Origin of the sequence: Francisella philomiragia subsp. philomiragia ATCC 25015, from assembly GCF_000156715.1 — a bacterium.
In the GTDB taxonomy this organism is placed as follows: domain Bacteria; phylum Pseudomonadota; class Gammaproteobacteria; order Francisellales; family Francisellaceae; genus Francisella; species Francisella philomiragia.
The window spans coordinates 59,621-174,963 of sequence record NZ_DS999314.1 but is presented as its reverse complement, the minus strand read 5'-3'; the positions used below and the strand labels follow the sequence as shown (position 1 = coordinate 174,963).

Below are 115,343 nucleotides of genomic sequence, written 5' to 3'. Positions count from 1 at the left end.
GTATTTAGTTTAAGTGGGACATTACGGATGGTTTTGACATTTTCGGATACTTTTTCACCCTGAATACCATCACCACGCGTAACAGCATAATCAAACTTACCATTTTTATAAAAGATACTAATAGCCAAGCCATCCATTTTAGGTTCACATTCAAGCTCAATGTCATACTCTATCTTGTCATAAAAATCACGCAACTCCTCTAGACTAAAAACATTAGCCAGAGATGTCATTTTCTTTTTATGCTTGATAGTCTCAAATCCTGCTAAAACATCACCTCCAACACGATCTAATACTGAGTTTGATGGCTTAAGCTGTGGATTATCATCTACTAAATCTTGTAATAATCGGAATAACTTATCATAGTCTGAGTCAGTAATAACTGGCTTATCTATAGTATGATACAAATAGCTTTGTTCACCTAGATACTCTGCAAGATCATCAATATATGACTTTAATTGTGCTTTAGTTAAAGTTTTATAGTCTGTAGAAATAAAATCACTCGGAGTCATTACAAGAAAAGTTTATCATAATTTTTTATAGTGATTATTTTATACTAATTTAGTAGCTTTTGCATAAGAGAAAGAGCTATAGATTTGTGAGCTTTCTTATTTAATTAACTTAGGTAAATATAATAATAATAATGCTATTAAAAGATTGTATGATTTTTTGCAATATGTTATAAATCTGCATTACAAAAATAAGACTGTATACGATTTTGTAACGGTACTTATGGTTTGTAAACAATATTGACCTTTTAAAAAGGCAATAATCACAGTTTTAGTTTAATTAAAAAATGGACTTGATTTATGCAACAGGTACCTAGATATGTCATTGTCGGCAACGGCAATGTAGCGGCACATATGTGCTATTATTTTAAATGCTTAAACCTAGATTTCAGACAATGGTCTCGAAATGAATCGTTAGATCAGCTTGATAAATTATTAGATAATGCAACTCATGTTTTAGTCTTAATCAAAGACTCTGAGATACAAAGTTTTGTAGATAAATATCTCACAAATAAATCAAAAAGGCTAATAGTGATTCACTTCTCTGGTCTTTTGGATATCGAAAATGCTTATTCAGCACATCCTTTACAAAGCTTCCCTGATAAGAACTTGTACTCTTTAGATGAGTACAAATCGATTGCATTTGTAACTTGTGATAGAAGTATCGCATTTAGTGAGCTTTTACCTAAGCTACCTAACACTAATTTTTGTATCAATAAAAGTCAAAAAGCGTATTATCACGCAATGTGTGTTTTAGCTAATAATGTAAGCACATTAATCTGGCAGAAATTCTATACTGAAATGCAGAATCGCTTTGGTATAAATCAAGAGTATCTGACACCATTTTTAGAAACCACTTTTAAAAATATCAAACACAATCATCATGCCCTATCAGGCCCGATAGCTAGAGGGGATAGCCTTACACTACAAAAGGATCTCAATGCTTTAATTGATGATGATTTCTATGATGTTTTTAGAGCCATTGTTAATCAATTTTCAAACAAGGGAGAAAAGATGAAATGAAATCAGTTTTAGGCTTCAAAAAAGCTAAAGCGAATCGAGAAAAAATCTCGATGGTAACTTGCTATGACTATACTTTAGCTAAAATTATAAACTCAACAGATATAGATTGTATACTCGTTGGAGATAGTGGTGGTATGGTATTACTGGGTAAAAAAAATACTACCTATACAACTCTAGCTGATATACAGTTCATGACTCAAGCGGTAGCTAATGGTGCTACAGATAAATTCATCATCGCTGATTTGCCATTTATGAGTTATCGCCAATCATTAGAAACAACAATGCAAGCTGTTACGGCTTTGATTCAATCAGGAGCTCATGCGGTTAAGCTCGAAGGTAGTTCAGGAAATTTAGATATTATCAAACATATCGTAGATTCTGGTGTTCCAGTTATGGGTCATATTGGTATGACTCCTCAATTTATAAATAGTTTTGGTGGTTTTAAAGTTCAAGGTAAAACTGAAGAGGCTGCTAAGCATTTACTTGAAGAAGCTAAGCTTCTTGAGCAAGCAGGATGTTTTGGGATAGTTCTAGAATGTATACCGACAAATATTGCTAAAAATATTACACAAAATTTGAATATCCCAACAATAGGTATTGGAGCTGGTAGTGATACCGATGGTCAGATTTTGGTTCTCCAAGATATGCTGGGTATGAATACTGACTTTCAACCAAAATTTGTCAAGAAATATATAAGTGCTTCTGAGATATTTTCTGAAGCTATAAATACGTATGTTAAAGAGACGAAAGCTAATATTTTTCCAACTAAGGAGTATAGCTATGATTATTTCTAAAAATATTGAGCAATTTAGTTTGCTAAGAGAAAGTTTCACTAAAGATCAAAAAATAGGCTTTGTCCCAACAATGGGTGCGTTACATAGTGGTCATATAAGCCTAATCAAAAAATCCAAATCAGAAAATGATGTGGCTATTGTCAGTATATTTGTAAATCCAACTCAATTTAATAATCCAAATGATTATCAAACATATCCAAACCAACTACAGCAAGATATACAAATATTAGAATCTCTTGATGTCGATATATTATTTAACCCTAGTGAAAAAGATATCTATCCCGATGGTAACCTATTGAGAATACAACCTGAGCTTGAAATTGCGAATATCCTAGAAGGTAAAGCTAGACCTGGACATTTCAGTGGTATGCTAACTGTAGTACTAAAGCTACTACAAATTACTAAGCCTGATAATCTCTACTTAGGCGAAAAAGACTACCAACAAGTTATGCTAATCAAACAACTTGTTAAAGATTTTTTTATCAAAACAAAGGTTATAGTTTGCTCAACACAAAGAGAAGCAACAGGGCTTCCTCTTAGCTCTAGAAATAAAAATCTAACATCTGCTGACATGAAAATTGCTAATAAGGTATACGAAATACTTAGACAAGATAATTTCTCAGACTTAGAAGAACTAACTAATAAGATTAATTCTACTGGTGCAACAACAGAATACATTCAAAAAATTAATAACAGAATATTTTTGGCACTTTACATTAGTAAAGTACGTTTAATTGACAACTTCCTAAAGGAGACAGGACCATCATGTTAATTTCAGTTTTAAAATCAAAAATCTCATACGCTACAGTAACTGGCAAAGATTTATTTTATGTAGGTAGTATCACTATCGATAGTGAGATAATGAAACAAGCAAATATTATTGAAAATGAGAAAGTACAAGTAGTAAACTTAAACAACGGTGAGCGTCTTGAAACTTATGTAATCAAGGGCGAGCCAAATAGTAAAACTATCGCACTAAACGGCCCTGCTGCTAGAAGATGTGAAATAGGTGATCAGCTGTTTATTATTAGTTATGCACAAGTTGATCCTACTAGAGAAAATATAAAACCTAAGCTTGTTGACCTAAAAACCGGAGAATAATAAATGATAGTATGCATAGATATTGGTAACTCACATATTTTTGGTGGAGTATTTGTAGGAGATCAAATTAAGCACAACTTTCGCTACCCTTCTACTACTCCGTGTACCTCCGATACGCTAGGCATATTTCTGTTATCATTCTTTGAGAGAAAAAAGCTTGATATTGAAGATATTGAAGCAGTTGTACTTTCATCTGTTGTTCCTCATCTAGAGTATTCTGTCAATTCTGCTTGTAAAAAATATCTAGGGATTACACCTCTTGAGTTAAAACCTGGCATAAAAACAGGATTAAAACTTGATATCAAAAATCCTCTAGATTTAGGTGCCGATCGTGTTGCAAACTCAGTTGCAGCTATCTCTAACTTTCCATCTAAGAACATTATCATTGTTGATTTTGGTACTGCAACAACTATATGTGCTATCAAGCAAAATAAATCTTATATAGGCGGTGCAATTCTACCTGGAATTAATCTATCAATGGATAGCCTATCGCAAAAGACTGCAAAACTATCAAATGTGACTATAGCAAAACCTAGCTCTGCTCTTGGTAAGACAACTATATCTCAAATTCAATCTGGTCTTATATATGGTCAATTAGGAGCTATAAAAGAGATAGTTAGTAGAATCTCTCAAGAAAGTTTCTCAGATAAGCCTCCCGTGTTAATCGCAACTGGAGGTTATTCTCACTTATTTGAGAAAGAACAATATTTTGATGTAATTATCTCTGATTTATTACTTCATGGACTTAGAATAATCTGGCAAATGAATAAGTAATTTCTAAGTTATTGAGTGCTCAAGCTAACTAATTCACTAATATTGGAATTTCTCTTAATATCTTTCTGAGCAATATCTCTTAAGCTACTTTGTTCAGAAATAATCGTTAATTTATGTTTGGCTCTGGTAATAGCTGTATACAGGAGCTGTTTACTTAGCGCTTCATTATCTTCTGCTGGAAGAATAATCACAATTTCATCAAACTCTGAACCTTGAGTTTTATGAATTGTCATGGCATAAACACTTTCATATTTTGGTAGCATATTTAGACTAAAAGCCTTAGCATCTTTACCATCAAAATATGCTCGAAGCTTACCAGTATCATCAGGCCAAATAATCCCTACATCTCCATTGAATAATCCCAATGAATAACTATTTTGAGTTATCATAATTGGTTTACCCTTATAGCTAGAATCTATAGGTTTAGACATAAATTTCTCTATTTTCTGATTTAACTTATCTGTACCAATTTCTAGATTTTTATTAGCTACAAGTATTCTAAATTTATTTAGCTCGGTAAGAGCCTCTTTGTAGTCACGGCACTTTTCAAGCTGTGAATATCTCTTTGCATAATCTCTTAAATAAGTATCTAAATTCCTTATGCTATGAAAATTAATATTCTCATTTTGATGACTATCAATATTAATATTACCTTTTAGAACTGAGGCTGCAAGATTATTTATATATTGTTGTGAACGATAGTTTTTGATAAGTAATGTTGTATATGGCGTAATATCGCCATCTCTGTGGTGTGTAAAGTTTGCCAAAAGACTACCAGCCTCAACTGATGGTAACTGATTAGTATCACCTATCAAAATTAGCTTGGTATTATCAGCTACTGCTCTAATCAACTTAATAAAAATATTCATATCAAGCATCGAAGCTTCATCAACAATAATCACATCGTATGGTGCTTTTGACTGCTCGTTATATTTCACATGAGTAGAGTTTGGTCTTAAGCCTAAAAATCTATGTATAGTTTGAGCTTCTAAATTAGATAATCCTAAATAACTATCATTGTCTACCCTTTTACTTAATACACTATTTAAGGATTCCGTCATTCTCTGAGCAGCCTTACCTGTTGGTGCTAAAAGAGCTATTCTTTGCTGATTTTGATTAAGCATTTGTATAGCAAGCAAAAGCTTTGCTACTGTAGTTGTCTTACCTGTACCAGGTCCACCTGAAATAATACTAAAATTATAATTTAGACTTTTGATAACTGCCTGTTTTTGCCAATCTATCTCATCAGCAGGTTCAAATAGCTTATCTACAACTTCTTCAATATGGTTGGCTTGTTGAATATTTTGGATAGTTCTAGATTTTATAAAGTTAGCTATTTCAACCTCATAATTCCACAATCTTTTGATATATAAGGAATCATACTCTTTAGCAAAATATATAGGTAATTTATCATAATCTAAAGACTCTAAAATACTTACAATTTCATCAAAACTTGGCATTTTAAAGCCTACTTTAGCATCGCTTTGATTAGTTTTCTCTGAAGCAAAAATAGTTTTATTTGATATATCTGCTATCTTCAAACAGCTATGACCATGGCTATATACATGCATAAGCTTTATCAAAATATGAAATAAAACTTCATTACTTTTTTGTTCCAAATCGTTCCCCTTCGCTCCGTGAAGGGGTGGATATAAATCACTTGATAAAGTGATTATAGACGGGGTAGTCTTTTTGACTAAATCAAACACTTCTTTAGCAAAGAAAAAATCTATAGCTCTAATATCTGCTAATTGCTCACAAGCTTGATGGAAAGTTTTATACATGATAGTCATCCCCATTAAATAGATTAGCAATTTTGTTAATAATCTCTAAAGTTGGTCTAGCTCGATAAACCCCATGACCATCTTTCATACCTCTAAGATAGAAATAATATACTCCACCAAAATGCTTTTCATAATTATAATTTTTAATGTTTTGTCGCAGGTACTTATCCAAGGCAACGCTATATATTAGATATTGTAAATCATAAAAGCTACTTTGATTTTTCTCACTCATAGCAGCTTGATTATAATCTTCTAATTTATCACCTAGATAGTTTGACTTATAATCTGCCACATAAAACTTACCATCATATTCAAAAATCAAATCAATAAAACCATGAAGCATACCAAAAATCTTTTGACTAGCAAAATCATCATAATAAATATTTTGATTACGATATTCTGCTAAAATCTCTATAATATTTTTCTTGTATAGTTTTTCATTTGATATAGGAAAATAAAACTCTGCTTCTTTTAAGGTTTTTGTATTTGGAATATCTTTTAAGCAAAAGCTTTTGTTGTCACCTATAGATCCCGTGGTCAAGCCTGACGGAATGACACCTATTTTCGTATCTATTGAAAATAGAATTGGAGCGACTAAACACTCTTCTAACCATACTTTAAGCTTATCAAAATCTTCTGCAGCAACTACTTTATATCTATCCATTTGCTCTTGCAAAAGATTATCATCTATCTTGCCTAGGCTAAAATCCGTATGCTCTAAAACATTATGCAAAATATTACCAATATCTGCTCCTTTGGAAGCTGTGAATCTAAACTCTAATTCCTGCTGAGATTTTTGAGCACTATCATCTTCAGACTCATCATTTTCTTTTTCTAATGCGGTATTTTGAACTTTTGACTTTGATATTTTTGAGAAAGACAACATCTCCCAACTATCATTTGCTAACTTATTAATATCATTCGCTTTGAGGTTTTGTAAAGTATCATGGTCAAATTGGTCATTTGTAATTAAATTCTCACTTTCATAACAATGACTTGTAGCTACATCTATAAGCGAACTTTGATTAGTAGGATTTGCTGTTATATTTTGGATTTTTTCTAACCAATCATCATCTTTTTGATAATCTAAAAATCTTGCTAATGGACTTCTAAATGAAATATCGGATTTTTTATCTTGGTATTTTGCAACTCCAATATAACATCTATGCTCTGCACGTGTAACAGCCACATAAAATAGGCGCATTAATTCCTCTATAACTTCATTTTCTATTTGTGGTTTTACACTGTCATCCTTACCAATTTTATAGACTGTCTGTTTAATATTTTTATCATAGTATTTAGAGAAATCACTCGCCTCAAATTTCTTTTTGCTTACATAACTTGCAAATGGTATAAATACAACTGAGTACTCAAGCCCTTTTGAACCGTGAATTGTAATTATCTTAATTAGATTATCATCACTCTCTAATCGAAGTTCGCCCTCACTTGTAGCTGTACTATTTAGCTGTTGGCGATACCATTTGATTAGCTGATTTGGGTGTTTATATTTATTCTCAGCTACTTTTATAAGCTCAGCTAAATGGAGAATATTTGTGATAACACGTTCTTTTGAATCCGATCTTTGAGTGAAGTTCTGATGTATAACTTGCATAATAAATGCCATAAAACCATATTTATGCCATTGTTGTCTTAGAGATTTTGCTTTTTCTATCTCTTCATCCCATGCAGAGACATCATTTTCATCAATATAACTAATAAATTTATCAGCTCTACCACCAAGCAAACTAGTTGATAACGCTCTTTTTAGCATAGATTTATTTTCAAGATCGTTTATACCTTCCATAAGAGCTAATATCTCCGTAGCCTCTTGGCTATGATAGACATTATCGCGCTGACTTAGATATACTGAGCTTAGTTTCTTAGCTTGTAGAGCTTTTTGAATAACCTTTGCTTGCTTACCATTCTCTACCAAAATTGCGATATCACTTTCTACAACTTTTTTAGAATTTAATAGCCTGACAATCTCATTAGCAGTCCATGCTGATAAATTACTATCGATATCACTTTTGTTATCATCTTCAGCCACTTGATAATAGAAATAATTTATTGGTTTAAGGTTATCATCAAAGTCTTTTGCTTTCTCATTTGCCTTTGGTGATGCTTTAACAAGCTGATAGCCAATACCATCACTAAAGATATTAGCTCCAATTTGACCCTCTTCTTCTGGCTGATAATCTTGTTTATAAAAAAGTCTATTGTAAGCCTTTATCATCTCACTAGTTGAGCGCCAGTTAGTATCCATGCTCCACTGATTGTCACTAGAGCAACTATCTTTAGCCTTTAGATATGTGAAGATATCACCACCCCTAAAACCATAAATTGCTTGCTTTGGATCGCCTATCATTAGCAATAACAAATCATCTATTCCCCTTTGGGACGAAGGGGAATCAGTCACAGACACCACACTCCGCCTGTCGGCACCCCTCTCAAGAGGGGAATGGGGTAGCTTATTACTCTGAGGATAAATAGTATCGAGTATCTGATACTGCTCAGCATCGGTATCTTGAAACTCATCGATAAGAGCAACTGGATATTGATGTTGTAAAGTCTTGACTAAATCTGGTAACTTTTTGACACTATGACAAAGTTTAGTAATCAAATCATCAAAGTCTAAAACACCTTTTTGCTCTTTGGCTTTTGAAAAATCTTGGCGGATTTGCAGGCAGGCTTGTTTGATAAATTGGGTTGCATTTGCTTTCTTTATTTCTTCCTGTAAGTCTCTTAATTCTTTTACACCAATAAAAATCGGTTTTATTAGTTTTGCATTTATCTTTCTGCCATCTGTAATTATAGATATATCATCTGGGAATAGTGTTTGATTATCTAATTTCAACCATTCTAAAATTCTATGGTATTCATCAACTCTCTTGCCCTGTGGCTCGCCTTTTCCTAATTTAGATAAAAAGTCATCTACGATATCATGATTATTTAAAAATAATTCCAGCTGTTGCTTTTTAAGTATTTTAAATTCATCTAAGCTTATAGCTTGCTTTGTTAATAGTTCATAACTAGACCTAACAACATTCCTTAGATTATCCAAAAACTTCTCTGGAGTATGTAGCTTATATGCTTGTAAATATTCAAAGTTTGTTTTATTTTTATTGATATGTTTTCTAAAAAAATCCTCTACTACTTTTTGCAAAATATCTGAAGTATCGACCTCCATAGAGACATCCATCTCCATACCACTAGCAAATGCTTGCTCACTTAGGACTTTTTTACAAAACCCATGAATAGTAAATATAGCTGCTTCATCAACTTCTAATAACGCTCTTTTGATATGTTTATAGTCTTCATCGGATAAAACTTCTTTACAACTTTTATGATCTGCTAACACATCTCTAATCTTAGCTTCCACTCTACCGATAATCTCTTGGGTAGCATCTTTGGTAAAGGTCATTACAAGGATATCTTTGGGTAATAGCTTTTTTTCAAGTAATAACCTAATATACAAAGTAGTAATATTAAAAGTCTTACCAGTACCAGCACTAGCCTCGATAATATGGCGACCTTGTAAAGTTATTGTGTTTGCATCTAGATTAGTCATATTAACCAATTATAATTTTCAAAAAAGTCTTTGAGATATTTTAGCAAATTACTAATTTAAAAAATTATCTATCTTTGAAACTTTGGGATTTATAGGAGTTATTTGCTCATATATAAGTCAATTTTAATTTATGATATAACTCAAAATACTATTTCTTGGCTAAATATCCACGTGTTAAAATAAACTTGTCTGGTTCGTTATATTATATGGAGATTATTTATGGCTGATAATTATGTTCGTGGAGGAACTATCTTAGCATCTATTCTAAAAGAAAAAGGTGTTGAAAATGTCTTTACTCTAGCTGGAGGATTCTGTAATGCTGGTCTAGAGGGCATGATGAAATATAATATAAGAACAATTAACTGTCCACACGAGCAGGTAGCTGGTTTTCTTGCCGATGGATATTGTCGTCTAACTCGTAAGCCTACTGTTTGCTTTGTAGGTCCTGAAGGCTTTGCAAATACTGTCGGAGCAATGATTGAGGCTTGGGGTGAAAGAACTCCAATAATATATATAACATCATCTAGTACACTACGAAGAAAAGGTGCTGGAGGATTCAAAGAGATAAATGATGTTGCAATCGCAGAACCTCTAACAAAATATAGCGTGATGGTAACAGATGGTCTAAGAATTAGAGAAGTTGTTGACAGAGCATGGACTATAGCAACTAATGGTTATCCAGGTGCTGTTCATATTAGTATTCCTGTTGATATTATGTTTGCGTCATTCCCAGAAGATGCTGGTAAAGATGAAAGACCAATCAAATGGCATAATAAACCAACTCATAGAGCATGGCCAGATCCTGAAAGATTAGCTAATATTTTAGAGATAATTCAAAATGCAAAAAAACCTGTGTTTGTAGTTGGACACGGTGTATGGTGGTCTCATGCTGAGAAAGCTCTAGAAGAAGTCAGCTCTGAGCTAAATATACCTGTATTTAATATGTCTGAGCACAAAAAAATATTACCACAAAATGCTAAAGCATATATAGGCTTTACAGATGAGCATCAAAATCCAGCCGCTGGTTATGCATTTAGAGAATGTGATGTAATTATTGCTCTAGGCTGTGTACTAGATAATACTTTAGAGTTTGGTAATCCTCCTCTATTTTCTAAATCAAGTCAACTAATCTGCATAAATGGTTCTGATGAAGAAATCATCTTTAATAAAAATGCAGACTCCTCTTTATTAAGTGATCCTAACGCATTTTTATCTAGCTTAATGAGATTAAAAACTGATAACAAGTGGACACTATCTTCACAATGGCTAGATTCTATTCAGCAACATCGTAAAGATTGGGCTAAAAAAGTTTTAGCTGAGTTTGAAAATGAAACAGGTAGAGAAGATGGTACAAATGAAAAAGTACATCCTTTAAGACTTTCTTTAGAAGTTCAAAAAGTCCTAGGAGAGAATGACTGGCTAGTTTATGATGGTGGTAATACTCACTTTTGGGCTGAAATTGGCGTCAATATAGCAGGTGCTTTTGGTCAGAAATTAGCAGGTATACTAAATGTTTCTAGCTATAGTATGCTTGGTGTTGGAGTTCCTTTTGCTATAGCGGCTAAAGATACCTACAAAGATGCTCGTGTTGTTGTAATCAGTGGTGATGGTGCATTTATGGCTGGTGGAATGTCGATAGAAGTAGCATTTGAACAAAATATTCCTATAGTTGTTGTTATCGATAATAATATGGGACTAGATTGTATTTCTGAACAGCAAGAGCGCATGTTTCCTAACAAGGCCCATTTTGCAACTGATTTTAGAAATATTCCTTTTGACAAGATGATAGAAGGACTAGGTGGATATGCTGAAACTGTTGAAAAATATCAGGATATCGTACCTGCTTTAGAAAGAGCTTTTGCAAGTAATAAACCAGCATGTATAAATGTTTTGACAAAAGGTGTTATAACTCCTGTGATAGAAGATATGACTATGCGTAGAGATGATGCAAGTATTGAATAAGGATTTATTATGAACTTAATATCATGTCATATACTTGACTCTACCTTTGGTAAAAATGCTTCTGAAATAACAGTAACTCTTAGATCTTTAAATAATAATGAGCAGATCTTTGTAACTAATGCTACTTCTGACGGAAGGATAAAAGAATCCTTTGAAAGCCAAGAGAGTCAATTATTTGAACTAAATATAGCTTCTAATGATTTTTTAAAAGAATACTCTAATATGGATTTTTCAATTATTCCGGATATTCCAATAAAATTTATGACAAAAAAACAAAACTCTCATTATCATTTTTCTGTTGTTTTTTCTCCAAGTAGTTATTCTATAATCTCGGTTATAAGTGATCTATAAAAATTCGACTGTCTTTTACATATAGATTTTCCAACTATCTATAGTAAGTAAAATGCTTATATCCAAATTTTTAGGAGTCTATCAAATACTTACAATAATAAATCATAACTTTTTTGGATTGTAAAAAATTAACATATCCAAAAAAATACTGTAGTATTATGCAACTCCTCGAGTAAGGGCTTATTAATCCTTATTATGAGACAATTCATTTTAGAACTATCTGATACTATCAAAGCAAATAAATATATTGTAATAATTACCGCTATATCTGTTTTCGCAAGTTATGCTTACTTTATATTTTCGTGGAACCTCACAATAGATACTGAACTTGCAACATACGATATAGGAAACAGTGATTTCTTATATCCGTTATATATACAATTTATAAAACTAGGTAGGCCAATACTAGGTTTTTTCACCTTCTTTTTAGGTGAACCGACTCCATATTTCAACTCTCTGCTTGCAATTATATTTTTATTTTTCTCATATTTAATCTGGATATTAATCATAACTAAATTAAACTCTGACAAGACACTAATTGTTATTTTTGGACTATTTTATCTAATATCACCGATCTATATTTTTCAATTTAGTTTCTTTAATCAAAGCATGATTGTAGGTTTAGGGTTTGTTTTTTCAGCTCTATCACTTTATTACCTAACCCTAAGTTACAAAAGCTCAAATAGATATAAATCGATTCTTATAAGCATTATATTTCTATATTTAGCATTAGGTATATATCAGGCTTTTATAATTCTTTTTCTTGAAGGTGCTATTTTTACTCTGATAGTTAGTCGATTAAATACCAATATTAATACTAAGGCGATTCGCAATCATATTTCACTAGTTTTTGTGGTAACACTTATAGCTTTAATTGCATACTTTGTAACAACACATATCATATACTTATTTATCCCAAAATCTAACTATCTAAGCTTAGCTTTTGATGGTTGGTTAAATAATCAATCATTGTGGGACAGTATAGTTATACTAACTAATTATTTATATCAACTTCTAACATCACAATTTACCATACTATACGACTTGTGCTTTATTTTACTAATTAGCTTATTATTTAAAATAAGATTTTATAATTTCTTACTTGTATTAGCAGGCTTGATCATACCGATATTAATGCCGTTACTATTTTTATCTCCAATGCCTCTAAGAACCTTATTCGCAATTCCTTTTAGCATCGCATTAATGGCTGTGGTATGCTACAGAGCCTTTCAATACAAAAAGTTGATCCTTATTATAAGCATTTTTATTTCACTAATTAACTTCAATCAAATATCCAAGTTAACATATAGTGAAAATATGGCTCAAAAATACAATGAAAGAATTGTAACATCAATCTACCAAGATATTTATCATACTTATGGAAACCGTACTTACCATACTGCTATAGTATTTATCGCATCAAAAAATATTGAAAATAACTATTTTATAAAAGAAACTCTTAAACAACCATTTCATATATCTAACGATTTAGATCTTTTTAGTAATATTTTCCCTGATCAATCATGGCAAGATAGTAATCTCAATCATAGAGCCTACTATTTCATGCACTGGTTAGGTTTATATTATCAACAGCCTACTCATAAGCAAATAGAACAAGCAAAATATTTAGCTACTAATATGCCAATCTACCCAGACAAAGGAGCTATTGAATTAAAGGACAATATTATAATAGTAAAATTAAGTAACTAATCAACCACGAGAAATTCTAATTTAAGCAACTATATTAGATTATATTCTAAGCTGATACCAAAGAATCAGTTATATCCGACTTTGGATATGGTAGCTGCTTAATATTTTTAACAAAAGCTTTTGTATGATTCTTATCTAAAGTATCTAAATTTATAGATACTGAATTAAGCGGATTATTATAAATATTTATATAAACAGTATCGTTTGTTAGATCTTTGATACTAGTAAATACTGTATGATCATAATATGTTTTACCATCTATGTTTTCAGCTACTACACCTTTAGGTATATCAGCATTATGCAAGATATGAGTTACTCTATTTAGAGTACTTTCATCTTTGATATTATCATTATTAGAATAGTAGCCTAATACTGCTGTTCTAATAAACCTAGATGGTGGAGAGTAATCACCAGGCATACCTAATAACCCATTGCCTTGACCTAGTGCATCCACAATTTTATAAGTATGATTTGGCACTACATCATTCTCATTATAAAGTTTCATGCGAGATACAGTCTTATTTGACAAGTTCAGATAGTTTCTAATATTTACTAAATGCCAATCATAAGTAGGAGCATTTGTCATAACTTTCAGGTCTAATTCTAACTGATAGAAATGAACTTCACCTTTAACATACTCTACGACTATCGCGCTACCACTTTTATCTGATATCAAAAAGTGAAGTTCTGGAACCACTCCATTTACATCTGTTGACTTATCATTCCAAACTTTGATGTTTTCTAAACCCTTCTTAGCTTCATCAATACTATTATATTGACTTAAAATATAGGTTGCTATTTCTAAAATTGAAGCGTAATTTTTATCATCTTTGTCTACTTGTTGATACTGAGTAAAACCAGGTAGATAATTAGCACTAAGACTAAGCCCTTGATTATTTTGTCCATCAAGTATCGCAAAGTTATCTTTATTTATCGCTAATCCTATTCCTAATACAGAATATTTAGATAAATATGTTTTTGCTGGTAAATTTAGATCTACAGGTGCAGTCAGTGTATGTGAAGTACCCGCTGGAATATATGTTAGACTCCAATCCCAAGTGAAACCCCACTCCATCGTTCTACCTGCGACAACATCTCCATCATTACCTTTGAGTGTAATAGCTGTACATGCCATTGCAGAACCTGCTAACACAGTTGAGAGCAACAGCACTGATTTCAAAAGTTTTTTCATTCTAAATTTCCTATACAAAAGCTAATACTTAACCAAACAATTTAATCACAATTTTAGGAAAATTAAAACAGTATATATTCTAGATAATGAGAATCTTAATATTTAGTCAGTTCTTACTTTAAGAAGTCTACTAATAAATATAAAAAATAATGCTATAGCTGTACCACTGAATGTTTCTATCAAACGTAAACCAGTATTTAGAAAAGGTGAATAACTTGGCTGATACAGTCCTAATGCAACAATTACTCCAGCATTAGCACTACTCATTTTGATAGCATTCTCAAGATGTAGAGTCGCTGTGATAAGAACACTAATTGCCACAGCCAAAATCATGACATAATAATGATAACCCAAAATATATGTAAAAATAAATGCTGTGATACCACCTATTACAGAGCCCACAAGAATTTGAAAAGCTGCTGAGTAAGAGTCTCTAATACTTAATTGTAAAATTGTAGAAACTGTAATCAAACACCAAAAACCACCAATTATCGACTGTCCTCCATGCAAAAGGTTTGACATATAAAAACCAAACAAAAAACATATACAAGCAGCAATTGCAATTTCAAAGCTAATATAAATATCCTTGTATAACTGTGGTGTGGATAAATTTTTATTTATTTTCATTTATAACCTCAAAGAAATCTTGATATATTTGCTGACCCTCAAAGTCTTCTATTTTTGGATGCTCACTATAAAAAAGTTTGAAATAACTATTATTCTCTAATGCTTTGTAATTAGTCTCTGAAGACTTAATTACATTCTCCCAAGCTTGTTGCTTTTGCTTAGTTGTTTTTTCAACAAGACTTGCATCTTTTTTCTGGTTTTCTTTTACATATTCCATTATGGCTTTGGCTAAATCTAAATGTACTAAACTTGGCTTAGATACTATCTTTTGAGCATTTGTGAGATATTTTTCTAATAACTCTTTTGCACCTAAACGACTTATAGCAAAAGTAACATCATCTGCTTGATTTTTGTCTTTATCAAAATAAACATAAGTAGCAGAGATATCTTGTTGCCCTGATAATGCCACTAATAGTGCTGTCAAATACAATTCAAATCGATGCTTAATACCAAAAGTTGAAGTCGTATATAGCAAAACTTGATTATCTTTGATATGATAATTAGCCTCTAGCTCATATCCTAATATCTCTTTATGCAAATATTTAGACTCATAATTTGCTAAACTCGCCTTACCTAATAACTTTTGAATATTCTCGACTTCCTTATTAATCTCATTTTCAGTAAGCACAGATTCTGGAAGCTTACCACTTAGCTTAGCTGTTTTTATGGTTAATTCTTTGTCTTTCCCATTCTCAAGAGTGTTTAGTAAATCTTGTTTAAATTTATGCTTATCTAAACTATTGATATCAAATGGTTCACTGTCTTCTAGCTCTTCAAAGTCATCCTCTAAATATAGTTCTAAGCCATAATTTGTATAAGCCTTAATAGGATCATCAAAGATTTTGACAAGTTTTAAGATGCTTAAACTCTTTGGTAAATTGACACCATTATTTAATAACTTTGGATCATAAAATACCTTAGGCTCAGACTGTAACAACTTCAACCAAGCTTCATCATAACTTCTGTATTCATCAGCATAACATTTGGAACTAAATGGATGTAATGGATATTCTTTAATATCAGCCTTTCCCCAGCCATAATTCAAATCCAAATAGCTAGTCAACTCTTTGAGTATTAGACTTGGTTGTTGCTCAACATTAGTCTTAACACTTCTACCGATATAACTAAGATACAAATAATCACGTGCAGATGTAATAGCCTCTAGAAATAAATATCTATCATCATCTCGTTTGGTTCTATCGCCTTTAACTCTTCCAAGTCTTGCCATCAAATCAAAGCTGATCGCAGATTCTTGGCGTGGGAACTTACCATTATTTAAACCCAACATCGCTATCACTCTAAAAGGAACATTACGCATTGGTGTCATTGAGCAGAATGTTACTTTACCATTTAAGAAATGGTTATTAATAATTGGTTCAGATAACTGCGAAATCAGACAATATCTAATTGTATACAAATCAATCTCTTCTGTTAGCAATACATCTTTAGCTGTAGTGACTGTCTTTACGATTATATCTTTGATTTTCTTAGCAATATATTGCTCATCATTAGTTACATCAAAGACATCATCAAACATCTCCAAAAGATAGTCCTGCCATGCTTCTAAACTTCTTGGTTTAAGCAACTCTTGTGAATATTTTTCTAGCAGCTCTAGCAACTCATACAAGCCACCAAGTTCGGCAATCTCACTACCTTCAATCACAGCTATAGTCATCAGCTTATCATCGACAATATAGTTACTATCACTATAGCTAAATCCTAGCATCAACCTCTTAAGTCCCCAACTCCATGAGAAGGTTTGACCATTATTACTATGATGGATACATGACTCTTTTAACCAATAGCGAATAGTTTCTAATTGCTCATCGCTAATTTTGAACTTTTGCTGAATTGCTGGAACCGATAAATAGTCTAGTATCTTATTAACCTCAAAGTTACTCTCTGGTAATTGCAAAAGCTCAATAAAACTGGCAGCTAAAGGCTCTGAATCAAGTAGCGTTCTATCAGCTATAGAACAAGGGAGCTTTTTATCTGTTGGATATCTTGAGAACACACTATCAATATACGGTGAATAATCTTCAATATTTGGACACATTACCAAAATATCTCGAGGCTTAATGCTAAGATCTGCTTTGATCATATCCAAAAGTTTATCATGTAGAATCTGCACCTCTCTAAGTGGACTATGGCATGAGTTAATACTGATGCTTAAATCTTTTTGCTTAGCGTGGTTTTGACAATCTAGTTCCAATAGATTTCGCTGTAGGCTTACTAGCTGTGTTTGATTATTATCAGCAAGTTTCTCAAAATCTAACGAATTTTTATCAAACTTTTCAAAAACTTCTAATTCTTGCTTTTCTTGATTCTCTAAAAGCCGATTAAAAAACTCTTTACCTTGTTGACCTAGATTTGCCAAAAGAGGTTGAAGCTCATAGTCATCACTATCTAGCCAAGCTGAGATTTTACTCTTGTGTAAATCATACCAATACTCACTGCATGGGTTAATATACAAAATATTAACATCAATATATTTAGCCAACTCAAATACAAAGCCAAGATTTTTGGGAGATATAGTATTAACCCCAAATATATAGATATCACTTGGTATATTTAGCTTTTCTAAGTTTTGTCGATTAAGCTTTTGGAGTGCTTCTGCTTGGACTTTGTATGGTGTTTCAGCGACATCTTCAACAAGCTTCTGCCAAAGTAGCATTTGCCAATCTTCATCACTCTCTGGTTTAGCAGGATTTATATACTCGCCCTGTGCCCATTTTTGCAACCACTCACTTCGATATGATATATATTTTGAAAAAGTCTCGGCTATTTTAACAGATAGTTGATATTTCTTAAGATCGCTATTTTGATAATATTCTTGAAGTTTAGGATTATTGATACTATCTAAACCTCTAAAAATTCTCCAAGCTAAAATATCTTTTGTGTATGCTTTTTTATATTCTTGTTTTGCTGTGAGCTCATAGCAGATATCAAGTATATAACCATTTATCATGTCATATTTAAGATTCATCGCAATATTACGATATTGTGCTAATTGCATACTTAGCCAATGTTGCATACCACGACTACCAACTATTAGCTGTGTTGGTGTGAACAAATCTTTTTTTTCAACATCTAGAAGTTTAGATAAAACTTGAACCAGATACTCAAGCTTATTTGATGGATAGGTGTATAACGCCATATTTAACTAACAAGAATATTTATATTAGTTATTTTAGCAAATTGAGTAGACAAAAAATTATTATTTCGGTTTGAAAAACTAAAAAGAATCTGCTCGAGCTTTTTCCCAAGATCTTGCAAAACTAGCTGGCATATTACCATCTATCAAACTATTCTCAGGAATAAAATCATACAAATCAATATATGACTTAATCTCATTTACAGATACACGCTTTTTGAGATTTTCTGGACCAATATCATTTGTAGATGTTAAGCCCATTGCTCCTACGATTTCTAAGCATGAGTTAATTGTAGCTTTATGGAAGTTGTATACACGATACATCTTATCCTCTACTACCAGTGCTTTTGCAAGACGCTCATTTTGGGTTGCTACACCAACCGGACAAGTATTGTTATTACATTGGCGTGATTGAATACAGCCTACTGCCATCATCATTGCTCTAGCAGAATTACAAGTATCTGCTCCCATAGCAAATAATCTAACCATATCAAAACCAGTAGCTACTTTACTACTTGCAACAATACGAATCTCATCGCGTAAGCCACAACCAACCAAAGCATTATGCACAAATATCAAGCTGTCCTCTAACGGCATACCTATATGATTAGAAAATTCTAGAGGTGCTGCACCAGTACCACCAGCTGCTCCATCTACAGTTATAAAATCAGGCTTAATACCAGTCTCAAGCATTGCCTTACATATAGCCAAAAATTCTACATGACTACCAATACAAAGCTTAAATCCTATTGGCTTACCATTTGATAAATCTCTTAATTGCTTTATAAAATGACAAAACTCAATTGGTGTTGAAAAAGCACTATGTGCTGGTGGTGATAAGACATCTTTACCCATAGATACCCCTCTGATTTCAGCGATTTCTGGAGTTATCTTAGCAGCGGGCAATACACCACCATGAGATGGTTTAGCCCCTTGAGATAGCTTAATCTCGATCATCTTAACACTATCTAAATTTGCCTTTTCAGCAAACTTCTCAGCAGAAAAGTTACCATCTTCGGTACGACAACCAAAATAAGCCGTACCAATCTGAAATACAATATCTCCACCTTGTAAATGATACTTGGTCAAACCACCCTCACCAGTACAATGACAAAACCCACCCAGCTTAGCACCCTTGTTCAAAGCCATAATTGCATTAGCTGATAATGCTCCAAAACTCATCGCTGATATATTCAGATGTGATGCCATATATGGTTGTTTACAATCAGAACCACCAAATTTAACCCGAGTTTCAACTTCATCCAAATGTTTCGGTACTAACGAGTGCGTTACCCACTCATAACCGACTCTATCAATATCTTTTTCCGTACCAAATGCTACGGTGTCATTTAGACCCTTAGCTCGACGATAGATTGTCGATCTTGTCTCTCTACCAAATGGCTTTTCACTTTCATTATCCGCGATAAAGTACTGCTGAATTTCAGGACGAATAAACTCAAGTATAAAACGCATATGCCCAACTATAGGGAAGTTTCTCAAGATTGCGTGTTTCGTTTGGGTAGTATCATATATTGCAATTACTGCCAAAACAGCTATAAAGCCTATACTGACCCATATTGATGCGTGGAGTAATGAAAGAGATAATAGAACTATTATCACAAAAACAGCAAAGCCTATATACCATTTGCGGCGCTCACTTATATGCATAGATTTTGACCTTAAAATTTATTTAAAGAATTAACTCTAAAGCTAATTTAGCATGTATCTCATAAAGTTAAAATCTCTAAGTTTAGATAACACTAGTATTTACATTTAATTATCACAAGTATTTAGCTAATTTCATGATATCATCTGCTTAATAGTCATTTTATTTAGGACAAAACTATGAATAGAGATTTTTTTATAATACTATTTGCACTTTCTAATCTTATTGTAGCATCAGTATTGATTAGATATTCAGAAGTTGGTCCTATCGCAAGTTTTGGTTATAGACTCTTGCTACCTTGTATATTTTTATATTCATTTTTGGCAATCACCAAAGATGAAGAAAAACTATCAAAAAAATCACTCTATATCGCGGCGTTAACAGGATTTTTCTTAGCTTTAGATTTAGCTTTTTATAGTATCTCTCTGATTTATACATCAATAGCAGAAGCTAGTCTTCTAACTAACCTTTGCCCATTTATTACAACTTTCATAGCTATCATATTTCTCAAGGAGAAAGTCTCTCTTAAATACTATTTAGTTTTATTGGTAGCATTTATTGGCTTATTACTTCTTATGAGTCAGGCAGGTCTAAGCTCTCAACACCTTTTAGGTAATTGGCTAGCGATTATATCTGCAGTATTTTATGCTCTTTTTATTATCTTTTCTAAGAAACTTAGAGACTCTTGCTCAACTTTTAGAATGATGTTTATCGCCTCATTAAGTGGTTCAGTTGTATTATTTATATTAGCTTTTATTTTCAATGAACAGATAATTCCAACTACCGCTAGAGGTATTGCGATTTTATTAGCTATAGCTCTATTTGGACATTTACTTGGGAATATACTATATATTAGTCGTATTAAGCATATATCATTAGCTATGAGTTCTTTGGTTTTACTAATTGGTCCAGTATTTGCATTGCTATATGGCTATGTTCTATTTAGAGAAACATTCTCAATACAACAACTTGTGGGAATGTTTATAATTATACTATCTGTTTATTTAGGCAAAAAGGTACTAGAGAAACAAGTAATTAAGTAGACTTTAAGAGAAAGAAAACTCTCTTATAACTATATCTATGTTAGATACTTTTTTGATTGAATCGTGTAAATCTCTTGATGAATCATCAGGTCGAGTTTTAATCACAAAATTTAGATCACGAGACTTTTTGTATAATTTATTGATTATACTCTTATTATAGTTGTTTTCTAGAAGTGTAACTTGATGCCCAACTTTAGTTTCTAGAGCATGCCAACGCTCAACTATATATTTTCTTACTTCTGCTTTATATACTCTATTTACGACATGGTTCAAACTTACGTCTTGTATAGTATTTCTATTATCAGATGTATAGTGTTGCTTGATAACAGACAATAAATCTTTAATTTCCTGATTTTCTACTAGAATACTTTTTCTTATCATTTTTTTAACTCCCTTATTTTATAAAAGTGCAGTTTTATCACACTTTTAATGGTAGCTAAATTTTGCTGTAAAGGGAAGTATTATTGCACTATTTTTCAAAAATTTATTGAATTGATAATTTGTCATCAATATACTTACATATAGAATATTCTATCTAGGATTAGAAATGTTTGATTACAAAACCGATCTAAAACCAGCCTTAAAAAGAATAGGCATGAAACAAGTCGAATTGGCCCAAAAACTTGGTAAAAGTGATCGCACTATCAAAGGTTGGGTTGCTGGTACTAATTGCCCCTCCTATGATGGACATATAGAGGTTATGAGAATACTAGGGTTAGAAGACAATTACCATCCTAATGATACATCTATAGTAGCTATTGCTAATGTTCCTGTATTGAGTTATGTTCAGGCTGGTGAGTTTACCGAATCTCAAGAAATTATAGATCCTATCGACTACTTACAAATTCCTCATTCTCTAGTACCCAAAAACGGTTTTTCACTGAGAGTACAGGGTGAAAGTATGCTCTATGATTCTTCAGAATCTCAACTGCTTAGTCCTAAATATGCTAAATATACTCTTTACGAAGGTGAGAATATTTTAGTTGACCCTAGCGAAATTAGTCCTCAAAATTTAGTTGATAAAATTGTAGTTGCTAGAAACTCCGATGGAGCCACAGTTAAACTACTATATAAAGATAATAACCGCTTATATTTGATGCCACTAAACTCAAAATTTCAAAATAATGATGAAATCAAATCACCAACTGATGCGGTAATAATCGGTAGAGTTGTTAACTCTTTTAATGTTAGAAGTTTTTGATATTATATCTTTTTCATAGTTATCATGTACAGTTATCAAAAACAAAATTCAAAAGTATTATAACTCTAAACACAAGTCTTTAATAACCTTACATAAAACCATATGGAACCATAAATTTGTAAAAGTACATTATGTAAGTATTTAATGAAACTATAAGAAAGTAATAAATGGTGCCCGGGGCCGGACTCGAACCGGCACGGAGGTTAAGCTCCGAGGGATTTTAAGTCCCTTGTGTCTACCAATTTCACCACCCGGGCAGTTAATGGAGGCTGAGGCCGGAATCGAACCGGCGTCCAAGGCTTTGCAGGCCTCTGCATAACCATTTTGCTACTCAGCCACACAAACCTAAGAGTATGGAGCGGGAAACGAGGCTCGAACTCGCGACCCCAACCTTGGCAAGGTTGTGCTCTACCACTGAGCTATTCCCGCTTTATAGGGTGATATATTACCTTATTTTCAAAAGTTGTCAATAGAGATATAGCTTTAATTTTCAAGAAATATTAATTTTTAGTTCTGATTAACATCAAAACTAATCTTGAAGAGATTTTGAATATTATTTATAAGTTTAACATCAGGGCTCTTACTTAAATCAACATTACCATTATTTTTGATAGGATTATTTCTTTTTAGAGTTTTAGCATCATTAGCTAACATATTTAATAGAGCCATCTCATTAACGGGCTTATTTGCCTTAGCATGGATACTTATATTCTTAGGATTCTGCAAAAACATTGCAAAAGATGATAATACCTGCTGTAAGAATTTATCTTGTTGCTGCACTGCAAAAAGCTGTAACAGTGCTCCATATGAGCCTAATATTTGCTGAGGAGTCGTATTCGGATCTTGATTTGCAAGCCTAGCTATTTTTTCAAGTAGACCATAGTTAGCAAATGTAACATTTACATTTTTTAGACATAGCTCATTATTACAATCGTATAAATCTTTTTGATCTTGCGCACCTACACCTAAGTATGGCAATAAGCTTAATTTGTCATTTACCATCGCTTCAGCACTACCTTTTAGACTTGCTAGTCCATCTGCTTGTATATCAAAATTAGTATTATATTTATTATTCTTAAATTGGCGATCTGAATTAATTTTTATATTAATATTATCAGTATCAAGTATTGAAAATACTTGTCTTATCGGTGATTTCTCAGGGAAAAAGTCCTTTTGGAAATTAAGTTGGATTTTTGAGTCAGCAGTATTTGACTTCACATATGCATTATCTAAAGCCTTACTTGTACCATCAATAATTTGATTAATAGTACTATCATTTAAGTCTACGCCATCAATCACGATATTATATTTACCATAATTATTAGCACCTAACTTTCCATCAAAGTTTAATGTTAACTCTCCAGATTTCTTACCTAATTCACCATTAAAATCTAATATTGGATCTTGCTTATACTCTTTTCCTAAATATTTATCTGTTATTTCTTTTAAAACTTCTGAAAAGTTTGCATCGAAACTAAGATTTTGTATCTTCGAGTTCATACACTCTGTCATCAATGCTGCTAAGAAGTCCATATCAACACTAGTTCCAGACAAGTCTATATCTTTTAATTTAGCATTTGTTTTTATAAATGTCTTTTTACCTATAGTCGAATTTAATGCAAAACTGATAGTACTGTTGCTATAGTCATAGTTAATATCAAGGTTGTATATTGCTTGACCAACAGTATTCATCATAATAGCAAATAAACCTTGATTATTTGCAAGATCTTTTGGATCTGCATTTGAGCTAACTACATTACTATTAGCAACTGCCGTAGCTAAATTTGCTACACTTAAACCTTCGATTTTAATGTTAAAATTATTTTTAACCGTTTGTCCAGCCTTTAAGCCTGCAAATGTAGCTTTATTAATACTGATATTTGGATTTTTCGGATCATTACTTATTATCATAATATCAGTTGCTACTAGACTACCACTTTTATTCTGAGAAACACTACCTACTGTTATTTTTGTAGGATATGGAAATAACGAATCTAAATTACTAATAAGCATCTCTTTGTTATCATACTTCTCTTGACTAGTTAACTTAGTAGCTTCAGTTGCTGTTGTTGCATATAAATTTGTTGTTGCAAAAGTAGCTAAACATAATGATGTCAATAATATTTTTTTCTGCAAACGCATTTGATATCCTCTTTTTTTTAAAAGTTTTTAATCTAATTTATAAGCTAAAGTAAGCTGAAATCCACTCCAAAAACTTACCACATACCTTAGGAATTAAATATAATGTTCATTCATTAGTTTTCAGCAGTCATCATGCTTAATTATTTCAATAAACTGCTATTTTTCTTACAACTAATAACAAAACTCTATATATTTACCCAAGTATTAATTATAATCTTTCTTTAGTATAACATTATGATATTAAACACTTAGCAAAGTTTAATAGATTTATTAAAAAAATTACACTTATGAAAGATCTATCAAGATTAGATATACCTAAAAAAACAACAAAAGAAAATCCCCAAGAACTACAAAAACCTACAGGATCTAAAAAGAAAAAAATAGTAATTGCAGCCGTAGTATGCTTATTGGTAATAGCTGTAGCATCTAAACTTGTAAATAAACATCTAAAAAAAGTTAAAGCTGAAGAAGAAAAAGCAAAAGCTGAGCTACAAGTGGATCAAAGTAATAATTCAGCAGAAACTCAAGATAATAAAGATGATAGTACCCAAACCGATGCGACAAATAGTGATCAAAAACCAGACTTCTCTGAGAATGGTAGTGGCGGAAAAATGGTATTTACATTCTACAACAGTCTTAAGCATGATAGTGTAGAAGTTGATGTTCAACCTGATGCACAAAGAGTGCAGTACAAATATACATACATATATCAGATAGCTTCATTTAGAAATATGGATGAAGCCTCTTGGTATGTCAAAAAAATGAAAGAAGATGGTCTTAACCCACAGTTTCAGCGCGTAGGTAACTGGATTAGAATGTATATTGGACCTTATGATAGCAAGCGCGCTATGGCTCCAGATATAATCAAACTTCAGAGAATTGGACTAAACGGTGGTTTCCCACGTGAAATTAGTCGTACAAAAATAGAACCTACAGATACTAAAAAAGATTCAAAAAATGAATCCACAAACGATCCGAAAGACTCAACCAACGATAAGAATCCTAAAAATTAAACTACTTTAAAAATTATTCTTTAACTCTCTAAGCTTAACAAACATTTCTCTACCCAATCGATATTCAGGTAACGCCTGTAATAAAGACTTATCACTTATAGATCTGATAAAAATATTAAGCTTACTTTCCTCTGCTAAATTCACAACCGGTTTATGTTCAGCCGCAAGCTCTGCAACTTGATTTCTATAATAATTAAAAGATTCATCATTAGGCAATATACTAAGTGCAAAATCAAGATTGCTTTGCCAATAGTCATGAGCTGGATATGGCTTTATGTCTCCATCTAAACTAGAAATTTTGACTACTGAATCATACAGCTGATTTACATCAGCCGAAAGCGCATGTACACCACCAACACCAGCATTAAACAATGTATCTCCACAGAAAAGAGCCTTCTCTTTCTCAAACAAGAAACATACATGATCATCTATATGTCCAGGAGTATACATCACCTTACAGCTTGTAAAACCGAAATCTACAAAATCACCATCAGCAACATAAATATTTGGCTTAAAAAGCTCATTATCCGCATAAGCATACACCAAAGCATCAGGATAGATCTCAAGCAATTTCTTAACTCCAGCAATATGATCGCCATGCCTATGTGTAATAAGTATTGCCTCAAGCTTTAAAGTATTTTGTTTGATAAATTCATCAAATATATCTGCTTTAAGAGGATCTATGACAATAGCATAATTCTCATCATATAATAAATATTGATAATTTCTTAAGCTGTTATTCAAAAACCATCTTTTAACTTGCATCTAAATATACCTTTTAGTTATTTTGATAAACTAACTTTGTTGCTGAGATATCTATACCAGCCACATCACCATTTTTTATAAAAAACTTACACAATATATGATGATATCTTTCTAGTTGTGTGATAGTCAGTAATTCCTTAGTATGCCTTTCAATATAATCGTAAGCCATTTTGAAACTATAATTATCTGACTTAACTACAGCGAGTTCTAGTAACATAAGGATACTATTATAATCATGGTTAGTTCTAGTAAGAACTTTTTCAGATAATTTAGCCACTGGTATGCTAAACGCATTGACATAAATTTTTAGCATTTCTGGCAAGATATTATTTGCAGTTAATTGCTTCTTAGCAAACTTCTCAGCCAACACCATTTCTTCAAAGTCAACAAGCTGCTCTAGATATACTCTACTTATTGTATTAGTTGTTTCTGCTTTATTATATATATCTGATAGTTTATCAACATCTTTTGCTTTTCTTAATGCTAAGATAATTAATCTTTCACCCAAGTCCTGTTTTAGATAAACATCGTATTTTTCTAAAATTTTGAGAGCAAACACATCATCCTCATCAGCTAAAGCGATACTTGCAGACAAATTTGCAATATTAGGTAAAAATCTATAATCATTTTTCTCTAAAAGTATAGTGACTTTAGCACGTGCTTCTGAGAACTTCTGTACAAGATAAAGCTTATATACCTCAAAAAATTTATACACATTTGTATTATTATTAATCTGTTTAAGAGCTTTATCCAATTCTTTAATATCTTTGGTGTTAGCAATCATACAAATCTTCTTAAAAAGCACATACTCTTTAAGATGTCTTGGAGATATTTTAGAAATATTTGAAATACTTAGCTTACTAGTTAGTCTATTATTTTCCAAAACCATATCAGCAAGCAAATCTGTAAATCTCTCCTGTTTATCAACCGTAAATAGACCAATAAACCAATTAAATAATAAATATGGAAGTTGAAAACTTAACTTAATTACCCTAAAGCCAAAAACTAATACGAATAATAGTATAAAAACTACAAATACAAAGGCAACTAAGTTTACTTTGATAGCTTTATCAGCCATCACTAACATAATATATCCATGGTTTTTAGTTGCCCATATACCAATCAAAGTAGCTAGAACAACAACTATTATAAGCTTCAAAATCCTTATCATTTATCACTTCCTTGTATACTTATATTAGTTTTAGCCAAGTTCGATTCTTTTACTAAAAGTTTATTTTGCTGCTCAGATAACTGATTAATCACCTTATCTAAACTATTATTAATATCATCAAGATTTTGCGATCTAATATTTTCTATACTGGTCTTCAACTCTTTTGCATTGCTATCTTGCACAAAGTATCGATCGACAATATTGATCAGGTTATCTTTAGCTTGATCAATGCTATCTTGATCATTACTATACATAGCACTCTGTAGCTGTATCAATGAGTTATACAAATTACTTGCAACAGCTTGTTTAGCTTGATTAGTTGCAACAAGAGTCTGATTCTCTGGTATGCTTTGTATTTCAACTACAGAATTTAAAATTTTCATATAATTATTTTGAGAGGATGTGTTAGCCTCCATAGATGCATTCTCAGGAGTGATATATCTAAGCTTACCAAACTGCTGTTGAATAGAAGCAAACTGCTTAATGACATCACTTCTTGAAAGAGAGTTTCTTATCGAATCTTTTACTTTCTGACGCTCACTAACACTTATATTTGCAACCCCACTAGCCTCTATTTTATCAAATGCACTATCAACCAGTTCATTAGCCTTTTGTGCATTACCATCAAAAATTGCCACATCTTTAGCTAATACTAAGTAGTTAATGGCCGACTGAATATTAACTATACTCATCTGCAGATACAAATCCTTAGTTGGAACTGCTACTTGATTACCTAATGTTGTAATCTGAGACTGTGTAGCTTTAAGGCTCTCTGTCAAAAAATCATTTTGAGCACCTAAATCTTTTATTGTCTCTTTTTGTTCAGCCTGTATTGATTTAAGTGATTCAAGTTGATTTTGTAAGATAGTTAAAGCTTGATCATTAGCACCAAGTTTATTATCACCTCTTTCAAAATCAATAACAGAATAACTAGCCAAACCAAGAGCTACTAAAGATACAACAATGCTTGCTTTAGAAAAGATATTAAATGACGTTTTGTTCTTATTTAAATTTGACTCCTGAGCAACATTATCATTAGTGTTATTGGTTTGCTCTTGCTGAATATTTTTTTCCTGTGACATTCTTAGCCTCAATATGTTCTCGTATTTTTTGATAGATACAGTTATTATCTAATTTCTCAAGCTTCAAAGTATTTTCAAAGCCTTGTTCATTAACAAATTTTAGCATTTTTGGGCTTGTTATGGTAACAATTGCAGCTCTTGGAGCTACTATTTCGCCAAAAATCCTATTCAGAGACTTAAAAATATCGATACTTGTGGTAACAATAACATCAGGATTTATACCATCATCAATAAATTTTAAATACGCTTGGCTAAGCGCAGCAACACTCTCAAAAACTCTCTGATAAGTTTCAAATTTATCGCACTTTGTTAGTTGCGATATTTCTTTGACAAGCAATTCATTTCCAGAAACCCCAGAGATAACCGCAAAACTATCATCAAAAACATCTTCTTCCAAGATTAGCTTCAAAAGCTCTTGTGAACCATGATCGTGTGGATATGTAGCATCTAAACCATATTTTTTTAGAGTTTTTGCGGTGCTTTGACCTACACTGTAGAGTTTTTTATCATGAAACAATTCAGGATTATATTGAGCAAATAAACTTTCAACAGCATATTTACTAGTAAATATATAACTTGTATAACCCAATACTGAACTTGCTATTCTAATGTAATCTATATTAATACATGGTAAACTCGTAGCTGTATACCCTTTAGATCTTAGTAATTGTGAAAGCTTATCAGCATCATCCTTAGGGCGACAAACTAATATTTTCATTACTGGTTTTCTTGTGCAGTTGCATAGATATAGCCAAGCATTGACTTTAGACCATTAGCTCTTGTAGAGCTCAAATTATTGCCAAAACCAATTTCCTTAATAAAAGCAGTATCTGAATTAAGTATATCTGCTGGAGTTGCTTCACTATATACTCTTAATAGCATTCCAATCAACCCTGAAACAATCAATGCATCACTAGTAGCTATAAAATGTAACTTACCATCTTTTATACTGCTGTCGAACCAGACTTGGGATTGACAGCCTTTAACCAAATTCTCCTCAGTTTTTTTATTTTGAGGAAACTCTGGTAATTGCTTACCCAACGATATGACATAATCATACTTATCTTCCCAATCCTCAAAGAAAGATAATTCTTCAACTAATTCTTGCTGCCTTTGTATAACTTGATTTTCCATACTAACTATTACTATCTTAAACATATGATGTTTTGAAACTTATGATATGTTATCACACACACAAATTCATATAAACGTGATAAAACATCATATTTTCCTAAAAAAACTAAAAATAATGTTGACAGCATCACAAAACAGCAATATAATACCTCACAAGTTCCCCGATAGCTCAGTCGGTAGAGCAGTTGACTGTTAATCAATTGGTCGGCGGTTCAAGTCCGTCTCGGGGAGCCAATAAATTCAAGAAAAATTTTCCACTATACTAAAAAGTTTTTTACTTAGGGCTGTTTGGTAGTTTGTATTTTTCTCCTCCTTTCTTATCTCTAAATTTATGAATTCTGAATAGCCCTAAGTGTGCTTATCATCATAATATTAATTTTACTTATAATATAATTTAGAAATTTCGATTTCACTTATAGTTAAATTTTGACTATACTCGTTAACATCAGTATTTATAAAGTTTGACAATATGATATTTTTAATCTTTCTAACAACATTTCTTAGCTTAATATTTGCAATAACAAATAAGCATAAGTTAGCTATCACCCTTTTCCTTGTATCTTTAGGATTATTACTAGTAGTATTTATTCCTCATACAATTCGATATATAAATATTCAACTTTAAGAGGCTAGCTATGAAAGATAATATTTTAGATTTATTTGACTCTATAGCTATTATTGGTATAAGTATTGTATTAGCAATGGCTTTTTATTATCAACTTTATTTCCAAGAGCTACCGTGTGCCTTATGTGTGTTCCAAAGAATGTCACTGAGCTTATTAACTTTTGGATTACTACTAAACTTGTCGCATGGTAATAAATATAAGAACTATTTGTTCGTAACATTAGTAGCTATTTTAAATGCTGCAATGGCGATGACACAAATACTTTTACATATTGTTCCAGGTACTGGAAATTATGGAGATGCAGTATTTTCATTACATATGTATACTTGGAATTTTATTGTAAGTATTATTTTCATAATATATGCAACTATTTGCGGGTTCTTTACTCCAAATGAAGACAAAAAGAAAAATTTAAATTTATTCACAAAGATAGCGATATTTTTGATACTAGCTTTAACACTTGCTAATACAATAAATGTATTTGTTGAATGTGGACCACATCTTTGCCCATCTGATCCAGATAGTTATTGGTTATTAAATCTATAAAAAATAATTGACATAAAATTTATTCAGTATAGAATATACACTCCTAAGCAAAATCATATCCAGCAAGTAACAAAGTTACGCTTTTGGGTATGATTGAGTCTTAAACATATAAAGATTACTCTAGGTGATACTCCTTAGTTTTTTCATATCTCCTTAACTTCCTTCATCTAGAGTCAATTTTTATATTTTATAATTATTTTTTTGCTATAATTTAGCTCATATTTTTATTTTGAAATTTAGATAATCATGAAAGCTACACAAACCCTTATTGCTACTACAAAAGAGCTTCCTAAAGAGGCCGTACTTACTAGCCATCAATACATGCTAAAAGCTGGTTTGATAAAAAAACTTGCTTCAGGAATCTATACATGGATGCCTATAGGATTAAAAGTTCTACAGAAAATCCAGAATATAGTCCGTGAAGAGATGAATAAAGCTGGAGCAAGTGAGTTACTACTGCCAAGCGTACTACCTTCAGAGCTTTTACAAGAAACCCACCGCTGGGATAAATTTGGTCCTGAACTTCTGAAGCTAAAAGACAGACATGAAAGAGATTTTTGCTATGGCCCAACCCATGAAGAACCTATTGTAGACATGGCTCGTGACACTATCAAGAGTTACAAACAATTACCTCTAAATCTTTATCAAATTCAAACAAAATTTAGGGATGAAATCCGCCCTCGTTTTGGTGTGATGCGTGCCCGTGAATTTATCATGAAAGATGCTTACTCATTCCATGAGAATAGCCAATGTTTACATAACACCTACAATAAGATGCATGAAACTTATTGTAATATCCTTGATAAAATTGGCTTAGTATATCGTCCTGTCCGCGCTGACACTGGAGCAATCGGTGGCGACAATAGTCATGAGTTTCAAGTATTAGCTAATGCTGGTGAAGATATTATATGCTATAGCAATAGCTCCGACTATGCTGCAAATATTGAGTTAGCAACATATGCAAAACCAGATTTAAGCACAAGAGCAATTTCTGAGAATACTATAACAAAAATTCATACTCCAAATATTAAGACTATCGAAAAACTTTGTAGCGAACTTGATTTTGATATCAAAAAAACTATTAAAACTATGGTTATAAAAGATGCTAAAGGTAACTTCCTCGCTTTAGTTATCCGAGGAGATCATGAACTTAACGAGACAAAAATCAATAAGCTCGAACAAATTGTAGCACCATACACTCTTGCAACCAAAGATGAAATTTTCTCTATTTTTAATGCTAATCCAGGTTCATTAGGGATAGTTAACTGTCCTGTACAAATTATAGCTGATTATAGTGCAATGATGATTGAAGATATCTGTTGTGGCGCAAATGAAGATGACTATCATTTTACAAATGTGAATTGGGATAGAGATATCACTAGTTATCAAATTGCCGATATTAGAAACGTAGTTACAGGAGATATATCTCCAGATAATAATGGAACTCTAGAGCTCACAAATGGTATTGAGGTTGGACATATTTTTGAGCTTGAAGATGTTTATTCAAAACCAATGAATGCCAATATAATTAGTCAAGATGGCAAATCTAAACCTATGCTTATGGGTTGCTACGGTTTTGGAGTATCGCGTGTAATGGCTGCTGCAATTGAACAGTCTCATGATGAAAATGGAATCATTTGGCCAGAGGCTATCGCTCCATATCAAGTTGCAATATTGCCAATCAACTATAACAAATCTGAAAGTGTCAAACAAACAGCTGACAAACTCTATCAAGAGTTACTCGCAAAAGGAATAGATGTGATTTTAGATGATAGAGGCGCAAGACCTGGTGTGATGTTTGCAGATGCAGATCTTATCGGCTACTCTCATCATGTGGTTATTGGTGATAGACTTTTAGAACAAGGTTTGATTGAGTATAAAAATCGTAAAACTCAAGAAAAACAAGAAATCACATTAGAGAAATTATTGGACATATTAGCCTAATCTCTTTTCCATAACTCTTACCTCTAAAATTAGATTTTATTCAAAAACAGAATGAAATATCTAATCTAAATTATATTGTATTAACAGTTGATAAAAATGTATCATAATACAAGTAATTTTATTAGAGAATATTTATTATGAATAATATAAAATATAGAAGTGATATAGATAGTTTGAGGGCTTTTGCTGTATTATCAGTAGTCTTATATCATTTAGAAGTTAGTTGGGTCAAATCAGGCTTTCTTGGTGTAGATATATTCTTTGTTATATCAGGTTTCTTGATAACAAAGATTATTGTTAGAGATTTACAAAGTGGTACCTTTTCTATCAAGAATTTCTATCTAAGAAGAATACGCAGAATTCTTCCGGCTTTGATTTTTGTGTTAGTGTTATCAAGCTTTTTTGCATGGCTAATACTTTTACCACAAGACTTATTAAACTACGCAAAATCAATGGTAAGCGTAATTGCTTCTATTTCAAATCTTTTCCTTTTTAAAACATTAAGCTTTGGTTATTTTGCAACAGACTCATCTACTATACCACTATTACATACATGGTCACTAGGTGTTGAGGAACAGTTTTATATCATATGGCCAGTGATTTTAATTATTTTGTTCAAACTAAATATATCTTCTAAGAAATATTTATTAACTATTACCTCACTGCTTATTATTGCCTCAATAGCCATATTTTTTTATAAACATTTTCCAAAGTTTTACTATATACCACTTAATCGAGGATTCGAACTGCTATTTGGCTGTTTTTTGGCTATTAGCTTAAGTAATAGAGAGCATAAATTACCAAATAAAATTCTTTTGGACATATATTCAATTGTGTCATTAGTGCTTATGGTAGTTCCGATATTTTTGATATCAGTAAACTATCCAAGCTTTTGGATGATAGTGGCTTGTTTGGGAGCTACACTATTCATCTATTCAGGAAGCCTTGGCTATACTCCGATTATTAATAGGTTATTTTCAATAAAACCTTTTGTGGCTATAGGTCTTATCTCATATTCTTTATACTTATGGCATTGGCCGATAATAGCCTATTTAAATTACTTAAGTATTACTATTACTGTAGATATTGCTGCGATTGTAATTATTTTAAGTATTATATTAGCAACTATATCTTATGTATTTGTAGAGAAACCTTTTAGACATAAATTTAAATTTAGTTTCTTAAAGAGTTTAACTATTTTATGGATTATTCCTTTAGTTATATCAATAGGTTTTTGTATAGCTTCTAAGCATCAAGGATTTGGTTTCAATCATCCTAATATTGACCAGAATAAGCTTACATTTAAATATGGCTTTGAAAAAATAGATAATAATGGCTGTTTTTATAATTTTGCTCAGGATTCTGACATTAACCGTAATGGGCCATACTACGTTTCATACGAAAAAAATTATGATAGTACAAAGTGTAAGGTCTTTGACGATAAAAAATCTGATATTTTAGTTTTAGGTAATTCTCATGCAAGATCTGATTGGCCAATGGTATCTGAGTGGGTCAAAAATGCTGATTCAAATGCAACTCTTTTAGCAATAACTCCTAATGACAGTGACAATACTGCTCCATATGCTCCATACCCAAATAACTTAAATCAAGAAATAAAAAATGATGCTATGAGACAAAGATTTGACTTTATTAAAAAAGCAATAGAAAAGAATAGCTCATATAAAACTATTATTATCGCAAATATGGGAGGTATTGGAAATAAAGGAGAGTTAAACATATTTGGTTCAATCGTAAAAAAAGCACTGGAAAATAACAAACATATTATCTTAATAGTTGATACACCTTACTTAGGTCAACCTGCTTCATATCTCCCTGAAAATAAGAATATCTCGAACCTATGTGCTATAAATAGAATACATCTTAATTGCAATATAGATTATGGCATATATAAAGGATGGATTAAAACTCAAACTGAATTATATAAGAAATTTGAAAATAAATATCCTGATCAAATAGAGATTATAAATCCTAGTAAAGTAATTTGTTTTAAGAATGAATGCTCAACAACTATAAAAAGAATACCTATATACGCTGACAGTCACCATCTTAGTTATATTGGTTCTAAACTTATAGGTCAGAAGTATCTGGAAGAATTTGGTAATCCTATAAACGATAATTATAATTAAATTTTGATAAAGAAAACTGTATCATATGTAATAGCTAATTGTAAAAACTAAATATCTCATGGGTGATGTTCAATACAGAAAGGATATAGATGGTCTTAGAGCATTTGCTGTATTATCAGTAGTTCTATTTCACCTCCAAATAAATTGGATTAAATCAGGATTCCTAGGTGTAGATATTTTTTTTGTAATTTCAGGTTATCTTATCACTTCAATAATTATTAAAAATATACATAACAATTCCTTTTCTACTAAAAGCTTTTATTTAAGAAGGATTAGAAGAATTTTACCAGCATTATTAATTGTTTTAGTATTCTCTACTTTTTTTGCTTGGTTAATATTATTACCTCAGGACTTACTAAATTATTCTGAATCTCTTATAAGTGCCATTGGCTCTGTAGCTAACATCTATTACTTCATAAAACTTAATTTTGGCTATTTTGGAGCTAGTCCTCAGATTATACCACTATTACATACATGGTCTCTTGGCATTGAGGAACAGTTTTACCTAATTTATCCATTATTGTTATTAGCTTTATTTAAGTTAAACTTCACTCAAAAGAAACTACTAATTTTTTCTATTATTTGTTTAATTATTTCTTGTATACTTTTTCTGTCTGGTGAGTTAAATATTCATATTATAGACTCTCCCAGATGGTACTACTCTCCAACACATAGAGCTTTTGAATTACTATTTGGGTGTTGTTTAGCTATTTTTTTATCAGTTCAAAATACAAGTAAAATAAAGTTAAATAATAAAATAGTGCTTGAAGTTCTATCGATAATCTCTGTGTTCTTGATGATTATACCTATCTTCTTTATCGATGTGAGATTTCCCAGTCTATGGACTATTACCACATGTCTCGGAGCTACTATATTTATTTATTGTGGTAATAACCATACTCCAATAGCAAATAAGATATTCTCATTAAAACCTTTTGTAGCTATAGGTCTTATCTCATACTCTTTATATTTGTGGCATTGGCCTATAATAGCCTATATAAATTATCTTAGTATTGAAAAAACTACTCTAGTTTGTGTTGTAATATTTACTATTAGCATATTATTAGCAACATTGACGTATATATTTATTGAAAAACCATTTCGATATAGGATTATTTTTAGTTTTAAAAAAAGTATTTTTATACTATGGATTATACCTTTGGTCATATCGATAAGCTTTTATGCAGCGTCTAAGCATCAAGGATTTGGTTTTAATAAGGAAGCAGTAAATTTAAATCTAAATTTTTATAGTAGTCAATCTTTAAATCTAGATCAGTGCAATACTGGTGAAAATTATAATCTAAATGAAATAAATAATAACTGCTTCTTTGGCACAATTAGTAAAGATCATACAGACATTTTAGTTCTAGGGGATTCTCATGCCATGGCATATGAGGGTATGATAAATGTTTGGTTAAAAAATTTAAAACTCAAAGGGTATATTTATACTAAGTCACTGACAGGCGATCCTAAACTCTATAAGTATATGATGTATAGTAATTCATTTGATAAGAATACTGAGTATTACATACATAAGTTAAAACCTAGAGCAATTATTCTAGCTGGATATTGGAATTACGATACATATCTCAAAACTGATGCTTTCAAACAAATTGACAGTTCAGTAGCTAATTTCATAAAGCAAGGCATAGTACCTATTATTATGTACGATGTATATGGAGGTCCAAAGTCAACATGTGGATTTACAAAATTAGATAAAATTCTTGGTAGAGAATGTTATAGCGTTATGGATGATAGAAATAATTTTATTAAAAAGCTAAAACATAAATACGGAGAAAAGCTCATTGTAATAGATCCTAATAAACTTATAGAAAAAAAGGATTCTAGAACCGAGCTTCTTACATCTATCGGTAGTACTCCTTTGTATACCGACAATACTCATCTAAATAACATCGGATCAACTCTATTGGGTAACCTTTATTTGGAGAAGTATGGTAACCCACTATCAATAATTAATACAAAGGCACATTCTTAATGAGCAATATAAAGTATAGAAAAGATATAGATGGATTAAGAGCTTTTGCGGTATTATCCGTAGTTCTATTCCATCTAAATATAAGTTGGATTAAATCTGGTTTTTTGGGAGTAGATATATTTTTTGTAATTTCTGGATATTTAATTACATCTATAATTCTTAGAGATCTACAAAACAACTCTTTTTCTATCAAAAATTTTTACCTAAGAAGAATTAGAAGAATTCTACCTGCATTAATAGTTGTCTTAGTTTTTTCTACTTTTTTTGCATGGCTTATATTACTACCACAGGATCTAATAGACTATGCCGAATCACTTGTTAGTGCAATCGCATCCTTTTCTAATATATATTTCTTTGTAAAACTTGATTTTGGTTATTTCGGTCAAAACTCACAAATAATACCATTACTTCACACATGGTCATTAGGTGTAGAAGAACAGTTTTATATGATTTGGCCATTAATCTTAATATTATTATTTAAACTGAGACTTTCAACAAAAGTAAAACTTCTAGCCACTTCAATAATACTGTTAATTATATCTTGCTTGATTTTCCTTTCTGGAGAATTTAATTTATATATTCTGAGCTCTGACAGATGGTATTACTTTCCAACTCATAGAGCATTCGAACTTTTATTTGGTTGCTGTTTAGCTATATATCTTAATAATCCAACTACTTTAAATAATAACAAACTGACTCTCAATATACTCTCTGTAATAGGTGCTTTAATGATGATAGCACCTATATTTTTTATTAATGTGAGTTTCCCAAGTATTTGGACTGTTATAGCATGTATTGGAGCGACTATTTATATATATTCTGGTGCAAATACTAATTTAATGCCTATTATAAATAGAATACTTTCTCTAAAACCCTTTGTAGCTATAGGTCTTATCTCATATTCTTTATACTTATGGCATTGGCCTATTATTGCTTATGTTAACTATTTAAGTACCAATAAAACTGTCACTATATGTGTCATAATTTTTACTATTAGTTTAGCTCTTGCTACATTAACGTATTTATTTGTAGAAAAACCCTTTAGGTATAAATATAAGTTTAGTTTTATTAAAAGCTTTATACTACTATGGATAATACCTCTAGTTTTGGCTTGCTGCTTATATATAGCCTCAACTAATAATAAATTTGGTTTTAATTCCTCAAACCTTATTGATCAAAATAAACTGACATATAACTACAGGTTTAATAAAATCGATCAAAACAATTGTTTCCTTATGATTCAATCTTCTAGCTTTCAGTCAAAACAACTCCCTAATACTGATATCTGTTCAATAGGAAGTTCTGAAGCTAAAAATACAAAATTCCTGTTGGTAGGTGACTCTCATGCAAGATCTGAAATACCAATGATAACTACTTGGCTTGATAACATAAACCAGAAAGCTTACGTTGTAACCCAAAAATCTACACCCTTCTTACCAACTTTCAAAAATGTTGTTGAATATGTTTCTGTTACTGATAGAAACAAGGCCATTGCTAATTTGATAAAATCAAAAAAATATAAATATGTTATTCTTGCTGGTGAATGGTCAAATGCATTATACTCTAGTTCGATTAATTCAATACAAGAATCTATCAAATTAGTAATAGATAATGGTAGTATACCTATACTTATTTTAGATACTCCAACACTTAATATTGATGTAACTAATCTTTGTCCATTAGAAAAAAATAAACTACCATTTATTTTTGGAGAAAATTCATGTAAGTTGAATATCGAGTTTGTCAAACAACAACAGTTGGTATTTTCTAATCTTGTTGAAAAACTCAAAAAGGAATTTCCAAAATTAGTAATTATTGATCCTAAAAAAGCGATCTGTGATGACAGTTACTGCAATATTGAAATAAATAGTATTCCAATCTATGCCGACTCAAATCATCTTAACTATATAGGCTCAGAACTATTAGGAAAAAAATATTTATCTATGTACGGTAACCCTCTTGAATTCACCACAAAGCATTAATATATCTCTATTATTTAGTATGTTTTTCGCACAAAATTCTACTTAAAATATATATTTATATTATATACTGTAAATACACTAATAATTTATAACAAAGACTATGATCAAAGCTAAACCTTATATAGATACATCCCCTTCTGTTTATGGCAGATTTGCTACATTAGCTGCAGAATATAAAGCTCTTAATTTCACTCAAGGAGCTCCTGCATTTGATACTCCTGAATGGTTAATTGATAGAGCACTGTTTCATATGCAGCACGCAAAAAATCAATACTCCCCAATTCCAGGCACTATTGCATTGCGTGATGCGATCGTCACAAAGACTAAAAAATGCTACAATGCAGAAATAAATATTGAAAATGTAGCTATCACTGCAGGAGCCCAAGAAGGTCTATTTACTCTAATATCTGCTTATATCGGACAAGGTGACGAAGTTATCATGTTTGATCCAGTTTTTGATACTTATGTTGGAGCTACAAAACTTAACCAAGGTAAATGCGTAAGACTAAAACTACTAGCTGATGGTAGAATTGATATCCCAGCTATTGCAAATGCAATCACAGATAGAACAAAACTTATCATCTTAAATTCGCCTCATAACCCTATGGGTACTGTGATATCAGAAGATGAATTTAAAGAAATTGCTAAAATTGTTAAAAATAAAAATCTTCTAGTAATTTCTGATGAGGTATACGAGCACATCTATGCTGGAGAGAGTTTTACAAGTGCTATTGAAATACCTGAGCTTAGAGATAAGCTTATTGTTCTTCAATCGCTAGGAAAAACTTATAATGTTACCGGATGGCGTCAGGGAGTAGTTATAGCTCCAACAGATGTTATTAGAAATATCTTAGCTGTAAAACAGTTTGCAACTTTCTCAGCGGTACATCCCCTACAACTAGCTTTAGCAGAGGGAATTATTGAACACCCTGAGTATTACATTAATCTCAACAAACTATACAAAAAACAAAATCAACTTTTAAGAGATAACTTAAAAGGCACTAGATTCAAAGTTCTTGAATGGTATGGCTCTCCGTTTCAGATGCTAGACTACAGTGATATTAGCAACGAGTTTGATGAGGATTTCGCCTCTAATTTAATCAAAGAGCATGGCATTGGCTTAGTTCCAATATCATCATTATTTGAAAAACCACAAAATGGGCTACTAAGACTTTGTTTTGCTAAAAAAGATGATGAGATAATCAAAGGCGCAAAGATTCTTGCAAAAATTTAGAATAAAACTTATCTATTAACCGTATTTAATATTACCTTCAATAATCTGAACTTCGGCAGATGATCTAATAGAGTTTCCATCTTTTCCATACTTGATAGCTACTTTTGTAAGCTCATCTGATAACTTAACAATCTCTATACGAATAGTATCTTTAAGATCATTATCATTAACACCTTCTAAGATCGCCTTACCATTAGCATTACTGTTTATCTTAAGATCGTATGGAACTCCGTTTATAGTATACGTTTCACCTGTTTTTATTGATTCTAATGCTGCACTATAAACCTTATCAAAACTATATGGCATATCTACAATATAATAACCTTCTACATACTTTATACCATTATTATTCTCAATACTTGAACATCCAGCAATCAAAGCTAATATAACGACAGATAATATTGCATAAATTTTTAATTTTATAGTCTTCATAATTCCCTTATATGAGTGTTAAAACAAATTATGATTATTATGTTATTGAGTTATTTGTTTGTCAACAAATTATACTTCATTATATATAGCACTTTGTTCTTAACGATTTAGTAAAATATTGCTAAACTTTCAAAAGAGGCCTAAACACCAAAACAAGGATAGTATATGTCAAAGTTAAAAGTTAGTGTAATTCAATCAGATATTGTTTGGGATGATAAGCAAGCAAACTATAAAGCTATTGAAAATAAAATCACCAATATTGATAAACAGACAGATCTGGTAGTGCTATGTGAAATGTTCAATACTGGTTTTATAATGAATCCTACCAATGAGGCTAGTTCTGAAGAAGATATTATCAACTGGATGCACAATCAAGTAAAAGATAAAAATTATGCTATCGTTGGTAGCGCTGCAACTTTTACAGAAAATAAAATTGCCAATAGGCTTTATTTTGTAACTCCTGACAAGCAAGTTTACACTTACGATAAAAATCATCTATTTATACATGCTGGAGAAGATAAAAAATATACCAATGGAAATAAACGTCAAATCATTAACTATAAAGGATTTAATATACTTTTGACTATATGCTTTGACCTAAGATTCCCAGTATTTAATTGTAATAATAATGAATATGATGTATTACTAAATGTTGCTTGTTGGCCAGAGTCTCGCCGTGAACATTGGAAATCATTACTAAAAGCTAGAGCAATAGAAAATCAAGCTTATGTTATTGCATGTAACAGGGTCGGAAATGATCCTAACTTTAGCTATTCTGGAGATAGTATGATCATTGATTATAATGGAGATGTTTTAGCTCATGAGGAATATAAAGAAACTATACTAACAGCAACTTTAGATAAAAATAAACAGCAAGAACATCGTAATAAGTTTAATTTTCTTGCATCACAAGATAACTTTACTCTTCACCTCTAATCGACTTAGCTAGATTTTGTAGAACAGCATTAACAAATTTATACCCTTCTTCTGTACCCATACTATAACAAATTTCAACATACTCTTTTATAATAATCTGATATGGGTTCTCTAGACATTCTATAAGCTCTGCTATAGCGACTTGCAATACAGCATAATCCACATAATTTATAGACTCGATACCATTTTTTGAATTATCTTGTATATAGTTATTTATAGTATCTTGGTTTTCTCTAACTGCATCCATTAATCTATAAAAAAGATCCCAGTCAGTATAATGTCTCTCTGCATTATCTGCATAGTATTGAGTTTTTAGTTCAGAAAATGTATGATCTGCGACTTTTTTTTGGTACAAAGCTTGCACAGTATATAAACGAGCATTATTTCTAGCTCTAGCAGTAGTTTTCATAATTGTTGTATAGATAATATTTATTAGCGAATTTTATGATTTTGATTATACATTATTACCAATGATATATATAGATCTCATAAACTATTAATACTTTAAAAATCATAAAGTTTTAGATACCATTATTGTCATATCTGTAATAAAATGTTCTCGATAAAATCACTCCTTATAAACCAACGAGACTATTATGAAATTGAAGATTATATGTTTGATAGGAATAGCATTTATCCTTAACTCTTGCGTAAGCAATACTAACCCTCAAGATGTTGGATTTGTAAAAACTCCTTATACTTCTGGAAATGTTTCTTTAACACTTAAAAAAGGTGTAACAACCAAAGATGAAGTCATAAATGCTTTTGGCTCTCCTAATATAGTTACTCAGAATGCAAGCGGAGAATCAGTCTGGACATATCAGACAAATGCAACTGTAGAGAACAATGCTTCTAGAGATGGTTTTTTGACTCTACTGATAACTGGTGAAAATACACAAGAATCAGGATTCATGCAATCACAAAAAACTATGACTATAATTATCACGTTCAAGGGTAATATTGTCTCTGACTATAAATCATTATCAACTAACTTCTAGATGAGGCTTTTATAATATGCGTAAGAAATTTAGTCTTTTAGTTTACCTGATTGTTTTGGCTTTATCTGGATGTATATCATCAGGACCACAACAACCAAATTTAACACCCCTGCAAATTCAACTTATGCAAACAAAAGTTTTTAATGTTGATTTACGAACAGCTTTTGATGCTACAGTTACTGTTATGCAAAATCTAGGTTATATCATTCAAGATGCTAACTTCAATACTGGCATTATTACCGCTAAAAGTACTGAAAATGCTAATGGCTGGGGACAATCTGAATATACTGAAGCTACAGCATTTATACAACCTTATAGGCAGTCAAATAAGGACTCTAGCATTAGGATTAATTTTGTAGTTTATCAGTCAACTCCTGATCCTAATCAGGGAGCTGCTCCGATAAATACATCTTATGCAATCCTTAATCCTCAAGCCTACGAAAATGCTTTTGCAAAAATTCAACAGCAAATTTTTGTACAAACAGGTATTTCTCCAGTATTAACTCAACCAGTTCAACAAGTTTCTTAAATATTTTCTATTAAAACATAAAATATCATACTAATTTTATCACTGTAACTATTGATTTTATTGGAATGCTAAGAGTTAATTCAAGATAATCAGAATGCATTACCTTTCTTTTTAGACTATATTTTTCTTAAATAATTTAGTTTAATACTTCTCAAACTATCATAAATGAATAAATCATGAGTAAATGGTGGCAAGAAATTGATCTAAAAGATATGAGTAAAGAGCAATGGGAATCCATTTGCGATAGATGTGGTCTTTGCTGTTTAAATAAGCTTCAAGATGATGAAACTGATGAAGTATATTATACAAAAGTTAGCTGTAAGCTTTTAGATATTGGAAAATGCCAATGTAGTATGTATGAAAAAAGAAAGCAGATTGTACCTGACTGTATAAACCTAACATATAAACAGCTTAAAAATCATGCTCACAAATGGCTGCCTAATAGTTGTAGTTATAAGCTTTTACTACAAAATAAAGACCTGCCTGACTGGCATCATTTAAACACCGGCTCTACCGATGAAATGCACAAACAAAAAAAATCTGCTAAGCATTTTGCTATTTCTGAATATGAGTTAGATGTTGATGAATATTTAGAAGACTTTATCATAAAAATAGATAACTAATTTTTAGTTTCTGATATATAATTCCTTACTCTTTACTAATTGGGCATTTGTATGTCTGATTTCTTCGAAATTAATCCTTTTTATGAAAAAATAATTAATGATTATCTTAGCAATGGTTTCTGTATTATTGATAATTGGCTAACTAATGATGAAACAACTCAACTACGCAATGAACTTAATCTTCTTTATGATGCTGATTGTTTTAAAAAGTCAGCAATAGGTAATCGCTTAAATGAAAACTTCGAAAGATCGATACGTAATGACTTTATTTTCTGGCTAGATGAAACAAAACATGCCTCAGTCTTTTTTAAAAAGATAAATAGTTTTATTGAATATCTTAATAAAACATGTTTTGCTGGAATCGTAACAAAAGAATTTCACTATGCAGTTTATCCTCAAGCCTCATTCTATAAAAAACATATCGATACCTTTCAGAATGATGATCGCAGAACGATATCTATAGTTTGCTATCTTAATGAGATTTGGAATGAATCTTTTGGCGGAGAGTTAAAACTATATCTTAACAATCAAACATTACAAATATTCCCAACTAATGGGAAAATAATTCTCTTTGATAGCAAAACTATTGAACACGAAGTATTATCTGTACTCACAGAAAACAAAAGACTAAGTATTACAGGTTGGTTAAAAACTAGTTAACAGAATTAGAGTTTTTAATGTGTAATATAAGCTAGTTTATTAGATAAATCACTGCTCCAAGCACAACCAACATAATAGCGAATAATGTTTGTAAGATTTTATCATTAAGTCTTTTTTTAAGTTTAGTAGCTATTAACATCGCAATTACACTACCAATTATAAACATACCAGCCACATACCAACTCATATGCTCTTCTTCGTAATGCGATATAAACCCAGATATTGATACAACAAATATTACCAATAAAGAAGTATTTATGGCTCTTTTAATTGGCATGGCTGTTATAAACACCAACGCAGGCACTATCAAGAATCCACCACCAACTCCAAAGAATCCAGTCAGAGTACCAACGATTGCACCACTTACTAATAACGCAATAATACATTTTGGAGCGATACTCTCACATATTGATTTCTCAGCACCTGACATAACTTTTGCTTTTATCAAACTCCAAATACCTATTGTAATCATAAGTATAGAGAAGCTAACCATTAACACTTTGTCTGATAAGCCTTGAGATATGTAGCTACCAATTGGAGCAAAAATAACTCCTGTAGTAATCATTATAGCAGCTGCTAAATAATTAATATCATGTTGCTTATAGTTAACTACAAGACCAAAAATAGCCGTAAAGCCTACTACAAGTAGAGAAATAGGAACCGCGGTATGGAAATCTAAACCTACACCATAAGTAAGTAATGGAACTGCTAATATAGATCCGCCACCACCAGTTAAGCCCAAAGCGATTCCACAAATAAATCCAAATATAATCAAAAACATATTACTCTTCTTCTATACCACATTTTAGGTTAGCTGGAACTGCGATATCTATATAGTTTGGTGGAGGTAATTTTAAATCATCCATGATCTTCGCATACTCTTCTGGCGAGTTCACTTGTAGTCTTGGATTATTTCTTTTTTCCTCAGCAACACTACTACTAGTAACACCATTATAATCATGACCTGGACAAATAATTGTACTACCTGGTAAAGTCATAAGTTTAGTCATAATACTCTCATATGCAGCATAAGAATCACCATTTTGAAAATCAGTTCTACCCGAACCTCTAATCAACAAAGTATCTCCAGTGAAAAGCATATTCTCTGTTATAAAACAGTAAGAGTCATCTGTATGACCTGGTGTATATATTGCCTTAATCTGATAATTACCAAATGTTAGTATATCTCCATCAAATACTTTTTTAGTAGCACATTGAGCAGCACTCTCACCACCTAGTACTATATCACAGCCTGTTTCTTTTCTTAAAATACCTGCTGCTGTTACATGATCTGCATGAACATGCGTATCTACAGCATAAATCAATTTAAGATCAAGTTCTCTCAATAGTTTTAAATACTGTTGAACATTAAATCTTACAGGATCTATTATTATAGTTTCCCTAGTTTGCTCACAACCTAAAATATAAGTATAGGTATAAGTATCTCTATCAATTAGTTGTCTAAAAATCATAGTTCCTCCTAGATATATTTATCTGTTCTAGTTAGTTTAAGTTATTGAAATACGACACTCGCCTGTAATACGCTCAATAGTGCCATAATAATTAGAAATCATAGCATAACCACCTGCAATATTATAAACATCATAGCCATGATGTTGTAACATTAGAGTTACATTATATGATCTTTGACCTGACTGACAATGTACATATACCGGCTTAGTTTTATCAAGCTCTGACAATCTATTTCTAATCTCTGACATTGGTATATTTTTAGCACCTGCTAGCATACCCTTAGATGTTTCACCAAATTCTCTAACATCAATAATTTGAGCATTCTCAGCTAAAAGCTTTTCAACATCAGTAAATAGAACCTGTTTAAAATCTCCATTTAAAAGATTATTAGCAACATAACCAGTATGGTTAACTACATCTTTACCTGTTGAGTATGGAGGAGCATAACATAACTCAAGATCTTGAAGATCTTCTACTGTCATACCCGCTTTGATAGCTGTTGCAAACACATCCGCCCTCTTATCAACTATACCTTTACCAATTGTCTGAGCACCTAGAAGTTTACCTGTGTTACTCTCAAATAATATTTTTGTAAATACATTTTGAGCATTAGGCATGATACTTACTCTATCAAATGGTGCTGTATATGCTACCTGATAATCGATATCTAAATTATGAAACTTAATCCAAGCTTCGTTTAAGCCTGTTGCTGCGCCAGTATAGTTAAATATCTGAATGATTGATGAAGCAATATAACCTTTGTTTACAATTTTTCTACCATTTATATGATCTGCAATTAAGCGACCTTGCTTATTAGCTGGTCCTGCTAACGGCAAATTAAAATCTTGACCAGTAAGAGCATTTTTAACCAATATAGCATCACCTGCTGCATAAATATCTTTATCTGATGTTTGATAATTCTCATTAACAAGTATATGACCACTTTTAGCTAGATCAATGCCTACATTTTTTAGAAATGCCGTATCTGGTGCCACACCAATAGCTAAAACCACTAAATCTGACTTAACTTCTTTACCTGATTCAAGCAGAACCTTATCAGATTCAAAACCAACTACTTTCTCAGATAGCATCAAGTTTATATCATGATCTAATAACTCTTTTTCTAGATACTTAACCATTTCATAATCAAATGGACGCATAATTTGGTTAGCCATCTCAACTATAGTTACATTAAAGCCTCTTTCTTTAAGATTTTCTGCAACCTCAATACCAATGAAGCCTGCTCCTATAACTGTCACGTCTTTAACAGATTTTTCACTATCAAAAACAGCTTTATGGATTTTTTTGACATCGACAACATTTCTTAATATGAAGTGATTGATTGTCTCAAGACCTTTAAAAGGAGGAACTATCGGCTTAGCACCTACAGCTAACACTAGCTGATCATAGCTTTCAGTATACTCTTCTCCAGTTATGTGGTTTATAACAGTTACAGTTTTATTTGATTTATCAACACTAACGACTTCCGAATTTGTACGAGCCTCAATATTATATCTTGTATCAAACTTTTCAGGCGTCATTAAGATTAATTTTTCAGCTGGTTCGATATACCCACCTAAATGATAAGGTAAACCACAGTTAGAAAATGATACGTGCGGTCCTTTTTCAAACATTACTATCTCTGCTTTATCATCAAGCCTTCTTAGTCTTGCAGCTGCTGATGCACCTGCAGCAACACCACCAACTATGAGATATTTTTTAGCCATTATAAGCTCCTTTAGAAATTGGTATTAAGTATTATTTTTTTCTATTATATGGTAAAAACTCTAACATTACTGCTAAACCACATGTGCCTGTTAAGCCAGCAAATAAAAGTCCTGCACCAAAGAACCCACTCAAAATCGCAAAATATTGCGATACTGTAAACGAAAGCACTACACCCAACAATACCATAAAACCAACTATTATCTGTACTTGACGCATTATTGGCAGAGGTTCTTTAACATTTTTTTTTGTAGGTTGCTTGTGCTGTTTCCAAGCATTCAAACCACCTTCTAACAAATATACTGCTTTCGCGTTTAGATCTTTTACTTTAGTAGCTGCTTGATTAGTTCTATTACCAGACTGACAGTGAAGTACAACAATCTCATCAGGCTGAATATCTGCATCATATATTTCATCAACAGAAATATTCTCAGCACAATCAATACACTCTCTGTTATGCTCACCAGTTGTTCTGATATCTATTAATTTTACTTTTTCTTTCTTTTGTAATTCTAAAAAATCTTTAACTGAAATATTTTTTACTTTACTCATGCTTACTCTCCTTTATATTATTAAGCTATTTCTAATTTAGTTATTACTAATATTTTATTCAAATTTTTTAACTATTCCCATCACCGCAATATATACCATATAATGCTTCTAAAATCTTGATTACTGAAGAATCTTTAATACTATAATAAACATTCTGTGATTCCTTTCTACACTTAACTAATCCTTTATTTCTAAGAACAGATAAGTGTTGAGAAAAAGCTGACTGACTTAAATCAGAATATTCTGCAAGCTCTCCAACAGTCATCTCTTTCCTTAATAACAAACAAAGAATCAACAATCTAGACTCATGAGATATTGCTTTTAATAAAGACGAGGCTTTACTAGCATTATCTTTCATCTGTATCAAATCCATAATTATGATAAATGTTTGTAATTTCTAATCATCAATATTAGCAAATTCTAATTTAGAAATCAATAATATAATTAAATATATAGAAAATACTTAGTTTGATTTTTTCTTAGTAAAGAAAATACTACTTATGAAACTAATCACTATTATTAATACGATAATAAACAAACCGCTATTAAACTTATGCCATTCATTATGAATGCCCGTGTCATATAGCCATCTTGAGTAAGGCGAAGATTGGTTAAAATAGTGTACAACCCTCGTTTCACCTATAATATACCCAGTCAATGGTTGTATAACAATACCATTAAATAAATAAGCAAAAGTTAATACTAATGAGTTAGCTAATGGTCTTATTGAGAACTGCTTAAATAACAACTGAATCTCTTGGAACGCTAGCATAGCTCCACCACATCCAACACCATATAAGAAATTAAACAAGAAAGCTATTTCAAATCCAAAACGTCTATCTGGCCATCTTATATACATAATTAGACAAAGGAAAATGAGTGTAATCAAGCTAAAACATATTGCTGTTAGCCTATTATTTTGGTATCTTGATACCAAAAATCCAGCAATGACACCTCCTGTTGCTACTCCTATGGGTACTAAACCATTCATCATAATAGCCATATCATGTGGCACACCAAATACTTTCATTTCATAAGTGACATTATATAAATCTGCAAATGTCAAAATTGATCCAAACAAACCTGTAAAGTAAAATGATGCTAACCAAAAGTTTCGTTTGGAAAGAATACTCCATATTCTAGATATTACTGGTTCTTGTAGATCACTGTCACTCGTAGTTCTTGTCTTATGAGGTAACAAAATACTAAGACCAATAGTACAGATAATAAACATTACTGCAAGAATATCAAAAACATAAGTATATGAATATTGACTTAAAGCCTTACCTGCAAATAATGCCAACATGCCTGCAAAAATATTAGCTATACTCTGACTCAAGGATGAAAAAAATGCAAACTGATGCTCTGAAAAATTAGTCTGTACAACATAAAGTACTCCTACAAATGTACAACCTAAACCTAATCCAAGCATTATCCTTGCAACTACCAGTAACTCAAATACAGTAGTGTGTGCAAATAAAAATGCTCCCAAAGCAGAGACAAATGCTGAACTACTAAGCAATAATTTAGGTGATAGTTTGTTTATTAATACTCCAGCACATACTTGAGAAAGAGCAAATACTACAAAAAAGACTCCAGATAATATTGACAAATTTGTATCAGTCAAATGATTACCTAACCTTATTGATAATGCATATGTTCCGAACAAAACCGCCGAAAAAACACTCATTGTAAAAAACAACTCTGTAATAGCCCAACGCGTATAATTTATAGCTCTCATAGATATTCTCCTTAGGTACAAACCTACAAACAAATAATTAAAAATATGCCATCTACAAATAAGATACTACACTATTTATAATTATTGATTTAACGTTTTGTAATGTGAATTAGTTAATAATCGTAATTAATGAACTTTGCTTCCATATATATATGTAGCATCAATTAAACGATCATCTCCTAAAGAAATAATTGAAAACATATAGTCTTGAAGATTATGTACTGTTTCAAGTCTATATTTAAGCAGAGAATTATTGTCAGTATTAATAACTATAAAATCAGCTTCTTTACCTTTTTCTAAGCTGCCAATTTTATCGCCTAAACCTAGCGCTTTTGCACTACCTAGAGTAGAAGAGAACAGGCGTATCAAAGTTTCAAGTTTATAGGAATTTAATAATGCAGCCTTATAAGCATCATCCATTACACGAAGCATACTTAGAGTATTACCTGCTGCCCAGTCAGTAGCTAAAGTTAGCTTGATATCTTTTTCAATAGCCGTTTTGTAGTCAAAATGACCACTGCCAAGGAAGTTATTACTAGTTGGGCAACTTGCTATAACAACACCTTGATCTTTCATTCTATTCCATTCACTATCTGACAAATGGATACAATGTCCTAAAATAGTTTTATCCGTAATTAATGAATAGTTCTCATAAACATTTAGATAATCAGTAGCATTTGGATACATCGCTAAAGTATCTTTGATTTCATTTAAATTTTCGCTTAAATGTGTTTGCACATAAACATCTTTATGCGATTGCATGAACTCTTTGCATAAGTTAAGAGTTTCATCATCACAACTAAGAGCAAATCTTGGGGTAAGAGCGTAACTAGCACGTCCTCTATTATGCCACTTATTACAAAGCTTCTCAGAGATTTTCATACTGGTTTGAGCATCTGTAATTATTTCTTTATTACCTTGAGTCATAATAGTATTTCCAAGAATTACTCTCATATTATATTTTTGAGCTATTTCAAAAACTATATCCGTACCGTCATAAGCACTTGGAGCGTATCCGCATATAGTTGTAGTTCCACTCTTAAATAATTCTTTGAAAAGTATCTCAAACTCCTTATGAGCTAAAGAGCTACTATTAAAACTAGCTTCACTTGGGAAAATATATCCATCTAGCCACTCTAAAAGCTTTTCACCATAGGCACCTACAGCTTTTGTTTGAGTTGTATGCATATGTGTATCGATAAGTCCTGGCATAATTAATTTACCAGAGTAGTCTACCAACTTATCATTCTCACCTATGTTAATCTTATGAAAATCGTTAACCTCAGTTATCAAACCATTTTCCACAACAACTGCACCATCTCTTAGAAATGTATAGTCTTTTGAATCAGAAAATAAGTTGTCAACCTTATGACCTAATAATGACTGAAGCGTTGCATTTTTGTTGAATGTAAAGATACTTGCACGATATATTGTTTTCATAATTATTATCCTCTTGTTGATTTATCGTTATTAAAACTAAATAAATCCATTCGGGTCAATTGAGGATTATATAACCAGCAGATAAGCACCGGGCCTAATTGAATTATCTAACCAAATAGACAAACGATTAAATGGTATGGCAAAAAAACAGTAAAGTCAAGTTTTTTAAAAAACTTTTCTAAACTCTTCAGCGTAATAAACTGTCTGACCCTTTAGTTTAGCTAATTTGTTTGATATATCTAGCACCATAAAAACATCTTCTGGCACATCATACTCACATTTTATTTTGTACTCTATGGTCGCTTTAAAGCCAAACTTCGGATAATAACTAGGATGCCCTAAAACAAATATTGCATCAATATTATTTTTCTTAGCTTCTTTTATCATCATTTCAATAAGCTTAGTGCCTATTCCTTTATGTTGATATTTGGGTGCTACAGACATCGGAGCTAATCCATATATTTTAAGCTCATCAGTTTCTTCAGCTGTCATTTTCGAGAGAATTACTTGACCTATTATATTGCCCTCATCAGTCTCAGCAACCAAAGATATTAAACTTTGATGATCTGTATGTAACAACCTAACCAACCTCTCCTCATCACTGGTATCAAATGCTTCAGATATTAGCTTATATATCTGCTCTTGATCCTTTAAATTTTCATACCTGATTTTTACGTACATATACTAATCCTTGATAACTAGATCACGTGTTGAACTAATTTCTAAATTTATAAACTTGCCAACTTTTTTGAATTTACCAAATACGGCAAATTTAGCTCTTTTACCTTTTTCAAAATCAAGATACTTAATCTGACTAGGTACCACAAATATCGAAAATCTAGAATCCTGATCTGCCTTAAAAAACAGTTTTTTACTCTCTCCAATATCAGAAAGTGTAATTCCTGCAATACCATAAATTAGACAATATTTATTATTAAGCGCATGAGTATCAATGAAGTTTAGATCAAGAATATTAATAGTTAAAATATCTTGTCTTGAATACTCTCTAATACGATTTTCCGTAAGTTGCTGCTTCTTTTGTGGCATCAGATTAAGCTCTTCTTCTTTGGAAAGCTCACCATTATTCTCTAGCTTAGTAACAAGATTTATACATTTTTCTAAATTCTTGTTTACTAGAAAATTCAACTTACTCATATCTTTTTTTGAATCACTTAAAACTAATTCTTTTATTTTTTCATCCTGAATTGGTTTGGCAACCCTTGGACAAAGCTCATCATGATGTTGATCTGTCATAAAAGCAAAATATGCTTCTTGATCAGCTTTACGTACTATTTTTAGTTTAGCTTTGCCGCAATCTGGACAAAAAATATTATCAAAATGGAGTTTACTATTATATTCACTGGCTTTTATGAACCCTCTTTTATATCTAGCTGTTTTCACTTTTTATCCCTAAATCTTTTCAAAAAGAATATCTGATATTGGATGATCGAGATTCTGACCTCGTTTCTCAAATTTTGTCAAAGGTCGCCATTCTGGTCGCGGTGCGAATCCATCATATAGATTTTTGTATTTATTATCATTTTCAAGAAGTTCTAATACTTCCTCTGCATATGGCAACCAATCACTAGCATAATGAAATACCCCACCTACTTTAAGTTTTTTAGCAAATAAGTCAACATTTGATTGATTCACTAATCTACGTTTATTATGCTTTTTCTTATGCCATGGATCTGGAAAATATATCTGCATTCCTGACAAAGAATTATCAGATATCATATTTTCTAATATTTCTATGGCATCATGACTCATCACTAAAAGATTAGAAATATTTTGATGCTCAATTTCATATAGAATATTACCAACTCCAGCTTTATGAACCTCAATCCCTAAATAATTTTTAGTAGGATTTTCTAAAGCCATTTGTACCAATGACCCCCCCATTCCAAAACCTATTTCTAATATTACATCATTAGAATTTTTGAAAATTTCAGAAAAATCTAAACTTTTATTTTGATCATATTCAATCATATATTTAGATGCATAATCATCGAGAGCTTGTTGCTGTTTTTTGGTCACTCTGCCGGCTCTTTGGACATAACTTTTTATCTGGCGTAAATTTTCTTTAGAATTATCACTCATTTTTCTAGATTTATTGCAATTTTATTACTACTATTCTATCGCAAGTCAAACAAAAATAAGAGTATAACAGTGCTAATCTTTTTAACTATTCTAGCTTTACAAATCAGTTGCCTCGTACTACCAGGTCCAGACTTCTTTGTAACTATAAGTAATTCTATTAAATTTGGACATAGATCAGGCATTTATACTGCATTTGGTGTTGCATGCGGGATTCTTTTAAACACATTTATAGTCTACTGGTTTGGTTCTTTTTTGCTCCACCAACAACCATTACTATTCAAAGCACTAATACTTCTAGGTGTCATTTATCTTGCCTACATTGCATATAACTTATATAAAAATATTTTTACAAAAAAACAACTTAACCCTAATGCTAACGAGCATATAAAAAATCGCGATAGCTTTGATAAGCCTGCTAATATTAAGCTATTTTTAAATGGTGCTTTTACAAACCTAGCCAATGCTAAGGTACTAGTTTTTTTCAGCTCAATGCTTAGCCTAGTTGCCCAACTACCAAGTTTTGGTAAAGTTGCTATTTGGTTTGCTATAGCACTTAGCACATTTATTTGGTTTGCCATTGTTGCTATCTTTTTTGGTAATAATAAGCTTAGACAAGTATTTTTTAGAAATATCAAAAAAATTGAGTTAGTATCTGCAATCTTTATAACTATTTTTGTTGCAATTATATTAATTGAACTTTTTTAGAATAGAACTTTACTCCAACCCAACTTTTCTCTCAAAGTATCATAATAATTATAATCTTTAGTATGCAAGACAGTGACTTTTTTCTGTGCTTTTTGGATAGTGACTTTCTGATGAGACCTTAGCATAGTATCATGTCTACCATCAATACTCAAAACAGGTTCCGGATCATTGTAATCTGTTATATAAATATCTATAACACTTGTATCTGAGATAACTAGAGGCCTACTATTTAATGAGTGTGAGCATACTGGTACGATAACTATGCTACTTTGATTAGGATTCAAAATAGGTCCGCCAGCTGACATCGCATGTGCTGTTGAACCTGTTGGTGTAGCGACAATTAATCCATCACCTCTTTGATCAAAAGCATATCGACCGTCAATATACACCTTCAAACCAAACATCAATCCTCTACTAGAAGTTATGGCAATCTCATTTAATGCAATAGAAGCCTCAAGAGGTGCACGTAAATTATCATCAACACGACATTTCAACATACTCATTTTGGTAACTGAACTGTCTCCTTTTAATATAGCATCAAGGTCCCTTCTTAAAGCATTATTATCTGCAGCAAGAGTTGTCAAGAAACCAAGCTTACCTTTATTTACACCAATAACAGGGATATTACTATACAATGCTAAAACCCTAGAAGCCTTAAGAAAATTACCATCTCCCCCAACAACGACAGCCACATCACATATCAAAGCTATTTCCTTTAAACTTGATGTTGCAATATTTTCTAAAGTGGTATCAGATGCAGTTTCATCCTCTACCACCACATCTAGATTTTGCTGTTGTAAATAAGCATACAAAACTTCAACTGTTTGACTTACTTCTTTTTTATAATGCTTACCGATAATTGCAACTCTGCTATATTTGTAGGTCATATTCATAGATTTATACCAATAATGACCTTAATTATACCAAAATACCTACTAGCTTCGAAAATCTTTGACTTAATATTCATGATAATAGATTAACATATAGATAGCCATCAAATATAAGTTGCTCAAATCTGTTAATATATTTAAAATAAAGCATAAGATTAGTAAATTTAGATTGAGTATAATGGACAACAAGAATAAACTAACAAGTATAATTATACCTGTAAAAGATGAATCTGAAGGTATTGATCATCTTTTTAATAGATTGATGCCAATTCTAGAGCAACTACCAACCAAGTACGAACTAGTATTTATAAACGATGGTAGTAACGATAATACTTTAGATCTTCTTCTAGAAAAGCAAAAAAGTATTCCGGAAATCGCAGTTGTTGATTTATCACGTAACTTCGGTAAAGAAGCGGCATTATTTGCTGGTTTTGCTAACTGCAAAGGTGATGCAGCCATTTCTATTGATGCTGACTTACAAGATCCACCTGAGCTTATCCTAGAGATGGTTGAGCATTGGCTAAATGGCTATGAGGTTGTAACTGCAGTTAGAGAAAATCGTGATACAGATACTTCAACGAAGAAGCATACAGCAGGACTTTTCTATACTGTAATGAACAAGATCAGTGAAACTAAACTTACTCCTAACGCCGGAGACTATAGACTGTTAAATAGAGCTGCTATTAACGCTTTTCTTGAGCTAAAGGAGAAGGTTCGTTTTAACAAAGGTCTTCTCACATGGATAGGCTTCAAAGAGAAAATCGTCTACCATGCTAGAGAAGAAAGAGTAGCTGGACAAACTAAATGGAACTACTGGAAACTATTTAAGTTTTCTATAGATGGTATTACAAGTTTTAGCCGTGCACCATTAGAAATATGGTCTTATATTGGTGTCTTTATTGCCCTTATGAGTTTTGTATACGGTTCAATAATCATACTTAAATCACTTTTTTTAGGCGTTGATGTTAAAGGTTATCCATCACTAGTGACTTTTATTTTATTTTTTAGTGGATTACAGATGATTAGTATAGGAATGTTAGGAAGCTATATCGGTAGAATATTTATCGAAACAAAGCATCGACCTTTATATATAGTGCGTGAAGTGCACAGATCTGAAAAATAATTTCTTTTAAGCTTTTAATCTAATACCCTTATCTAACAAATACCAACAAGCGTAATATAGTATAAATGTAAAAGCCACTATCGCTCCGAATGCGTAATATGGATTAACTGTAGAAACTCCCAAAAATCCAAATCTCACAAAATCAACTATATAAAATAATGGATTACATGATGAAATGAAATGCCAAAATCCGGTAAGATTGTTTATATTGTAAAATACTCCACCTAGGTATATTAGTGGCGTTAGAATAAATGTAGGGAATATCGTAGTATCATCAAACTTTTGTGAAAATATCGCATTTATTAATCCACCAAGTGAGAATAATGCTCCACAAAATATAAATCCAGCCAACACTAAAGGTACATTATGAATAACACTAAAGCCACCTAATAGAAATGCTGCAATACTAACAAATATACCGACTAAGAAACCTCTAAATATACCACCAGAAATATATCCAAGCACAATCACATGATTACTAACAGGCGATACTAATAGCTCTTCGATAGCTTTACTAAATCGGATACCAAAAAAAGAACTAACTACATTACCATATGAGTTTTGAATCACTGCCATTATTATCAAACCTGGTGTAATGTACTGCATATAAGTAATACCATCATCCATCATACCTATACGTGAGCCTACAACCTTACCAAATATCAAAAAATATAAAATTATTGTAATTACAGATGGTAATAATGTCTGCGGCCAAATTCTAAAAACTCTTTTACATTCACGGTTAAAAATCGTGATATATGTTATCCAAAAATCTCTTAAACTCATAAAATCACCTACTTATTTCTAGCTACTTCTATAAATAGCTTTTCTAGTTTTGCTTCTTTTGAACGCACATCTAAAACATCTAAATCATATTTACTTGTTAATTCAGCAAATATCTCATTAAGCACCACACCCTTAGTAACTTCAACCTCGATTGTATAGTCATCTATTTTTTTGACTTCACCAAGATCTAATTTCAATTCATGCTGACACTTTTCTTTAAGATCAAAAATATAAGTATGCTTATCAGCTGACTTTAAAAAAGTCTTCATATCAGTATTAACACATAATTTACCTTTATGAATTAGTGCGATATGTTTACACATTGACTCAGCTTCTTCTAAATAATGTGTTGTAAGGATAATTGTCAAACCTTCTTTGTGAAACTCTGAAATCATTTCCCACAATGAGTTTCTAAGCTCAACATCAACACCTGCTGTTGGCTCATCAAGGATAAGAAGTTTAGGTTTATGTATAAGAGCTCTAACAACCATTAATCGTCTTTTCATACCACCAGATAAAAATCTGACTTGAGTATTTCTTTTCTCATAAAGATCTACTTTCTTTAAGAGCTCTTCAGCATAAGGTATAGCTTCTTTTTTAGAGATACCAAAAAAACCTGCCTGTGTAACTAAAATATCCATAGGCTTCTCAAAGATATTTAGATTAATCTCTTGAGCCATTACGCCTAGATGCTTTCTCGCTTGGATATAATCTTTATCGATATCATATCCAAAAATTTTTATTTGCCCTGAAGTTTTGTTTACAAGTGATGATATCATCCCAAGAGTTGTTGATTTACCAGCACCGTTAGGTCCTAAAAGAGCAAAAAAATCGCCTTTTTTAACTTCAAAGCTAATATCATCAACCGCTTTCAAACCACCTTTATAAACCTTGGTAAGATTTTTTATTTCTAACGCGTTTTGATTGTCCATAATAATTGATTATTTAGAAAAATATTTGCATATTATAGCACTTAAGATTTTTTTTTTGGAAACTTATAGGAGTAGCTGAAGATAAAAAAATTATAATTTCCTTAATTTGACAACCGCGACCTCATCTGCATAATCAGGCCTGTTACCATCTAAACCTTCTGCTAAAAGATAATAATCATTAACTGGCGCATTAGTACAGTTACCATCCATATCACACTTAGAACTCTCATTTGTCTCATCAGTCATCAATGAAGTAGATGCTGAAGTATACCAAGGATTATTCATCTTAATCACAGCTATTTCTCTGCCCTCATTTATTGAAATCACTGGAAAAGTGGCTTGACCTGAACCGTCACATGATACTACTATCTTTTCCTTATTCGAGATACTTAAAACTTTACAGTTTGGATCTATTGATGAGGCATTACCAAAGTACAATTCATTAATAAGATCTCCACTTACCTGTACTTCAAAATTTGCAGCCGCACATCCCAAAAATGGTACGAAAAATATAGAAGCAACAACCATTTTCTTAAAAGTATTTTTTTTCATTAACAAACTCCTTTACATTTTATATTAAATTAAAACACTTAAACAATTAAGCATCTCGACTATACATTATAATTTAATATTAATTATTTGATAGGTGTTTTTTAAAGTTCCTGAAATAAATAATAGAGATATTACAAACCTTTAATCTGAAAAATTCTAAAATAGCATCATCAATATACTAAAACCAACAACAACTATAAATATTGGTCGTACTAATTTTGAACCTTTAAGTATAACCATTCTCGAACCAGCAATCCCACCAAAGAAACTACCAATGGCCATTAACAATCCAAATGCTATATTTACCTGACCAGATAAAGCAAATACAGCTAAAGAAAATAGATTACTTTTTAGATTAAGAACTTTCGCGTATCCTGATGCCTGTAAAAATGTATAACCAAGAAAATAAACTATAGCGATAATCCAGAAATTACCTGTACCTGGACCAAAAAAACCATCATAAGCACCCAGTATAAAACCAAATATTGTAAAAAAAGTCATCTCTGACATTCTTTTTTTGCCCTCATTAACTCCTAAATTTTTATTCAAAATACTAAAAATAAAAATAACTATCAGAAGAATTGGAACCAAAGTATTCATAAAATCATTATGAATAACCAAAGTTAATATAGTACCTGAACAAGCACCGATAAATCCAGCTATAAGTCCTCTTAAAACTGTTTTAATGTTAATTAAGCCACTTTTATAATATTTCAACACTGCCATAGCAGTACCAATACTAGCCTGAAGCTTGTTTGTACCAAGTACTGTAACAATTGGCAAACCTGTCATACTTAATGCTGGTATACTTATTAAGCCACCACCTCCAGCTATAGCATCTATAAAGCTTGCCAAAAAACCCATAGCCACAATAAATATACACAAAAAATAAAAATGCTCTGAAAAAAATTCAACCATTTACAAACTATAACTGTATAAGAAAAACTCATTTAATATTACAATATATTTGATTGTAATACTGCTAAATAAATGCAAATTAGATCAACTTACTCTCACACAATACCTTTTAAGGAGTTAATGTTTATGTTTGATACAGATAATAGAAGCAAAAGAATACTCTTTATGTCACACTGTTTATTAAATCAAAATGCAAAATTAGATCATCTCGCATCTAGATCTGGTGCACTTCCTTTAGTGATGGGAGAAATAATAAATTCTGGAGTTGGAATTGTACAGATGCCTTGTCCAGAGTTATTAGGACTAGGGATTGATAGACAGTGTGTTAAAGATACTACTATTGATGATATTAAAAGTGAAAAGACAAGAGTTTCAAAACTTATGGCAAATCAAAAGCAACTGTGTGTAGATTTAGCCAAACACGTTATACTCCAGTTGAAACAGTATAAAAAATATAATTTTGAAATTGTTGGAATCCTTGGTGTAAATATGTCTCCAACATGTGGAGTTGAAACTACTTGGGCTGACGACCAAGAAGTAGTTGGTAATGGTATTTTTATCAAAACGCTAAAAGAAGAATTAGCTAAGGAAAATATACAAATTAATTTCACTGGTATAATACCTCCTCAAATAGAGGACTCAGTAAAGCGAGTAAAATCTTTTCTCAAAAAATAAATTCATCCTACTATAGTAATAAATGCAACGCGAGCCAAATAGTCGGATTTTCTGTATATGTAACCCAGTGCTTAGTATTTTTAGGGATAAATAAATGCTCTCCTTCATCTAAAATATAATCATTATTATCTAACCTAAGCTTTGCCATACCCTTAAGTACAATAACCCATTCATCATGACTCTGGATATATGGTTCATCGATAGGCGTAACCTGACCATAAGATATAATCTTTTCTATGTGAATATTATCACTTTTTAGAAGATCTACAAAAATCTCGTTATTAGATGTACTAGGAATTACATCGAATAGATTTATACATTTTTTCATAAATTATACTCTTATAGTTTAAAGACTTCACAAGTGTTTTTATAAGTCTGCTTTGCAACTTCATCGTACGAGAAACCTTTTAGATCCGCCAAAAATTGTGCTACATATTTCACATATTCCGGATAGTTTGGCTTACCTCTTAATGGCACAGGTGTTAAATAAGGCGCGTCAGTCTCAATTAATATTCTATCAAGAGGTAATTTCTTAGCAGTTTCTTGAATATCTTTAGCATTTTTGAAAGTTAAGATACCAGAAAATGATATATACATCCCCATATCTAAAGCTTTTTTTGCCATATCATAGTCTTCTGTGAAACAATGTAATATGCCTCCACAACCTTCAACATTTTCAGATTTTAAAATATCCAAGGTATCCTGTTTAGCAGATCTAGTATGTATTATTACAGGCTTTTTAACATCATTAGCTGCTTGCATATGATTTACAAACTTTATCTTCTGCGCCTTTTTCGTCTCCTCGCCATTGTAATAATAATCTAATCCAGTCTCTCCTATAGCAACACATTTTTTATGTTGTGAGCGAGCTATGATATCATCAACACTTGGTTGATATGAATCAAGCTCACTAGGATGAACTCCTACAGAATGATATACATTATCAAAGTTTTCTGTGATCCTCTCAATATCAGCAATTTCATCCCATGCAACAGCTATTGAAACAATTTTTTCAATACCTGCTTCTTTAGCATTATCAATAACCTTCTCAAGGCTTATATCATCTAATTTTAGGTAATTTAAATGACAGTGTGAATCTATTATCATAATCTAGGGATTTGCGTTATTTAACTATTGCTACAATTATAAATTATTGAGAATACAAAAACTATTTATAGAGCAGAACTATTTTTGAAGAGTTTCTTTGACGTTATCCATTTTCAAAATTATCCATACTACTAGGATAATTTGTGCCAATGCTGCTGTCACCACGACATGATAATATGTTTGCGTAAAAACATTTAGGAATCTATCCAACCAATGATGACTAATATCATATCTATAATATAAATCATAAGTTATAGTAAATATAGTTAGGGCAAATGCTGATGAAATCATATTTCCTGAACTTTTGAGTGTATTGACACTATCTAACTTATTTTTATCAGCCACAGTATACATCACTGCATTTGATGATGTCTGATATAAACCTAACACAAATCCATACCCCATAGCAACAGCACAAAATGTAATATAATTATAGTGAATATCAAATAAAATTGAGATTAACATCACTGAAGATACACCGAGCAAGCCTAACACCATACATGTTCTATAACCATAGAAATAAACTATGTGTTTAGCAGTTTTTTTAGAAATAATAGTACCAATCATCAAACATACGGACATAATAGATATGTATATAGTATTCAAATGGCTCAGATGATACAAAACAACAGGCCACGCAAAAAACACCCAATAAGTTGTTAGTCTACACAAAAAATTTGAAACAAAGGCTATCGTAAAATTTTTATTACTAAAGATACTTAAATCAATTATTGGATTTCTGATTTTTTTGTATGTAATCGCATATAAAGATATCGATACAACTACACATATAGCAATATATATCTTAATTGACAAGTCGATCTCTTTTAAGAGAGTCTCACTTAGTACAAAAAGTGCTGATATTGAAAAACCTAACAGACAAAGACCAACAAAGTCAATTTTCTGCTTTTGATTATTTGATATTTGTTTGGGGAAATATTTATATATAGCTACAACTGCAAAGCAGGCAAATGGCACTTGCATCACAAATGCCAAACGCCATGACTCTGGTGATATAGATGCAAAAACACCTCCTATAATCTGTCCAGATATAGCCATTATCAAAGTATAATTAGATAATGAAGCTGTTCCCTCAAGCATATTCTCCGAAAGCTTTAAGTAAGCAAGCATTGCTACAGGCGCTGAAAATGCTGCAAATAAGCCCTGAATTGCTCTGAATGTAAAAAGCTGAGTATCAGTCATCGCTAACCCAGATAGCAATGAAAATAATCCAAAACCAGATGCTGCAAACATTAATGTATATCTAAAGCCAATCTTCTCAGCCATCCATGAACTAAGAGGCAGAAACATCCCCATAACAATCATATAAATACTAATACCCGTCTTTAGAAATTCAGGTGTAGTATGAAGGCTTTCCGCTATCTTAGGTAAGATATTATTCATAACAGTTGTATCAATAAGATCCATACCCATAATCGTTATGATCGCTATTAATACAATATTAAAGTTAGGTTTTTTCATACACTAATTCTCTTTTGTATATAAAATTTATGAGATAGAAACATTGTGAAGGTATAAGTCGAGTACTTATAATAAGGTGGTGCCGGAGGCCGGACTCGAACCGGCACTCTGTTGCCAGAACCGGATTTTGAATCCGGCGCGTCTACCAATTTCACCACTCCGGCAAGAGTAGTATTTATATTCTATAGATCTTCAGGCCAATTATCAATCATTGTTCCTAAAGATAAACCAAGTTCAGATAATTTATCTTTGATTTCTGTCAATGACTTCTTACCAAAGTTTGGCGCTTTAAGAAGCTCATTCTCAGTTTTTTGTACAAGTTCACCAATCAATCTAATATTAACAGCTTTTAGACAGTTTGAAGATCTTGCAGTAAGATTTAGTTCTTCAACATGCTTAAGTAAAAGAGGATTTATATCTTTAGTAGGATCTTCTACAAAAATCCCTTTATTTATCTCTTCAACATCAACAATGTTTCTCAGCTGATTTTGTATCTTTGTAGCTGCTATTCTTAGAGCTTCTTCACAGCTGACATTACCATTTGTTTTAATGTTAAGCTCAAGCTTATCTAAATCTGTACGTCTACCTACACGAGCATCTTTGATCTCATAATCACAGAAAGATACCGGAGAAAACGCTGCATCTAAAAGAAATTCTTCATTTTTGAAGTTCTCTTGTGCTTGTCTGTAGCCAATACCCTTTTCTACTTTAGCTTCGATCTTAAGTTTTTTGCCACCATTGTAGCTACAGATAAAAACTTCTTCAGTAATTGCTAAACCTTCGGATAACTTAGCTTCTTCTGAAAAGACTTCTTCTTCTGAACCAGATAGCTCAAAAGTAATTACCCCTGTATCAACACCTTCTGCTAAAGTCACAGGCAGTGATTTGACATTTAAGATAATATCAGCAACAGTCTCATCACACGGAATCACATCTTCCAATGAAGTAACTTTTCCATCATTAATCTTAACACTAGTGACACATGCACCATGTATAGAATAAAGCATAGTCTGCTTAAGTGCGTAGCCAAGTGTATAGCCAACACCTCTCTCTAGAGCTTCAAAAGAAAACTTAGTAGCATTTTTCGCATATTCATCAATTTTAATATTAGTAGGATGTAGTAAATTTTCCAATGCCATAGCAGTATAAAACCTAGTTATAATTTTATTAGATATAATTTAATTCCAAAGATTATAACATACAAATATAGAATTTTAATAGCTTAATTATAACTTCTTGATTTTGTTTATACTATCTAACTTCATTTTTATCTTCGACTCAAAACCAGCTGTATTTGGAGTATAAAAAGTTTGACTAATATTTTTTGGCAAATATTGTTGTACTACATAAGCATTTGGATAATTATGTGGATATAAATAATTACTATCTTTATAGTTCTTAAGATGCTGAGGAACTTCAATATTGCCCAAACTTTTAACAATCTGTTGGGCATCTGCTAGCGCCTTATAGCAAGCATTACTTTTGGGTGCTACTGCTAAATATATAGCTGCCTGCGACAAAACCAACCGCCCCTCTGGCATACCTAATTTTTCATAAGCATTCCAAGCATCTATGGCGACTCTCAAAGCTTGAGGATCAGCATTACCGATATCTTCAGAAGCTATACACAACATTCTTCTAGCGATAACTAGAGGATCAGCCCCATTATCTAACATTACACTCAGCCAAAATATAGCCGCATCAGGATCTGTACCTCTGACAGACTTGTGAAAAGCCGATAGTTGCTCATAGAACTCTTTACCTTCACGGTGAAAATCTCTTGATGCCTCACCTACTGCCCGATCAAAAAGATCCTTATCAAGATGAATAGTGTTAGTTCTATCACTAATTAGAAACATCCTCTCAAGCAAATTTAAAATTTTACGACAATCACCTTCACTATAGTTGTGTATAGCATTGTATAAATCATCATCAATTTCAAAAGAATGTTTTGCTAATAATTCATCCTTGGTTATAGCTCTTTGAATAAGCTTACGGGTCTCTGAAATATTCAGCCTTTTCAATCGTAAAATAAATACTCGCGAAACTAGAGCATTATTTAAGTAATATGTTGGATTTTCAGTAGTTGCTCCAATTAAAATAATTTTGCCAGACTCAACATAAGGTAAAAGTAAATCCTGTTGTGATTTATTAAATCGATGAATTTCATCTAAAAATAGTACAAAACTACCTAAATGTTGATTATCTGCGATTATTTTTTTAACATCTTTAACACCAGAATCAACTGCAGATAGCTCAAAAAATTCTAACCGCTTAGAACTAGCTATAATTTTAGCTAAAGTAGTTTTACCAACACCTGGTTTTCCACATAGTATTAGCGAGCAAATCCCATCACCAGCCAAAATTTTTGTTAATGATCCACTTTTTGATAGTATATGCTCCTGACCTATTACTTCCTCAATACTCTGAGGTCTTAATCGAGCTGCCAATGGAACATACTTCATCTAAATAAATCCTTTTTTGATTTTTAGCTAACGCTCTTAATTATTCTAATCTATAACAATCTTATACTTACGTTTAACAAGCTCGTATAGCATACCTTCACGCACTGCGCCATTAGACAACTTCATTTCAGAAATTCCAAGACAATCAAAAATAGCATACAAAATTGCTACTCCTCCAGCCAAAACGCTCTCTCTATCCTCTCTCAAGCCCTCAAAGCGAATATGCTCAACCTCTCGCTTGTCCATCATCATTGTAATTAGATTGTTTAAGAATTCTTTGGTAACAATACAATCTCCAGTAATCTCTTGGCAGATTCCGACCACGGCAATAATAGTTCCTGAAGAACCTAAGACATTGCTCCAGCTTATTTTCTTATATTTACTTAAAATAGGAGAGAGTATTTCTTTTGCCATAGCAGTAGCTGCATAGAAATTAGCAAAATCAAGCTTCTCATTACTAAAGTGATCCTTTTGCATACCTACACAGCCCATATCTAGACTACGAGCAATTAATATCTTATCACCTCTACCAATTACAAGTTCGGTGGAGCCTCCTCCGATATCTATAACTAATGTTTTTTGCTTTGCATCGTGATTATCTCTAGCCCCAACATAGACCAGACGTGCCTCTTCCGGACCAGAAATAATCTTAATTTTCGTCCCTAAAGCTTTATCTAATTTCTTTTTAAAACCTTTTATATTATTTTTAGCTTTTCTAAGAGTATATGTGCCCACTGCTTTTACATGCTCAACTTTATATTTTTGAATTTCTTGAGCAAAAAACTCCAAGCACTCAATAGCTCTTTCTTGAGCATCTTTACTAATTGTTAGATTATTATTAAGACCTGCTCTTAGCTGTACTTTTTGCTTTTGTTTTGATAATGTAACAACCTCGCCGTCAGGCTTGATTTCACTTATCAGCATATGAAAACTATTTGAACCTAAATCTACTGTTGCGACTATCTTTGACATACAAAACAAAAGCTTATTTTTATAACTATCCCCATTATAAAAAAATATCTGTAAAATAGCTAAAAAAATTTGTCTAAGAAGTTTTTTTGTTTATAATAACTAACAATTAGTTTAACTTCTTATAAAATTATCAAAATACAGCAGAAGCTTCTGCTTAATTCAGTTTTAGAATCAAAAAACTTAAAGGAAAATCAAAGCATGTCAAAATGTATCGATATATTAGATAGCCAGTTCGAAAGCGAAGTATTAAATAGTGATACTCCAGTATTATTAGATTTTTGGGCTCCTTGGTGTGGTCCTTGCAAGATGCTTTCTCCAATACTAGAGCAAGTTGCTGAGCATTATGGCGACAAAGTTAAAGTATGCAAAATAAATATCGATGACAACGAAGAAACAGCAATGAAATTCGGTGTGCGTGGCGTACCTACTCTTATGGTTTTCAAAGATGGCGAAAACAAAGAAACTAAAGTTGGTGTAGTACAAAAAACTCAATTAATCTCAATCGTAGACAAATATCTATAATTAGTTAGATCAATATTATTTTTTTATAAATAGAGAATCAAATGAACTTAAATGAATTAAAGTATAAATCTGTTAATGAGCTAATGGATATAGCTCAAAGTCTAGATCTTGAATCACTTCGTGCAAGAAAACAAGAACTTATCTTCTCAATTCTTAAATACCATGCCGATAAGGGTGAAGATATATATGGCGAAGGTATCTTAGAGGTTCTACAAGATGGCTATGGCTTCTTGAGATCTTCTGATAGCTCATATTTTGCATCTCCAGATGATATCTATGTTTCACCTGCTTTTATCAGAAAGCTAAATCTAAGAACTGGTGATAGTATTGTTGGTAAGATTCGCCCACCTCGTGATAATGAAAAATACTTTGCAGTAAAGCATATTGACAGTGTTAACTTTGATTCACCAGAATTAGCTAGGAAAAAAATCTTATTTGAAAACTTAACTCCTGAGTATGCTAAAGAAAGGCTAACTATGGAAATAGGGAATGGTTCAAATGAAGATATTACGGCAAGAGTCATCGACTTAGCTGCTCCATTTGGTAAAGGTCAGCGTGGTCTAATTGTTGCGCCTCCAAAAACTGGTAAAACAATTATGATGCAAAATATCGCAACATCAATTGCTAAGAACCATCCTGAATGTAATCTAATCATGCTACTGATCGATGAGCGTCCTGAGGAAGTTACAGAAATGCAACGCTCAGTGCGTGGTGAAGTAGTAGCATCTACTTTCGATGAACCTGCAGCTCGTCATGTCCAGTTAGCTGAAATCGTAATTGAAAAAGCAAAAAGACTGGTTGAACACAAACAAGATGTAGTAATTCTACTTGACTCAATCACAAGACTTGCACGTGCTTATAACACTGTATCACCAGCTTCTGGTCGTGTACTATCTGGTGGTGTAGAGGCGAATGCTCTGCAAAAGCCTAAGAGATTCTTTGGTGCTGCGCGTAATACTGCTGAAGGTGGTAGCTTGACAATCATTGCAACAGCTCTTGTAGAGACTGGCTCTAAGATGGATGAGGTTATCTTTGAGGAATTCAAAGGTACTGGTAACATGGAACTTCATCTTGATCGTAAGATTGCAGAGCGTCGCGTATTCCCTGCTATTAGTTTTGATAGATCTGGTACGCGTAGAGAAGAGCTTCTTACAACTCCTGAAGAACTACAAAAACTTTGGGTACTACGTAAGATTCTTGGTGGTATGGAAGATGTTCAAGCCATGGAGTTCCTAACAGAAAAAATGAAAGGTTCATTAACTAATGAAGAGTTCTTCGAGACTATGAAAAGAGGCGCTATTTAAACCTAGGTCAATTTTTTATCTATCAACCTATTTTATCTTTTTATCATTCTTGAAATCAAATTCGACAGGATTAAATTCAAATAGAAATCTAGTATTATTAGCTAGTATGTGAGTATTAGTGAGTATCATTAATCAAATCAACACAACACTGATTTAGTTTCTTAGCTGACTCTTCAGTAGTAGCCTCTGTATAGCATCTTAACTCCGGTGCATTACCTGACGGCCTAAGATGAACAATATCTTGATTAGTCATAGTTACTCTAACACCATCTGTTGTATCGATATTTTCAATGCTATTTTTACCATCAAAATGCTGAGATATAACCTTATCTAAAAGATCTGACTCGCCAGCTAATATTGATTTCAGGATTTCTTGGCTTTTTTCAGTGGCAAAATCATCAATCTTGCTACTTGCTGTATATCGAGATGGTAAATCAAATAAAAGTTCTGAGACTGTTTTATTCGCATTAATAGATAGCATCATCACAGCAAGCATAGGTATCACAGCATCTCTTGTAGCTAATGCTTTTAGAACTTTGCCATCTCTTGATATATCACTAGCTAATAGAAATCCACCATTTGCTTCATATCCAACTACAGCATTTTGATTATTAATAAGTAGCTCATTCATTGCAGCAATTACATATGGTGAGCCTATCTTAGTTCTAATTACATTATTAAAATAACCTATTTTTTCTGCTACACTATTACTACTTACCGGTGTCGCGATAACATCAGCTTGAAGATATTTAGCTGTCAATACACCTAAAATATCGCCTTTTAACCAGTTACCATGCTCATCACTAACCAGAGGCCTATCAGCATCGCCATCTGTTGATACAATACTATCAATTTCATACTCATTAGCCCACTGTTTTGCAAGCTTCACATCTTCTTGACGAATTGCTTCAGTATCTACTGATACAAATCTCTCTGAGAATCCTAGTAAGATAACCTTTGCACCTAACTTTTCAAGAATTTCTTTGACTATCCTACGCCCTACAGATGAATGCTCATACAATCCAATAGTCTTACCCGACAAGCAATTTTGTGGGAAGAAATCTAAATATCTATCCACATACTGTATATGTGCTTGATTACAGATTTTTGGTAGTTCTATTTTTTGCAAAAACATGTCATTTTTATCAAAAGTAGCATCATCAACCGTAATCGCTTGGCTAACAATCATTTCCTCATCTTCTTTGAGAACTTCTCCATAAGGAGTATTAAATTTGATACCATTTCTATCTTCTGGAATGTGGCTACCTGTAACCATAACTGATGGTATTTGATTAGATATACCATATAGCATCACAGCTGGAGATGGGATCTCTCCACAATACACTGGTTCATAGCCACTATCTTTGACTGCCTTAATCACAGCCTTAGTTATCCGAGGACTACTATCACGCAGATCATGAGCTATAGCAATCTTTGAACCTTTGGTTATTGAGTACTTCTGCTCCAAAAACTGAATAAAAGCCTTAGTATATAGCCAACAAATTTTATCGGTCATTGCTACAACTAAACCTCTAACCCCACTAGTACCGAACTTCACACCACTAGAGTTAATAACATCTTTTATAACTACTTTTTCCACACAAATCTCCCAAAATAATCTTATATACTTATAAATTTAGTTTTTCTTATAATAGTTTAACAGTCGACCTTTCAGTATTTCTAGTATTTTGGTGACATACTTAGTCGAAATACATAAATAATTTGCCTTAATGCCATTTAACTCTAGAGCTTTAATCGTTTCTTGGTTAATAATCTTTTTACTCTGCAAATTACTAGTACTAACCCCGCCTACCAACATATTAATTATACATTTATTTAAATATGTATACGAAAGTCTATTCACAAGCAAGAATCTCACAAAAATCTCATAATCTGCAGCAATCTTAAAATCTAAACGGTAGACTCCATATTTTTGATAAATAGTTTTTTTGACAAAAAGTGTCGGATGCGGTGGCATAATTCCAAATTTCAATCTATTTGGAGTAAAACGCTTAGCTGAGTAATAACGCAGGATCTTGCCATTATCATTAACAAATTTCAAATCTGCAAAAAGCATATCTTTATCATTCTGCCTAAACGCACTCACAATACTGTCTATAACATCACTATTATTATAGCAGTCATCACTATTTAAAATACCAATGATATCCCCAGTTGCTAAAGCGATACCTTTATTCATAGCATCATAGATACCATCATCTGATTCGCTTACTACTTTTGAGAGCTTAGCGCGATACTTTGCTAATATATCCAAAGTGCCATCATAACTACCACCATCAACTATTATATATTCAATATCCTGATAGCTTTGTGAAATTACTGATTGAATTGTCTTTTCAATAGTCTCTGCAGAATTGTAACAAACTGTAATTATCGATACTTTCAAACTATCAACCTTCTAAAATATTTTTATAAATCTCTAACTGCCTAGCTATTATATAATCATTTTGATATTGCTTTGCAGAATTTTTCGCATTTTGACTCATCAGCTCATAATTACTATAGTCATAAGAGTTTTGTATAGTTCTTTGTAAGTCATTTTTTGTAGTTATGAAGCCATTTTCTCGATTTTTGATAAAATCTCTACGCGTACCAATGTCAAAACCAATAACAGGAACGCCAAAACTCATAGCCTCTATTATCGTCAAACCAAATGTTTCATACCAAACAGATGGCTGAATTAGATACTTCGATTGTGAAATCAAAGATAGCGTCTCTTCCCTAGTACATTTTCCTTTAAAAATAATATTTTTAGATGAATATTTATTAATTATTTCATCACTATCAGGACTATCGCCAACTACAGTCAACACAAACTTATCATCTAAAGATACCCATGTATCTAAAAGCTCAAATATACCCTTAGATTCTTCAAGCCTACCCACATAAATATAGTTTTGTCTAGTTTTTTGAGTATGTTGATCTACAGCCAAAGAGATACTATTTGGTTTGAGGATAATTTTGTGGTTTGAAATACCAAGCTCTTTAACCTTTTGCCTTTGAAAATCAGTCAACACAAAATAATAGTCAATATTCTTAAACATTTTGAAGAGCTTATAAAAACTAAATGCGGCCTGAGCAACCAAGCTTTGTAATCGTGATTTCCTATAGCACTTATTTTTTATACCAAAAATAGGCAATTTACTTTTGGTACATAGTTCACATGCACCAAAGCCATCTCTATATAGAATACCAGATATACACCATAGTCTGTAATTGTGAAGTGTATGCACCACTTTAGCGCCAGATTTTTTTGCAGCCTTAAAGACACTTGGTGTCAACAATGGAAAAAAATTATGCACATGGACTATATCAATATTATTATCCCTAACTATTTTTTTAATATTTCTATAATGCTTGCGTGAAAACCATATCCCAAATAATAAGCTAAATTTGCTAATATCATCATTAGAAACCTGATATGCCAAAACATTATCTTCGCCATGTAATTCTCGCAAAGACTTTAACTCATTATCATAAACTATATCTTCGCCACCAATATTATTTGACTGATAGCGGTTATGGACAATCAAAATTTTCATAAATAAGCCTCAACTTGCTCAATATCCTTTGCATTTAGAGAGAATTTCTCCACACCAGTGATAAGCTCATGATATTTATCTGAGTTAATTGCTCGGATTAATGAAATTAGTCCATCAATATTTTGTGGGGCTATCCAATAACCATTTATATTATCTTTGACAATATCTCTAGCTCCACAGTTTTGGCTAATAATCACAGGCAAACCGAAATAAAACGCCTCTTCAACTACTAACCCCCATGGTTCAACCAAGCTAGGTAGCACAAAAACATCATGACTAAGAAATTCATTTTTAAGTTTTTTATTCTCAATAGCTGATTTAAACACAATGTTATCATTCGCGATTTTTTGTAAATATTCCCTCTGTTCTCCCTCACCAATTATTGTTAGGCTATAACCTTTTAGGCTATTAAATACCTGAACTAATATTTTTAAATTTTTAATGGCTGATAATCTTCCAACATAAAGAAACTTTTTGTGATACTCTCTTACTTCTTTATTAAAGCTTGGTTTGTTGATAATACCAACACCTCTTGTAATTTTTATATCGCCACGATATCCAAGTTTTAGTAATAACTCTCGATGAAGAGTACCAGATGCAAAAACTGTAGCTATTCGCGATAGAAATATTTTTTTTATTAATGCTTGTATTCCTGTAGCCTTACTTTCATTAATAGTTGACTCAAGAGCTAGACAATTTTTGTTTTTACGATTAGCAAATATAACATACCAAAACTCACGCAAATCCCAACCACTTACTAATATTCTTTTATATTGAATACTTTTTAAGATACTTCTTAATCTTTTGATATTCGCTGAAGAGTTTCGCTGTTGTAAATTACCTGAGAATAAAACTTGATACTCAAAAGATACGTTATCTAAACCAACAAAGTCGTTTGCTCTTTTTTCATTTGTATTCGAGGCTAAGAAAACAACAAAGATATTTAGCTTCTTAGCTAACTGATTATACAAGTTAACCTTATAAAAAGCTGGAATGTGAGTGATTATGACATAATCATACATGATATCTTCTTGCCTCTAATTAAATCTATATCTAACTATATGATATAACAATACTAGCTTTTAGTAACCCCTAAAGTAGCTTCGTAGCTTAACTAACAAAGAAATAATGTAACTCTTGATTACAGGCAGATACGAAAGATTGTAAGATTTATTTATTTGAAATTTTTCTTTGAGAATCTTATTCAAGTTTTGTGATGATATACCATCAAGATCATACTTAGAAACAGTCATATCTAGATATTTAGATTTTTTACCAAGCTTAAAGTACTGCATTGTAAAATCTTGATCTGCACATATCTTGTATTTAAGATTGTATTTTATTGCTTTATCTAACCTATAAAAAGTAGATTGATGGCACAACATCATTCCTAGCGCCATATCTCTCAAATTTAGTTGAGATTTGTATTTTAGAATTTTATGACCAATATCAGTATTTCCATAAATGACAGCAGTATCTTGAGAAAATTTGTTCTCAAATACCTTCTGTAAAACATCATTAGAATAAAAGCTATCTCCTGCATTCATAAAGTTTAACCATTGCCCTTTAGCTAGTGCAATACCTTTGTTCATAGCATCGTAAATACCTTGATCTGGCTCACTGATATACTTAGTAATTTTATCTTGATATTTTTTAATAATATCAAGCGTACCATCAGTAGAGCCACCATCAACTATAATGTACTCAATATTTGAATATGCCTGATTTAATACACTTAAAATAGTCTCTTCTATAAGCTCTTTGGCATTATATACAACTGTTATAACTGTAACTAAAGAATAACTTGCTTTTTGAATTTGGGAGTTTGACAAGGATAGCTCCTAAGATATATTAGTGACTTTTCTTACCTAGTTTTTCACTAAGCTTGTACCCTATATGTCTAAATATTCTAACATACTCATTATGTCTTCTAATCATATTATCTGAAGTATATTTGACATAAAATTTATATATAAAAATATGCCACAGATCAAAAATATTCTTTCTTGGCTTGCCGCCAACAATATCATAAAACTCATTCATATAACCGCTTAGATCATGGCTTTTGTTAGTTTCATGATGTCTAAAGCCCGAAACATTACTATTACATATATGTAAATTTGCATGTTTTGCAAACTCGTGCCACATAAAAAAGTCACCGGCTAGTTTATACTCAGCAAACTTTTTCATATCCATTTTATCTTGTAATGCTTTTGTCCAGAAAGTTGACTCTTGTTGTATCGATGGCAAACTCGTACCATGGATACCCTTTATTATTCTCTTTCTTGATGGTACTAGAGGCAGCATAGAGTTTTCAATAATACCATCCTTGTTGTACCAAGTATTTTTAGCATTTATCCACTGTGCTTTTTCGCCGTGTTTTTTCATCTCAGCAGCTATCGCTTTAAAGGCATTTGGTAGATAAAAATCATCCGAATTTATATAAGCAACTATATCACCAGTTACTATCGATAATCCCTTTGATAAAGCATCATACATGCCATCATCTTTCTCACATATGAACTTGATATCCAGACTATTACAAAATATGTCTAATTCGCCTTTGTTATGTTTATCGACATACTTTTGAATAATATCACAAGTGCTATCTTTTGATTTACCATCCACAAGAATATATTCAATATCAAAATCACCTCTTTGATTTATTACACTCAAGATAGTTTCTTCAATATATTTCTCAGAATTATATGATACTGTTACTATAGAAAATTTCATTTTTTCCCTTCTAAAACCAATAAAGTTAAATTATTTTTATTTGAAAATTTTTGCTCTTATATTTTTAATTACAGGATATATCTTAACAACTTTCATTAGTTTTACAATAAAAGATCTAAGACTATTATCATTTACTTGTTCTTCTAAAAAATCTATATATTCACTACAATTTTTTATTGTTTCATTGTCTTGCTTTTTAAATTTTGCAAAGCTTTCTACTACAACTCTTAAATCTTTTTCCGAGAATTCATTCAAAACCTCTGACACAAAACAAGATGTACAAGTATCTAGGCTTTCACTAAAAGTATTTGCAAATGAATAAAGAAACTTATCTTTATATTCATCACCAAAAATATAACTAAAATCAATACATCCATGTAGAAACATAATAAGCTGTGCTTGCTCATTTGCACCACTCCATATACCGCCATCATTCATTCTATAAACCGACATAATTCTATCTATATATTTTATGGACCCAAATTTTGAAAACACTAACAACATATAAACATCATTACGTTTAACAGATGAATATTTAGCAAGATACTCGTCAATTTGATCTTTATGTTTAGAATCATACCTAAAGACTAAAGATGTAGTATGTAAATATGCAGAATCTATAAAATCTTCAAATATATAACTATCTTTTTTATTATTAGAGTTTACAAATAATCTATCTGTTAACTCTCCATTGATTAGAAATCTAGTATTATGACCACAACCCATAAATTCTATGTTCTGCTCTAGAAAATCAACTTGTTGTTGTAATTTAGTAGAGTCTGTCCAATAATCATCACCTTCACATAAAGCTATATATTTACCTTTAACTTCAGGCAAAATAAAATCTCTGATAGGTAATGCACCTTCTGAATACTTGTTTTTTTCTTGATAAATTAATCTGATAATATTTGGATATTGCTTAGCATAACGTCTTAAAATCTCTGTAGTTCTGTCAGTTGAACAATCATCACTTATTATTATCTCAAATGGAAAACTAGTTTCCTGCAATAAAAAACTTTTTAAAGCTTCTTCAATATATTTTTCTTGATTATATGCTGTACAACATATACTTACCATCGGTTGATTTTTTTGCCATTGTGCTACTATTTGTTTTTCACTTTTTATTTTTGACATTACTAATTTAACAGACTCATACATCCCTATAAACTATTATTATAGTCACAAACAAATTCATAATAAATGACTCTTTGATGTATTAGTCTATGAATTTATTTTAGTCTATTATTTTTTTACTGAGCTTATCTTTTAAATAACTTTCACCAAACTCAATATTAAGATTATTTCTCTCAATAAAATTGTAAAGTTCTCCAAGATCCAAAATATATTTATCTTGTCTCTGCACAATTGTAATATTAGCCTTCTTATTCATAAGGCTTTCAAATATCTCTACAATATCTAAAACTTTATATCTATATGGGTTTGCAATATCAATAGTAGAACATAATTCACCATTTATTAAATATGAATCTACAAATTTCTTAACATCATCAACTTCAATAACATATCTATATGCATCTGAATAAACATTAAATTCTTGGTTATTTTTAATAGAATGATAGATATAGTTTATTATAGTATTATGCGACTTTAAACTACCAAAAAGTTGAGGAAGTCTAAAGATAAAGTACTTATTTGAGAGCTTTTTTATAAGATACTCCATCTGTATCTTATGTTCATAGTATGCACTTTTAGGATAGTCATTAGCAGATAATGCACAACTACTAAAATAAACTATCTTCTTATTTGAATTATTTTTCAAGACCTCTTCTAAAAGATTTCTTTCTCTGTCAAATTCATTTTTGTCTGTACAATTAGAGTTCGAAACTCCACTAGCAAAAATAACAACATCATCATTAAATTGATAACTTTGAAAAGCATTTGCCAATTGCCCACCACCAACTACCACGATGTACTATCCTTATAAACAGTCACATATTTATAACCATTTTTCTCGACTATATTTGGTATTATTCTCTCTAATGCATGCATATAACTACCATCACGAGGTAAAGGTTCCTCTTGTAGAATCATATCCTCATTAAGAGAGAAAATATCTCTAATAGCATCTACTCTTGCCCAAAACATATTACCTAAAGGAAATAAAGGTGTTTCACAAATTTTTTCCAATCCAATAGCAGTACACAACTCATCAACATAAAATTTGTTTTCTCCAATATCTATATAAGTTCTATCCTCAGGAAAAACTAGGCCTATTTTTTCATCATTAAATAAATTAAGTATAGAATTAGATATTTGTTCATTATCACCTATTAAATTATTTAGCAGATAGGCTCTCCATTTATCTCCTAAATTATCATGGGCACTAACTGTTTTTTTACTATGGAAATGACCCACAATTTCATATCCTCTATTAAGTAACTGATCTTTTAAACCAAATATCATTGGTGCAATATCTCTACCAATATTATCTACTGCTACAATCTCAACATTAGCAGCTCCAGAACTACTAAACTTCTCTTTAATAAACTCTGAATTATTACTGTCTATAATAGTAATATATAAGTCATATCCTTTTGGAAGCAACTTAAAATACTCATTAAATTCATCAGCAAGATCTATATAAAATAAATGGAGATGTATTGCAAATTTATGAGATATATTTTTTTCACTATTTATAGGTAATCTATAACATTCATGAGTCGTATAAATTCCTTTATTAAGTGCATCATACAAAGGAACTCCAGTTTCACTATCACTATTTTCTATGATCCACTTAAGGTTTGAAAAGCCTGGACAAGGATTAGATGTCAGTCTATGTAAACCTTTTCTATGTGCTAATGTATAAAAATAAGTTGAAGCAGATTTTAGCTCAGATAATCCTATAAATTTATTATCAAAAAATTCAGACTCTTCTAACTTATTTGATATTTTTAGATTCTCTGTATTATATTCACAACACTCATCTATTTTTTCTAATAAAAAATTAATATATTTATCAAAATCTAAATACTCTTTAACTAATTTAGCATTTATATTTGTTTTATTTGTAATTTTTGTTAAATAATTTGCGATCTCGTAACCTAATTGGTATGTATCTAGATAATCTACAATTATAGACTCCGCATTATATTTCTCTAAAAACTCAACCGTACCTGAGGCATCCCTAAAACAAGCGATTGGCAAATTAGCTTCTAATGCATCAATAGCAATATTTGGAAATGGATCCATTCTTGATGTCAAACAATATATATCTGCTATTGAAAAAATTGCATCTAGACTTTGTTGATGCTCAAGAAAAATAAAGTCATTACTTAAATCAAATATTTTTATTTCTCGTTGCAACCAATATGAATATGCATAATCAGATTCTCTTAGACCATCACCAACCCAAACAAATTTACACTTACCCTTATAGTTTTGTTTAGTATATCTAGCTATGGAGATAAATAAATCTATACCTTTTCTAATATCTATAGATCCTGCCCCTACAATGATTTTATATTCATCTTTATTACGAATACCTATCTTTTGTAAAATTTGGTTTACACTATCTGAATCTCCATAAGTTTTTGGTATAAATGGAAGTTTACCTTGTGGATAAATCGAGATATTCTTAGGGATATTTGATATTATCTCGACATCTTTCAAATAATCTGTTAGAGAATCTTGAACAATTTTTGCTGGTAAAATAACGCTATCTGCCGCTATGACATTATCGCGCATTATGCCAGATGTAACTCTATATCCAGTGAATTCATGTATTAATGATAATGTAGGAATTCGTAAATCTCTTGCTACACTTAAAACTGAGTGAGTAACTACAGAATTACATATGACTACTTTTAAATGATATTTATTATTCAAATAGTCAAATATTCGTGGTACTATCAAATCGGTATTAGTATTAGTAGCATCAACAAGTAAAAAACAATCATCTAAAAATGCATCATGAATTGTTGCTTTTTCCATCACATAATTAATTAAATTATATTTACCACTTAGATTTTTACCTATATTTAATCCAAGTAATGGGGCTCCCGTTGCAGAAGACTGATGAGATACTAATACTATAGTTTCTCTACTATCTATATAACTCTTTCCTCCCTTGAAAAGACTATTCTTAATAATTTCTTGTTCACTACGAGGCTTTATCTTACGATAGACTTTACTAATTATTTCTCTTCGCATACTACCTATTGGAAATAACACGGACAGGATCACTTTAATCTTTTTCATCTTTTTACTGCTTATTTTTGATTTTAAATACTTTTTTATAAATATTTAGAAAGACTCTAACAGGCATCATAATTTTCCAAGTCCATGAATGATAAGTTCTATTCAATTCATTTTCTAAATTTTTATTAGACATAATTAAGTTTTTATTTTTATCAAACAGATAATCAACAAGCCAATTTTTATGACTTTCCGCAAAGTGGATTTTATTTTCAGCTTTCCACATTTTATAAAAAAACAAACTATCATTATCATTTAAATCGTAATTTGTAAAATATTCAAAAATTACACTATCTGATTTTAGTGCATTATCTAATCTAATACCTACATTTTCAAAACTATGATTTTTAATAAATTCTTCTTCTAACTCATTAGATGTATTTAATTTATATATTTTACTTTGTTTATAGTCTTTATAAAAACTTTGGATTTCTCTCAGTAATTCATCATCACTATCAAACCAAAGTTTTTCAAGAGGTGTAAAACCTCTTATAGGAATACTTAATCCACTTACAATTTTATTTTTTAACCAAGCATCAAGAGGAGCTGTCCCTCCAGATAAAGGCCAACTTGTTAAGAATAGATCAGCTTTCTCAACAATGTTTAAATATTCATTGTAAGGTACTGTTTCTATAAGTTCGATATTAGAATACTTATTTAGATTCTGCCAGTATTTTTGACTTTTTTTAGCACCAACAACCTTAAGTCTAAACTTGGTATTTGTATTATGAAGTTCTTCGACAAACTTAGGAAAATTAAATTCTGCAAACGGTTTATACTTATAATCTGCTCCACTACTAACAAATAATAGATTTTTTCCCTTTTTTTTATTTTCTATAAATAAATTTTCAAATTTGATAGGGATACCCATAAAAAAGCTTTTCGTTCCTTTATTTGATCTATACTCTTTATTTATTTTATAGCCAAAAAGACTTATCTCTGCAATCAGATCAACAGACTCAAAACCAAATGAAAAAACGTGATCTGCATGATTTACAAAAACTATTTTAATATTATTTCTAAGTTTTTTCTTCAGGATATCAACAGCAACAGCTGAAACTATATCATCAGGATGAATATGTAAATATATAGTTCTATAGCTCTGTGCAATTAATATTATATCTTCGATATTTGCATCTTTTGAAGGAAAATTATAAACACTACAAGAGTCCCAGACAGATAGTTTTTCTTTATAAGAAAACTCTGTGCGAGATATAAGCACATCACCTACACATCTAATTCTAAGTATATTCTCTAAAAGTCTAGTATGTCCACCATATGGATAACATTCTGTTATTATATGTAATTCATCTTTGACTTGTTTATCTATAGATATTATTTTTGAATATTTATCATATAAGTCATTTACAAACAATTTTTCCCAATAATCATCCTCAAAAAGTTTTATATTATTCATCCAGCAAAGATTTCCATAAATCCTGGCTAAAAATAACCTTTGATCTTCTATATCTACTATAGTGACTTGTCGTTTAATATTATCAAGCAATTCTATAAGTTTTTGTTCTATATCATTCATAGATTAAAACCTATTTAGAACTTCAACTACAGTTAATATATTTTTTTTGGATAAATGGCGCCCTATAGGTAGACTCAAAACTTGACTATGAATCTGCTCTGATATTGGATAATTATCATTACTCCATTCTTTATAAGCTTCTTGATGATGTGGAGCTGTAGGGTAATGAATAACTGTTTGAATATTATTATCTAGTAGATATTTTTGTAATTTATTTCTATTCGCTGTTCTAACTACAAATACATGCCATACATGATTATCTAATTTCCTAAGCTTTGGTAGAATAATACTTTCATTTTTAATATTAGAGAGATAATATTCTGCAATTTCTCTACGACAATCTATTTCTTCATTTAAATATTTAAGTTTAATACTAAGCATAGCAGCTTGTATTTCATCTAGACGGCTATTAATACCTTTATAAAGATTTTTATATTTCTCATGACTTCCATAATTTGCCAAAGCAGATATAGTATCTGCTAGAATCTTATCATTAGTAGTTATAGCACCAGCATCGCCTAATGCCCCTAAGTTTTTACCAGGGTAAAAGCTAAAGCCACTAGCATCGCCTAGGTTGCCTGATTTCTTATCTGCAAAATATGCACCATGTGATTGAGCAGAGTCTTCTATTACTTTGAGATTATATTTCTTAGCTATAGCATTTATTTTGTCCATCTGGCAAGTTTGACCATATAGATGTACTGGCATTATAGCTACTGTCTTAGCTGTGATAGCTGATTCAATTTTATCTGTATCTAATAGATAATCATCTAAATTAGGCTCTACTAACACAGGCACCATATCATTAGCAGATATAGCCAAAATGCTCGCAATATAGGTATTTGCTGGTACCATAATTTCATCACCAGACTTGAAGACACCTAGTTCTTTATACGCTCTGATAATAAGAATCAAGGCATCTAAACCATTAGCAACTCCTATAGCATACTCAGTACCACAATATTTAGCAAATTCTTGCTCAAATTTTTCACATTCACTACCACGAATATACCAACCACTATCAATAACTCTAGCACAAGCATCTTTTAATTCTTGCTGATATAGGTTATTTATTTTTTGTAAATCAAGAAATTTGATCATCTTTCAAACCCTTATCTCATAAAAATCATGCACAACTGCTCTTGCACCAAAACCTTCTTTTTGAGCAATAAGCCCTTCATTTAAATATTTCCCATTATCTTCATTTGAAATTCCAAAATCAAAATATTTTTTATTTTGATATTTATTAGAAATAAGATAGTCTAATACAAAATCTAATGCACCTACTTTTCTACCTTGTTCAGAGCTAGCAAGATATTGAGTATGTACTATATCTGAATTTTCAAATATAACTGTCCCCGCTAAAATCTTTTCATCATCTTTTACTACAAATAATTTTATATTATTTGGAAATAATTGTGCTAATCTTTTAATCTCATCCTCATTATGCACAGGTGTAGCATTATGCTGATGTTTCAATGCATCTCTAAGAATGCTCCAGTAAGAATTATAGTCAGATGATTCTTCAATGATAAGTCCATTTTTAAAAGCTTTTTTTATAGCTCTCTTTCTTTGCTCTTGGTACTTAATCTTATTATCCAATAAGATTGTCGTTGTCACATCTCTCCTAATAAGACTAGCCTCATTAACATAAAGAGCATAACGATCTTCTTCCGCTGGCAAACTGCTATATATATATGGAATACATTTGTATATAATTTTTTTAATGTTTTGTTTTAAAAGATATCCTTTTAAAACATCAAAAAGTTCTAACATACTTTTTGTTTTTATATTTGTATCTATTAAAAAACCTCCAAATGTTAAGCCTTGATGAGAATACAAAACATCACCCTCAATATTTGCTGGAAGTAGTCCTAATATTTTTCCTTTTTCATCATAAAACATTAAAGAAAAATCTTTAAATCTATCAGAATGATAATCCATATAATCCCTGTAAAACATAAAATGGCTATTTTTTGCATTAGTTACAAATAGATCCCAGTCTTGCTTTTTATCTACGGTATATTTAATTAATTGCATTTACTTCTCTACTAATCTTGCATAACCAAAACCATCAAGCCCCATATTATTACCATTATAAAACATATACGTTCCATAATTAGTTTTTATAACTGATGGATAACTTAAATGAATAGAATCCCAACCCAATTCGGATAGTTCAATACCTTTTTTAGTATCATCTCTCAACCAAGAGGATCCATCTGTCGATTCTGCTTGACCAGCGATATATCTACCATCAGTTGTTCCATATGTAAAATTCATTATATATTTATCTTTATACTTATATACTCTTGGTCTGCCAATTCTATATTCTTTATTCTGACTATTATTCTCAATACATTTAATTCCTTGATTAGGAAAATCAACACCATTATCAGACTCAATATAGTTTATATCATACTGTGGATAATCGACTCCATTTATATTCTCCCAACCACTACCTGTTGCATACCAAATTTTAAATTTTTTATCCTCATATATCACAGAATGTATAGCCCTAATATAAAAAGCTTCTTGAGCTCTATCAAGTATAGGAGTTTGCTGATATCTTATAAAAAATTCTCCATTATCATTACTAATTGCTAAGCCTGAATATGCTAAAAATTTAACTTTCTCAACTTTTTGAAATCCCACATAGTACATATAAATTCTATTATCGACATTAATTAAATCACCAAGAATCATCCCATTATCATCAAACATACCTCGTTGCCCAACATCAAGCACTGGTTTATTAGAAATCTGTATTATATTTGATGGATTCTTTGCTTTAACATCAACGAAACCTATTCTCCCTACTCCTTTAGCATCTCTAAAACTTACATATATTCTAATAACCTCGTCATTTAATAGATATGCTGTAGGTGTTAATGCTGAATTATCCCTCCAACTGTTGTCTTTAGGTGGCGTATAAATCAACCCTTTTTTTTCCCATTTCATAATAATTTTTCATTCCTTAATTCTAAATAACCTATGACTATCCACTTTAGATAACTCTGTTTGTTTATCTTGATAAAATGCCTTTTCAGGAGTATCTTTCTGTATAAGGGTTCTAGCCCCGATGAAATTATCTCTTGCAATCTTAGTATTATTCTCAATAGTACAATTTACTCCAAGAAAACTGCTATCACCTATTTCACAAAAACCTGAAATAACGCAATGAGAGGATATGAAACAATTATTTTTTATAATAGTATTATGACCAATATGATTACCACTCCAAATAGTTACATTATCACCTACTTTAACAAATGGTTGTAATGTATTATTCTCAAATATAAAACAATTTTGACCAATTTCAACATTTCTCCATACGAAAGATCTAGAACTTATATAACTTGCACAGATGTATCCTTTTCTTTTAGCTTCATCATAAATTTTAGTTCTACTTCTATTTAATTTACTAGAACTAATAGCCACATAGACTTCAAACTCTTTAGGAGAATATACTTGTTCTAATACTTCAAAAGGAACTACAGGCAAATTATATATGGTTTTTTCAGAAATATATTGTTGATTAACACTAAATGCAACAACCTCATATTCAGAATCATAATGAAAATATTCATATGCTATTAAAGCTGTTTCACCTACTCCAACTATAACAAGTTTTTTAGTCTTTTTCATGAACAACCTCTTTTAAAAATTTATCATAGCTCCTAATATAATCATTTTCATCATATAACTCACTTGCTAAAACCATAAGCACGCAATCAGGAGAAAAATCAAACATTTCTCTCCATATCAAGCCTGATATCATTAGACCTTGATTGGGAGAATCCAATATAATGTTTTCTTTTTCTATTCCATTATCAATTAAAATTTTGCAATTTCCTGATACACATATCAAAACTTGTTCCAAATTCCAATGTGCATGATAACCTCTACGCACATTTTCCTTTGTTCCATAAATGTAATACACTCTTTTTATATCAAATGGGATGTTTTTATTTTGTTCTAGAGATATAAGACACCCTCTTTCATCACCTTTAGCTTCAAAGTTTAATATCTTTATCGACATAATTAATTCTCAACTCTATTTAAAAAATATTCACCTTTAGTGTAAAAATTCGATGAAAAACCCTTATCTTGAGCTTCAAAAACAACTTTTACAGGCTCATATGCCATTATAACATCTAAAGATTGATGAGTTAGATTGCTTATGCTTGGAAATTCACAACCAACATTTAAAACATAGTTACCCGCCTTTAATGGAACATTTACTTTAATTGTTGTAATAATAACTTCTCCCTCACTAACACTCGGAAAAGTTACAAAATCTTGTGAGTTTATACAACTTATTTGCTGGATCCCATCTAAACTTGCCAAAGATGTACCTATTACAAAAGTAGATAGATTAGTATTAAATTTAGTGGCAATTTGTATATAATAATCATTCGTTGCAACTAATTGATTCGTAGGCTTAAAATCCTGATCTAAAATCACAGCATTTAGAATCGTAGCTCTACCATCTCCAAATCTTTGAGATAAGCTCATATCTAGATTCTTTGGTTCAAGGGATACAACGACAGGAATATCTTCACTAGACAATTCATCATAAGTTTTACTATCTTCAATCTTAGTATCAATCTCTTTTAGATCATCATTCATCTGTATACTTTGCATTTCGACATATTTACCAACTACCCTAGCTGAATCTCCATAATCCACTAGTTGTCCATTTTGGAGAAAAACAGCCTTGTTACACAAAGTCTTGACAGAGTGAGCATCATGACTAACAAATAAAACGGTAACTCCTCTTTCCATCAGACTAATCATACGAGCCATACATTTTGCTTGAAAAACCATATCTCCAACTGCCAAAGCCTCATCTACAATCAATATATCTGGCTCAACATTTATCGCTACAGCAAAAGCAAGACGTGCAAACATACCACTAGAGTATCCTTTAACGGGTTGGTTTATAAACTCTCCTATATCAGCAAATCTTAGTATAGCATCAACTCTTGTATGCATTGCTTCTTTGTCATACCCCATCAGAAGACCTTGGAGATATATATTCTCTAACCCTGTATACTCTGGATTAAAACCTGCCCCTAGTTCAAGTAATGCTGATACTCTACCATTTACAGTCACAGATCCAAAACTTGGAGTAAGAACTCCTGTTATTATTTTAAGTAGAGTTGATTTGCCACTACCATTTTTACCAACAATACCCACAGCATCACCCTTATTGATTTCAAAACATACCTCATTTAAGGCATAAAAATCTTTATGATACTTCTTACCAAAGATATTGAGTGACTCCTTTAACCTATCTACAGGCTTATCATATAGCTTATATATCTTCGTTAAATTCTCTACCTTGATCGCTACTTCTTTATTCATCACAAAACATCCGCAAAATGTGGTCTTAATCTCTTAAATACTACCGAGCCTATCAATAAAAATATCATCACAATCACTAAGTTATAAATACTAAGTAACGGCTTCTCCCAAAATCCAACATGATATATAAAACTATCCCTATATCCTTGTATTATGTAATACACCGGATTTAGCTTAATCAAATACTGATATTTCTCTGGCACCATACCTATATTCCAAAATATCGGTGTCAACCAAAATCCTAACTGAATTATCACTCCTATTAGCTGACCTAAGTCTCTCAAAAACACTACTACAGCACTCGTTATCCATGATATGCCCAAAACTAAAATCACTGTAAAACCAAAATAATAAAATACCTGCAACCAATATATAGAAGGTGTATAACCATAAATAAAAAATAATAATACTATCACTCCAACAAAAAACAAATGTATTAGTGATGATGATGTAACCTGCACTATCGGCAGTAATGAAACTCTAAAAACTACTTTTTTGACTAAAAAACTATTTGAAAGTATCGCATTTGTAGAGTTCTGTAGCGCCTCTGAAAAGAAAAACCATGGAATCATCCCTGTTATTAGCCACAAAATAAACGGCACACCATCAGATGCTGCTGCTCTGAAGCCTACTGTAAATACAAACCATAACACCGCTATCGTAACCAAAGGCTGGATAAAAGCCCATAGCATACCTAGATGATTACCCATATATCGTGATTTAAAATCATCCTTAGCTAAATTTAGCAGCAATCGACGACTAGCATATATATCTGCCAAAAAATTTATAAATAACATCAGTATACCTTACAAATAAAACTCAATAGTTTCTTTAAACATTTTCTCAAAATCTTGAGATGGTTTCCAACCTAGCTGGTTCTGAATCTTACTATTGTCTATAGCATATCTCCAGTCATGTCCTTTCCTATCTTCTACAAAAGATATTAGTCTATTATGTGGAGCATGCTCAGGCTTATACTCATCCATTAGCCTACATATAGTATTTATAAGTGTCAGATTATCAACCTCATTAATACCTCCTATATTATAAACTTCTCCTATCACACCCTTTTCAACTACTGTTTGTATAGCATCACAATGATCTACCACATACAGCCAATCACGAATATTTGAACCATCTCCATATACCGGAATAGGCTTTTGGTTGATACAGCTATTAATTACAACTGGTATCAACTTCTCAGGATGTTGATATGGTCCGTAGTTATTTGAGCAGTTTGAAATCGTAACTGGCAATTTATAAGTATGATGATATGCCCTAGCAATATGATCAGACCCTGCCTTAGATGCTGAATATGGAGAGTTAGGCTCATATGCCTTTGTCTCTGTGAATGCCGGATCATCTTTTGATAATGTACCATACACCTCATCTGTAGATACATGATGGAACTTACAATTAGTTTCATCTAATCCTAACTCATCTAACCAATATCTTTTAGCACAATTTAAAAGTGTAAATGTACCTATTACATTCGTCTCTAAAAATACCTTAGGATTAGCAATTGAATTATCTACATGAGATTCTGCTGCAAAATGAACTATAGTTTCAATATTATGATTCTTAAGAGTCTCATATACTAACGCTTCATCACAAATATCTCCTTTGATAAAAGTATGATTATGTTCATTTTCTAGATCTTTTAAATTATCTAAACTACCTGCATAAGTAAGTTTGTCATAAGATACTATTTTCACATCGTTATATCTCGATAACATCATACGTACATAGTTACTACCTATAAAACCAGCTGCGCCTGTTACTAATATGTTTCTAGGTTTATAGTTCATTTATATATTCCTTTATAGTTTAAATAGTATTTTGATATTTTAAAATCTTATAGCGTAATTGTAGCTTGTTATTGATTATTAGTTAATAGTAAATTGATTTTATGAATGAGTTTTGTTCATATGGGGTGTCAAGTGGCCATAATGACAAATCTCTTGTCATACCGTGACTTGATCACGGTATCCACTTTATGATATTGGATTTAGTATACATGGATTACACTATCAAGTGACATAGTAACAGAAGGAAACTGTTTATATAAAATTACTATAAGCCCATCCATTCTGGATTTGTTAACTAGATTGCACTCTCAATGCTCATACACTCTTTTTATATGATTTGATGTGATACCAATTTATAAAATAGTATTCTTACTACTCATAATTCAACATTCAAAATTTATCATTTAAAATTCTGTATATACAGTCTTGTAAAGAATTCTTCCAATATGGTATTGATAAACCAAAGTCCTGCTTTATCTTCTTCTTATTAAGCAAACTATAATGTGGCCGCTTTGCAGGTGTTGGATAATCAACTGTCTCAATAGGGTTAACTTGACACTCTATTTTTGCAATACTCATTATCTCTTTTGCAAAGTCATACCAGCTTGTTACACCCTCATTAGAATAATTATAAATTTCAACCACCTCATTGTCATTCTCGTGCTTGACACGCGAATCTACTTGACTAAGTATATCTAAAATAGCTTTTGCTAAGTCTTTAGCATAAGTAGGAGTACCTACTTGATCATATATAACACCCAAAGTATCTTTTTCTCTACCCAAACGAAGCATTGTTTTAACAAAATTATTACCATAAGATGAATAAACCCATGATGTTCTGATAATTATCGAGTCTTTAGGATTTATTCTCTGTATAACCTCTTCACCTGCTAGCTTAGTAGCCCCATAGATACTTTGAGGATTTGTCTTATCACTCTCAATATATGGTCTAAAACTCTCACCATTAAAGACATAGTCCGTAGATATATGGATAAGTTTGATACTGCACTTTTTAGCAAGCTCTGCAATAGTTGCAACAGCTAGATGGTTTATCTTATCAGCCATTTCAATATCTGACTCAGCTTTATCAACAGCTGTATATGCAGCACAATTGATAATAGCCTCAATATCATGCTCGACTACAAATCTCTCAACAGCTTGATGATCTGTAATATCTAGTGACTTACTATCCATGAAGATAAATGTATAATTTTGAATTTCTAATTTTGAATTAGACACTAGCTCTTTTAATTCAGAGCCTAATTGACCATTACTACCTGTTACTAATACTTTCATACAAACCTATTTAGTTACTAGTTACCACATCAACATATGCAAAACACACATATATTCAAACAACAAATTACCCGCGTTGCTTAATCACTAATTTATCATTAATAATAGCTCTTGCCATAATCAAATAAATCAACTGTCTCATTTAATTTCGGTTGAACCTTATCCTTTGCTGATAATTTAAGCTTATCAGAAGGTACTTGCCAATTTATAGCGATACTCTCATCATCAAAAGCGATACCTCTATCACACTCCGGAGAGTAATAACTATCAACCTTGTATGAGAAAATAGTATCATTTTCCAATACTACAAAACCATGAGCAAATCCTCTTGGTACAAGTAACTGACGCTTATTATCAGCACTTAACTCTACTGCGACATGCTGCCCAAATGTTGGACTACCTTTACGAATATCTACAGCAACATCTAGCACTCTGCCTTGAATAACTCTCACAAGTTTTGTTTGGGCATGTGGTGGAAGCTGATAATGTAAACCTCTAAGCACCCCATAAGAACTCTTTGACTCGTTATCTTGACAGAAATTAATCTTGTAACCTAAGAAGTCAAATAACTTATCTTCACGAAAAGTCTCTACAAAATAGCCTCGCTCATCACCATGAACCTTAGGTTCACAAATAACAACGCCCTCAATATTCGCACGAATAAATTTCATCGTGGTACTGCTCGCTCTTTTGCTCTTTTTATCAAATACTGTCCATACTGATTTTTCTTGAGCGGTTGTGCCAATTTAAGAAGTTGCTCTTTTGTGATATATCCCATCTCATAAGCAATCTCTTCAAGACAAGCTACTTTTAAACCTTGCCTATCTTCTATAGTTTGAATAAAGTTACTCGCAGCTAGCATACTTTCATGTGTGCCAGTATCTAGCCATGCATACCCTCTACCCATAGTTTTAACTTTAAGGCGTGCTTCATCAAGATACATCTGGTTAAGTGTAGATATTTCCAACTCTCCTCTTTCAGATGGTTGTACTTGCTTAGCTTTAGCAACCACATCGCTAGGATAGAAGTATAAGCCCACTACCGCATAGTTTGATTTTGGCTTCTTTGGTTTTTCCTCGATACTGACCACATTTCCATCTGCATCAAAGTCAGCAACACCATATCTCTCTGGATCATCAACATAATAGCCAAAAATACTAGCACAATTTTCTTTTTCTACATTCTGGATACTTTTAGCAAACATCTTTGGTAGACCATGACCATAAAAAATATTATCACCAAGAACAAGACAAGCTGAATCCCCTGCCAAAAATTCCTCAGCCAATATAAAAGCTTGAGCAAGCCCATCTGGGCTAGGCTGTATGATATACTCAAGATTGATGCCAAGATCGGTGCCATCTCCCAAAAGATTCTTAAAACTAGGTTGATCTTGTTCTGTTGTGATTATAAGTATATCTTTCAGACCAGCCAACATGAGCACAGAAAGTGGGTAGTAGATAAGTGGCTTATCGTATATTGGTGTAAGCTGTTTACTTACACCTTTTGTAATTGGGTACAATCGTGTACCACTACCACCAGCTAATATTATTCCTTTCATAACAAAACACCAAAAGAAAAATGAATAGATATATACGAGATAGTATACGAATAGCAATCTAAAATTTCAATCTAAGTACTTGGTATACTGAAAATATTGTAGGAAAAAAGGTTATAGATAAAATTAAGATTAAAAGTTATGACTTAGAAAGATACCAGTCGTAAACTTTTCTAATACCATCTTCAAGCTCTACTCTATGCTTCCAACCAAGAGAATGTAGTTTAGATGGATCAGTAAGCTTGACCATAGTACCATCTGGCTTATCCACATTAAACTTAAGCTCACCTTTGAAGCTAATTACACCCATGATAAGCTGTGCAAGCTCTTTGATAGAGATATCAACCCCAGTACCGATATTAATATGAGTATTTCTTATCTCTTTAGCGTCCTTAGAATAGGTATCCTTGAAGTCTCTATTTTCTAATAAAAACACACAGGCATCAGCCATATCTTCAGAGTATAAAAATTCTCTTCTTGGCTTACCTGTTCCCCATATCTCAATGGCAGTGTTGAATTTTGAATTTTCAATGCTTAATTGTATACCGTACTTCTCTAAGATAGCTAAAATTTCTTCTTGTGATGAGTTGTGATCCACACCTTCAATAGGACTAGTTTTTATATCAGCTCTAATAGCATCCCAGTCATTGTTTTCAAGACATTTACCTAAGTGAGCCTTTCTAATTAGAGCTGGTAAAACATGAGATTTCTCAAGATCGAAATTATCATTAGGCCCGTATAGATTTGTTGGCATCACAGATATAAAGTTTGTGCCATACTGCAAATTATAGCTCTCACACATCTTGATACCAGCTATCTTAGCGATAGCATATGGCTCATTAGTATACTCTAGAGGACTAGTAAGTAAACAGTTTTCAAACATTGGTTGCGGAGCTTCTTTAGGATAGATACATGTACTACCCAAAAATAGAAGCTTCTTCACACCATTTACATAACTTTGATGGATAACATTATTTTGAATCTGAATATTATCGTAGATAAATTCTGCTCGATAAGTATTGTTCGCAATAATTCCACCAACTTTAGCAGCTGCTAAAATTACATATTCAGGCTTTTCAGTCTTGAAAAAATCCTCAACAGCCTTTTGATTAGTTAAATCAAGCTCTGCATGAGTCCTCATGACAAGATTAGTATAACCCTTAGATTGCAGATTTTTAACAATAGCTGAGCCAACTAAACCTCTGTGACCAGCCACATAAATCTTAGCAGATTTATCTAATGTTGAATTTTGAATTTTGAATTTTGAATTATTTTCCATCTATTTTCCACCCAAGTTCGTGAGAAATTTAAATTTTGTTTTGACAGGTTTTTATTATGCTTGTTAATTTCATCAATATCATCGACAATTGACTAAACATACTTATCATCTTTGTCCAAATAATCTGTTTTAATAAGAAGGTTTATCCAATACTTGGTTTCTCTTGCTTCTTTGCTAGCTATACACATTCTGGCAATAAAGTCAGCTTTTGATTGACCAGCTTGAGCCTCATTAATATTAGCACCTATTGACGTGCCAGAACGAACTAGTTGTTTAGATAAAACATACCCTTTCTTATTCTCACATAGATATTTATAAAGTTTAACAACTCTAATCGAGAAGTTAAACGATTTATCAAGTATAAGATTATCATTCATGGATTTTACTTAGAATTTAAAATTTAGCATTTAGAATTTATAAAAATTACTCGAAGTAACTATTTATTCTATAGCCACCTTCTTTTAGGTAAACATCTTTCGTCATTAATTTAAGATCGCTTTGCATCATATCATCAACAAGATCTTTTAGGTCATACTCTCTGTTCCAGCCAAGCTTTTGTTCCGCTTTTGTAGGATCACCTAATAATAGATCTACTTCTGTAGGTCTGAAATATCTAGGATCTACACAAACTACTACTTGACCTTCTGTGATATGAGATAGGTCAACACCTACTTTTTCAGCTCTAGCTAAATCTACAGAATAAACCACACCAATCTCATCAACACCTTCATTTTCAAATCTTAAATGTATACCTGCATAAGCAAATGATAATTTAACAAAATCTCTAACTGTAGTAGTCTGACCAGTAGCAATTACCCAGTCTTCTGGCTGATCAGCTTGCAGAATCATCCACATCATTCTTACGTAGTCTTTCGCATGACCCCAGTCTCTTTTAGCATCTAAATTACCTAGATACAGCTTATCTTGAAGGTTAAGTGCTATCTTAGATGCCGCTCTTGTAATCTTCCTAGTCACGAAAGTCTCTCCACGCACTGGAGACTCATGGTTAAACAAAATACCATTACAAGCAAACATACCATAAGCTTCTCTATAGTTAACTGTAATCCAAAATGCATACATCTTAGCTACCGCATAAGGTGATCTTGGATAAAACGGTGTAGTCTCACTTTGCGGAATTGCTTGAACCTTACCATAAAGCTCAGACGTACTTGCTTGATAGATCTTAGTCCTCTTCTCTAAACCAAGAAGTCTAACAGCTTCTAAGATTCTCAAAGTACCAGTACCATCAGCATTAGCAACATATTCTGGAGTCTCAAAAGATACATGCACATGACTCATCGCAGCTAAGTTATAGATCTCATCTGGTTGAGTATCAGCAATGATTCTCGTTAGATTCATAGAATCAGTCATATCACCATAGTGTAGAATTAAATTTCTATTCTCAACATGAGGATCTTGGTATAAGTGGTCGATTCTATCAGTATTAAAAAGCGAACTTCTTCTTTTGATACCATGAACAACATAGCCTTTTTTTAATAAAAACTCAGCCAAATATGAACCATCTTGACCAGTAATACCTGTAATTAATGCTACTTTTTTCATTTGCAATCCTTATATTTACTTTATTAAATTAAATTCTATTAAAATCATCTTCTAATCTAACGATATCATCTTCACCGGTGTACTCACCGACTTGTGCCTCTATCAGTACTACTGGAATCTTACCATTATTTGCTAACCTATGCACCTCACCCATACGAATATACACAGATTCATTAGGTCTAACAATAAACTCCTGATCTCCCTTAGTCACTGTAGCAGTACCTGAGACAACTATCCAATGTTCGCTACGGTGATAATGCTTTTGTAAAGATAACCTCTTACATGGTTTAACCTCTATCTTCTTGATTTTATAACCAGGAGTATCCTCTAGCACAGTATATGTACCCCAAGGTCTATGTGCTGTTAAATGGATGTTTTTAAGATCGTCACTTAGAAGCTCAACAACCTCTTTAACTCGTTGAGAGCTACCTTTTTTAGCAATCAACAGAGCATCGCCACTATCGACAACTATCAGATCTTCCACCCCAATAGTAGCAACCTTTTTAGGACCTTTTTCACTATGGATCAGGTTATTTTTACTATCAATACTAATATGATTACTATTTATCGTGTTATTGTTGTCATCTTTAGGTAATTGATCAAATAGCGAGTCAAAGCTGCCCACATCATTCCAAACAATATCAGCAACAACCATCTTTATTTTGTTGGATTTCTCCATCACAGCGTAGTCTATCGACTTTGCTGGAATACTCATCATATCATCATACTTAATAGCATCTGAATTATCTAGGTCGCTATTATTATATGCTTGAACACACGCATCATATATTTCTGGAGAATATTTTTTTAGCTCTTCTAAGAAAACTCCTGCCTGAAACATAAACATCCCCGAGTTCCAGTAATATGAGCCATCTGCCAAAAACTTCTCTGCTGTAGCAGCATTTGGCTTCTCATGGAAACTCTCTACATCAAAATTACCAGCTGACTTGATATAGCCAAATCCGGTATTAGCAAAAGTTGGTGTAATACCAAATGTAACAAGAGAACCTTCTTTAGCTAATTTCTTAGCTTGAACTAAAATACCTCTATACTCATCATCAACATTAATAACATGATCTGATGGAGTTACAAATACTATTTCTTGCGGATCTAATTTCATACATGCCAGAGCAATTGCAGGAGCTGTATCTCTACCAACAGGCTCTTCTAGAAATATACTTTTATCTAGAATACCTAGCTCATCTAACTGATCTTTTGCTAAAAATAATTGCCCCTCATTTGAGACCACCATTGTTGAATCACACAAACTAGAATTTCTCTCAACAGTTAATTGAAACAGTGATTTATCACTAAACATCTTCACAAACTGTTTTGGTAGTAGTTTCCTACTAATAGGCCAAAGCCTAGTACCACTACCACCACAAAGTATTAGGTTTATCACTACCACTCCTCTAATGTCGCTTTAGACAACGAAACCATACATCCTGAAATTATATTACTTTTAAAAGCATTTTTCTACAAACCAAAACAGTCTAAATATGCTACTTCTTGTATACCATACTACCAAAAACTTTATTCAAAAACCCTATCTTGATTGCCAGTAATTTAATTAATGGGTTAAAAATGGCTGTTAAATATGTTTTTTTACCCATTTTTTGTCGATACTCTTTGATAAATTCAGATGTACAGAAATACTTATCATCTTGAGGCAAGAATGTCCCTGCATAATTATTGCTTATAATATCTTTCAATTGACTAGTAAGGTTATCAATATGTATCACACTTCTCTGATTTGCTATTTTAGGGAAGATAAAAGCATACTTGGCAAGTTTAACAAGCTTAGGATAGTTACCTTTTGAGCCATCACCATACACCATCGGTGGTCTGACTATCGCAACACTAAAATCTTCTGATACTAAAGTTTTTAGCTTAAGCTCTGCTTGAAGCTTACTATCTCCATAAAAATCATCCGGTCGCGGCTGAGTATCTTTTGTGATGATTTTTTGCTGCCCAATTAGTGAACTATCACCGTATACAATTATACTACTCATAAACACAAACTGTTTGACACCTGAGTTTTTAGCTATCTTAGCTAACTCATAAGTTAATTCAGTATTTACAGCATAGTATTTATCTTTTAAAGAAGGATCTTTTGAAGTATGTGCAATGCCAGCAACATGCAATATAGCATCATATTTACTAAAGCCTAATGTTTGCCATGATTCATCTTTTAGTGATATTTTTTCGATTATAAAATCATCTCCGCAATTCTTCTCAAAAGAATTACCAATATAACTATTTAAACCAGTTATCAAAACTTTTTTCATTATTTCTTATTATCTTTTTTGTTATCTAGTGAACCAGTACCACCTTCAACTACGCCTTTACTAGCAAATACTGAAAAGACTGTCAAAAATATGCATTTAATATCAAACCATGTACTTTTGTATTTGACATAATCACCATCAAGTTTGGCTTTTTGAGCAATCGGCAACTCATCACGACCATTGATTTGTGCCCACCCAGTCAATCCAACAGGCACATCATTGGCACCATACTTCTCTCGCTCAGCGATCAAATCGTCTTGATTCCATAATGCAGGTCTCGGTCCAACGATACTCATTTCACCTTTTAGGATATTTATAATCTGAGGCAACTCATCTAAAGAGGTCTTTCTCAAAAAAGCTCCAACCTTTGTAATACATTTAGACGGATCTTGTAATAAGTGTGTCGGCATATCTTTAGGTGTATCTATATACATTGTTCTAAATTTGTATATATAAAAGAACTTCTTACCCTTACCATAACGCTTCTGCTTAAAGAGTATCGGACCTTTTGAGTCTTTTTTTATCATTAATACAACAATCAAAAATACTGGACTTAAAAGAACCAAACCCACGAAAGACAAAACAATATCCAAAAATCTTTTTAGAAACTTATACAACATAATTATCTACCCATTTAACTTATGATCAAACTCTGGAACAATCTTCTTCAACAATTCTAGCTGCTTATCTGGTTGTAATACAAACAATTCCTGAAGATTATTCTCTAACTCTTCAAAATCATAAAAAGTTCTTTTACCAATGAAAATATCTTTGTATTCAGTACTAATATCGTTTTCATCAATAAGTAGCTCTTCATACAGTTTCTCACCTGGACGGAGACCTATTATTTCGATATTGATATCATCTCTACCTGATAGTTTGATAAACTGCTTAGCAAGATCTAATATCTTAACAGGCTGACCCATATCTAACACAAAAACTTCGGAGTTTTTGGCAATAGCTCCAGCTTGTAATACTAACTCACACGCTTCCGGTATAAGCATAAAATATCTTGTAATCTCTGGGTGAGTGACAGTAACAGGACCACCGTTTCTGATTTGCTCTTCAAATTTTGGTATAACACTACCACTACTTCCTAGCACATTACCAAACCTAACAGCAGCAAGCTTGGTATTTTTTGGATCAACATTTTGTAAGTATAACTCACAAACCCTTTTGGTAGCCCCCATAACATTAGTTGGACGCACAGCTTTATCTGTAGATATTAGAATAAATGAGCCAACCCCTGAATCAATAGCTAAATCTATAGCATTTTTTGTGCCTAGAATATTATTTCTGATAGCTCGAGATATATTCTCCTCAACCAAAGGAACATGTTTATATGCCGCTGCATGAAAAACTATATTTGGCGAATATTTGCTAAAAACTTTAGCAAATGATTCTCGATCACATACTGAGCATAGGATACTTTTGATATTATATCCATGACATTCTTCTGTAATCTTATATAAATTAAACTCACTATGATCAAGTAGAACTATCTGTTTTGCCTCATACTTAATACATTGTCTAACAATCTCAGATCCTATACTACCACCAGCACCTGTGACTAGGATAACCTTATCTTTGATAAATTTTGAGATAGATTTTTGATCAAGGCTTTTAGAATCTCTTGATAGAAGATCATATACTGAAACAGGCTTTAGTTGCGACATAAAACTTTCGTCTTGAAGTACATCCTCAAGAGGAGGCATAATCCTAATCTGATTAAAGTTTGATTCTAGTTTTTTATAAATTTTCTTAACTATATGATTAGCGCTTTTAGGCAGTGCAACAACTAACAAGTCAAACCTTGAAGAACGTAGCTCTTTACGCAACTTCGAGCTTGATAAAACTCTCTTGCCATCAATACTTCTCTTTTGTAGCGCCTTATCATCATCAACAAAAAATTTGATACGATAACCTGTCGCTGATAACTCTTGAGCTATTTTTGTTCCAGCTGCGCCCGCCCCATAAATGACAGCTGTTTTCGTTTTCTCTATTTGACTTCTATTTGTAAGGTACCAATAAAAATATACACTCAAATTGATTAAAAACACATAAGATAAAAACTCAGAGAAAATAAGTGCAAATCTAACCTGACCATAAAAGGCAAAAGCAACGATAAAAAACACAGGAACATTGATAAAAACTTTACGCAAAAAGGTCTTCTGTGTCGACTTACGCCAACTAGCCATATAATCACGCAAAAGTAAAAAAGATGTCAAACATCTCAAAAAAATAAGCGTAAGTAAAAGATATGTATTAACATCTTGCTTAAAAATATAAGAAGTCCAGTTAACAGTCACAATAGTCAGAACTATAATCACTGCAAAATTAAGAACTCTCTTATCGTACAAATATTTCATAAAGCAAAAATAATACCTATAGTTTATTAATTATATCAAAGTATCCTAGCTATATCTCATTTATGTAAGCTAAAATTTTCTTATATGATACTGATTCGATGGTCTTAACATTCTGCAAATACCATGATATCCATAATTCCTGAATTAAGTTACTAACTCTTATACCAATCAACTCACTTTTAGCAATATGATTAGCTGTTATTTTTTTAGCCAATCTAGATCTTAGCTCATTAACTTCTATTTGATACCCTCGATCTCTTTGGAGATTTAATTTAGCTTTTTCTAGCCTATTTTCTAAGGCTTGAAGATAATATTTATACCTCTGTAAAAACTCTACTGGTTGATATATATAATCATCTGTAAAAAGCTCAGTAAGCTCATTCCTAACATCTGTAAAAAGTTCGATAAAATTAAGTGGTATTTTTTTAACATTTAGTTTTTTTTCAAGCTGCGACTTAAACTTTGTTATTTCTAAAAGCAATGCTTCAACTTTGGTCTTATTTGAAGCAAATTTCCGCATCCCCAAAGCATAGAATTTTTCAAAATCTACTTTGGCATATGGCAATTCGATATTATCAAAAAAACTCAAATCTATAGCCTTATCAATCACTTTATCTTTTGAGTCACTTAGTTTTAACGACATTGATAAGCTTGTTAGGTCATTACTTTTGATATTTTTTGATAACTGATTCTGTAAGCGTAGTTTAATTAACCTTTTCAAAGACTTTTGCATACATAGCTTGGCTTCATCGAATGTTGCCTTATAAGATAGCCTCACACCATCTTTATACTCCTCCAGACAATTATAGACTTTGGCCGTTATACCGTACTCTTTGATTTGACTAGTCATAGCAATATCTGAAAAATCCCAATCATAATAAACCGTCTCATCAACTTCTTGTTTTGGTTTAGCTACAAGGTTTTTAAGCTTTTGCTTTAATATATAAATATCCTTACCAACTGCTAGTGTTTTACCATGCTCATCAACAACTTTTACATTCAACACAAGATGCTTCTCCAGCTCATCACCCTGCCACACTGTCTCATCTACCACAAAACCTACTATTCGCGTAATATGTTTGGCAATAATAGACTTCAACGGAGAGTACCTATCCTTATCAAAATCTATTGATTCAAATATAGCTTGAGCATAAGTTGGCACTGGCACACAATTTTTACGAATATTTTTTGGCAAAGCACGTAATAAAGCGACAATCTTGTCATACAAAAAACCATACACCCCCCACTCTAAAACAGCAGGGTTTATATCATTGATAAAAACTATTGGTACAGTAACTGTTACACCATCCCTCTCATCCAATGGGTCAAAGTGATACTCTAATGGCAAATGCATATCTGCGATAGTTAAGACATCAGGAAACTTCTGTTGCGTAATTTCTTTAGCATCATGCTGCATTAGACTTTCTATATCAAAGATAAAGCCCTTTTGCTGCTCTTTTGTGACTGACTTTAACCATTTATCAAATGTTGCACCACTACAAACATCATCTGGGATAAAGCTATCATAATGTGCAAACATTATCTCTTCATCGACCAAAATATCTTTTCGGCGTGATTTGTTTTCGAGCTCTTCAACTTGATTTATAAGCTTGAGATTTTGCTGATAAAAATACGCTTTAGAATCAAAGTCACCATTAACGAGAGCTTCTCGAATGAATATCTCTCTAGCCTCTTGAGGATTTATCTTAGCGTATTGCACAGATCTTTTTGAAACTATCTCTAAGCCATAAAGCGTAATTCTTTCATTGACTACAACAGCTCTTCGCTTTTTGCTCCAAATAGGCTCATCATAGTGCTTTTTAATAAGATGCTCTGCTAAGCTCTCTAACCATTCCGGCTCTATTTTTGCAACATTCCGCGCGTATGTCTTGGTAGTTTCAACTATTTCCGATGAAAGTAACCATTTTGGCTTTACTTTAAACTGAGAAGACCCAGGGAATATAAAAAACTTAAGCCCCCTAGCTCCTAGATACTCAGCATTTTCATAATTAAATCCAATGTTACTCAAAAATCCACTGGCTATGGCTTTGTGTAGGTTTTCATAATCAAGCTTTTCATTTGACGATAATTTCCATTTAAACTGGTGAACAACTTCAACAATTTGTCGATAAATATCATTCCACTCATTAAATCTAACAGGTGAAATAAAATTCTTTTTAAAATATTCTTTTTTTTCTCTATTTGATAAACCTTTTAAATCAGAGTTTAGTCTATTTGCCAAATTTAAAATCGCTATAAAATCAGAAGATTTATCTTTATCAACATTGTGTTTTTCATCAGCTTTTTGCTGAAAATTCAGAGGTCTCTCACGCGGGTCCTGTACACTTAAAAAGCTAACAATCGAAACAATCTCTCTAAGAGTATTTTGTCTATGACCTTCTATAACTATTTTTGCCAACTTAGGATCTAATGGCATAATTGCCATTTTGATACCATCATCAGTAATTTTAGGTTTTGAATAATTAAGCTCTGATATTGCTTGTAGCTCAAATAAAAGCTTAAAACCATCTTTAACAAATCTTGAATCAGGCGAGTCTATAAATGGAAAATCTTGAATATTTCCTAATTTTAAAAACAACATTTGCAAAATAACAGATGCTAAATTAGTACGTAAAATCTCGGGATCGGTATATTCTTTACGATTATTAAAATCTTCCTCACTATATAGACGTATGCAAACACCAGCTGATAACCTACCACATCGACCGGCTCTTTGATTAGCACTTGCTTGAGAAATTTTCTCTATCGGTAGGCGCTGCACCTTGGTGCGATAGCTGTATCTACTTATTCGCGCTAAGCCTGAATCTATCACATATTTTATGCGCGGCACTGTCAGAGATGTTTCTGCAACATTAGTTGCTAAAATAACCCTACGTATAGATCCTTCTGGGTTGAATATTTTATTTTGATCTTTATTTGATAATCTCGAGAACAAAGGTAAAACCTCTGTAAATCTAAGATCTTGTTTGTTTAAATATGCTAATGTTTCATGGATATCTCTTTCTGTAGGCAAAAAGACTAAAACGTCTCCTCTGCCAAGCTCATCAAGAGCATACAATATTCTCTCTTGTAATGAAAACTCTTCAAAATCATCATCATTTTGATAACGGATTTCAACAGGGTATGTTCTACCACTAATTGTAATATCTTTAGCATTCTGAAAATAATCTATAAACTTCTGATGATCTATAGTTGCTGAGGTAATGATTACTTTTAAATCAGGTCTATATGATAGTATCTTTTTTATACAACCAAGTAGAAAGTCAATATTTAAACTTCTTTCATGAGCCTCATCAATAATAATAACCTCATATTGAGATAAAAACTTATCATTCTTGATTTCAGATAGTAGCACACCATCTGTCATTACTTTGATTAAAGTATTTTCAGAAGTTTGATCTGAAAAACGTATTTTAAAAGATACTTTTGATTGATCACCAATCTCAGTAGCGACTCTACTAGCAATAGATCTAGCCGCAAGTCTTCTTGGTTGAGTATGTCCAATTAATCCGCGTTTGCCTAGCCCTAAATCAAGACATATCTTAGGTAATTGTGTTGACTTACCAGAACCCGTCTCTCCTGCTACAACAATAACTTGATTATCTTGTATAAGCTTTTTTATATCATCAACTTTTTCAGCAACAGGAAGATCCGGATAAGTTATTTTAGGCAAAATCTTTTGGCTAGTCTGTTCAGCCAAAAGCTGTAAATCAGTCAGTAGCTGCTGTCTTGGTAACTTATTGTTATTAATGGCTGAAATAAACTTGCCACGAAGTTTGGTAGGTATCTGATTAAGACAATCATTAAATGAAGCTTTATTTGTATTCATGCTACTGCATTAGACGCTTTTTGACACCAGTAATTTTTAGAATCTTATTAATTAATCTCAGAAAAATCATCACGACTCTACTTACAAATACAAAAATAGCCAAAAATAGTAAAACTAATATATCTTTAAAAATATTCCAAAAAAGCTCTGATAACGATAATAGCGTTTTAAATTTCATAATTTTATGATAGAAATTGCATATTCTTAGTAAAGAATTATAGCATGAATAAGAAATAATTGACTTAATAAAGAGTTATAGCTTAGCTAAAATTGAGTTTAGAGTTTTGCTTGGTCTCATTACTTTTGCTAGCTTATCACTATCCATAAAGTAGTAACCACCAAGATCTACTTTTTTACCTTGGGCATCGTTAAGTTCTTTAACAATTTTATCTTCATTAGCTTTTAGCTCAGCATAAATTGGTTCAAATTTAGCTTTGATTTCAGCATTACCAGTTTGCTCAGCCAAAGCTTTGACCCAATAATAAGCCAAATAGAAATGACTTCCTCTAGTATCTAACTCACCTACCTTACGTTTTGGTGATTTATCATTATCCAAGAAATCTTGGTTTGCTTGAGATAATGCCTCTGCTAAGACTTTGATTTTAGCGTCTCTAGTTTTGATTGCTAGATCCTCTAATGAAGCACCTAACGCCAAAAACTCTCCTAAAGAATCCCATCTTAAGTGGTTTTCTTCAATAAGTTGTTCAACGTGCTTAGGTGCAGAACCACCAGCTCCAGTTTCAAATAATCCACCACCAGCTAAAAGAGGCACGATAGAAAGCATCTTAGCAGAAGTACCAAGTTCTAAGATAGGGAATAAATCTGTCAAGTAATCTCTCAAAACGTTACCAGTTACAGAAATCGTGTTTTTACCTTCTTTCATTCTCTTTAGAGAATACTTCGTAGCCTCTACTGGAGATAAAATTTGGATATCTAGACCAGTAGTATCATGTAAAGTCAGATATTCATTAACTTTAGCAATTAAGTTTCTATCATGCGCTCTTTTTGAATCTAACCAAAAAATCGCAGGATTTTGAGTAATTCTAGCTCTATTAACAGCTAGCTTAACCCAGTCTTTAACAGCGATATCTTTAGTTTGGCACGCTCTCCAAATATCGCCTTTCTCAACACTATGCTCAAATATCACATTACCTTCTGCATCAATAACTTCAACTTTACCATCTGCTTGAATCTCAAATGTCTTATCATGAGAACCATATTCTTCTGCTTTTTTTGCCATCAAACCAACGTTAGAAACATCGCCCATAGTAGTAACATCAAAAGCACCATTTTCTTTACAGAAATCAATAGTTGCGGCATATACACCTGCATAACATCTATCAGGAATCATAGCTTTCATATCTTGAAGCTTGCCATCTTTGTTCCACATTTGACCAGATGAGCGAATAGCTGCAGGCATAGAAGCATCTACAATAACATCACTTGGGACATTTAGGTTTGTAATACCTTTGTCAGAGTTAACCATCGCAATATCAGGCTGCTTAGCAAACACCTTTTCAATATCAGCATTGATTTTATCTTGGACATCTTGAGGTAGTTGCTTAATCTTTTCTACTGCATCACCCCAACCATTGCGAGGATTCACACCAAGCTCTTTAAATTCTTTAGCATACTTTTTGAAAACATCTTCAAAGAAAATCTCTACTGCATGACCGAATAATATTGGATCTGAAACTTTCATCATTGTAGCTTTTAAATGAAGTGATAGTAGTGTACCTTCTTTTTTAGCTTTAGCGATTTCAGTTTTGTAGAACTCTCTTAATGCTTTTATTGAAATCTTAGTAGCATCAATAATTTCTTTTTCTTCTAAAGCAAGATTATCTTTAAGTACTGTTTGAGTACCTTTAGTATCTGTATGAACTATCTTAACCTTAGTTGCTTTTGGCACAATATAAGATTTCTCATTAGCATAAAAATCATTATCTGCCATACTAGCAACATGAGATTTAGAATCTTTTGTCCATGCTCCCATAGAGTGTGGATGTTTTTCAGCGTACTTTTTAACTGCATCTGCAACTCTACGATCCGAGTTACCTTCTCTTAAGACAGGGTTTACCGCACTACCTAAAACTTTTGCATAGCGAGCCTTAATATCCTGTTCTTTATCATCTTTTGGCTCAAATGGATAATCAGGGATTTTATAACCTTTTGACTGAAGCTCCTTGATAGCAGATGTAAGTTGAGGGATTGATGCGCTAATATTTGGAAGTTTGATAATATTAGCATCGGGAGTTTTTGCTAATTCTCCAAGTATTGCCAAATCATCAGAGCATTTTTGCTCATCTGTAAGATAATCACTGAAGTTAGCTAATATACGTGCTGCTAATGATATATCTTTTGTTTCTAACTCGATATCTGCAACTTTAGTGAAGCTTTCAACTATTGGTAAAAATGAACCAGTAGCTAAAGCTGGTGCCTCATCTGTGAATGTATAAAATATTTTATGCATAAAAAAATCTCCTATTGATAGAATTTCACTCTTCAAATACTAACACAAAACTAGTGCGTATTTAATATTTCTTGTATTTTCTCATCAGACCTTGCCACTACAGCAAAATCATTATGTTCAATAATCGGTCGCTCTAGTAACTTGGGATTGCTAGCCACTATTTCTATGAGCTCATCGTTGGTGAATTCACCATCTTTAAAGTTCTCTTTCCAAATAGCTTCTTTTGTACGAATAATATCTATAACAGAAAGCTTCAATTTTGCTAATAACTCTTTGATCTCTTTTACTGACAAAGGATTGTCTAGATATAAATGAGTATCATAATTGATATTATTTTGATCCAAAACTTGCTTTGCTTGACGTGATTTTGAACATTTTGGATTATGATAAATTTTCATAATAATAGTGATTCAATTAACGTAATCATTATTATAAATTACATTGGTGTATAAATCATAAAAATAATCGATTAAGAATGATTATTATATAAATACGCTTAAATAACATATAATATTTAACTATAAATCATATTATTTTATAAGAAATATATCGGAGAGTGAGAATAGTATAAAAATAATAAAAGTAACTAAATTATAAAATATCAGGAGGTCTTTATGATAACTAAGCCATGGACAAAAAACTATCCCGACAAGGTTCCTCTGAATATAGATATCCCTAATATTACTCTAAAAGATATGCTTGAAAAAGCTACTAAAGATTTTAGCAATAAAAATGCCCTTAGCTGTCACGGTGAAAAACTAACTTTTGACGAGATTAACAATTATTCTGACAAATTCGCAGGATTCTTACAGAACAAATGGAAATTACAAAAAGGTGACCATATTGCTATTATGCTACCTAATTTATTACAGTTCCCAATTGTTATTTTTGCTTTGGTAAAACTTGGTTGTGCTTTTGTAAATATAAACCCACTCTATACAAGTAGAGAAGTCAAAGGAATCCTACAAGATTCAAAAGCTAAAGGAGTAATTGTACTATCTGGACTTGCGCATAATGTCGAAGCTATAGCTGATAAATGTGAAGATCTAAAATATAAAATGGTTACAGATATTGCCGATTTATATCCTACTCCAAAAAAACAAATAATCTCCTTTGTAGTCAAATATATCAAAGGTATGAAAGATAAATATTCAAAAGATAAGTTTGATACATTTACAGATGCTCTAAAATCTGACTACACTCCAAACTATACAAATATTGAATTAAAGCCAGATGATATAGCTGCACTTCAATACTCTAGTGGTACAACAGGCACACCTAAAGGCACAATACTTCTACATAGGAATATTGTAGCAAATATCTATCAAGTGAAAGCTTGGACAGAAGGGTTTGATATCGAGCTTAGTGAACAAATTGTCTTAACTGCCCTACCGATTTATCATATATTTAGCTTAACTGCTAATCTATTTCTTTTTTACTGTTCCGGAGCCTTTCAAATACTTATACCTAACCCTAAAGATATCAAAAGCTTAGTTGCTGAAATGAGAAAAAGTAATTTCTCAACTATATTTGCTGTAAATACTCTTTATATTGCTCTATTAAACAATAAAAAAATTAGACAAAGTAAGTTCCCTAATTTTAAGCTCTCAATAAGTGGTGGCATGTCAACATCCGAAGCTGTAGCTAGCGAGTGGAAAAAAATCACCGGTGTAAATATTAAAGAAGGATATGGTCTATCAGAAATGTCACCTGTTGTAACTGTAAACTCGCTACTTGAAGAAGATTTTAGTGGTAGTGTTGGATTTCCATTACCGAATACTGATATCAAAATTTATGATGATAAAGGTAATGAGTTACCACAAGGCGAAACAGGAGAGATATGGGTAACTGGTCCACAAAAATCGCCTGGATTCTGGAGTCTTCCAGAGATTAATAGAGAGCACTTCACTGATGATGGTTGGCTTAAGACTGGGGATATGGGCTATCTTGACGAACAAGGTCGTCTAGTAATATCAGGACGCATTAAACACATGATTATCGTCTCAGGCTTTAATGTTTTTCCTAAAGAAGTTGAATTAGTATTAACTGAAAAAGAAGAGATTGAAGATGCAGCGGTTATAAAAGGACACTCTAACGAAACAGGTGAAATGCCAGTTGCTTTTGTTGTACTAAAAAATGACAAAAAACTTACTGAAAAAGAAATTTTTAAATACTGTGAAACTAAATTAGCTCATTATAAATTACCTAGAAAAATAATTTTCATAGATGAGTTACCTAAAAATACTGTTGGAAAAATAGATGTAAATGCATTACAAAAAGAATATGCTGAAAAATATGAAAATAAATAACTAAACAGCTTTTTGCTTAAGGAGCTAAAGATGTTCAACAAAATTTATAATATTGCAAAAAAGGCTACTCCTAGTATTTCTCAAACTGAACAAACTGCCCTAAATGCTGGTGATAACTGGTTTGAACAAGATATATTTCAAGGGAAACCTGATTTTAATAAGCTACACAGTTTAAAAAAATTTGAGCTAACAGCCGAAGAGAAATCATTTTTAGATAATGAAACAACTGAACTTTGCAAGCTAATCGATGATTGGAAGATTAATTATCAAGACAAAGATCTAAGTATTGAAGCTTGGAAATACATGCGTGAAAAAGGCTTTTTAGGTTTAGTTATTAGCAAAGAATACGGTGGTAAAGGCTTTTCCGCAGCAGCTCACTCAGAAGTGGTTATGAAACTAGCAACCAAAAGTGTCACTGCAGCAATCACTGTGATGGTACCTAATTCACTTGGACCTGGTGAGCTTCTAGTTCACTATGGTACAGATGAGCAAAAAGATCACTATTTACCAAGATTAGCCTCTGGTCAAGAGATACCATGTTTTGCTTTAACAGGACCAACAGCTGGATCTGATGCGACTTCACTACCTGACTATGGTATTGTCTGCCATGAGGAGTTCAATGGCAAAAAAACTTTAGGTATCAAACTAAAAAATATCAACAAACGTTATATTACATTAGCTCCTATTGCCACTCTAGTTGGTTTAGCTTTTCAACTACAAGATCCTGATGGCTTACTCGGTGAAACAGGTAATGAAGGTATAACATGCGCCCTACTACCATATAATCACAAAGGTTTAGAAATTGGTAGACGTGGTTTTCCTCTAGGTCAAGCTTTTATGAATGGCTATATCAAAGCTAAAGATGTCTTTATCCCAATCGATTGGATAATCGGCGGACAAAAAATGGCTGGTGAAGGTTGGAGAATGTTAGTTGAGTGCTTATCTATAGGTAGAGCTATTTCATTACCAGCATGTGGCACAGCCAATACATTAATGTCGGCTGTAATGACAGCAGCTTATGCAAGTGTGCGTGAACAATTCAAAGTTCCAATTGCTCAATTTGAAGGAGTTCAAGAAAAACTAGCTGAAACTGCAGGGCTTGCCTATGTTGCCAATGCTACTCGTCAATTCACAGTTTCTGCTGTTGATAGTGGTTTGCGACCATCTGTATCATCTGCAATTGCTAAATATCATCTAACTGAGATGGGACGTACAACTATCAACAATGCTATGGATATCCACGGCGGTCGAGCAATCATTATGGGACCAAATAACTATCTAGCTATTCCATATATGGCAACACCTATTGGCATAACAGTTGAAGGTGCCAACATTATGACTCGAAATCTGATGATTTTTGGTCAAGGTGCGATGAAATGTCACCCATATATTCGTAACGAGATAGAAAGCTTAATGAATGATGATGAAGAAAGGTTTATAACCAATTTCAAGAGTCATTTCAAATATATGGCTCTAAATGGTTCACGTACACTTTGGTATGGTTTAAGTGGTGGTTTCACTGCTCCTAGCTATCCTTCTAAATTTAAGCGTTACTATCGTTATATCTCACATATGAGTACTGCTTATTCTTATGTCAATGATATTTCAATAACAGTTTTAGGTGCTGGTCTAAAACGTAAAGAAAGATTATCCGCTCGCTTGGGAGATATCATGAGTTATCTGTATATGGCTGTAGCTGTATTGAAATACTATAAGGACACAGGCGAACCTCAAAGTGATGATATCTATGTTGATTGGAGTATTCAACACTGTCTATACCAAGCTCAACAAGCGATGTTAGACTTATTTAGAAATTTCCCAAATAGAATATTTGCTACCAAGATGAAACTTTTTGTTTTTCCTTACGGTAAAAAATTCAGAAGACCATCTGACAAGCTTGAAGCACAAATTTGTAAATCATTAGTCAGCAATAGCGATACAAGACAATGGATGAAAGATAAGTGCTATATACCAAATGATGATAATGATCCAATTGGTAGAGTTGAGAATGCTTATCTTGCATCACTAACTACACAACCTATTAAGAAAAAAATTATTGATGCTATCAAAACTGCTAAGCTACCAAAAGCAAGCTGGCAAGACTCTATTGAAATAGCTTTAGAGAATAAAATAATCTCTCAACAAGAGGCAGATATTGCTAATGAGATGCTCACAAAGGTTAATAATATAATTCAAACAGATGAGTTTGACGATTATGCTTTAGGACCTAAAAATGCTCATCCAGAATGGCAAAAAAATAGCGAAAAATAATATGTACCAATGTCATTTCGTTTAAATAACGGAATCTAAAAACGATGTACAAACCAACATCGGGAGGAAAATATGACAGAGTTAGAGAAAAAGTTTGAAGAAATGTTGATAGCTGTTCGTGATGCAACTATTGATTTCAAACCTGATAATAGCCAAAAGCTAAAACTTTACGCTTTTTATAAACAAGTAAAAGAAGGTGATAATAATACTAAAAAACCTTCTGCACTGAAAATGGTTGAACGAGCTAAGTGGATGGCTTGGGATGCGATTAGAGGTATGTCAAAAGAAGATGCTATGCGTGGTTATCTTAAAGTTTTTGGCGAAGAATATCTCCCAGCTGGAGAAAGTAGCAATAGTTCAAGTAGCACTATAGCAAATAAGTTAGAACCTGTAGAAAATAAATCACAGCGTAAAGCTATTGATAAAATTGCAGTTCTTGGTGCTGGAACTATGGGAGCTCAAATTGCCGCTCATTTTGCAAATGCTAGATTCCCTGTTGTTTTATTTGATTTAAAATCTCAACAAGGTAGTGCTAATGCTATTATTGAAGATTCACTAGCGAAGCTCACCAAACTTAATCCTGCCCCTTTTGGTTCAAAAGATTCTATCAAATACATTACTCCTGCAAATTATGAAGATAATCTTGAGTTTTTAGCAGATTGTGACTTAATCATAGAAGCCGTAGCCGAACGTATAGATATCAAAGAGAGTCTTTACTCTAAAATCTCTGCTCACATCAAAGAAAATGCAATTTTAGCATCAAATACTTCTGGCTTGAGTATCACAAAACTAGCTGAAGTATTACCAGAGAATCTCAAAGTTAATTTCTGTGGTGTACACTTTTTTAACCCACCACGCTATATGCCTTTAGTTGAGCTAATCCCTCATGTTGATACCAATACTGAAATCTTGGATAAACTAGAAACATTCTTAGTTGAAAAACTTGGTAAAAGTATAATTCGCGCAAAAGATACACCAAATTTTATCGCTAATAGATTAGGTGTCTTTTCAATGCTAGTCACTTGCTACTATACAGAACAGATGAATATCCCTTTAGAAATTGTGGATGAACTAACTGGTAAAAAACTAGGGCGAGCAAAAAGTGCTACTTATAGAACTGCTGATTTGGTTGGATTAGATGTGTTATCTCATGTTGTTGAAACTATGAAAGATAATCTCGAAGATGGTTGGCAAAAACTATACAACACACCTAACTGGATTCAAAGTCTAATTAACTCAGGTTCACTTGGTCAAAAGACTAAAAAAGGCTTATATATCAAAGAGTCTGACGGTATCAAAGTACTTGATTTAGATACTAAAGAATATCGCCCTTCTGATAAAAAAGCTGATAAAGAAGTCTTAGATATACTAGCTGAGAGAGATTGGAACAAAAAACTGGAAGGTCTGCGTAATAGCGATAATCATCAAGCTCAATTCTTGTGGGCAACTTTTAGAGAAATGTTTCTGTATGCTGCTCATCTAGTTGGAGATATATCAAACTTCCCTAAAGATATGGATTTAGCAATTCGTTGGGGATTTGGTTGGAAACAAGGTATTTTCGAGATATGGCAACTTGCTGGTTGGCACAAAGTAGCTAATTGGTTAAAGGATGACATTTCAGCTGGTAAAGCATTATCAACAAATACTCTACCTAACTGGGTTGATACTCTTGATATCGGTGTTTATCAAAATAATAAAGAGTTTAGCTTTAGGGATAAAACTCTAATATCTCGTGATAACCTAGATGTTTATAAGCGTCAACTATTCGCTGATAATATAGTTGAACATACTAGTACTTTAGCAACACAAACACTGTATGAAAATGATGGTGTCAAACTATGGCAAATTAATGACTATAACAATATAGGAATACTCTCATTTAAGAGCAAAATGTGTGCTATTGGCGATGATGTTTTAGATGGTATATCTGAGTCTATCAACTATGCTGAAGAAAATCTTGATGGTCTTGTTATATGGCAAGAACAAGATGTATTTTCGGTAGGTGCCAACTTAGAAGAATTTGGTATCAAATTTGCAATGAATGGCGAAGCTGCTATCGAAGAGGTAATCCGTAAAGGTCATAGAATTATCAGCAAAAAATTACGCTATAGCAAAATACCTGTTGTCGCTGCTGTTAAGGGCTTTGCTTTTGGTGGTGGTTGTGAAACTATCTTACATAGTGATGCTGCTGTTGCTGCGTATGAAAGCTATATTGGTCTTGTTGAAGCCGCTGTAGGAATTATACCTGGTTGGGGTGGCTCAAAAGAAATGGCTGTTAGAGCATCTCAAGCTCAAGATCATTGGAAAGACTTTGAGCGTCGCTATAAGAACCTTGCTCTTGCTCAAGTTGCAAAAAGTGCTTATGAAGCCAAAGAAATGGGCTTTTTGCGTGATGATGACATAATCGTAATGAATACTAAAGAGATCCTACTTGTAGCAATTAAAAAAGCTCAACTTATGGCTCTAGCTGGTTATCAACCACCTCTGAAACAAAAAGTCCCTGTATTTGGTGAAACTGGTATCGCTACAATCAAAGCTTTATTAGTAAATATGCGTGATGGTAATCAAATATCTGAACATGATTATAAGATTGCAGTAAATTTAGCAGATACTATGTGTGGTGGTCTGATAGAAAAAGATACTGAAGTTTCGGAAGATTGGCTACTTGAAAGAGAGCTAATAAACTTCAAAGAACTTGCGATATCTGAGAAAACAGAAGCTAGAATGAAATATATGCTAGAAACTGGCAAACCACTAAGAAATTAAGGAGTAATTGACATGAGTGAAAACGTATATATAGTCGCTGCAAAACGCTCTGCTGTTACAAAAGGTAAAAAAGGTGGTTTTGCAAAAAAACGTCCTGATGAATTATTGGCGGATGTACTTAGAAAAACTGTCGCTGAAGCTAATATTAATCCTAACGATATAGAGGATATAGTTGTTGGTTGTGCGATGCCTGAAGCTGAACAAGGCTTAAATGTCGCAAGAATATCATCTCTTTTGGCAGGACTACCTAATAGTGTTCCTGCTTTTACAATCAATCGCTATTGTAGCTCTGGATTACAGTCAATTGCTATTGCAGCAAATGAAATTGCTCAAGGTAATATCGATGTTGCTATCGGTGCCGGTGTTGAAAGTATGAGTATGATTCCTTTTGGTGGTAACAAGATGTCTTTTAGTAAAGAAATCTTTGCTAAAGATGAAAATGTTGCCATAGCTTATGGTATGGGTATCACTGCTGAGATGGTTGCTAAAGATTGGAATGTATCACGACAAGATCAAGATGCTTTTGCTCTTGAGAGTCATCAAAAAGCAATCAAAGCTATTGAAAATGGTTATTTCAAAGATGAAATATTACCTATAGATGTTGATCACAACAAGCCAGATGAAGCTACTGGTGAGATTGTTAATCACAAACAAACTATAACTGAAGATGAAGGCGCTAGAAAAGATACTTCACTAGAAGCATTAGCTAAACTAAAACCTGCTTTTGCAAATGGTGGATCTGTAACTGCTGGTAATAGCTCACAGGTATCAGATGGTGCTGCAGCTGTGATTTTAGTTAGTGAAAAATACCTAAAAGAGCACAACCTAAAACCTTTAGGTAAGTTTCTAGGGTTTGCTGTAGCTGGTGTTGATCCACGCATTATGGGTATTGGCCCAATTAAAGCTATACCAAAAGTGCTCAAGCAAACTGGTTTAGATATCAATAATATTGACTGGATTGAGCTAAATGAAGCTTTTGCAGCTCAGTCACTAGCTGTGATTAATGATTTAAAACTTGATAAGAATAAAGTTAATCCTTGTGGTGGAGCTATTGCCTTAGGACATCCTCTTGGTGCAACTGGTACTATACTAACTGTCAAAGCGTTACATGGACTACAACGTACTGGTAAAAAATATGCTATGATTACGATGTGTATTGGTACTGGTATGGGTGCAGCTGGTATTATTGAAGCTTGTTAGCAGCTAATAATCCTAAACATTAATATAAGAATAACTAAATATCCAATAGGTTAAACTAAAATGATAAATTTAGATGATTATAAACCAATTGATTTTCCATGGAATTTCACTTGCTTTAGTGACATAGCCAAGAATCCTCTCGGTATAAAGTTACCTTTGTATCATATTGGCGAACATATGTATACAAAGTTCAAATGTCTACCAAATCATGTCGGTTGGGACAATGTTATTCATGGTGGTATTATCGCACTTATATGTGATGATATTCTTGGCAAACATGTTTTAAGTATTAGTAAGTCATTTTGTATGACCCGCAACTTAAATATCAAATACCTAAAACCAACCTATAGTAAAGTAGTACATATTTTCAAAACCACCGTAATTCGTAAAGGTCGTACTACCGTGTGGATAAAAGTTGATATCTTCAATGAAAAAGGTGATCTATGTGCTTATGCTGATGCAGACTTCGCACTCTTAGAAGAGCATCATGCAAAACAAAAAGATATTGCAAGCTATAAGCTTGATGATTTAGTGGCACATCTTAAATAAGCTCTTTATTTGTCATTTCTGGCAAAAATTTATACACAATAAATATAAATGCAACTATGCAAGCGCCCATAAAATATAATACAGGAGCATAACCATAATTATGAGTAAGATCTAAGAATCTCGAGATAAACATACTTTCTATTAAGGCTTTTGAAACAAGAGCTACAGATATCCCTATACCACGTATATGTACAGGTAAAACTTCTGATAATACCAACCATATACACACTCCAGGACCTACAGCTCCTCCGAATACAACTATAATCAACATCAAAAGACCTAAGTTATTATAACCAGCTGTTATACAAAAGATCATTGTAAATATAGATACAAATGAAATTAATAACCCACCAATGATAAGCTTTCTTCGACCAATAACATCGACAAGGAATAAGCCAAATATAGTAGCTATAAGATTAACTAATGTCATTGCTGTACCATAATAAGTAGCATCACAACTACTACAGCTACTGAGCTGACCAAACATAGTAGGACCATAACTTATAAAGACATTGATACCAACAAAACCATTTAAAACCGCCATTAAACTAATCAGTATTACAGATAAATAGTATTTTTGTTTGATAACAATTTTAATAAACTCAACGAAACCTGTTTTATTTTTTTCGGTTAATGAATGCTGAACTTTGAGAGCTAATTGCTCACTAATAGTTAGTGCCTGTTCATTTCTGCCCTTTAAAATTAACCAAGATGGTGAAAATGGTGCTATTAAGCTAATGATGAAAAGTAAAATTGAAAAAGGAATAGCGCAAGCAAATATCAGTCTCCAACCAAAACTTGCGACAAATAAGCTTGCAAAAAAGTTAGCCAAAAAAATTCCAGAAACTAGTGATAGCTGAAATATAGCCATCGCCCTACCTCTAAACTTAGCTACACTAGTTTCAGAAATATAAACAGGAATTACCGTCAACAAGAACCCAATCGACACTCCCTGTAGAAGTCTTGATAGCATCAAAGTTGTATAAGTATTAGATATCATCATCAATATCATTGATACTGTAAATAGAAATGCCCCAAATGCCAAAATATTTTTTCTACTAAAGATATCCATTAATGGTCCTGATATTAGCTTTGATAGCAAAGCTCCAAAAAACACAATACCAGCTATCTCAGATAGTTGCGTAAGATTAAGAGATAGCTCATCTTTAATAACCGGTAATGTTCCTGATATCACTCCAATATCAAAGCCTGAGCATACGCCTGTTAAAACTATCAAAGCTATAACGATTTTTTGGTATTTAGTTACTAACATTAGACCCTCTTTATAAAATATATAATAAATACTTAACAACTAAGTAATAAACATATAACTATAAAGATATACTAAATAGAACTAAAGTTTTATAAGAAACTATAGGAAAAGGTAATTTATTTAAGAATTTGTTTTATATGTAATTATTTAATGATTAACTTTTTAGCGCTTTATAGATGATATCTTTGATTTCTAATCTTTGCTTTTTCAACTCTTCTAACTGCATATCTTCAAACATACCTGAACTTTCAAGATTATATATTTTCTTATCCAGATCTTCATATTTCTTCATTTGATTACTGATATGATGATTTTCTTTCATATTATGTAACTGTTCTCTTAATTCAGGAAACTCTTTAACTAATGGATGATGTTCTAACATTGTAGATACTCCTTATTTTTATTGATTAAACAACTAATATACTCCCATGGCAATAAATGCACATACAACAAGCATACTTAAGTTATATATATTTTCTCACATCTGATAAAGATTGTTCAAATTTAATTTGTCCATTCTCATAATAAGTCTCAAGAATTGAGTCGCTATGGTATTCTCCTATAGCATACTGATCATCTAGAACTATTGTTTGATAATTACCTTTAGCATCTTTAATCAAATCTAGACGTCCTTGTTTAGATTTCTTTGTAGGATCTGTGATAGGCTCTTTTTTAACTCCAATTAAAGAGTCCCCACGTTTGATTGCCGAGCATTTAATAGCAAACTTGAAGCTATCTCTATTTATAGATGACTCATGATTTCCTTGTAGCAATGCTCCACCCATACCAAAAGCTATATTTTCAGCAGAAAATCCATTTTTTTTCATCGCCGATAATATGCTCTTTGCTAAACTAAGACTCACTCCATCACCTTGTATCAATGCTACCTTTTGTAGAACCTTATATCCCTTAGCATTTACATTACTACCATAAGCTTTTTCTAATTCACTAAGAGCATATAAGATATTATCTATAGCATTTCCCGAGTCGGGTCTAATTACCAAGTTTGCTTTTTTAGCTTTGACCTTGTCTTTTAAATCAATCCAAGTTTGTATTGCTTGTTTAAAATCCCAACTATCCGAAACACAGGCATATAAAATACTGTTATCTCCAAATTGCTCAATCATATTCTCAAAGGCTTGTCGCTCACACTCAGAACCAATACCCCAACTAGTCATTGTTGAGTGCTCACTTGC

Annotated in this window: 104 protein-coding genes and 5 tRNA genes (2 of these 109 running past the window's edge); 33 read left to right on the top strand and 76 right to left on the bottom strand. The window is 32.1% G+C overall.

The genetic code is table 11. The annotated features are described in order from the left end of the window. Window positions 1-509 carry the beginning of an NAD-dependent DNA ligase LigA gene (gene ligA, locus FTPG_RS05125; RefSeq protein WP_004287360.1) on the bottom strand. Its footprint begins 1,528 nt before the window's first position, so 509 of the gene's 2,037 nt are visible here — the first part of the coding sequence; the start codon lies at window positions 507-509; the stop codon falls past the left edge of the window. Between the two features lie 297 nt (window positions 510-806). Here ligA and panG point away from each other — a divergent pair, with 297 nt between their 5' ends. From panG to FTPG_RS05100, 5 genes are read left to right on the top strand one after another with little or no spacing between them, the layout of a single operon-like run. Beyond that, window positions 807-1,529: a 2-dehydropantoate 2-reductase PanG gene (panG, locus tag FTPG_RS05120; protein ID WP_004287359.1), complete on the top strand. Its 723-nt coding sequence runs from the start codon at window positions 807-809 to the stop codon at window positions 1,527-1,529. Then, window positions 1,526-2,323: a 3-methyl-2-oxobutanoate hydroxymethyltransferase gene (panB, locus tag FTPG_RS05115; RefSeq protein WP_004287358.1), complete on the top strand. Its 798-nt coding sequence runs from the start codon at window positions 1,526-1,528 to the stop codon at window positions 2,321-2,323. Before panG ends, panB begins: the two co-directional genes overlap by 4 nt. Then, on the top strand, window positions 2,310-3,095 hold the full coding sequence (gene panC / locus FTPG_RS05110; protein WP_035722443.1) for a pantoate--beta-alanine ligase: 786 nt from the start codon (window positions 2,310-2,312) through the stop codon (window positions 3,093-3,095). The genes panB and panC overlap by 14 nt, the downstream gene beginning before the upstream one ends. Beyond that, a complete protein-coding gene (panD, locus tag FTPG_RS05105; RefSeq protein WP_004287356.1) occupies window positions 3,089-3,424 on the top strand; it encodes an aspartate 1-decarboxylase in 336 nt (111 codons plus the stop codon). Before panC ends, panD begins: the two co-directional genes overlap by 7 nt. Before the next feature lie 3 nt (window positions 3,425-3,427). Further along, complete coding sequence (locus FTPG_RS05100) at window positions 3,428-4,198, top strand: type III pantothenate kinase (protein WP_004287355.1); 771 nt, start codon at window positions 3,428-3,430, stop codon at window positions 4,196-4,198. 8 nt (window positions 4,199-4,206) lie between these two features. On the opposite strand, the gene recD is transcribed toward FTPG_RS05100, so the two are convergent. Further along, complete coding sequence (gene recD, locus FTPG_RS05095; protein WP_035722440.1) at window positions 4,207-5,982, bottom strand: exodeoxyribonuclease V subunit alpha; 1,776 nt, start codon at window positions 5,980-5,982, stop codon at window positions 4,207-4,209. Then, window positions 5,975-9,550: an exodeoxyribonuclease V subunit beta gene (gene recB / locus FTPG_RS05090; protein ID WP_035722437.1), complete on the bottom strand. Its 3,576-nt coding sequence runs from the start codon at window positions 9,548-9,550 to the stop codon at window positions 5,975-5,977. Before recB ends, recD begins: the two co-directional genes overlap by 8 nt. 219 nt (window positions 9,551-9,769) lie before the next feature. Here recB and FTPG_RS05085 point away from each other — a divergent pair, with 219 nt between their 5' ends. The 3 genes from FTPG_RS05085 to FTPG_RS05075 all read left to right on the top strand — a co-directional run bounded on the left by FTPG_RS05085 (window position 9,770) and on the right by FTPG_RS05075 (window position 13,573). Next, window positions 9,770-11,512 (top strand): thiamine pyrophosphate-binding protein, encoded by a 1,743-nt coding sequence (locus FTPG_RS05085; RefSeq protein ID WP_004287352.1) that lies wholly within the window; start codon window positions 9,770-9,772, stop codon window positions 11,510-11,512. 9 nt (window positions 11,513-11,521) lie between these two features. Further along, entirely contained in the window at window positions 11,522-11,863 is a 342-nt protein-coding gene (locus FTPG_RS05080) for a hydroxyisourate hydrolase (RefSeq protein WP_004287351.1), read from the top strand. Between the two features lie 195 nt (window positions 11,864-12,058). Beyond that, window positions 12,059-13,573: a glucosyltransferase domain-containing protein gene (locus FTPG_RS05075; RefSeq protein WP_004287350.1), complete on the top strand. Its 1,515-nt coding sequence runs from the start codon at window positions 12,059-12,061 to the stop codon at window positions 13,571-13,573. Between the two features lie 46 nt (window positions 13,574-13,619). Here the strand turns inward: FTPG_RS05075 and FTPG_RS05070 are convergent, their stop codons facing one another. From FTPG_RS05070 to FTPG_RS05055, 4 genes are all read right to left on the bottom strand, one after another. Then, a complete protein-coding gene (locus tag FTPG_RS05070; protein WP_004287349.1) occupies window positions 13,620-14,765 on the bottom strand; it encodes a choloylglycine hydrolase family protein in 1,146 nt (381 codons plus the stop codon). A gap of 102 nt (window positions 14,766-14,867) precedes the next feature. Further along, complete coding sequence (locus FTPG_RS05065) at window positions 14,868-15,392, bottom strand: FUSC family protein (protein ID WP_004287348.1); 525 nt, start codon at window positions 15,390-15,392, stop codon at window positions 14,868-14,870. Then, window positions 15,379-18,549 carry an exodeoxyribonuclease V subunit gamma gene (gene recC, locus FTPG_RS05060; RefSeq protein ID WP_004287347.1) on the bottom strand — a complete coding sequence of 1,057 codons (3,171 nt, stop codon included), beginning with the start codon at window positions 18,547-18,549 and terminating at the stop codon, window positions 15,379-15,381. The genes FTPG_RS05065 and recC overlap by 14 nt, the downstream gene beginning before the upstream one ends. 78 nt (window positions 18,550-18,627) lie before the next feature. Beyond that, window positions 18,628-20,214: an FMN-binding glutamate synthase family protein gene (locus tag FTPG_RS05055; protein WP_004287346.1), complete on the bottom strand. Its 1,587-nt coding sequence runs from the start codon at window positions 20,212-20,214 to the stop codon at window positions 18,628-18,630. A gap of 177 nt (window positions 20,215-20,391) precedes the next feature. Between FTPG_RS05055 and FTPG_RS05050 the strand changes: the two genes are divergently transcribed. Further along, window positions 20,392-21,255, top strand: a complete 864-nt coding sequence (locus tag FTPG_RS05050) for a DMT family transporter (protein WP_004287345.1) — start codon at window positions 20,392-20,394, stop codon at window positions 21,253-21,255. A 3-nt stretch (window positions 21,256-21,258) separates the two neighbouring features. Here the strand turns inward: FTPG_RS05050 and FTPG_RS05045 are convergent, their stop codons facing one another. Next, on the bottom strand, window positions 21,259-21,636 hold the full coding sequence (locus tag FTPG_RS05045; protein ID WP_004287344.1) for a hypothetical protein: 378 nt from the start codon (window positions 21,634-21,636) through the stop codon (window positions 21,259-21,261). A 166-nt stretch (window positions 21,637-21,802) separates the two neighbouring features. Between FTPG_RS05045 and FTPG_RS05040 the strand changes: the two genes are divergently transcribed. Continuing rightward, window positions 21,803-22,456, top strand: coding sequence for a LexA family protein (locus tag FTPG_RS05040; RefSeq protein ID WP_004287343.1), 654 nt, complete (start codon window positions 21,803-21,805; stop codon window positions 22,454-22,456). A 168-nt stretch (window positions 22,457-22,624) separates the two neighbouring features. Here FTPG_RS05040 and FTPG_RS05035 read toward each other — a convergent pair. The 4 genes from FTPG_RS05035 to FTPG_RS05020 all read right to left on the bottom strand — a co-directional run bounded on the left by FTPG_RS05035 (window position 22,625) and on the right by FTPG_RS05020 (window position 24,598). Further along, a tRNA-Leu gene (locus FTPG_RS05035) sits at window positions 22,625-22,713 on the bottom strand. Between the two features lie 6 nt (window positions 22,714-22,719). Continuing rightward, window positions 22,720-22,793: transfer RNA gene (locus tag FTPG_RS05030), tRNA-Cys, on the bottom strand. Between the two features lie 17 nt (window positions 22,794-22,810). Then, a tRNA-Gly gene (locus tag FTPG_RS05025) sits at window positions 22,811-22,885 on the bottom strand. Between the two features lie 78 nt (window positions 22,886-22,963). Next, window positions 22,964-24,598: a hypothetical protein gene (locus FTPG_RS05020; protein ID WP_004287342.1), complete on the bottom strand. Its 1,635-nt coding sequence runs from the start codon at window positions 24,596-24,598 to the stop codon at window positions 22,964-22,966. Window positions 24,599-24,885: 287 nt separating this feature from the next. On the opposite strand from FTPG_RS05020, the gene FTPG_RS05015 reads away from it, so the two are divergent. Continuing rightward, window positions 24,886-25,611: an SPOR domain-containing protein gene (locus tag FTPG_RS05015; RefSeq protein WP_004287341.1), complete on the top strand. Its 726-nt coding sequence runs from the start codon at window positions 24,886-24,888 to the stop codon at window positions 25,609-25,611. Between the two features lie 6 nt (window positions 25,612-25,617). Here the strand turns inward: FTPG_RS05015 and FTPG_RS05010 are convergent, their stop codons facing one another. From FTPG_RS05010 to FTPG_RS04990, 5 genes are read right to left on the bottom strand one after another with little or no spacing between them, the layout of a single operon-like run. Further along, window positions 25,618-26,376: an MBL fold metallo-hydrolase gene (locus tag FTPG_RS05010; protein WP_004287340.1), complete on the bottom strand. Its 759-nt coding sequence runs from the start codon at window positions 26,374-26,376 to the stop codon at window positions 25,618-25,620. A 13-nt stretch (window positions 26,377-26,389) separates the two neighbouring features. Then, window positions 26,390-27,547 (bottom strand): heme biosynthesis protein HemY, encoded by a 1,158-nt coding sequence (locus FTPG_RS05005; RefSeq protein ID WP_004287339.1) that lies wholly within the window; start codon window positions 27,545-27,547, stop codon window positions 26,390-26,392. Further along, a complete protein-coding gene (locus FTPG_RS05000; RefSeq protein ID WP_004287338.1) occupies window positions 27,544-28,629 on the bottom strand; it encodes a hypothetical protein in 1,086 nt (361 codons plus the stop codon). The genes FTPG_RS05005 and FTPG_RS05000 overlap by 4 nt, the downstream gene beginning before the upstream one ends. Beyond that, entirely contained in the window at window positions 28,589-29,347 is a 759-nt protein-coding gene (locus tag FTPG_RS04995) for a uroporphyrinogen-III synthase (RefSeq protein ID WP_004287337.1), read from the bottom strand. Before FTPG_RS04995 ends, FTPG_RS05000 begins: the two co-directional genes overlap by 41 nt. Next, window positions 29,347-29,763: a SufE family protein gene (locus tag FTPG_RS04990; RefSeq protein ID WP_035722434.1), complete on the bottom strand. Its 417-nt coding sequence runs from the start codon at window positions 29,761-29,763 to the stop codon at window positions 29,347-29,349. Before FTPG_RS04990 ends, FTPG_RS04995 begins: the two co-directional genes overlap by 1 nt. Before the next feature lie 158 nt (window positions 29,764-29,921). On the opposite strand from FTPG_RS04990, the gene FTPG_RS04985 reads away from it, so the two are divergent. The 7 genes from FTPG_RS04985 to FTPG_RS04955 all read left to right on the top strand — a co-directional run bounded on the left by FTPG_RS04985 (window position 29,922) and on the right by FTPG_RS04955 (window position 40,238). After that, window positions 29,922-29,997: transfer RNA gene (locus tag FTPG_RS04985), tRNA-Asn, on the top strand. Between the two features lie 401 nt (window positions 29,998-30,398). Beyond that, window positions 30,399-30,935, top strand: coding sequence for a disulfide bond formation protein B (locus tag FTPG_RS04980; RefSeq protein ID WP_004287334.1), 537 nt, complete (start codon window positions 30,399-30,401; stop codon window positions 30,933-30,935). A gap of 246 nt (window positions 30,936-31,181) precedes the next feature. Then, window positions 31,182-32,879 carry a proline--tRNA ligase gene (locus FTPG_RS04975; protein WP_004287333.1) on the top strand — a complete coding sequence of 566 codons (1,698 nt, stop codon included), beginning with the start codon at window positions 31,182-31,184 and terminating at the stop codon, window positions 32,877-32,879. Window positions 32,880-33,016: 137 nt separating this feature from the next. Continuing rightward, window positions 33,017-35,026: an acyltransferase family protein gene (locus FTPG_RS04970; RefSeq protein ID WP_004287332.1), complete on the top strand. Its 2,010-nt coding sequence runs from the start codon at window positions 33,017-33,019 to the stop codon at window positions 35,024-35,026. A 58-nt stretch (window positions 35,027-35,084) separates the two neighbouring features. Then, window positions 35,085-37,022 carry an acyltransferase family protein gene (locus tag FTPG_RS04965; protein WP_004287331.1) on the top strand — a complete coding sequence of 646 codons (1,938 nt, stop codon included), beginning with the start codon at window positions 35,085-35,087 and terminating at the stop codon, window positions 37,020-37,022. After that, the gene (locus FTPG_RS04960) at window positions 37,022-39,004 is read left to right on the top strand and encodes an acyltransferase family protein (RefSeq protein ID WP_004287330.1); all 1,983 of its coding nucleotides are present in this window, start codon (window positions 37,022-37,024) and stop codon (window positions 39,002-39,004) included. Before FTPG_RS04965 ends, FTPG_RS04960 begins: the two co-directional genes overlap by 1 nt. A 100-nt stretch (window positions 39,005-39,104) precedes the next feature. Next, a complete protein-coding gene (locus tag FTPG_RS04955; RefSeq protein WP_004287329.1) occupies window positions 39,105-40,238 on the top strand; it encodes an aminotransferase class I/II-fold pyridoxal phosphate-dependent enzyme in 1,134 nt (377 codons plus the stop codon). 15 nt (window positions 40,239-40,253) lie between these two features. Here the strand turns inward: FTPG_RS04955 and FTPG_RS04950 are convergent, their stop codons facing one another. Further along, a complete protein-coding gene (locus FTPG_RS04950) occupies window positions 40,254-40,670 on the bottom strand; it encodes a DUF3568 family protein (RefSeq protein ID WP_004287328.1) in 417 nt (138 codons plus the stop codon). Window positions 40,671-40,835: 165 nt separating this feature from the next. On the opposite strand from FTPG_RS04950, the gene FTPG_RS04945 reads away from it, so the two are divergent. Then, window positions 40,836-41,606 (top strand): amidohydrolase, encoded by a 771-nt coding sequence (locus tag FTPG_RS04945; RefSeq protein WP_004287327.1) that lies wholly within the window; start codon window positions 40,836-40,838, stop codon window positions 41,604-41,606. Here the strand turns inward: FTPG_RS04945 and nusB are convergent. After that, window positions 41,590-42,015, bottom strand: coding sequence for a transcription antitermination factor NusB (gene nusB / locus FTPG_RS04940; RefSeq protein ID WP_004287326.1), 426 nt, complete (start codon window positions 42,013-42,015; stop codon window positions 41,590-41,592). The genes FTPG_RS04945 and nusB overlap by 17 nt on opposite strands. Window positions 42,016-42,202: 187 nt before the next feature. Between nusB and FTPG_RS04935 the strand changes: the two genes are divergently transcribed. The 4 genes from FTPG_RS04935 (at window position 42,203) to FTPG_RS04920 (ending at window position 44,416) form a co-directional block, all read left to right on the top strand. Continuing rightward, window positions 42,203-42,604 carry a hypothetical protein gene (locus tag FTPG_RS04935; protein WP_004287325.1) on the top strand — a complete coding sequence of 134 codons (402 nt, stop codon included), beginning with the start codon at window positions 42,203-42,205 and terminating at the stop codon, window positions 42,602-42,604. A gap of 16 nt (window positions 42,605-42,620) precedes the next feature. Continuing rightward, window positions 42,621-43,133: a hypothetical protein gene (locus FTPG_RS04930; protein ID WP_004287324.1), complete on the top strand. Its 513-nt coding sequence runs from the start codon at window positions 42,621-42,623 to the stop codon at window positions 43,131-43,133. Window positions 43,134-43,309: 176 nt separating this feature from the next. Continuing rightward, window positions 43,310-43,756 (top strand): YcgN family cysteine cluster protein, encoded by a 447-nt coding sequence (locus FTPG_RS04925; protein ID WP_004287323.1) that lies wholly within the window; start codon window positions 43,310-43,312, stop codon window positions 43,754-43,756. A gap of 51 nt (window positions 43,757-43,807) precedes the next feature. After that, window positions 43,808-44,416 (top strand): 2OG-Fe(II) oxygenase, encoded by a 609-nt coding sequence (locus FTPG_RS04920; protein WP_035722432.1) that lies wholly within the window; start codon window positions 43,808-43,810, stop codon window positions 44,414-44,416. 31 nt (window positions 44,417-44,447) lie between these two features. On the opposite strand, the gene FTPG_RS04915 is transcribed toward FTPG_RS04920, so the two are convergent. From FTPG_RS04915 to trmB, 10 genes are all read right to left on the bottom strand, one after another. After that, window positions 44,448-45,197 carry a sulfite exporter TauE/SafE family protein gene (locus tag FTPG_RS04915; protein WP_004287321.1) on the bottom strand — a complete coding sequence of 250 codons (750 nt, stop codon included), beginning with the start codon at window positions 45,195-45,197 and terminating at the stop codon, window positions 44,448-44,450. A 1-nt stretch (window position 45,198) separates the two neighbouring features. Beyond that, window positions 45,199-45,888: an MBL fold metallo-hydrolase gene (locus FTPG_RS04910; protein ID WP_004287320.1), complete on the bottom strand. Its 690-nt coding sequence runs from the start codon at window positions 45,886-45,888 to the stop codon at window positions 45,199-45,201. Window positions 45,889-45,924: 36 nt separating this feature from the next. Then, the gene (locus FTPG_RS04905) at window positions 45,925-47,616 is read right to left on the bottom strand and encodes an FAD-dependent oxidoreductase (protein WP_004287319.1); all 1,692 of its coding nucleotides are present in this window, start codon (window positions 47,614-47,616) and stop codon (window positions 45,925-45,927) included. A gap of 31 nt (window positions 47,617-47,647) precedes the next feature. Further along, complete coding sequence (locus FTPG_RS04900; RefSeq protein ID WP_004287318.1) at window positions 47,648-48,166, bottom strand: rhodanese-like domain-containing protein; 519 nt, start codon at window positions 48,164-48,166, stop codon at window positions 47,648-47,650. A 67-nt stretch (window positions 48,167-48,233) separates the two neighbouring features. Continuing rightward, window positions 48,234-48,539, bottom strand: coding sequence for an ArsR/SmtB family transcription factor (locus tag FTPG_RS04895; protein WP_035722429.1), 306 nt, complete (start codon window positions 48,537-48,539; stop codon window positions 48,234-48,236). Window positions 48,540-48,629: 90 nt separating this feature from the next. Then, window positions 48,630-49,907: an MFS transporter gene (locus FTPG_RS04890; RefSeq protein WP_004287316.1), complete on the bottom strand. Its 1,278-nt coding sequence runs from the start codon at window positions 49,905-49,907 to the stop codon at window positions 48,630-48,632. A 126-nt stretch (window positions 49,908-50,033) separates the two neighbouring features. Continuing rightward, window positions 50,034-51,347: a guanine deaminase gene (guaD, locus tag FTPG_RS04885; RefSeq protein WP_004287315.1), complete on the bottom strand. Its 1,314-nt coding sequence runs from the start codon at window positions 51,345-51,347 to the stop codon at window positions 50,034-50,036. A gap of 165 nt (window positions 51,348-51,512) precedes the next feature. After that, window positions 51,513-52,028: a GNAT family N-acetyltransferase gene (locus FTPG_RS04880; RefSeq protein WP_004287314.1), complete on the bottom strand. Its 516-nt coding sequence runs from the start codon at window positions 52,026-52,028 to the stop codon at window positions 51,513-51,515. A gap of 3 nt (window positions 52,029-52,031) precedes the next feature. After that, window positions 52,032-52,748, bottom strand: coding sequence for a hypothetical protein (locus FTPG_RS04875; protein WP_004287313.1), 717 nt, complete (start codon window positions 52,746-52,748; stop codon window positions 52,032-52,034). A gap of 9 nt (window positions 52,749-52,757) precedes the next feature. Beyond that, entirely contained in the window at window positions 52,758-53,447 is a 690-nt protein-coding gene (gene trmB / locus FTPG_RS04870; protein WP_004287312.1) for a tRNA (guanosine(46)-N7)-methyltransferase TrmB, read from the bottom strand. Window positions 53,448-53,516: 69 nt separating this feature from the next. On the opposite strand from trmB, the gene FTPG_RS04865 reads away from it, so the two are divergent. After that, window positions 53,517-54,152, top strand: a complete 636-nt coding sequence (locus FTPG_RS04865) for a LysE family translocator (RefSeq protein WP_004287311.1) — start codon at window positions 53,517-53,519, stop codon at window positions 54,150-54,152. Here the strand turns inward: FTPG_RS04865 and FTPG_RS04860 are convergent. Continuing rightward, window positions 54,149-55,039, bottom strand: a complete 891-nt coding sequence (locus tag FTPG_RS04860) for an NAD(+)/NADH kinase (protein ID WP_004287310.1) — start codon at window positions 55,037-55,039, stop codon at window positions 54,149-54,151. The genes FTPG_RS04865 and FTPG_RS04860 overlap by 4 nt on opposite strands. Window positions 55,040-55,220: 181 nt before the next feature. Between FTPG_RS04860 and FTPG_RS04855 the strand changes: the two genes are divergently transcribed. Beyond that, a complete protein-coding gene (locus tag FTPG_RS04855) occupies window positions 55,221-56,165 on the top strand; it encodes a glycosyltransferase family 2 protein (protein ID WP_004287309.1) in 945 nt (314 codons plus the stop codon). 6 nt (window positions 56,166-56,171) lie between these two features. On the opposite strand, the gene FTPG_RS04850 is transcribed toward FTPG_RS04855, so the two are convergent. From FTPG_RS04850 to FTPG_RS04835, 4 genes are all read right to left on the bottom strand, one after another. Next, window positions 56,172-56,951, bottom strand: a complete 780-nt coding sequence (locus FTPG_RS04850) for an ABC transporter permease (protein ID WP_004287308.1) — start codon at window positions 56,949-56,951, stop codon at window positions 56,172-56,174. An 8-nt stretch (window positions 56,952-56,959) separates the two neighbouring features. Continuing rightward, window positions 56,960-57,883 (bottom strand): ABC transporter ATP-binding protein, encoded by a 924-nt coding sequence (locus FTPG_RS04845; RefSeq protein ID WP_004287307.1) that lies wholly within the window; start codon window positions 57,881-57,883, stop codon window positions 56,960-56,962. 90 nt (window positions 57,884-57,973) lie between these two features. After that, on the bottom strand, window positions 57,974-58,435 hold the full coding sequence (locus FTPG_RS04840; RefSeq protein WP_004287306.1) for a hypothetical protein: 462 nt from the start codon (window positions 58,433-58,435) through the stop codon (window positions 57,974-57,976). A gap of 156 nt (window positions 58,436-58,591) precedes the next feature. Next, window positions 58,592-59,353 carry a TSUP family transporter gene (locus tag FTPG_RS04835; protein ID WP_004287305.1) on the bottom strand — a complete coding sequence of 254 codons (762 nt, stop codon included), beginning with the start codon at window positions 59,351-59,353 and terminating at the stop codon, window positions 58,592-58,594. A gap of 126 nt (window positions 59,354-59,479) precedes the next feature. Between FTPG_RS04835 and FTPG_RS04830 the strand changes: the two genes are divergently transcribed. Then, a complete protein-coding gene (locus FTPG_RS04830; RefSeq protein WP_035722424.1) occupies window positions 59,480-60,028 on the top strand; it encodes a CD3072 family TudS-related putative desulfidase in 549 nt (182 codons plus the stop codon). 10 nt (window positions 60,029-60,038) lie between these two features. Here FTPG_RS04830 and FTPG_RS04825 read toward each other — a convergent pair whose 3' ends face one another. The 7 genes from FTPG_RS04825 to FTPG_RS04795 form a co-directional block, all read right to left on the bottom strand. Next, window positions 60,039-60,356: a cupin domain-containing protein gene (locus tag FTPG_RS04825; RefSeq protein ID WP_004287303.1), complete on the bottom strand. Its 318-nt coding sequence runs from the start codon at window positions 60,354-60,356 to the stop codon at window positions 60,039-60,041. 11 nt (window positions 60,357-60,367) lie between these two features. Further along, window positions 60,368-61,135 carry a TatD family hydrolase gene (locus tag FTPG_RS04820; protein ID WP_004287302.1) on the bottom strand — a complete coding sequence of 256 codons (768 nt, stop codon included), beginning with the start codon at window positions 61,133-61,135 and terminating at the stop codon, window positions 60,368-60,370. A gap of 78 nt (window positions 61,136-61,213) precedes the next feature. Beyond that, entirely contained in the window at window positions 61,214-62,617 is a 1,404-nt protein-coding gene (locus FTPG_RS04815; RefSeq protein ID WP_004287301.1) for an MFS transporter, read from the bottom strand. A gap of 77 nt (window positions 62,618-62,694) precedes the next feature. Next, window positions 62,695-62,781 (bottom strand) — tRNA-Leu (locus tag FTPG_RS04810). An 18-nt stretch (window positions 62,782-62,799) separates the two neighbouring features. Then, window positions 62,800-63,756 (bottom strand): DNA-directed RNA polymerase subunit alpha, encoded by a 957-nt coding sequence (locus FTPG_RS04805; protein ID WP_004287300.1) that lies wholly within the window; start codon window positions 63,754-63,756, stop codon window positions 62,800-62,802. A gap of 87 nt (window positions 63,757-63,843) precedes the next feature. Beyond that, window positions 63,844-65,082 (bottom strand): AAA family ATPase, encoded by a 1,239-nt coding sequence (locus tag FTPG_RS04800; protein WP_004287299.1) that lies wholly within the window; start codon window positions 65,080-65,082, stop codon window positions 63,844-63,846. A 45-nt stretch (window positions 65,083-65,127) separates the two neighbouring features. Further along, window positions 65,128-66,054 carry a Ppx/GppA phosphatase family protein gene (locus FTPG_RS04795; protein WP_004287298.1) on the bottom strand — a complete coding sequence of 309 codons (927 nt, stop codon included), beginning with the start codon at window positions 66,052-66,054 and terminating at the stop codon, window positions 65,128-65,130. A 198-nt stretch (window positions 66,055-66,252) separates the two neighbouring features. On the opposite strand from FTPG_RS04795, the gene trxA reads away from it, so the two are divergent. Together trxA and rho are read left to right on the top strand one after the other, a co-directional pair. Then, a complete protein-coding gene (gene trxA, locus FTPG_RS04790; RefSeq protein WP_004287297.1) occupies window positions 66,253-66,576 on the top strand; it encodes a thioredoxin in 324 nt (107 codons plus the stop codon). A gap of 41 nt (window positions 66,577-66,617) precedes the next feature. Continuing rightward, window positions 66,618-67,880: a transcription termination factor Rho gene (gene rho, locus FTPG_RS04785; RefSeq protein ID WP_004287296.1), complete on the top strand. Its 1,263-nt coding sequence runs from the start codon at window positions 66,618-66,620 to the stop codon at window positions 67,878-67,880. 115 nt (window positions 67,881-67,995) lie between these two features. On the opposite strand, the gene FTPG_RS04780 is transcribed toward rho, so the two are convergent. The 32 genes from FTPG_RS04780 to arsC all read right to left on the bottom strand — a co-directional run bounded on the left by FTPG_RS04780 (window position 67,996) and on the right by arsC (window position 104,177). After that, the gene (locus FTPG_RS04780) at window positions 67,996-69,480 is read right to left on the bottom strand and encodes a phosphomannomutase (RefSeq protein WP_004287295.1); all 1,485 of its coding nucleotides are present in this window, start codon (window positions 69,478-69,480) and stop codon (window positions 67,996-67,998) included. Between the two features lie 36 nt (window positions 69,481-69,516). Continuing rightward, window positions 69,517-70,287 carry a glycosyltransferase family 2 protein gene (locus tag FTPG_RS04775; protein ID WP_004287294.1) on the bottom strand — a complete coding sequence of 257 codons (771 nt, stop codon included), beginning with the start codon at window positions 70,285-70,287 and terminating at the stop codon, window positions 69,517-69,519. Between the two features lie 4 nt (window positions 70,288-70,291). After that, on the bottom strand, window positions 70,292-71,443 hold the full coding sequence (locus FTPG_RS04770; protein ID WP_004287293.1) for a glycosyltransferase: 1,152 nt from the start codon (window positions 71,441-71,443) through the stop codon (window positions 70,292-70,294). Then, the gene (locus FTPG_RS04765; RefSeq protein ID WP_004287292.1) at window positions 71,440-72,465 is read right to left on the bottom strand and encodes a glycosyltransferase; all 1,026 of its coding nucleotides are present in this window, start codon (window positions 72,463-72,465) and stop codon (window positions 71,440-71,442) included. The genes FTPG_RS04770 and FTPG_RS04765 overlap by 4 nt, the downstream gene beginning before the upstream one ends. A gap of 60 nt (window positions 72,466-72,525) precedes the next feature. Next, window positions 72,526-73,275, bottom strand: coding sequence for a glycosyltransferase family 2 protein (locus FTPG_RS04760; protein ID WP_004287291.1), 750 nt, complete (start codon window positions 73,273-73,275; stop codon window positions 72,526-72,528). A 19-nt stretch (window positions 73,276-73,294) separates the two neighbouring features. After that, window positions 73,295-74,179, bottom strand: a complete 885-nt coding sequence (locus FTPG_RS04755) for a glycosyltransferase (RefSeq protein ID WP_004287290.1) — start codon at window positions 74,177-74,179, stop codon at window positions 73,295-73,297. A 36-nt stretch (window positions 74,180-74,215) separates the two neighbouring features. After that, window positions 74,216-75,313, bottom strand: a complete 1,098-nt coding sequence (locus FTPG_RS04750; RefSeq protein WP_234367153.1) for a glycosyltransferase family 2 protein — start codon at window positions 75,311-75,313, stop codon at window positions 74,216-74,218. A gap of 100 nt (window positions 75,314-75,413) precedes the next feature. Beyond that, complete coding sequence (locus tag FTPG_RS04745; RefSeq protein WP_004287288.1) at window positions 75,414-76,106, bottom strand: NAD-dependent epimerase/dehydratase family protein; 693 nt, start codon at window positions 76,104-76,106, stop codon at window positions 75,414-75,416. Continuing rightward, window positions 76,100-78,397: a rhamnan synthesis F family protein gene (locus tag FTPG_RS04740; RefSeq protein WP_004287287.1), complete on the bottom strand. Its 2,298-nt coding sequence runs from the start codon at window positions 78,395-78,397 to the stop codon at window positions 76,100-76,102. Before FTPG_RS04740 ends, FTPG_RS04745 begins: the two co-directional genes overlap by 7 nt. Before the next feature lie 4 nt (window positions 78,398-78,401). After that, a complete protein-coding gene (locus FTPG_RS04735; protein WP_004287286.1) occupies window positions 78,402-79,931 on the bottom strand; it encodes a hypothetical protein in 1,530 nt (509 codons plus the stop codon). Window positions 79,932-79,934: 3 nt separating this feature from the next. Beyond that, on the bottom strand, window positions 79,935-81,032 hold the full coding sequence (locus FTPG_RS04730) for a DegT/DnrJ/EryC1/StrS family aminotransferase (RefSeq protein ID WP_004287285.1): 1,098 nt from the start codon (window positions 81,030-81,032) through the stop codon (window positions 79,935-79,937). 3 nt (window positions 81,033-81,035) lie between these two features. After that, complete coding sequence (locus FTPG_RS04725; protein ID WP_004287284.1) at window positions 81,036-81,971, bottom strand: GNAT family N-acetyltransferase; 936 nt, start codon at window positions 81,969-81,971, stop codon at window positions 81,036-81,038. Then, entirely contained in the window at window positions 81,972-82,892 is a 921-nt protein-coding gene (locus FTPG_RS04720) for a hypothetical protein (RefSeq protein WP_035722421.1), read from the bottom strand. It lies immediately after the preceding gene. Between the two features lie 9 nt (window positions 82,893-82,901). After that, window positions 82,902-83,579, bottom strand: a complete 678-nt coding sequence (locus FTPG_RS04715) for an acetyltransferase (protein WP_004287282.1) — start codon at window positions 83,577-83,579, stop codon at window positions 82,902-82,904. Beyond that, window positions 83,566-83,973 carry a sugar 3,4-ketoisomerase gene (locus tag FTPG_RS04710; protein WP_004287281.1) on the bottom strand — a complete coding sequence of 136 codons (408 nt, stop codon included), beginning with the start codon at window positions 83,971-83,973 and terminating at the stop codon, window positions 83,566-83,568. Before FTPG_RS04710 ends, FTPG_RS04715 begins: the two co-directional genes overlap by 14 nt. A gap of 2 nt (window positions 83,974-83,975) precedes the next feature. Further along, window positions 83,976-85,301, bottom strand: coding sequence for an ABC transporter ATP-binding protein (locus FTPG_RS04705; RefSeq protein WP_004287280.1), 1,326 nt, complete (start codon window positions 85,299-85,301; stop codon window positions 83,976-83,978). Beyond that, on the bottom strand, window positions 85,301-86,098 hold the full coding sequence (locus FTPG_RS04700; protein ID WP_004287279.1) for an ABC transporter permease: 798 nt from the start codon (window positions 86,096-86,098) through the stop codon (window positions 85,301-85,303). Before FTPG_RS04700 ends, FTPG_RS04705 begins: the two co-directional genes overlap by 1 nt. 9 nt (window positions 86,099-86,107) lie before the next feature. Next, window positions 86,108-87,109, bottom strand: a complete 1,002-nt coding sequence (rfbB, locus tag FTPG_RS04695; protein ID WP_004287278.1) for a dTDP-glucose 4,6-dehydratase — start codon at window positions 87,107-87,109, stop codon at window positions 86,108-86,110. A 390-nt stretch (window positions 87,110-87,499) separates the two neighbouring features. Then, window positions 87,500-88,405 carry a dTDP-4-dehydrorhamnose reductase gene (gene rfbD / locus FTPG_RS04690; RefSeq protein WP_004287277.1) on the bottom strand — a complete coding sequence of 302 codons (906 nt, stop codon included), beginning with the start codon at window positions 88,403-88,405 and terminating at the stop codon, window positions 87,500-87,502. A gap of 98 nt (window positions 88,406-88,503) precedes the next feature. Then, window positions 88,504-89,076 (bottom strand): dTDP-4-dehydrorhamnose 3,5-epimerase, encoded by a 573-nt coding sequence (gene rfbC, locus FTPG_RS04685; protein ID WP_004287276.1) that lies wholly within the window; start codon window positions 89,074-89,076, stop codon window positions 88,504-88,506. Next, window positions 89,073-89,963 carry a glucose-1-phosphate thymidylyltransferase RfbA gene (rfbA, locus tag FTPG_RS04680; protein WP_004287275.1) on the bottom strand — a complete coding sequence of 297 codons (891 nt, stop codon included), beginning with the start codon at window positions 89,961-89,963 and terminating at the stop codon, window positions 89,073-89,075. The genes rfbC and rfbA overlap by 4 nt, the downstream gene beginning before the upstream one ends. Before the next feature lie 136 nt (window positions 89,964-90,099). Beyond that, window positions 90,100-91,239: a GDP-L-fucose synthase family protein gene (locus tag FTPG_RS04675; RefSeq protein ID WP_004287274.1), complete on the bottom strand. Its 1,140-nt coding sequence runs from the start codon at window positions 91,237-91,239 to the stop codon at window positions 90,100-90,102. Between the two features lie 92 nt (window positions 91,240-91,331). Beyond that, a complete protein-coding gene (locus FTPG_RS04670; RefSeq protein WP_004287273.1) occupies window positions 91,332-91,616 on the bottom strand; it encodes a four helix bundle protein in 285 nt (94 codons plus the stop codon). Between the two features lie 46 nt (window positions 91,617-91,662). Beyond that, entirely contained in the window at window positions 91,663-92,802 is a 1,140-nt protein-coding gene (gene gmd, locus FTPG_RS04665; RefSeq protein ID WP_004287272.1) for a GDP-mannose 4,6-dehydratase, read from the bottom strand. 28 nt (window positions 92,803-92,830) lie between these two features. After that, entirely contained in the window at window positions 92,831-94,204 is a 1,374-nt protein-coding gene (locus tag FTPG_RS04660) for a mannose-1-phosphate guanylyltransferase/mannose-6-phosphate isomerase (protein WP_004287271.1), read from the bottom strand. Between the two features lie 100 nt (window positions 94,205-94,304). Continuing rightward, window positions 94,305-95,090, bottom strand: a complete 786-nt coding sequence (locus FTPG_RS04655; protein WP_004287270.1) for an NAD-dependent epimerase/dehydratase family protein — start codon at window positions 95,088-95,090, stop codon at window positions 94,305-94,307. Next, the gene (locus FTPG_RS04650) at window positions 95,090-95,710 is read right to left on the bottom strand and encodes a sugar transferase (protein WP_004287269.1); all 621 of its coding nucleotides are present in this window, start codon (window positions 95,708-95,710) and stop codon (window positions 95,090-95,092) included. Before FTPG_RS04650 ends, FTPG_RS04655 begins: the two co-directional genes overlap by 1 nt. Window positions 95,711-95,716: 6 nt before the next feature. After that, complete coding sequence (locus tag FTPG_RS04645; protein WP_004287268.1) at window positions 95,717-97,459, bottom strand: polysaccharide biosynthesis protein; 1,743 nt, start codon at window positions 97,457-97,459, stop codon at window positions 95,717-95,719. A 49-nt stretch (window positions 97,460-97,508) separates the two neighbouring features. Beyond that, entirely contained in the window at window positions 97,509-101,309 is a 3,801-nt protein-coding gene (gene hrpA, locus FTPG_RS04640) for an ATP-dependent RNA helicase HrpA (RefSeq protein ID WP_004287267.1), read from the bottom strand. A gap of 1 nt (window position 101,310) precedes the next feature. Next, window positions 101,311-101,487 carry a hypothetical protein gene (locus FTPG_RS09790; protein ID WP_004287266.1) on the bottom strand — a complete coding sequence of 59 codons (177 nt, stop codon included), beginning with the start codon at window positions 101,485-101,487 and terminating at the stop codon, window positions 101,311-101,313. A 75-nt stretch (window positions 101,488-101,562) separates the two neighbouring features. Next, window positions 101,563-103,779, bottom strand: a complete 2,217-nt coding sequence (locus FTPG_RS04635) for an NADP-dependent isocitrate dehydrogenase (RefSeq protein WP_035722417.1) — start codon at window positions 103,777-103,779, stop codon at window positions 101,563-101,565. 50 nt (window positions 103,780-103,829) lie between these two features. Next, entirely contained in the window at window positions 103,830-104,177 is a 348-nt protein-coding gene (gene arsC / locus FTPG_RS04630) for an arsenate reductase (glutaredoxin) (protein ID WP_004287264.1), read from the bottom strand. Window positions 104,178-104,393: 216 nt separating this feature from the next. Between arsC and FTPG_RS04625 the strand changes: the two genes are divergently transcribed. The 5 genes from FTPG_RS04625 (at window position 104,394) to FTPG_RS04605 (ending at window position 112,874) form a co-directional block, all read left to right on the top strand. Next, complete coding sequence (locus tag FTPG_RS04625; RefSeq protein ID WP_004287263.1) at window positions 104,394-106,088, top strand: long-chain-fatty-acid--CoA ligase; 1,695 nt, start codon at window positions 104,394-104,396, stop codon at window positions 106,086-106,088. Between the two features lie 30 nt (window positions 106,089-106,118). Then, the gene (locus FTPG_RS04620) at window positions 106,119-108,359 is read left to right on the top strand and encodes an acyl-CoA dehydrogenase (RefSeq protein ID WP_004287262.1); all 2,241 of its coding nucleotides are present in this window, start codon (window positions 106,119-106,121) and stop codon (window positions 108,357-108,359) included. Between the two features lie 72 nt (window positions 108,360-108,431). Then, window positions 108,432-111,125 (top strand): acyl-CoA-binding protein, encoded by a 2,694-nt coding sequence (locus FTPG_RS04615; RefSeq protein ID WP_004287261.1) that lies wholly within the window; start codon window positions 108,432-108,434, stop codon window positions 111,123-111,125. Between the two features lie 12 nt (window positions 111,126-111,137). Further along, window positions 111,138-112,325: an acetyl-CoA C-acyltransferase gene (locus FTPG_RS04610; RefSeq protein WP_004287260.1), complete on the top strand. Its 1,188-nt coding sequence runs from the start codon at window positions 111,138-111,140 to the stop codon at window positions 112,323-112,325. Window positions 112,326-112,385: 60 nt separating this feature from the next. Further along, on the top strand, window positions 112,386-112,874 hold the full coding sequence (locus tag FTPG_RS04605) for a PaaI family thioesterase (RefSeq protein ID WP_004287259.1): 489 nt from the start codon (window positions 112,386-112,388) through the stop codon (window positions 112,872-112,874). Here the strand turns inward: FTPG_RS04605 and FTPG_RS04600 are convergent. From FTPG_RS04600 to FTPG_RS04590, 3 genes are all read right to left on the bottom strand, one after another. Then, window positions 112,867-114,147, bottom strand: coding sequence for an MFS transporter (locus tag FTPG_RS04600; RefSeq protein WP_004287258.1), 1,281 nt, complete (start codon window positions 114,145-114,147; stop codon window positions 112,867-112,869). The two genes, FTPG_RS04605 and FTPG_RS04600, sit on opposite strands and share 8 nt — an antisense overlap. Window positions 114,148-114,301: 154 nt before the next feature. Further along, the gene (locus FTPG_RS04595; RefSeq protein WP_004287256.1) at window positions 114,302-114,529 is read right to left on the bottom strand and encodes an HP1242/YdcH family protein; all 228 of its coding nucleotides are present in this window, start codon (window positions 114,527-114,529) and stop codon (window positions 114,302-114,304) included. Window positions 114,530-114,611: 82 nt separating this feature from the next. Beyond that, window positions 114,612-115,343 carry the 3' portion of a nicotinate phosphoribosyltransferase gene (locus FTPG_RS04590; RefSeq protein ID WP_004287255.1) on the bottom strand. The gene runs 681 nt beyond the window's last position, so 732 of the gene's 1,413 nt are visible here — the last part of the coding sequence; its start codon lies beyond the right edge, outside the window; the stop codon is at window positions 114,612-114,614.

Coding starts and splice junctions, on each gene's coding strand:
- FTPG_RS04710 (WP_004287281.1), bottom strand. CDS start 83,973: ATGTCGATAAAGATATTAAACTTTGAAGCTAAAGGTGATGAAAGAGGG.
- FTPG_RS04860 (WP_004287310.1), bottom strand. CDS start 55,039: ATGACCTACAAATATAGCAGAGTTGCAATTATCGGTAAGCATTATAAA.
- rfbA (WP_004287275.1), bottom strand. CDS start 89,963: ATGAAAGGAATAATATTAGCTGGTGGTAGTGGTACACGATTGTACCCA.
- FTPG_RS05005 (WP_004287339.1), bottom strand. CDS start 27,547: ATGATAAGGATTTTGAAGCTTATAATAGTTGTTGTTCTAGCTACTTTG.
- recD (WP_035722440.1), bottom strand. CDS start 5,982: ATGTATAAAACTTTCCATCAAGCTTGTGAGCAATTAGCAGATATTAGA.
- FTPG_RS05010 (WP_004287340.1), bottom strand. CDS start 26,376: ATGCAAGTTAAAAGATGGTTTTTGAATAACAGCTTAAGAAATTATCAA.
- panD (WP_004287356.1), top strand. CDS start 3,089: ATGTTAATTTCAGTTTTAAAATCAAAAATCTCATACGCTACAGTAACT.
- FTPG_RS04725 (WP_004287284.1), bottom strand. CDS start 81,971: ATGCAATTAATTAAATATACCGTAGATAAAAAGCAAGACTGGGATCTA.
- FTPG_RS04645 (WP_004287268.1), bottom strand. CDS start 97,459: ATGAAATATTTGTACGATAAGAGAGTTCTTAATTTTGCAGTGATTATA.
- FTPG_RS04965 (WP_004287331.1), top strand. CDS start 35,085: ATGGGTGATGTTCAATACAGAAAGGATATAGATGGTCTTAGAGCATTT.
- FTPG_RS04705 (WP_004287280.1), bottom strand. CDS start 85,301: ATGAATAAAGAAGTAGCGATCAAGGTAGAGAATTTAACGAAGATATAT.
- FTPG_RS04855 (WP_004287309.1), top strand. CDS start 55,221: ATGGACAACAAGAATAAACTAACAAGTATAATTATACCTGTAAAAGAT.
- FTPG_RS04700 (WP_004287279.1), bottom strand. CDS start 86,098: ATGTTATTTATAAATTTTTTGGCAGATATATATGCTAGTCGTCGATTG.
- recC (WP_004287347.1), bottom strand. CDS start 18,549: ATGGCGTTATACACCTATCCATCAAATAAGCTTGAGTATCTGGTTCAA.
- FTPG_RS04830 (WP_035722424.1), top strand. CDS start 59,480: ATGTTTGATACAGATAATAGAAGCAAAAGAATACTCTTTATGTCACAC.
- FTPG_RS04595 (WP_004287256.1), bottom strand. CDS start 114,529: ATGTTAGAACATCATCCATTAGTTAAAGAGTTTCCTGAATTAAGAGAA.
- FTPG_RS05100 (WP_004287355.1), top strand. CDS start 3,428: ATGATAGTATGCATAGATATTGGTAACTCACATATTTTTGGTGGAGTA.
- FTPG_RS04600 (WP_004287258.1), bottom strand. CDS start 114,147: ATGTTAGTAACTAAATACCAAAAAATCGTTATAGCTTTGATAGTTTTA.
- FTPG_RS04675 (WP_004287274.1), bottom strand. CDS start 91,239: ATGGAAAATAATTCAAAATTCAAAATTCAAAATTCAACATTAGATAAA.
- panB (WP_004287358.1), top strand. CDS start 1,526: ATGAAATCAGTTTTAGGCTTCAAAAAAGCTAAAGCGAATCGAGAAAAA.
- FTPG_RS04635 (WP_035722417.1), bottom strand. CDS start 103,779: ATGCATAAAATATTTTATACATTCACAGATGAGGCACCAGCTTTAGCT.
- FTPG_RS04765 (WP_004287292.1), bottom strand. CDS start 72,465: ATGTATGATTATGTCATAATCACTCACATTCCAGCTTTTTATAAGGTT.
- FTPG_RS04995 (WP_004287337.1), bottom strand. CDS start 29,347: ATGAAAATATTAGTTTGTCGCCCTAAGGATGATGCTGATAAGCTTTCA.
- FTPG_RS04615 (WP_004287261.1), top strand. CDS start 108,432: ATGACAGAGTTAGAGAAAAAGTTTGAAGAAATGTTGATAGCTGTTCGT.
- FTPG_RS04815 (WP_004287301.1), bottom strand. CDS start 62,617: ATGAAAAAACCTAACTTTAATATTGTATTAATAGCGATCATAACGATT.
- FTPG_RS04795 (WP_004287298.1), bottom strand. CDS start 66,054: ATGTCAAAGATAGTCGCAACAGTAGATTTAGGTTCAAATAGTTTTCAT.
- FTPG_RS05000 (WP_004287338.1), bottom strand. CDS start 28,629: ATGTCACAGGAAAAAAATATTCAGCAAGAGCAAACCAATAACACTAAT.
- FTPG_RS04950 (WP_004287328.1), bottom strand. CDS start 40,670: ATGAAGACTATAAAATTAAAAATTTATGCAATATTATCTGTCGTTATA.
- trxA (WP_004287297.1), top strand. CDS start 66,253: ATGTCAAAATGTATCGATATATTAGATAGCCAGTTCGAAAGCGAAGTA.
- FTPG_RS04650 (WP_004287269.1), bottom strand. CDS start 95,710: ATGTTGTATAAGTTTCTAAAAAGATTTTTGGATATTGTTTTGTCTTTC.
- FTPG_RS04845 (WP_004287307.1), bottom strand. CDS start 57,883: ATGGACAATCAAAACGCGTTAGAAATAAAAAATCTTACCAAGGTTTAT.
- FTPG_RS04955 (WP_004287329.1), top strand. CDS start 39,105: ATGATCAAAGCTAAACCTTATATAGATACATCCCCTTCTGTTTATGGC.
- FTPG_RS04625 (WP_004287263.1), top strand. CDS start 104,394: ATGATAACTAAGCCATGGACAAAAAACTATCCCGACAAGGTTCCTCTG.
- recB (WP_035722437.1), bottom strand. CDS start 9,550: ATGACTAATCTAGATGCAAACACAATAACTTTACAAGGTCGCCATATT.
- FTPG_RS05040 (WP_004287343.1), top strand. CDS start 21,803: ATGTTTGATTACAAAACCGATCTAAAACCAGCCTTAAAAAGAATAGGC.
- FTPG_RS04610 (WP_004287260.1), top strand. CDS start 111,138: ATGAGTGAAAACGTATATATAGTCGCTGCAAAACGCTCTGCTGTTACA.
- FTPG_RS04825 (WP_004287303.1), bottom strand. CDS start 60,356: ATGAAAAAATGTATAAATCTATTCGATGTAATTCCTAGTACATCTAAT.
- FTPG_RS04805 (WP_004287300.1), bottom strand. CDS start 63,756: ATGGCATTGGAAAATTTACTACATCCTACTAATATTAAAATTGATGAA.
- FTPG_RS04620 (WP_004287262.1), top strand. CDS start 106,119: ATGTTCAACAAAATTTATAATATTGCAAAAAAGGCTACTCCTAGTATT.
- FTPG_RS05020 (WP_004287342.1), bottom strand. CDS start 24,598: ATGCGTTTGCAGAAAAAAATATTATTGACATCATTATGTTTAGCTACT.
- FTPG_RS04900 (WP_004287318.1), bottom strand. CDS start 48,166: ATGAGTAAAGTAAAAAATATTTCAGTTAAAGATTTTTTAGAATTACAA.
- FTPG_RS04740 (WP_004287287.1), bottom strand. CDS start 78,397: ATGAAAAAGATTAAAGTGATCCTGTCCGTGTTATTTCCAATAGGTAGT.
- FTPG_RS04930 (WP_004287324.1), top strand. CDS start 42,621: ATGCGTAAGAAATTTAGTCTTTTAGTTTACCTGATTGTTTTGGCTTTA.
- FTPG_RS05080 (WP_004287351.1), top strand. CDS start 11,522: ATGAACTTAATATCATGTCATATACTTGACTCTACCTTTGGTAAAAAT.
- FTPG_RS04730 (WP_004287285.1), bottom strand. CDS start 81,032: ATGATCAAATTTCTTGATTTACAAAAAATAAATAACCTATATCAGCAA.
- FTPG_RS04840 (WP_004287306.1), bottom strand. CDS start 58,435: ATGAAAAAAAATACTTTTAAGAAAATGGTTGTTGCTTCTATATTTTTC.
- rho (WP_004287296.1), top strand. CDS start 66,618: ATGAACTTAAATGAATTAAAGTATAAATCTGTTAATGAGCTAATGGAT.
- FTPG_RS04890 (WP_004287316.1), bottom strand. CDS start 49,907: ATGAGAGCTATAAATTATACGCGTTGGGCTATTACAGAGTTGTTTTTT.
- FTPG_RS05045 (WP_004287344.1), bottom strand. CDS start 21,636: ATGATAAGAAAAAGTATTCTAGTAGAAAATCAGGAAATTAAAGATTTA.
- FTPG_RS04655 (WP_004287270.1), bottom strand. CDS start 95,090: ATGAAAAAAGTTTTGATAACTGGTTTAAATAGTTATATTGGTAATTCT.
- FTPG_RS04920 (WP_035722432.1), top strand. CDS start 43,808: ATGTCTGATTTCTTCGAAATTAATCCTTTTTATGAAAAAATAATTAAT.
- FTPG_RS05055 (WP_004287346.1), bottom strand. CDS start 20,214: ATGCATATAAGTGAGCGCCGCAAATGGTATATAGGCTTTGCTGTTTTT.
- hrpA (WP_004287267.1), bottom strand. CDS start 101,309: ATGAATACAAATAAAGCTTCATTTAATGATTGTCTTAATCAGATACCT.
- FTPG_RS04605 (WP_004287259.1), top strand. CDS start 112,386: ATGATAAATTTAGATGATTATAAACCAATTGATTTTCCATGGAATTTC.
- FTPG_RS04755 (WP_004287290.1), bottom strand. CDS start 74,179: ATGAAATTTTCTATAGTAACAGTATCATATAATTCTGAGAAATATATT.
- FTPG_RS04910 (WP_004287320.1), bottom strand. CDS start 45,888: ATGATTTTTAGACAACTAATTGATAGAGATACTTATACCTATACTTAT.
- FTPG_RS04970 (WP_004287332.1), top strand. CDS start 33,017: ATGAATAATATAAAATATAGAAGTGATATAGATAGTTTGAGGGCTTTT.
- FTPG_RS04915 (WP_004287321.1), bottom strand. CDS start 45,197: ATGTTTTTGATTATATTTGGATTTATTTGTGGAATCGCTTTGGGCTTA.
- FTPG_RS04720 (WP_035722421.1), bottom strand. CDS start 82,892: ATGAAATGGGAAAAAAAAGGGTTGATTTATACGCCACCTAAAGACAAC.
- panG (WP_004287359.1), top strand. CDS start 807: ATGCAACAGGTACCTAGATATGTCATTGTCGGCAACGGCAATGTAGCG.
- FTPG_RS04835 (WP_004287305.1), bottom strand. CDS start 59,353: ATGGTTGAATTTTTTTCAGAGCATTTTTATTTTTTGTGTATATTTATT.
- FTPG_RS04850 (WP_004287308.1), bottom strand. CDS start 56,951: ATGAGTTTAAGAGATTTTTGGATAACATATATCACGATTTTTAACCGT.
- FTPG_RS04735 (WP_004287286.1), bottom strand. CDS start 79,931: ATGAATGATATAGAACAAAAACTTATAGAATTGCTTGATAATATTAAA.
- gmd (WP_004287272.1), bottom strand. CDS start 92,802: ATGAAAAAAGTAGCATTAATTACAGGTATTACTGGTCAAGATGGTTCA.
- guaD (WP_004287315.1), bottom strand. CDS start 51,347: ATGAAAACAATATATCGTGCAAGTATCTTTACATTCAACAAAAATGCA.
- FTPG_RS09790 (WP_004287266.1), bottom strand. CDS start 101,487: ATGAAATTTAAAACGCTATTATCGTTATCAGAGCTTTTTTGGAATATT.
- FTPG_RS04715 (WP_004287282.1), bottom strand. CDS start 83,579: ATGAAAAAGACTAAAAAACTTGTTATAGTTGGAGTAGGTGAAACAGCT.
- FTPG_RS05085 (WP_004287352.1), top strand. CDS start 9,770: ATGGCTGATAATTATGTTCGTGGAGGAACTATCTTAGCATCTATTCTA.
- FTPG_RS04895 (WP_035722429.1), bottom strand. CDS start 48,539: ATGGATTTGATACAGATGAAAGATAATGCTAGTAAAGCCTCGTCTTTA.
- panC (WP_035722443.1), top strand. CDS start 2,310: ATGATTATTTCTAAAAATATTGAGCAATTTAGTTTGCTAAGAGAAAGT.
- FTPG_RS04800 (WP_004287299.1), bottom strand. CDS start 65,082: ATGAAGTATGTTCCATTGGCAGCTCGATTAAGACCTCAGAGTATTGAG.
- FTPG_RS04935 (WP_004287325.1), top strand. CDS start 42,203: ATGAAATTGAAGATTATATGTTTGATAGGAATAGCATTTATCCTTAAC.
- FTPG_RS04750 (WP_234367153.1), bottom strand. CDS start 75,313: ATGTCAAAAATAAAAAGTGAAAAACAAATAGTAGCACAATGGCAAAAA.
- FTPG_RS04820 (WP_004287302.1), bottom strand. CDS start 61,135: ATGATAATAGATTCACACTGTCATTTAAATTACCTAAAATTAGATGAT.
- FTPG_RS04990 (WP_035722434.1), bottom strand. CDS start 29,763: ATGGAAAATCAAGTTATACAAAGGCAGCAAGAATTAGTTGAAGAATTA.
- FTPG_RS04960 (WP_004287330.1), top strand. CDS start 37,022: ATGAGCAATATAAAGTATAGAAAAGATATAGATGGATTAAGAGCTTTT.
- FTPG_RS05065 (WP_004287348.1), bottom strand. CDS start 15,392: ATGAAAATAAATAAAAATTTATCCACACCACAGTTATACAAGGATATT.
- FTPG_RS04880 (WP_004287314.1), bottom strand. CDS start 52,028: ATGTACGTAAAAATCAGGTATGAAAATTTAAAGGATCAAGAGCAGATA.
- rfbD (WP_004287277.1), bottom strand. CDS start 88,405: ATGAAAGTATTAGTAACAGGTAGTAATGGTCAATTAGGCTCTGAATTA.
- rfbC (WP_004287276.1), bottom strand. CDS start 89,076: ATGAAATTTATTCGTGCGAATATTGAGGGCGTTGTTATTTGTGAACCT.
- trmB (WP_004287312.1), bottom strand. CDS start 53,447: ATGAGTGATAATTCTAAAGAAAATTTACGCCAGATAAAAAGTTATGTC.
- arsC (WP_004287264.1), bottom strand. CDS start 104,177: ATGAAAATTTATCATAATCCAAAATGTTCAAAATCACGTCAAGCAAAG.
- FTPG_RS04975 (WP_004287333.1), top strand. CDS start 31,182: ATGAAAGCTACACAAACCCTTATTGCTACTACAAAAGAGCTTCCTAAA.
- FTPG_RS04980 (WP_004287334.1), top strand. CDS start 30,399: ATGAAAGATAATATTTTAGATTTATTTGACTCTATAGCTATTATTGGT.
- FTPG_RS04925 (WP_004287323.1), top strand. CDS start 43,310: ATGAGTAAATGGTGGCAAGAAATTGATCTAAAAGATATGAGTAAAGAG.
- FTPG_RS04670 (WP_004287273.1), bottom strand. CDS start 91,616: ATGAATGATAATCTTATACTTGATAAATCGTTTAACTTCTCGATTAGA.
- FTPG_RS04770 (WP_004287293.1), bottom strand. CDS start 71,443: ATGAAAATTTTGATTGTCCATAACCGCTATCAGTCAAATAATATTGGT.
- FTPG_RS05070 (WP_004287349.1), bottom strand. CDS start 14,765: ATGAAAAAACTTTTGAAATCAGTGCTGTTGCTCTCAACTGTGTTAGCA.
- nusB (WP_004287326.1), bottom strand. CDS start 42,015: ATGAAAACTACTGCTAGAGCTAGAAATAATGCTCGTTTATATACTGTG.
- FTPG_RS05075 (WP_004287350.1), top strand. CDS start 12,059: ATGAGACAATTCATTTTAGAACTATCTGATACTATCAAAGCAAATAAA.
- FTPG_RS04945 (WP_004287327.1), top strand. CDS start 40,836: ATGTCAAAGTTAAAAGTTAGTGTAATTCAATCAGATATTGTTTGGGAT.
- FTPG_RS04905 (WP_004287319.1), bottom strand. CDS start 47,616: ATGGCTAAAAAATATCTCATAGTTGGTGGTGTTGCTGCAGGTGCATCA.
- FTPG_RS05050 (WP_004287345.1), top strand. CDS start 20,392: ATGAATAGAGATTTTTTTATAATACTATTTGCACTTTCTAATCTTATT.
- FTPG_RS05015 (WP_004287341.1), top strand. CDS start 24,886: ATGAAAGATCTATCAAGATTAGATATACCTAAAAAAACAACAAAAGAA.
- rfbB (WP_004287278.1), bottom strand. CDS start 87,109: ATGAACTATAAACCTAGAAACATATTAGTAACAGGCGCAGCTGGTTTT.